The 84,651-nt window shown below is 69.1% G+C and carries 69 protein-coding genes and 3 pseudogenes; 55 read left to right on the top strand and 17 right to left on the bottom strand.

What is annotated here, in order from left to right:
* Window positions 1–619 precede the first annotated feature (619 nt).
* Entirely contained in the window at window positions 620–787 is a 168-nt protein-coding gene (locus NBG84_RS37350; protein ID WP_250924165.1) for a hypothetical protein, read from the bottom strand.
* 609 nt (window positions 788–1,396) lie between these two features.
* Between NBG84_RS37350 and NBG84_RS41720 the strand changes: the two are divergent.
* Window positions 1,397–1,603, top strand: a pseudogene (locus NBG84_RS41720) (hypothetical protein); the annotation flags it as partial.
* Here NBG84_RS41720 and NBG84_RS40910 read toward each other — a convergent pair.
* Together NBG84_RS40910 and NBG84_RS37345 are read right to left on the bottom strand one after the other, a co-directional pair.
* On the bottom strand, window positions 1,562–1,684 hold the full coding sequence (locus NBG84_RS40910; RefSeq protein WP_285368796.1) for a hypothetical protein: 123 nt from the start codon (window positions 1,682–1,684) through the stop codon (window positions 1,562–1,564). The pseudogene NBG84_RS41720 and the gene NBG84_RS40910 sit on opposite strands and share 42 nt — an antisense overlap.
* 267 nt (window positions 1,685–1,951) lie before the next feature.
* Window positions 1,952–3,259, bottom strand: coding sequence for a DUF4240 domain-containing protein (locus NBG84_RS37345; protein WP_250924164.1), 1,308 nt, complete (start codon window positions 3,257–3,259; stop codon window positions 1,952–1,954).
* A gap of 619 nt (window positions 3,260–3,878) precedes the next feature.
* On the opposite strand from NBG84_RS37345, the gene NBG84_RS37340 reads away from it, so the two are divergent.
* From NBG84_RS37340 to NBG84_RS37305, 8 genes are all read left to right on the top strand, one after another.
* Window positions 3,879–4,955: a chitinase gene (locus NBG84_RS37340; RefSeq protein ID WP_250924163.1), complete on the top strand. Its 1,077-nt coding sequence runs from the start codon at window positions 3,879–3,881 to the stop codon at window positions 4,953–4,955.
* A 427-nt stretch (window positions 4,956–5,382) separates the two neighbouring features.
* Window positions 5,383–7,731, top strand: coding sequence for a coiled-coil domain-containing protein (locus tag NBG84_RS37335; RefSeq protein ID WP_250924162.1), 2,349 nt, complete (start codon window positions 5,383–5,385; stop codon window positions 7,729–7,731).
* Window positions 7,728–8,291 carry a hypothetical protein gene (locus NBG84_RS37330; RefSeq protein ID WP_250924161.1) on the top strand — a complete coding sequence of 188 codons (564 nt, stop codon included), beginning with the start codon at window positions 7,728–7,730 and terminating at the stop codon, window positions 8,289–8,291. The genes NBG84_RS37335 and NBG84_RS37330 overlap by 4 nt, the downstream gene beginning before the upstream one ends.
* A gap of 164 nt (window positions 8,292–8,455) precedes the next feature.
* Window positions 8,456–11,230 (top strand): hypothetical protein, encoded by a 2,775-nt coding sequence (locus NBG84_RS37325; RefSeq protein ID WP_250924160.1) that lies wholly within the window; start codon window positions 8,456–8,458, stop codon window positions 11,228–11,230.
* Window positions 11,230–14,718, top strand: coding sequence for an Hsp70 family protein (locus NBG84_RS37320; RefSeq protein WP_250924159.1), 3,489 nt, complete (start codon window positions 11,230–11,232; stop codon window positions 14,716–14,718). Before NBG84_RS37325 ends, NBG84_RS37320 begins: the two co-directional genes overlap by 1 nt.
* A complete protein-coding gene (locus tag NBG84_RS37315; RefSeq protein WP_250924158.1) occupies window positions 14,718–16,568 on the top strand; it encodes a hypothetical protein in 1,851 nt (616 codons plus the stop codon). Before NBG84_RS37320 ends, NBG84_RS37315 begins: the two co-directional genes overlap by 1 nt.
* The gene (locus NBG84_RS37310) at window positions 16,565–18,115 is read left to right on the top strand and encodes a hypothetical protein (protein WP_250924157.1); all 1,551 of its coding nucleotides are present in this window, start codon (window positions 16,565–16,567) and stop codon (window positions 18,113–18,115) included. Before NBG84_RS37315 ends, NBG84_RS37310 begins: the two co-directional genes overlap by 4 nt.
* Window positions 18,112–19,665, top strand: coding sequence for a coiled-coil domain-containing protein (locus NBG84_RS37305; RefSeq protein ID WP_250924156.1), 1,554 nt, complete (start codon window positions 18,112–18,114; stop codon window positions 19,663–19,665). The genes NBG84_RS37310 and NBG84_RS37305 overlap by 4 nt, the downstream gene beginning before the upstream one ends.
* Window positions 19,666–19,789: 124 nt before the next feature.
* On the opposite strand, the gene NBG84_RS37300 is transcribed toward NBG84_RS37305, so the two are convergent.
* From NBG84_RS37300 to NBG84_RS37280, 5 genes are all read right to left on the bottom strand, one after another.
* On the bottom strand, window positions 19,790–22,204 hold the full coding sequence (locus NBG84_RS37300) for a hypothetical protein (RefSeq protein WP_250924155.1): 2,415 nt from the start codon (window positions 22,202–22,204) through the stop codon (window positions 19,790–19,792).
* Between the two features lie 236 nt (window positions 22,205–22,440).
* Window positions 22,441–22,872: a hypothetical protein gene (locus NBG84_RS37295; RefSeq protein ID WP_250924154.1), complete on the bottom strand. Its 432-nt coding sequence runs from the start codon at window positions 22,870–22,872 to the stop codon at window positions 22,441–22,443.
* A gap of 113 nt (window positions 22,873–22,985) precedes the next feature.
* On the bottom strand, window positions 22,986–23,204 hold the full coding sequence (locus NBG84_RS37290; RefSeq protein ID WP_250924153.1) for a hypothetical protein: 219 nt from the start codon (window positions 23,202–23,204) through the stop codon (window positions 22,986–22,988).
* Window positions 23,205–23,421: 217 nt separating this feature from the next.
* A complete protein-coding gene (locus tag NBG84_RS37285; protein ID WP_250924152.1) occupies window positions 23,422–24,210 on the bottom strand; it encodes a sulfite exporter TauE/SafE family protein in 789 nt (262 codons plus the stop codon).
* A gap of 67 nt (window positions 24,211–24,277) precedes the next feature.
* A complete protein-coding gene (locus NBG84_RS37280) occupies window positions 24,278–24,766 on the bottom strand; it encodes a DUF4430 domain-containing protein (RefSeq protein ID WP_250924151.1) in 489 nt (162 codons plus the stop codon).
* A gap of 453 nt (window positions 24,767–25,219) precedes the next feature.
* Here NBG84_RS37280 and NBG84_RS37275 point away from each other — a divergent pair, with 453 nt between their 5' ends.
* Both NBG84_RS37275 and NBG84_RS37270 read left to right on the top strand, forming a co-directional pair.
* Window positions 25,220–26,335, top strand: coding sequence for a M20/M25/M40 family metallo-hydrolase (locus NBG84_RS37275; RefSeq protein ID WP_250924150.1), 1,116 nt, complete (start codon window positions 25,220–25,222; stop codon window positions 26,333–26,335).
* Window positions 26,336–26,806: 471 nt separating this feature from the next.
* On the top strand, window positions 26,807–27,685 hold the full coding sequence (locus NBG84_RS37270; protein WP_250924149.1) for an oxidoreductase: 879 nt from the start codon (window positions 26,807–26,809) through the stop codon (window positions 27,683–27,685).
* A 344-nt stretch (window positions 27,686–28,029) separates the two neighbouring features.
* Here NBG84_RS37270 and NBG84_RS37265 read toward each other — a convergent pair whose 3' ends face one another.
* A complete protein-coding gene (locus NBG84_RS37265; RefSeq protein ID WP_250924148.1) occupies window positions 28,030–29,556 on the bottom strand; it encodes a DEAD/DEAH box helicase in 1,527 nt (508 codons plus the stop codon).
* 258 nt (window positions 29,557–29,814) lie between these two features.
* Entirely contained in the window at window positions 29,815–30,018 is a 204-nt protein-coding gene (locus tag NBG84_RS37260; RefSeq protein WP_018536328.1) for a cold-shock protein, read from the bottom strand.
* A gap of 681 nt (window positions 30,019–30,699) precedes the next feature.
* Here NBG84_RS37260 and NBG84_RS37255 point away from each other — a divergent pair.
* From NBG84_RS37255 to NBG84_RS37150, 23 genes are all read left to right on the top strand, one after another.
* On the top strand, window positions 30,700–31,755 hold the full coding sequence (locus NBG84_RS37255; protein ID WP_250924147.1) for an NADH-quinone oxidoreductase subunit B family protein: 1,056 nt from the start codon (window positions 30,700–30,702) through the stop codon (window positions 31,753–31,755).
* 55 nt (window positions 31,756–31,810) lie between these two features.
* Window positions 31,811–33,595, top strand: coding sequence for a nickel-dependent hydrogenase large subunit (locus tag NBG84_RS37250; RefSeq protein WP_250924146.1), 1,785 nt, complete (start codon window positions 31,811–31,813; stop codon window positions 33,593–33,595).
* Window positions 33,592–34,071: a thioredoxin gene (locus NBG84_RS37245; RefSeq protein WP_250924145.1), complete on the top strand. Its 480-nt coding sequence runs from the start codon at window positions 33,592–33,594 to the stop codon at window positions 34,069–34,071. Before NBG84_RS37250 ends, NBG84_RS37245 begins: the two co-directional genes overlap by 4 nt.
* A gap of 92 nt (window positions 34,072–34,163) precedes the next feature.
* Window positions 34,164–34,715, top strand: coding sequence for a DUF5947 family protein (locus NBG84_RS37240; protein ID WP_425608770.1), 552 nt, complete (start codon window positions 34,164–34,166; stop codon window positions 34,713–34,715).
* Complete coding sequence (locus tag NBG84_RS37235) at window positions 34,712–35,368, top strand: DUF6084 family protein (protein WP_250924144.1); 657 nt, start codon at window positions 34,712–34,714, stop codon at window positions 35,366–35,368. The genes NBG84_RS37240 and NBG84_RS37235 overlap by 4 nt, the downstream gene beginning before the upstream one ends.
* Before the next feature lie 92 nt (window positions 35,369–35,460).
* A complete protein-coding gene (locus tag NBG84_RS37230; RefSeq protein ID WP_250924167.1) occupies window positions 35,461–36,819 on the top strand; it encodes a hypothetical protein in 1,359 nt (452 codons plus the stop codon).
* On the top strand, window positions 36,816–37,352 hold the full coding sequence (locus tag NBG84_RS37225; protein ID WP_250924143.1) for a hydrogenase maturation protease: 537 nt from the start codon (window positions 36,816–36,818) through the stop codon (window positions 37,350–37,352). The genes NBG84_RS37230 and NBG84_RS37225 overlap by 4 nt, the downstream gene beginning before the upstream one ends.
* Window positions 37,346–37,450 (top strand): DUF6893 family small protein, encoded by a 105-nt coding sequence (locus NBG84_RS41715; RefSeq protein WP_425608769.1) that lies wholly within the window; start codon window positions 37,346–37,348, stop codon window positions 37,448–37,450. The genes NBG84_RS37225 and NBG84_RS41715 overlap by 7 nt, the downstream gene beginning before the upstream one ends.
* A gap of 168 nt (window positions 37,451–37,618) precedes the next feature.
* Window positions 37,619–37,987 (top strand): hydrogenase maturation nickel metallochaperone HypA, encoded by a 369-nt coding sequence (gene hypA / locus NBG84_RS37220; protein ID WP_250924142.1) that lies wholly within the window; start codon window positions 37,619–37,621, stop codon window positions 37,985–37,987.
* 18 nt (window positions 37,988–38,005) lie between these two features.
* Window positions 38,006–38,908: a hydrogenase nickel incorporation protein HypB gene (hypB, locus tag NBG84_RS37215; protein ID WP_250924141.1), complete on the top strand. Its 903-nt coding sequence runs from the start codon at window positions 38,006–38,008 to the stop codon at window positions 38,906–38,908.
* Entirely contained in the window at window positions 38,902–41,241 is a 2,340-nt protein-coding gene (hypF, locus tag NBG84_RS37210; RefSeq protein ID WP_425608768.1) for a carbamoyltransferase HypF, read from the top strand. The genes hypB and hypF overlap by 7 nt, the downstream gene beginning before the upstream one ends.
* 13 nt (window positions 41,242–41,254) lie before the next feature.
* Window positions 41,255–41,548 (top strand): HypC/HybG/HupF family hydrogenase formation chaperone, encoded by a 294-nt coding sequence (locus tag NBG84_RS37205; protein ID WP_250924140.1) that lies wholly within the window; start codon window positions 41,255–41,257, stop codon window positions 41,546–41,548.
* The gene (gene hypD / locus NBG84_RS37200) at window positions 41,545–42,669 is read left to right on the top strand and encodes a hydrogenase formation protein HypD (protein ID WP_250924139.1); all 1,125 of its coding nucleotides are present in this window, start codon (window positions 41,545–41,547) and stop codon (window positions 42,667–42,669) included. Before NBG84_RS37205 ends, hypD begins: the two co-directional genes overlap by 4 nt.
* Window positions 42,670–42,673: 4 nt before the next feature.
* On the top strand, window positions 42,674–43,747 hold the full coding sequence (gene hypE / locus NBG84_RS37195) for a hydrogenase expression/formation protein HypE (RefSeq protein WP_250924138.1): 1,074 nt from the start codon (window positions 42,674–42,676) through the stop codon (window positions 43,745–43,747).
* Window positions 43,748–44,127: 380 nt separating this feature from the next.
* Window positions 44,128–44,856: a restriction endonuclease gene (locus NBG84_RS37190; RefSeq protein ID WP_250924137.1), complete on the top strand. Its 729-nt coding sequence runs from the start codon at window positions 44,128–44,130 to the stop codon at window positions 44,854–44,856.
* A gap of 167 nt (window positions 44,857–45,023) precedes the next feature.
* A complete protein-coding gene (locus NBG84_RS37185) occupies window positions 45,024–45,950 on the top strand; it encodes a helix-turn-helix domain-containing protein (protein ID WP_250924136.1) in 927 nt (308 codons plus the stop codon).
* Window positions 45,951–46,069: 119 nt separating this feature from the next.
* The gene (locus tag NBG84_RS37180) at window positions 46,070–47,089 is read left to right on the top strand and encodes an ABC transporter substrate-binding protein (RefSeq protein ID WP_250924135.1); all 1,020 of its coding nucleotides are present in this window, start codon (window positions 46,070–46,072) and stop codon (window positions 47,087–47,089) included.
* Window positions 47,086–47,973, top strand: a complete 888-nt coding sequence (locus NBG84_RS37175) for a siderophore-interacting protein (RefSeq protein WP_250924134.1) — start codon at window positions 47,086–47,088, stop codon at window positions 47,971–47,973. Before NBG84_RS37180 ends, NBG84_RS37175 begins: the two co-directional genes overlap by 4 nt.
* Complete coding sequence (locus tag NBG84_RS37170) at window positions 47,970–49,079, top strand: FecCD family ABC transporter permease (protein ID WP_250924133.1); 1,110 nt, start codon at window positions 47,970–47,972, stop codon at window positions 49,077–49,079. The genes NBG84_RS37175 and NBG84_RS37170 overlap by 4 nt, the downstream gene beginning before the upstream one ends.
* A 79-nt stretch (window positions 49,080–49,158) precedes the next feature.
* On the top strand, window positions 49,159–50,214 hold the full coding sequence (locus NBG84_RS37165; protein ID WP_250924132.1) for a FecCD family ABC transporter permease: 1,056 nt from the start codon (window positions 49,159–49,161) through the stop codon (window positions 50,212–50,214).
* A gap of 601 nt (window positions 50,215–50,815) precedes the next feature.
* Window positions 50,816–51,232: a hypothetical protein gene (locus NBG84_RS37160; RefSeq protein ID WP_250924131.1), complete on the top strand. Its 417-nt coding sequence runs from the start codon at window positions 50,816–50,818 to the stop codon at window positions 51,230–51,232.
* A complete protein-coding gene (locus tag NBG84_RS37155) occupies window positions 51,229–52,233 on the top strand; it encodes an ATP-binding cassette domain-containing protein (protein WP_250924130.1) in 1,005 nt (334 codons plus the stop codon). Before NBG84_RS37160 ends, NBG84_RS37155 begins: the two co-directional genes overlap by 4 nt.
* Entirely contained in the window at window positions 52,233–53,129 is an 897-nt protein-coding gene (locus NBG84_RS37150; RefSeq protein WP_250924129.1) for an ABC transporter permease, read from the top strand. Before NBG84_RS37155 ends, NBG84_RS37150 begins: the two co-directional genes overlap by 1 nt.
* Before the next feature lie 148 nt (window positions 53,130–53,277).
* Here NBG84_RS37150 and NBG84_RS37145 read toward each other — a convergent pair whose 3' ends face one another.
* Window positions 53,278–53,700 (bottom strand): secondary thiamine-phosphate synthase enzyme YjbQ, encoded by a 423-nt coding sequence (locus NBG84_RS37145; RefSeq protein WP_250924128.1) that lies wholly within the window; start codon window positions 53,698–53,700, stop codon window positions 53,278–53,280.
* A gap of 75 nt (window positions 53,701–53,775) precedes the next feature.
* Here NBG84_RS37145 and NBG84_RS37140 point away from each other — a divergent pair, with 75 nt between their 5' ends.
* Complete coding sequence (locus tag NBG84_RS37140; RefSeq protein ID WP_250924127.1) at window positions 53,776–54,858, top strand: NAD(P)-binding domain-containing protein; 1,083 nt, start codon at window positions 53,776–53,778, stop codon at window positions 54,856–54,858.
* Between the two features lie 92 nt (window positions 54,859–54,950).
* Here NBG84_RS37140 and NBG84_RS37135 read toward each other — a convergent pair whose 3' ends face one another.
* Window positions 54,951–56,795, bottom strand: coding sequence for an ABC transporter ATP-binding protein (locus NBG84_RS37135; RefSeq protein WP_250924126.1), 1,845 nt, complete (start codon window positions 56,793–56,795; stop codon window positions 54,951–54,953).
* Between the two features lie 256 nt (window positions 56,796–57,051).
* On the opposite strand from NBG84_RS37135, the gene NBG84_RS37130 reads away from it, so the two are divergent.
* From NBG84_RS37130 to NBG84_RS37050, 19 genes and pseudogenes are all read left to right on the top strand, one after another.
* A complete protein-coding gene (locus NBG84_RS37130; RefSeq protein WP_250924125.1) occupies window positions 57,052–57,537 on the top strand; it encodes a MarR family winged helix-turn-helix transcriptional regulator in 486 nt (161 codons plus the stop codon).
* Window positions 57,507–57,705 (top strand): annotated as a pseudogene (locus NBG84_RS41280) (ATP-binding protein); the annotation flags it as partial. The gene NBG84_RS37130 and the pseudogene NBG84_RS41280, both read left to right, overlap by 31 nt.
* Window positions 57,706–57,850: 145 nt before the next feature.
* On the top strand, window positions 57,851–58,219 hold the full coding sequence (locus tag NBG84_RS37125; RefSeq protein WP_250924124.1) for a VOC family protein: 369 nt from the start codon (window positions 57,851–57,853) through the stop codon (window positions 58,217–58,219).
* 322 nt (window positions 58,220–58,541) lie between these two features.
* Window positions 58,542–58,664, top strand: a complete 123-nt coding sequence (locus tag NBG84_RS37120; protein WP_250924123.1) for a DUF2283 domain-containing protein — start codon at window positions 58,542–58,544, stop codon at window positions 58,662–58,664.
* A 58-nt stretch (window positions 58,665–58,722) separates the two neighbouring features.
* On the top strand, window positions 58,723–58,851 hold the full coding sequence (locus NBG84_RS40905; RefSeq protein WP_285368780.1) for a hypothetical protein: 129 nt from the start codon (window positions 58,723–58,725) through the stop codon (window positions 58,849–58,851).
* Between the two features lie 284 nt (window positions 58,852–59,135).
* Window positions 59,136–61,091 carry an HAD-IIIC family phosphatase gene (locus NBG84_RS37115; protein WP_250924122.1) on the top strand — a complete coding sequence of 652 codons (1,956 nt, stop codon included), beginning with the start codon at window positions 59,136–59,138 and terminating at the stop codon, window positions 61,089–61,091.
* Between the two features lie 12 nt (window positions 61,092–61,103).
* On the top strand, window positions 61,104–61,421 hold the full coding sequence (locus NBG84_RS37110; RefSeq protein ID WP_250924121.1) for a DUF6059 family protein: 318 nt from the start codon (window positions 61,104–61,106) through the stop codon (window positions 61,419–61,421).
* 268 nt (window positions 61,422–61,689) lie between these two features.
* On the top strand, window positions 61,690–63,489 hold the full coding sequence (locus tag NBG84_RS37105; RefSeq protein WP_250924120.1) for a fatty acyl-AMP ligase: 1,800 nt from the start codon (window positions 61,690–61,692) through the stop codon (window positions 63,487–63,489).
* A gap of 3 nt (window positions 63,490–63,492) precedes the next feature.
* On the top strand, window positions 63,493–65,526 hold the full coding sequence (locus NBG84_RS37100) for an acyl-CoA dehydrogenase family protein (RefSeq protein ID WP_250924119.1): 2,034 nt from the start codon (window positions 63,493–63,495) through the stop codon (window positions 65,524–65,526).
* Window positions 65,516–67,315 carry an acyl-CoA dehydrogenase family protein gene (locus NBG84_RS37095; protein WP_250924118.1) on the top strand — a complete coding sequence of 600 codons (1,800 nt, stop codon included), beginning with the start codon at window positions 65,516–65,518 and terminating at the stop codon, window positions 67,313–67,315. Before NBG84_RS37100 ends, NBG84_RS37095 begins: the two co-directional genes overlap by 11 nt.
* A 35-nt stretch (window positions 67,316–67,350) precedes the next feature.
* Entirely contained in the window at window positions 67,351–67,659 is a 309-nt protein-coding gene (locus NBG84_RS37090; protein ID WP_250924117.1) for an acyl carrier protein, read from the top strand.
* Window positions 67,656–70,715 carry a type I polyketide synthase gene (locus NBG84_RS37085; RefSeq protein ID WP_250924116.1) on the top strand — a complete coding sequence of 1,020 codons (3,060 nt, stop codon included), beginning with the start codon at window positions 67,656–67,658 and terminating at the stop codon, window positions 70,713–70,715. Before NBG84_RS37090 ends, NBG84_RS37085 begins: the two co-directional genes overlap by 4 nt.
* A gap of 144 nt (window positions 70,716–70,859) precedes the next feature.
* On the top strand, window positions 70,860–71,900 hold the full coding sequence (locus NBG84_RS37080; protein ID WP_250924115.1) for a 3-oxoacyl-ACP synthase III family protein: 1,041 nt from the start codon (window positions 70,860–70,862) through the stop codon (window positions 71,898–71,900).
* Between the two features lie 93 nt (window positions 71,901–71,993).
* Window positions 71,994–72,221, top strand: coding sequence for an acyl carrier protein (locus NBG84_RS37075; RefSeq protein ID WP_250924114.1), 228 nt, complete (start codon window positions 71,994–71,996; stop codon window positions 72,219–72,221).
* Window positions 72,218–73,093: a 2-oxo acid dehydrogenase subunit E2 gene (locus NBG84_RS37070; protein ID WP_250924113.1), complete on the top strand. Its 876-nt coding sequence runs from the start codon at window positions 72,218–72,220 to the stop codon at window positions 73,091–73,093. The genes NBG84_RS37075 and NBG84_RS37070 overlap by 4 nt, the downstream gene beginning before the upstream one ends.
* On the top strand, window positions 73,029–73,922 hold the full coding sequence (locus tag NBG84_RS37065; RefSeq protein ID WP_250924112.1) for a 4'-phosphopantetheinyl transferase superfamily protein: 894 nt from the start codon (window positions 73,029–73,031) through the stop codon (window positions 73,920–73,922). Before NBG84_RS37070 ends, NBG84_RS37065 begins: the two co-directional genes overlap by 65 nt.
* 297 nt (window positions 73,923–74,219) lie before the next feature.
* Window positions 74,220–75,368 (top strand): alpha/beta fold hydrolase, encoded by a 1,149-nt coding sequence (locus tag NBG84_RS37060; RefSeq protein WP_250924111.1) that lies wholly within the window; start codon window positions 74,220–74,222, stop codon window positions 75,366–75,368.
* Between the two features lie 144 nt (window positions 75,369–75,512).
* Window positions 75,513–75,803 (top strand): hypothetical protein, encoded by a 291-nt coding sequence (locus tag NBG84_RS37055; protein ID WP_250924110.1) that lies wholly within the window; start codon window positions 75,513–75,515, stop codon window positions 75,801–75,803.
* 3 nt (window positions 75,804–75,806) lie between these two features.
* Window positions 75,807–76,820, top strand: a complete 1,014-nt coding sequence (locus NBG84_RS37050; RefSeq protein WP_250924109.1) for an alpha/beta fold hydrolase — start codon at window positions 75,807–75,809, stop codon at window positions 76,818–76,820.
* A 55-nt stretch (window positions 76,821–76,875) separates the two neighbouring features.
* Here NBG84_RS37050 and NBG84_RS37045 read toward each other — a convergent pair whose 3' ends face one another.
* Window positions 76,876–78,330: an MFS transporter gene (locus NBG84_RS37045; RefSeq protein WP_250924108.1), complete on the bottom strand. Its 1,455-nt coding sequence runs from the start codon at window positions 78,328–78,330 to the stop codon at window positions 76,876–76,878.
* A gap of 348 nt (window positions 78,331–78,678) precedes the next feature.
* Between NBG84_RS37045 and NBG84_RS37040 the strand changes: the two genes are divergently transcribed.
* Window positions 78,679–79,557, top strand: a complete 879-nt coding sequence (locus NBG84_RS37040; RefSeq protein WP_250924107.1) for an alpha/beta fold hydrolase — start codon at window positions 78,679–78,681, stop codon at window positions 79,555–79,557.
* A gap of 114 nt (window positions 79,558–79,671) precedes the next feature.
* On the opposite strand, the gene NBG84_RS37035 is transcribed toward NBG84_RS37040, so the two are convergent.
* From NBG84_RS37035 to NBG84_RS37020, 4 genes and pseudogenes are all read right to left on the bottom strand, one after another.
* A complete protein-coding gene (locus NBG84_RS37035) occupies window positions 79,672–82,497 on the bottom strand; it encodes an AfsR/SARP family transcriptional regulator (protein WP_250924106.1) in 2,826 nt (941 codons plus the stop codon).
* An 82-nt stretch (window positions 82,498–82,579) separates the two neighbouring features.
* Window positions 82,580–83,623: an AfsA-related hotdog domain-containing protein gene (locus tag NBG84_RS37030; protein ID WP_250924105.1), complete on the bottom strand. Its 1,044-nt coding sequence runs from the start codon at window positions 83,621–83,623 to the stop codon at window positions 82,580–82,582.
* A gap of 317 nt (window positions 83,624–83,940) precedes the next feature.
* On the bottom strand, window positions 83,941–84,258 hold the full coding sequence (gene fdxA / locus NBG84_RS37025) for a ferredoxin (RefSeq protein WP_250924104.1): 318 nt from the start codon (window positions 84,256–84,258) through the stop codon (window positions 83,941–83,943).
* A 35-nt stretch (window positions 84,259–84,293) separates the two neighbouring features.
* A pseudogene (locus tag NBG84_RS37020) lies at window positions 84,294–84,651 on the bottom strand (hypothetical protein); the annotation flags it as partial.

Raw genomic sequence — 84,651 nt, 5'->3', positions numbered from 1 at the left:
CTTCGACCTCGCCGACTACGGCATCATCGGCGACCTCTTCACCGTCATCCCCCAACTCACCACCCACATCAAAACCCACAAAAACTAAACAACTTGGCTCGACCTATTCAGTTTGCGCCTCGGCGGGTCGGCTCGTCGGGCGGGTACACAGGGGCCGGGTCGTTCCGGGGTGCGTCATGGGGGATCGCGAGGCCGCCGATACCAACGTTGCAGAGTGGGGCCGCGAGCCGAGGCCCACTGTCAGTCTCTCGCCTTCGTTCCCAGGCGTTCCGACGGTCGGACAGTCCTGCGATGCGACTGCACCAACCTCATGGTCACCGCCGACGCGTTCCCCACGCCATGGACCGCCCGCGCGTTTCCCGGCGGCGGCCCGGCCACGCACCCGGCCCGACGTGGTCCTGGCCGACAAGGCATGTTCCATACCCTCGGTCCCCGACACGCTCGGTCCGCGACCAGTTGCGCAGGCGGCATTTGAGCAGTGATCCCGCCCCGGAGAACCAGCGTGATCGGGGGATGCGCCGCGGCAGTCGGGCGGCAGGCCCTCAACCTCCGACCGCCCGATATCAGAGCAACGCAACACCGCCGACCGGTACATCGACGTCTCAAGCCCGGTGATCCGCTAGGTCGAGTGTTGCTGTGCCCAGTCGGAGGCACCGCTCGGCCGCGCCGCAGCTCGGACGGGATCACCGGTTCGGTTGGGCTGTTCCACCTCGAAGTCGTGACCAGTCAGGCCGGTCTCTTCCTCAACGATGCAGGCGATGCGATAGGCCAGTTCTGTCACTGCCAACGCCGCCTCCCCGAGTAGCGGTAGCGGACCTCGATGCTGGCCGTTTCCCCGCAGTAGTCGAGTCGTACCCTCCCCGGCGGGCCAAGCGTCTCAAGGGGCAGGCTGTACAGGTACTCCTCAGAGTCGACAGGCCCGATCTCCCGCGAGACTCGATCCAGCCCACGGGAGGAGACCGTCTTCGACGGAGTAGCGGCCCAGCCACCGACGTAACTCGGTGGCCCCCCGTGGGGGCCACCGAGCCCTGCTGCCCAGGCGGTACTCACCGGGCTCAGGACCATTCGATGCGGAAGCTTCTCGTCCCTTCGGTCGTCGCACCGCGGAGCACCAGTGAGGCCGAGCATCGACCGCGACGATGTACCAGATGCCGCGGGGCTGCTTGTCTTCGATGACGAGCAGCACGTCCACCTGTGCACCTCCACTGCCGAGCGCTGGCTGGGACTCATCCAGGAGACCCGTCCCGAGCCTGGTCGCCGCTACCCGTATGCCCTTCAAGCTCTGGTCAACAAGGTGCGTACGGCCGCGTTCGGTGCGCAGGTGCGGTCCCGGGTGATCAGCGACACCGGGCAGTGGGTCACCCTCAGCGCTTGGCGCGAGAAGGCTGGGAGCGGGATGCCCCATGGCGGTGGTGCGGGCTCGACCGCCGACGAGGGTGCACCGCTCATCTATGTGTCACTGGCACCGAGTCAACCGGGTGAGCTCACGGCCATCGTGCTCGATGCCTACGGCCTCACTCCGCGCGAGCGCGAAGTCGCACAGCAGGTGCTGTTGGGCCGCTCAACGGCCGAGGTGTCTGCCGCACTTCACATCGGCGAGTACACGGTGCAGGACCATCCGCGGAAGGTCTTCGACAAAGCGGGTGTCCGCAGCCGCCGTGAGTTCACCGGCGAGTTGTTCCAACGCTGCTATCCGCCCGGCTCGATGACCCACCACTCACCAAAGACGGCCGGATGCGCCGACTCGATGACGCACCTGGTCTCTGACAGCCGCGGTCGGCCCCTGTCGTCAATCCCGCCGAGTCGCCCCCGCCTGCGCGCGGAGCCATGCGGCCCACGGGGCGCACGGCGAAGGCCACGGCGCCACACCGACCGCCGGGGGCCTTGCTCCACCTCCCTGATCAGTCGCGGGAATCCTGCAACCGATCAGCCGTGGGGATCCAGCAACCGATCAGTCGTCCAGGTCCAGGAAGAGAGCCGCCAGAGCGGGCAGTCTGCGGCGCATCTCGTCATCGTCGTCAAAGTCGAAGTCCTCACCCATGTCGGGTTCCGCATCATCCCCGGCTCGGACGACGGACTCCCACTCCGCCTCGCTTCCGCCGAGCAGGGAGAACGCCCGGAATGCCGCGTAGTTGGTTTCCTCGTCGAAGACGACCTCTTCCAGCAACTCAGGCTCACCGTCCTGCGCTACGGGATGCTCCGCGAAACCGTCCGGGGCCGCGAGAACACGTTCGTACCAGAAGCGGCCCTGGGCGATGACACCCGCCCGGAAGTCCATGAAGGAATCATCCGAGCACCCGCCGCCTATCAGATAGGCGGCGGCCCACACATCCCAGCGGTACAGCGCTCCATGCATCGCGGTGAAGGTCAGCTCATAGGCGAGGACCGTCTCTTGTGAGGACGCGGCCAGCGTGTCCACGAGAACGGACGCGAAGGGCCGATCGGGGGTCGCTTCGGCTCGGGCCAGCTCGATGAACTGCCAGAAGTCTTCGAGAGGGAGGGGCTTGGGGTCGGCAAGGTTTGTGATCACCCTGCCCACTGTGACAGAAGGGGGTGACGGTCGGATCAGCGAGTCAGTCTCCACCCCCGATTCGAGGCGCGCCACCAGGTGTTTCCCGTCCGGTCCAGGGGTCTGGAAATGCTCTGTCGAGGGCCGTCCCGCGAGCTGCCGCAGCCCCTGACCACCGGCTGGTGACCGGATCTCCTGGTGAAGTGTCCGCACGATCTCCAGGCAGTGGGGATCGGGTTCCGCCCACCCCGACGACCGCGCCAGCGCAAGCTCCACGGCGGCCACGGCCCGATCCGGTACTCCGAGGCGCAGATACATCCGCCCGAGCAGGGCGGCGGCGACGGCGACGGCGATCGATGGATGCGCGCCGCCGGGGCCCGCCTCCCATGCGCGTACTGCGCGCTGTAGCTCGGTGAGGCCGGTGACTGCGTTTCCTGAGTCCCAGAGCGCCCTGGCAGCTGAGGTCCCGTAGCCGCGCCCGACGTCCTCATGCTCGACCCGGGGATGCCGTCCGGAGGTCTGGGCGGCTCTGATGACGGTGTGCCGTGACCGCTTGTCGTCAGGGAAGGCATCGAGCCGGCGGGAACGCTGGAGACCGGTGTGGTGTTCCAGACTTACCCGGGAGGGGCCCGACCGTTCTACGACCAGGGTCACCGATGCTCTGGAGGGTGCGGGTCGCTGCCCCTCGGCAGCTGCGTTCCCGCTGTCCTGGAAGCTGTCGGCGGAGGTCGTCAGAGTGGAGGGGTCCACGACCCAGAACGTGACGGCGAGCGTCCGCCAGCGCCGCCCGGGCCATGCGAAGGAATGGATTCCGCAGACCGGACGCAGCAATGGTTCTCCCCCCGATTCCCCCAGGCATCGCAAATCGGAACCTTAACAGCGCTTTGATGACACGGTAGTTGAAATCGACATGCCGGGCAGATGACTTCTCCGGGGATCCGTTCTCCCCGGTCAAAGGTCATTGCCCACGACTCCTTCACATGACCCGACCGCAACTTTGGTCCAGACCTATTGACGGCAGGTCTGGACCAACTTACGGTTTGCCGCATCGCATCGCGTACGTCTTGAGACCCCCACAGTCCAGGAGGTGAGCGTGCTCCACAGAGCTACCCCCCTCGTGCCCCATGGCTCTCTGCCCTCCGGCTCTCCCCAGTCGTGGCAAACCTGTCTCCCGCCGCCAGGATGATGTCGACACCCGCCCCCAGGTGATCGATCCCCACCGCGTGCCGCCCTCCCCCCTGGGCGGCACGCGGACATCCACACAACATCACGCCCCCCACGTGCCATTCACCCCCCACCACTCACCGAGAGCTCCATGGACCCGCGGAGAGCAGCCGCCGTCACCCAAGGAGCCCGAAGGGAGCACCGTATGATCGGTCGGACGTTACGTCTTCTGGGGTCCGCCCTGGCCATGGCGTTCGCGGTACAGATGGTGACCGCCCAGGCGCCCAGCGCCGCACCCAGCGAGCAGCCGGCCGCGGCAGCCGCCGAAACCTGCGCGGTCAAGTCCAAGCCCGCGGGCAAGGTGCTCCACGGTTACTGGGAGAACTGGGACGGCGCCTCCAACGGCGTGCATCCGCCTCTCGGGTGGATACCGATCACGGACAGCCGTATCCGTGCCAATGGCTACAACGTGATCAACGCGGCCTTCCCGGTCATCCGCTCGGACGGGACCGTCCTGTGGGAGGACGGGATGGACAACACGGTGAAGGTCCCCACACCCGCCGAGATGTGTCAGGCCAAGCAGGACGGCCTCACCATCCTGATGTCGATCGGTGGCGCGGCCGCGGGCATCGATCTCAGCTCCAGCGCGGTCGCCGACCGGTTTGTGGCGACCGTGGTGCCGATCCTCAAGAAGTACAACTTCGACGGGATCGACATCGACATCGAGACCGGTCTCGTGGGCAGTGGCAACATCAACCAACCCTCCGCCTCACAGGCCAACCTCATCCGCATCATCGACGGGGTGCTCGCCCAGATGCCCCCGAACTTCGGTCTGACCATGGCACCGGAGACCGCCTATGTGACCGGTGGCAGCGTGGTCTACGGCTCCATCTGGGGCGCGTACCTCCCCATCGTGAAGAAGTACGCCGACAACGGCCGGCTGTGGTGGCTGAACATGCAGTACTACAACGGCAGCATGTTCGGCTGCTCCGGTGACTCGTACTCCGCCGGGACGGTCGCCGGCTTCAAGGCCCAGACGGACTGCCTCAACCGGGGCCTGGTCATCCAGGGCACCACGATCAGGGTTCCGTACGACAAGCAGGTGCCGGGTCTGCCGGCGCAGCAGGGCGCGGGCGGTGGCTATATGTCACCGGGGCTCGTGGCTCAGGCGTGGAACGGGTACAACAACGCCCTCAAGGGACTGATGACCTGGTCGATCAACTGGGACGGGTCACGAAACTGGACCTTCGGTAAGAATGTGAAGACGCTTCAGGGCCGCTAGTCCCGAGTGAAGTGAATCCGCGATCCTCCCCCGCGCTGGACCGGAGCCGAATGTCGGCTCCGGTCCAGCGTCGTTCTGGACTCCCCCCACCGGCTCGTCGGCGGATAGGTCAACAGGCACCTCTGTCGCGAGACGCAACGGTTCGCTGACAGCGGTCCCTGGAGCGCGGGACACCGACCCGCCCGTCGGCGGATTCCACGTCGCAACGCCCCTCCCGCACCCCAGAGACCGCCTCCTAGGCCCTGCCCACCCCCGCGGTCGGCTCTCTATGCCTACGTTTTAGGTTCAACCGATAGTCCGGATGGCCTGATCTATGGCGTAATGGTGACCGGCTCGGCTCGGAGCGTGCTGTTACGCCAGAGGTCGGGTGAACGTGCCCTGTCCGGGGAAGGCGGGGCGTGGGGGAAATTCCGGACTGGGGGGTTCGATGGCCGGCAGTGATGTACCGGTGGCCGGTCCGACGGCGAGCAATCCCGTACAACTCGCCGACGAATTACGTGCGTTGGCGGACGATGTCCGAGTGTCGGTGCACCGGGCGGCCCTGGAGGAGCTCGCGGACGACATCACCGCGCCCGAGCGGCTCGCCCGCTGGGCAGGTACGGATCTCATCTCGGCGTATGCGGCGCCGAATGTGTTCCTGGCCGTACCGGCGAGCGCACGGGCGGCGCGGAGTTCAGCGGAGTCCCGGGGAACGGCGCCCGCGGTAGGTCCTGTTGGCGGTGGGCGGTCCGGGGGGTGGCCGGCTCGTCGAGAGCGGTGGGCGCGCTCCTTCTCCGGTTGGGCCGGCGCGCTGGTCTTCCTTCCGCTCTTGGTCACCTGGGCGGGTCTGGGTGCGGCCGCCTGGGCCTATCAGAGGATGCGGGAAGCGGGTAAGGGCGGCACGGAGTCGTTTCTCGCGCTCTGGCAGCAGGGCTTCGCCGGGGAGCTCTGGGCGCCGTTCCACTTCGATGTGATGGTGTTGTACACCGTTCTTGCCCTCAGCGGGCTGATCGCGGCGACTCGGTTGCGAAGCCGCCAGGAGCAAGCGGACGACGCTGCCTCCCGGCTGTTCACAGCGCGGCTGTCCGGGGCTCTTGCACAGGTCCAGGCGCTGGCGTCCGGTGCGGCGCATATGACACCCCTGCGGTTCGCGCAGGAGTTGCAGGGCGCGGCCTCCAGTCTCAGGACGCTGGGCGAACTGGCGGGTTCGGTGCAGCGGGAGACCGGGGAGCTGATCGAACAGGCGCGTGAGACCGCGGCTCTCACCCGGTCGGCGGCGAAGGCGCTGGGTGAGGGGGTCACCGGTCTTCGCGCCGCCGCCTCCGCGGTCGAGGCGTCCGCCAACAGCGCGTCACGGGCGGCGGAAGGCGCCGGCAGGGGCGCCGAGGTGCTCTCAGGTGAGGTCGTCAAGGTTCTCGACGAGATGGGCAGACAGGTCCAGGAGTCCGCGCGGACGGCCGCCGGACAGTTGGCGGCAGCGGCCGACGATGCCGTACGCCGTATTGCTGACGCGGCCGATGAGGCGGCCACCCATGAGGAGAACGCGGTACGTCAGGGGGTCGGTCTGCTGGACCGTACGGCCGAGGCGATGGGTGGGACCGTCGATGCGGTACGGGTGGCGCTTGAGGGGGCGGTGGCCGAGTTGGCCGGCGCGGCCGATCGGCTGAACGGCACGGTGGCGGCGCTACCGGAAGCGCTGGAGGTGTCGGCCGCCGATGGCGCGGAGCGGATCGGCTGGGCGTATGACCGCGCTGTGGTGGCGCTCGCCGTCTCCCTGCGGGGGGACGCGAACGCCGTGGCCGGCGAACTGGGCTCCCAGGTGGATCAGTTGCGTGAGTTGACGCGGCAGCGCGAGGACGCCGAACTGTCCGCCCGGATGAGTCGAGAGGAGACCGAGGACGGGCTGCGGGCGGCGACCGATGACTTCCGTCAGACTCTGCACGCGGTCGCGGCCCTGGTCGAGGAGACGACGAACCGGGTCGTACGGTCCATGCCGGCTGCCGAGCCGTCACCGCCCGCGGACGGTCCGCCCCGCTGGGGCGTTGCCGGTCATGGTGCGGCCGGGCTCGATCTGTCCTACGACGGGACCTCCCTGCCCGGCGAGGCATCGATCGAGGACGAGTACCCACCTGACCTCGACGGCTTCGACGAGGGTGAACGCCCCGGCCCTGGCTTCCCCGCGAACGATTCGTTCGTGCCCCAGTTCCTGCCGCCCGATACGAACGGCCACAGGCCCGGCTACGGCTACGCGCCCGGGGTGGAGCCGCCGCTGGTCGCTGGCTTTGGCGATGGGGGCTCCGGATCGGCCGAAGGCCTTGCGGCGAGGACAAGCGCAGCAGATGGGTACGGAGAGAGGCGGACCGGCGGTCGGGTCCCCGAAGAACCCGTCTCCGACGTGGATTCCCCCCTGGATCTGCCCGACTTCGCCGAGGTCGGCGGCTTCGGTCCTGAATGGGAGAGTCCGGTAGGGCCGGTGGAGGGCGGGGTCGGCCAGGCGTTGGAGTCGGGTTGGGACGAGTGGGACTCGCAGGCGCCTGACGATCCGACCGTTCAGTTCGATCAACGGGGGACGGGGGATCAACGGAACACCGTCTCCTCGGACCCGGTCCCCTTGGAGCAGGCGGAGCCCTGGGACGCCGTTCCCCCCGGGTTCCGCGGTTCTGACGGCCCGCGGGATGCCGTCCCCCAGGGTCGAGAGGGGCCACCAGGGCGGGCCTTCGACACCGGTAGGGGCGATGGCAGCGAGGACCAGGCCGAGACGGAGCCCGTCATGGGCACCGGAGAGGACCAGCGGTGAAGCGGCGCTCCGGGAGCAGTGTGGTCCATGCGGCGGGCTGGCTCTTCGCGGATCTTCTGCTGGTGATCACCGTGATCGCCCTGGGTGGCCAGTGGACGGCCCCGACCACCGCCGACCGGGCGGATGGTGAACCGTCCGCCTCCCCCGCCCCAGCGGTATCGGCCTCGCCGACCCCCTCACCCAGGGTGTCAGCGGCTCAGCCCGGACTAGACCCGGATAGCGAGGAGTTCGATGTGCGGGGCGATGCCCCTGGCTTGCTGGCCAGAGAGGCGGCGGCCGTACGCGACATCAGGGACGAGGTGGCCAAGGGCATCAGCGCGTACCCCGGCAAGAGGGCCGCTCTCGTGATCATCTGGGGCACGGCCGGATCCTGTCGGACCTGCCCGGTCACCGACAACGCCAGCCGGGATTACGCGCGTGCCATCGGCGCCCTGCTCCCGTCCGTATCCGCCACGTTCTTCCCCGCCTACCACGAGGAGATCATCCGCGGCTATCGCAACACCAGCGGGGACCGCGAACGGGGACAGGCGACCATCGAACTGTTCTTTCTGCGTCAGTGACCGGACGGCAACGCGGGCGCAGGAGCGTCGCCACCACGGATTCCCTTGTTGCAGGCAGCCCCGCCGACCGTGGTGGTCCATCCGGTGCGCTGGGCCTTCTGACCATATCCACGGGCCCTTCGGGCTCCATCCGAGCACAGAACGGAACGAGGAGGACACCTCCCTTGGCGCCACAACTCAATCTGACCGAGCTGCGTCGCTTCGCTGACGACACCCTCGCGATGCTCGAACAACAAGAGATACCGGGGACCCAGGAGGCCCACGATCGACATGCGGAGGTGATGCGGTTCGTCCTGGAACTCCGCGACCGGGTGCGCAAGCCAGTCACCTTCGGTGTGGTCGGTGAGTTCAGTGTGGGTAAGTCGCTGCTGTTGGGATCGGTGCTCGGCAGACCCGATCTCCTCCCCGTCGAAGATCGCAAGGCCACCGGCAACATCACCGTGCTCCGGCTGCGCCAGGCTCCGGCGAGCGGCGCCGACGGCATCGACGAAGCCACCCCTTCGGCATCCGCCGAATCGGGCCCTCACCAGAACACCAGCCCGCCGCGGAGCACCCGGACCGCGCCCACAGCCGAGGTGCACTACCTCAGTGAGAAGCGGCTGCGGGCCTGTGTCCGATCGATCATGACCGATCTGGCCGACGGCATGGACGAGGACCATCCCGTGCTGGGCGCGGGACATGTCCTGGGTGACTACGATCCGCTGACCGACAGCCGTGGCTGGGGGCCGTTCGATCAGTGGATCTCCTGCCTCTGGCCGGCGAACACACCCGACGCACCGCAACCGCTGATCGATCCGATCCAGATCTCCGCCACCCATGTGGCGGCGGCGACCGAGCTCTGCCGTATCCGCGACGCCCTACTCAGCCAGACCGATGTCCTGGGCACGGTCCAGCACGTCAGCACCAAGGTGGTGCGCGAGGCACTCGACCACGGCACCGAAGAACGCATTCCGACGAGCAAACCCCGCCCGCGTATCCAGCCCTTCAGCGCGGCCGAGGTGGAGAAGAACGCGGAGATCCTCGCCCGGAGTTTCATGCTGATCGAGCGGGTCGTCTTCGATGTCGAGGTGTCACCCGAGCACTGGGAACTCCACCAGCTCCTCGCCGAGCACCCCTTGCAGTTCCTCGACTTCCCCGGCATCGGCGGCGCCGGCTCCTACGGCCGCGATGTCCACCTCAGTCGGAGCGAGTTGGCCGAGGTACACACGATTCTGGTGGTCCTGGACTCGCGCAAACCCGGGGGCCGGGGGGTCGAGGAGTTCTGGGGCATGCTGGTCAAGGACGGCCGCCCGCCCGAGGCCCTGGCCAAGGCGGCGCTGGTCGCCGCGAACAGCTTTGACCGGGTCCTCGTTCCCACCCTGCCGGACATCGAGCTCCCCAAGAGCGAACTGCTCCAGCGCTCGGACTCCCTCAACGGCATCCATGTGCACTCGGACAAGTTCGTCAAGGGCAGGGAGTCAGCGGTCGTCGCGACCTCGTCGGTGTCCGCGATCCGCCGGTACGGACTGCCGTACGCCGAGCTCTCGCAAGGCACGCGCGACGTGATCGAGGACGCGCTCCAGAAGCTGGACCAGGGGCCGCATCCACGCTGGGAGAGCACCGCCGCCCGATTCGATCAGGTCGATCCCCAAGGTCCGTGGGGTCGACGGCTTCGCGATGCCGAGCACGACGGCGGCATCAGGGCCCTCCAACGACTGATCGAGAGCCAACTGCGCTCCAATGGGACCGAGCAGAAGGTCGAACGGGCGGAGGCCTCCCGGCGCAAGTTGTGGTCGGCCCTGCTGGCCCTCCAGTACCAGATCCGGCAGGAGAGCTCCGACGGCGATCCCGGAGCGGCGGAGTACAACCGGCTCCTCGATCAGATACGGCGCTTCCGGTTCCTGGTCGACGCGCTCCTGTCCCAGCTGCGGGATTTGCGCGGCGGAGTACCGGACGCGGCCCAGGAGCAGGGCTCCGGCACGGACACCCAGCTCCCGCAGGTCGTGCGGGAACTCCCTCCGCCGCCCAGCCTGGCATCGGCGGCCGGCCAGGTACTTGAGGAGGTCTACGACTGGGCCGAGTGGGAGCAACTGCTGCTCCGGGCCCGGACGGACAAGAAGGGCCTGGTGACCAAGAGCAAGGCACCGACCGCGTCACCACGAAAACCGCTGCCGGGACGGAAACCGGTGCAGATGCCGACGGAGAGCGCGGCAGACACCTCGAAGGGGTACATCACCCGGTTCACCGCCCTCGTCGCCGGGCGGACCGACCAGGCGGAGAAGGAGCTCAAGCAGTGGTTGACCAGTTGGCAGACGGCCTGGAAGGACACCTTCGAGGAACTGCGACTCTGGTTTGAGGAGCCCGGCACGATCCCCCTGCTGGAAGAGGTGTTTCTGGCGTACATCGGTGATGCCATCGAGGTGGAGAACCGGCTGGAACAGCTGTGGAACGCCTTGGACCCGCAGGATGTGGTCGAACGGCAAGCCGCGTCGCATGCCGCAGATCCCCTGCCCGAGGAGGATGTCGCGGAACGCTTCCCGGCTCAGGCCGATCACGCGCTGCCCTGGCACCACGGGGTGCGCGACCTCGACCCCATGACGGAAAGTCAGGAACGCCACCCCCAGATGGTCACGCAGTTTCGGCTGTACGCGGCGAACACCGCGGCCTCCTTGGTCACCGACAGGCTGAACCGACTGCTGAGCGCACGCGTCGACGCGCTGATCGGGTTCTACAAGGAGACGGCGGTGTTCCTGCCCACGGACGACGACATCCGACCACCGCGCTCGGAACCCCCGGAGCCCGACGCGCCCGATGGGTCCGGCGGACCCACCGCCCCGGACGGCGGGAGCGGCCAGGACGGGCCTGACGGCCCAGTAGGACCCTCCGGCGCCGGCCAACCGGGGGAGGCACCGGGCCGGCAGCCGATTGACCAGCTGATCAGCACCTGGAGGAACGCCTGATGGCCGAGCCCTATCTCTCCTTCCGCGCCCCCGAGTCCTCCATAGCGCCACCCGGCCATGTGATGCGCACCGGGGATCGCACCTTCCGGCTCTTCGAGTACGAGGGCTGCTATCCGCTGCCCATCGTCACCCTGCACCCCAACCACGAGCCGGGGCAGACCTACCTGGGCGTTCAACTCCCCGGCCGCCTCAAGCTCGCTCCGGTGGGAACCGCCGAGCTGCCCCAGGGGCTCTTCCGCGCGGTCAAGGGAGCCTGGTCGGCTCAGGGCGAGGCGCACAAGACGGTACTCGGCGATCTTGACCTGGTGCGGGACGCGGTCGTGGAGACGGCCTTCGTCCATCTCAGTCCACGCCGGCCCGGTAGCGCCGCACGCGCTCTGCATGAGCCGCTCTACGTCGACGCGTTCTGGGAGATCGACCTTCAGAACGCCAAGGGCAAGTCCGTGATCGGCGCCAGTGTGATGCTGGAGTTCGCGCCTCCCGGTGAACTCCCGCAGGCGGCGCCGGAAACCGACTACGTACCGGAGTTCCTGCCACTGCGGGAACCGTCGGACAACCACTACCAGGAGTTCGTGGTCGTCGACTTCGGTACCAGCGCATCGACCGTCACCCTCCAGGACACCGGCTATGTCGAACGGCACTCCGTCGATCCGGCCCAGAGCATGGCGCTCGGGAGCTTCCTCACCGAACTCCTGACGCTGCCGGACGACTCGGCCGAGACCAAGGGCCCGGGAGCCGTCCCCGCCGAGTGGCGGGTAGCCGTCACCGAGATCCTGGACGGCGAGTTGACGCTGCGGGGGTCCACCGAAGAGAGGATGACGGGCCGCAGAGCCCTCGCGCTGGTGGCCGAACACCATCCGGAGGCGGTTTCGGCGCTCCACCTCGCGGTGGAGCACGCCATGCACAAAGGCAGCAGGCAACTACGGTCGTGGCTGGTCCCACGGCTCCACCAGGGCTACACCAGGGTGACCGACACACCCCCGCTCCGACTCCATGAGCTGCGCCCGGTGCCCTTCCCCGGGCCCAAAGGAGTGGACACCTTCGCACCGGCGAGCTCACTGGTGGAGATCGTCGACGACGCACCCGACGCGGTGCCCGGCGCCTTGGAGTCACGGGTGTTCCGGCTCTCCGAGGAACAGGGGGCCATCACCGGGCTCAAGCGGATGGTGATGCGGGCGAGGATGCCCGAGGTGCCGGACTCCGATCTGTCGGCCGTCCATCTGACCCAGCACCTCTATCTGGAGCTGGTCAAAACGGCGGAGCGGCTCACCGCTGACAAGAACAACCCGGGCAGCAGCGTGCAGACCGTGGTGGTCACCTATCCCACGACCGTACTGCCCGAGGTGAAGCGACGGCTGGGGCAGTTGGTGCGTGCGGCGTTGGGCGCGCCTCGGGTGGTCACCGACTACGACGAGGGTCTGGCCGCCGGGCTGTTCTTCGTGATGCGGGAGCTGTCCGGTAACCAGAACCTCGGGCTGGAGGCGCTGCGCGCCCGCTCGCGCCGGGTGACCAGGACGCTTCCGCCACCGCGCGACGCGGCCGACGCCCCGAGCGGACCGGCTCGAACGATTCCGATATCTCCGGCGACCTGGCATCGCACCATGCTGGTCATCGACATCGGCGGTGGTACGACGGACATCGCGCTGCTCCAACTGGTGCTGGTCGACCAGACGCCCGATCGGCCCGAGAAGGACGAGAAGGTCGCCGGCCGTCGCTACCGGTTGGAGCCGACCCTGCTCGGTTCGACCGGTCATGAGCAGCTCGGTGGGGACCTGCTGACGCTCCAGGTCTTCTACTGGCTCAAGGCGGTGATCGTCGACGCGCTGCGCATCCGTGGCGAGGGCGACCAGGAGGAGGACTCGGGGCACCGCTCGCTGGCGGCACAGATCTGCGACCAGGCGGGCCGCAATCTCGACAAGGTCGTGGACAAGAACATCAAGGAGACCCTGAACGACTATCTACCCACCTCCTGGAGCACCACATCGCCGCATCAGGTGGCGGGCGGCCCACGGAACAGGTTCCGTGGGCTCTGGCGGCTGGCGGAGGCGAAGAAGCGGGCCCTGAGCGCCGCCGACGGCCAGAACGTCGAGCTGGAGATGCATGAGTTGACCGAGATCGTGCAGGGCGCGTCCAAACGGTTGGATGATCCCACCGGTGCGCTCGCCCTCGATCCGGGCCAGTTTCGGAAGCTGATGCTTCCGGTACTTCAGCGGGCCGCCGAGATGGGGGCGGACCTGGTGCGGACGACCTTTGCGCGCGAGCGGGAGAAGATCGCCGCTGCCGCAGCCGCGGGCCAGGCGACATGGTCGGAGCCGGTACTCGATCAGGTCGTGCTGTCCGGGCGCACCAGCAATATGGCGCTGGTGCGCGAAACCGTGGTCGATGTGTTGTCGCGGGCCGACTCGGGAGCTCAACTGAAGTTCGGTTGGAATCCCCTGGCCCTCTCCATCGAGACGGGCTTCGCTGCCAAGCAAGCGACCTCGATCGGCGCTGGCTGGGCGCATACGGTGCGATCGGTGGCGCGGGTCAACGAGACCCGGCGCACCGAAGAGCAGACCTCGCACCCTCGGATGACGGACCTGGACATCGAGACCCATGGGCTGTTCTCCAGCCTTCCGTGCGATCTCGGCCCGCGGGCGGGGGCCATGCGACCCGTGGTGTTGCTGCGGGCAGGTGAGCCGTTCATGGAGTTGGACGAGCGGGGCACGCTCGGCATCCGGTCCGCCTGGAACCTCCTGCCGCGGAAGGTGGAGTTGCACCGGATCACCTCGGCTTCGCGTTCCATCCAGTGGGGGAGCTTCGATCTGGAACTCGCGGCGGAGGGCAGAGACGCCATCGACCTCTCCCATCCGGCGTGGCACCCCCTGCGGGAGAACGGGGTGCACTATCTGATCGAGGTCGACCAGGAGTTGGATCCGTACATCCTGTTCTGCAACGGACGTCCGCATTTCTTCGTGGATGAGACCAGACACCATATGAAACTGGCGGAGCTGGTCGCCGGGGCGTCCTTTGAGCCCGATCTCGGACGCTGCCGGCTGCCGGGCCGGCTCTGCGTCTCCACCGAGGACGGCGGGCTCGCGGAAGTCTTCCCCGAGCCGCGCCCCGGCGCGGAGGACTACTACTTCACCGAGTCGTTCCACCCCGATACCGACACCACACAACACAGGGTGCGAGGTCGGACCGCGGTGGTCCCGGTGCCGCCGATGGGAGGGCAGTACGAGTTCCATCTCGACGACGGCAGCGGCAACCCGGTGCCGTTGGACACCCTGCCCGTACCGGAGGCGGCCGTCCATGGCCAGCAGCGGCTCCATACTGCGGCCTTGGACGCGCGGGGCAACCTCTCGGTGTTCCGTGGTGCCGTGCCCTTCGCCTCGGCCATCAACCTGGTGGAGGTCCAGACCGAGTCCGGGCTGGTCTACCGCAAACGCATGCACCGGGGACGGCCGGAGTTCAAGGACGAGTGGGACCCGTTCAGCGGAGGGCACTGATGGACGACTTCACTCCCCTGTTCCAGGAGCGCGGAGCCGGTCAAGGGGCGCCACTGGCGGCTCGATCGCCGCAACAGTTGCTCGGCGACTTCTCGGTTCGGGTGCTGCGGCTCCTCGAACAGCCATCGCCCAGCCGTGCCATCCTGCTCGACGCGCTGACCGCTTGCTTCGGCGGTCTCGACCAGTCGCCCTTCGACGAACGCATCAGACGGGACCCCCACAGCGTCCACTTGTTGGAGGCCGCGCAGTGCCTGGGCTATCTCATCCGGGCAGGCAGACTCGCCGAGGACGGACCGACGACGATCACACCACCGGAGTCCCTCCCCAGCGCCGGGGGCTCCAGCGCCCCATCGGTCACCGTCGCCGTAACCGGCGATGTCACTGAGCCCGGCACAACAGAGCCCGGTGGCACCGAGGCCTCAGCGCCTTCGCTGACCGGCGGCGATGGGGCGGCGCAGCCGCTACCGACGGAGAAATCACCGTCGGTCGAGATCGAGGACCAGGCCGGAACGGACGACGACCGGCCCTCATCGCCGGGTGGAGCCGGATCGGAGGCGGGAGCGGCGAACGGTGACGAGCAGGACCGGTCGGCGGACAGTGCGGCGCAACCCACCGGGAAGGCGCTCTCGACCGGCACGGAGACCTCCGTACAGACCGCGCGGGGGGAGGCGGAGGAATCGAAACCCTCCCCGCCCGACGGCGCGAGACTCCCCACGGACCCGGAGGTGAACGAGCCGGCGAAGAGGCGGCGGGAGAAGGAATCGCAGGATTCCACCGGCCAACCGCAGAACGCCTCGGTCAACGGCCCCACGGAGAAGCGCCGTACCACCACCACTCGGCAGACAAGGACCCGACCGACCGTCCCGGACCCGCTGCGCGACGCGGTGAAGGAGCAGTACCAGGCACTGCTCGACGATGCGGCCGCGCGCATCTGGCTGGACTCTCCCGTGCGTATGCTCAAGATCCCACTGGCAGAGCAGCCGAAAGTCAGCCAACCCGTGACGGCGGGCGACTACTGGCGGTTGTCCTACGCCGCGCTACTGCGGCTCCCCGATGAACAGCGTGTCCACTGGCACGAGCGGCTCTCGGGTGCGGCGCAGGCGGTGCTCGGACTGCGCAGTGCCAGCGAGCGGTCGACTCCACCCCTGCACGAGGACCTCGGTGACCCCGATGTACTCATTCCCGCGCTGCCGGGGCACTGTGGGCCCGTACTGCTGAGCCTGCGTCCGGCGAGCAGTCGAATACTGCCGGCGGGCATGCCCCCGGAGATCATGCACGCAGCCGGTTTGAAGGGTGGCCCAGCCGCCTGGTCCGGCAGCCAGGAAGCCGTGGAGTGCCGCCAGCAATGGGCCGTGCGCGCCTATCAGGTGCTCCAGTTGGCGAAGCTGGATCCGCTGCTGATGCTGCGGTGGATGGGGCGGAACGCCGCGGTTCACACGGGAATGGAGGACTACTTCCCGCAGCTCCTCGTGGAGCGTCTGAAGCTGCTCACGGCATCGCAGAAGTCTCCCGACCCGGAGAACCGCTTCCGTAGTGAGCACCGGCTCGACGCCTTGATCGGATCGGTGCTCCATGCCACGCCGGCGTCGGAGGAGAGTTGGTGGTGGCGGTGGCGGGCGGCGGCCTGGACCGAGTTGGCGAAGTCCGCCGCGAAAGCGGGCTACACCCTCTCCCAGCACCCGGAGAATCTGCAACGCGACCAGCTGATCAAGCTGACGAGCGAGGGGGACGAGAACAACGTCACGGGCCGGGACGGCGCGCCCAGGCCGCTGCAGTGGGTGCTCTACGCACTGGCCCGCGCGCAGGACGGCACGGGCATCGGTGCCGTGATCATCAGGCTTCAGCAGTGACCGCCGCCCGGCCGGCACCCCCAACCGTGCCGGCTCGATGGGTTGAGGCGGCGCGGTTGCTGTCCCGTACATCGGCGGGGCGGGGCGGCGGGCTGACACCCCAGCTCGCCGACGACGCGGCCGCGGTCCTGCGCACCCGGACCCCACCCGGCTCTTCAGGGGGTGCGCCGGTGCGGATCGCGGTCGTTCGGCGACTGGCTGACCCTGGTGTGGTGGGACTGCTCACGGGCCGCCCGGTCGGATGGGCGGGCCCGCCGGATCTGCTGGCCGGTGCGATCGGCGGGGGACGGCGCGATGTGCTGCCCCTGGCCATCGCGGCGGGGACCGCTCCGGCCCGCCTGGACATGGGGCCGGAGCAGCGAGCGGTGCTGGAGCGGCTGGCTCGGCGGTTGTTCGCGGACCCCGGGCTACCGCCCACCACCGCCGGGTGGCTGCGTGCGCGGCACCGAAGCGGTGAACCGTGGTTCCAGGCCGAGCCGGGTGACCTCACCACGGCGGTGTTGTGGCGACGTGTCCAGGACATCGCGGCCGGGGTTCCCCTGGAGGAAGCCTCGGCACTGGAACCGCTGTTCGCCCGACCGGTCCGCTGGCTCGGTGGCCCCCGCGATCGACTGGCGGTACTGCCGTCCGACGGCGCGGGCACACCGGTCGAACTCCTCGATGTGCCCGGCGGATCACCGGGCGCCGCAGACGCCGCCAGCGCGGCGGTACGGCGTTTGGTCGGCGCCTGCCATGGCGTCCTGTTGCTGTTCCCGGCGGCTGATCTCTCCCTGGACGCGGGAGCAGGTGCGGAGGGAACGGTGGAGTGGCTGTTGCGGTGGACTCGGACCCTTCGGGCGCATCCGCACGGTCCTTCCCCCCTCTATATCGCCACGGCCGACCGCAGGGCGGGCGCCGCCGGCATGCCGGATACCGCCAGCTGGCTGAGCGGACGGCTGGCGTCGGCGCTGGGTGGGCCCCGGCCCCGGGTCCATGCGGTCGCCATGGCCGAAGCACAGGAGGTGGTGGCCGTCCTCACCGCGCCCCGGGGCCCCGGTGCGACGTCAGTTGGCGCACCTCACCGACCGGCCGCGCTCTTGGCACAGGCCCAGGCTGACCGGGTCGGCAGTGGACTCGCTGAGCTGACCGATCAGGTCACCTCGTTGGTACGGGAGCGAGCCGAGGACCTCGCCGGCCTGACCCGGCAGCGGCTGGCAGCGGCCTTCGACGACACCCGTCTCAGCTGTCGGGACACGGCATTCACCCGGCAGTGGCCGCTGGCACCGCTCGATGGGCATACGCCCTTTCCCGACGGGGTAGACGCCCCGCTACCGGCGGGGGGCGGGGCCGAGTTGTGGGACCGGTTCGAGAACGACACGGTGGGTCTTCTGACCGCACGAGCAGGTCGGCGGGGACGCCGTTCGCCGCCGACCGACGACCGGATGCCCAAACCCCCGCGGACACCCTCAGTCCCCGCTGCTCCGGTGAGCTCCGGTGCTGCCCGACCGCTGGACCCTTCCCCGTTCTCTGACACCTGGCCCCAGGGCCGGGAGGAGGATTCACCATGACTCTCGTGCTCGGTGTGCTGCTGGTGGCGGCGCTTGGGGTGATCGGCGTGCTGTTCCAGCGGCAGCGGTCCGCGCTGCCGCCCTCGGGCGGCCCCGTACACCAGGGCCACACCATCCCGTATCAACCGGCCCCGGCCCTCCCGGACCCGGCGCTGACCGGCAGGATCGGCCAACTGGAGCGTGAGCTCGCCCAGCAGCGGGCCGGCGTTGAGCGGGCGGCGGGGGAACGTGATGCCGCGCGGGTCGAGCGGGACCAGGCCGCGGCGGCACGCGATGGTGCCCTGGCCGAACGGAGTCAGCTCGCGGCCGACCGTGACCGGGCGGCGGCGGAACGGGACCAGGCCCAGTTCCAGGCGGTCAAGGCCACCCGTGACAAGGAGCGGGCAGAGGACGATTCGGCGCGGCTGCTGGAGCAGATGGAGCGGTTGCGCACCGAGTACGAAGAGGCCCACCAAAGGGTGCTGGAGGAGGCTGAGCACGCGCGGGAGGCACAGCAGAGGGCCGAGGACAGCCTCAGGGAGTTCGACCTCCACGAGGACGACCACCCGTGGCTTCCATCGGATCTCCAACAGATGCGGCTGATCTCCGCGGGGGGTGCGGTGGAGCCCTCCCTGCGGGAGTCCGACCGGCCGACCCCCACCGTGCCGCAGCAGCTGTCCCTCAGCCAGGACGCCACGGCGGACACGCTCCTGGACGGCGCCGATCTGGGCGGGGTGATCGTCCGGGCGGCTTCGGTCTGTGGCGACCGGCACCGTAGGAGGCAGCAGCACCGACGAGACGCGGTGCTGCTGCGGGTACCGGTCGGTCTGGGCGGATCGGCACTGCTGAGCGCCGTCGCCGCGGGTGCGCCCGATGGGGCCTGGTCGCAATCGGCCGCGGCACACGCCTGTCGGGCACTGGTCACCCAGGTCCAGAACCAGGCGGATGTGTTGGCTCCTTGGCTCGCCGGCCCCACCACGGCCCGTGCCGGCGACCAGGAACCTCCCGCGGAGGACCTTTCAGGCCCGGCGGCGGCGCTACGACTCGCCCTGTCCGATGTGCGGCGCGCGATCCAGGTAGAGGCGAAGAGCCGGGGTTGGCTGTCGGAGCGGGGCACGGCCGATGACCGAGCGGTGGGAGTGGCGCTGACGGGTCTGCTCTCGCCGCTGGGCGACCGTGAGTCCCGGACCCATCTGGCCTTTGGCGCTGGGGACGGGATGGTCCTACGGCTGCGGGACGGCGAGTGGTCCACGGTCTTTCCGGTCCAGGACGCCGGGCCCGGTGGTGGGACACTGCCGAGTGCGGAGGTCGAGTTCCGTTGGGACCCGATCCCCACCCAGCAGGGAGATCTGCTGGCGGTGTGCTCCAAGCCCACTGCCGAACTGCTGCTCCAAGAGGTGACGGGAGCCTGGTTCGCGGAGCGCTGGGCCGGCCGTCAGCCGCGACTGACCTCCTTCATGCTGCATGTGAGCGCCCGTATCCGCGCGGCCGTCGAGGATCGCAGCCTGGTCTGTGTCTGGGACTACGGCAATGCGGCCGAAGCCGAGCGGGTGGCTCTCTCCCATCGCTGAGCCGGTGAGGGCGGCACTCGTGGTGTCCCGTTGACGAAGGAGGTCACCGCGATCGATGCGGTGACCACCTGCCCATGAGCGCCCCGGAGTCGGGAGAGGCTCACGGACTCCGGGGTCTGGCTGATCAGCCCATGGGTGCTGGTCCGGGTGGAGGATCGGGCAGATCGTGCTCCCGACGTACCTCGTTGGCGTCCACATATCGTCCGGCCTGGTCATAGATCCGGGCGAGGATCTCAGCCGCGGTGTGACACTGCTCGGCGTAGACCTGGGGCACCGTCGCGGCACAACGCTTGAAGACATCGAGTCCCTGTCGCCCGGCGGCGATGGCCCTTTCGTAGTGGCCCTCGTCGGCCTCATAGCCGGCGAGGTTCATCAGGGAGGTGGCCAACCGCGGTTCAAAGGCGGCGGGGTTGCCCTGGGCGAGGGGAAGGCGGAGTTCAACCGCACGGGCGCCAAGGGGTAGTGCCAGTCGTGAGCTGCCCGCCCGGGCGTGTGAGTCGGCGAGGACTGCGAGCGCCTCGCTGAGTTCGGGGCGCGCACCTGATGGGCCCTGGGCGACCATTTCGAGGAGCGCCACCGCCTCGCGGCCGACGGCGTGGGCTTCCGTGAACGCGCGCTCGGCGGTGAGAAGACCGCAGAGGAGCGTCAGGGTGCCCGCGAGATAGGGGTCGTAGCGCTTCGGACGGGCTGCCGCCAGCCCTCGGAACAGTTCGACCGACTCGGCCGCGGCCTCGGTGGCGTCGGGCCTGCCCACACCATGTCGAACACGGGCGGCATTGCGCAGGGCGTAGGCGAGTTCAGCGCTGCGCGAGGCGCCTGGCGCGGCGGAGCGCAGTACGGTCACGGCCTCCTCGGCCGAAGCTGTGGCGTCCTCCCATCGGCCGAGGGCGGCCTGGCATTCAGCGCAGGTGGCGAGCGCGCGACCCAGGTCATGGGTGTGCGCGGCGGCATTGCGGTCGGCCAACAGCCGCCAGGACGCCACCGCCGTCTGGCTCTCGCTCAGCGCCGTCTCCAGATCGCCGCTGCGGCTGCTGAATCGGGCGTTCCTGTCGTGCAGACGGGCCAGTTCGGCCCCGGTACTGGCCCGCCGGGAGTCATAGCCGACCAGCCGTCCCGCGAGCGCGGCAGCGCCCACGTCCAGGTCGACCCCGCCGTCCGTGGGCATCAGGGAGCGAATGAGGTCCAACAGCTCCTCGTGGTCCTTCTCGGTGGCCTGGTTGGCGAGCGAGGCGAGGACCGTACCGCCGCCGGCGATGGCGAGTTCGGGGTGGGCCCGCAGCAGGGGGTAGAGCTGCTGGTCCGCGACATGGCGCCAGCGGCGGGAGGTCTCGATGAGCGTGGTGAGCGCGGGGCGGGTCCACTTGGGTGGCTCTTCTCCGGGCTCCCGAGGTGCGAGCAGTTGCTGTACGTAGATCTCGGCGGCCGGGTACTTGGGGTAGTCCGCGCCGTGGCCGGGGATGGTGAGGGCGAGGAAGTCCTCACCGAGTCGGTCGGGGTAGAGCGGTTCCAGTACGGATTGCGCTCCGCGGGAGTCGCCCCGGCCCTGCGCCGCTCCCGCTCCTGACTCTGACTCTGACTCTGACTCTGACTCTGACTCTGACTGGGCGAACGGTGCCGGATAGCAGATGGCATGGGCGTCGATGAGTCCGGGAATCTTGTCCCGCGCCATATTGACCCGAGCCAACGCCTGTGCGCCCTCCTCGAAGGAGGAGAGCCCGCCGGTGAGGGTGGCGACGAAGACGGCGGTGTCCATGTCCCGGGTCGGGTTGGCGACCTTCCAGTGTTCACGCTCCCGCCCCAGCAGATACCGGGAGACCTCGATGGGGTCGCTGGGAGCCGTATCGCCGGAGAGCTCGGCGAGCACGGAAACCAGCGCGGCCATATGGATGGTGAGGACGAGGGAGTAGTCGCGGTTCTGCCAGTCGTGCCCCTTGGGGGCGGACCAGACACCGGTGCCGGTGAAGAGGCGCCGGGCCCCGGCGAGCAGTCGTGAGGAACCCGCGGAGGCAAGCCCGAGGACCTGGGCGAAGCGGGCACGGGCGACCTCGAACTCCTCGGGGCGCTTCTGGGGGTTGGGGGACAGCGACGTCAGTGGCACCGAGCCGCACTGGACACCCAGCTTGCTGAAGCGGGTCTGGACCTCCAGCCACCAGACCCCGGTCTCGCGCGCGAGCAGCAGAATGCGTACGGGTGCGCCCCGCACTCGACGAGCGAGATCCAGCAGGGTGCACAGCGCACCGGCGTTCCACCGATCCGCGTAGTCGACGACGATCAGTACCCCGCGCAGACCACGGGCGAAGAGGGCTGGCCGGCCATCGGCATCAGGGCCGCCGCTGAACCTGCCCAGGGGATCGCGCTGGTCCGGTGTGGGCGCCGCCCACACCCCCCAGTTCTCCTTCATCCGGTCGCGAGCGAACTGGTCGGCGAACCGTGTCTTGCCCTGGCCCCCGCCACCGTGCAGCACCCGGATGCGGACGCCGTCGCCCGCTGACCACCGGGCGAACTCACCCAGCTCGACCTGGCGTCCTCGAAAGTCCACAACGGCGCGATGGGCCCACAACAGCTGACTGGGCTGGACGCGGGCGCTGGCACGGGTGGGGAGTGCCGGCACGGCGGGCCACGCGGTGAGCTTGTACCGCGCACCACCCCCGAAATTGGCGTCGCGTCCGACGTAGAGGAAGACGGAGTTGTCGTGCGCGCTGAAGTGAGACGCGGAGCCGGCCGATGTCCCGCCAGCGGCAGCTACTCGGCTGTGGGTGGGTTCCGTCTCATGGTTCAGTCGCGTTCGTGGTAGTTGATGTCCTGGTTCGCGAGGAAAAAACGGCTGTTGTCCCGAGCGGTGTTGTTGTTGATGACGTTGGTGATCCCCAGGCGCTGCTGAGGCTCGGGCACCAGCGGGATCAGATCCTTCTGGACCAGCTCCAGCACCGCCTCCCGAGCATCGGGGTGATCCCGCAGAAGGGCCCTGAAGTGGCTCTGCCAATCCTCCTCAAGCTGTCCGCTGCGCACGGCGACGGCTCCTTCGTCCGAGCCGAGTTGATGAAGCCCCTCAGCGTCGTACTGAACGGCGTCGCCGATGCTGCGGGATCGGGGGGAGTTCACCCGATCCCAGGTGCGTACCACTGCGGCCCTGACGTCACTCCACGCCTCTCCGGCGATCGATGCCACAACGGCGGATGCAGCGGCGAGTACAAGCGGGTCCATCATGCCCCCCAGAGATGATGACGTTGTGGCCGAACTCTTACCCCCGCCGAGGCCTTGAAACCTACCCGTCTGACGATTGGTAGCCGTGGGGTTGATGGGCTCTTCGGGGCTGGAGGTCAGGAGGTTGGGGGTTGCCAGACGCGGTGGCACGCACGGCATTCGAGCATCCCGTGGAGCCTGCCGGGAAGCTCGACGGTGGTGGTTCGACGGCCACCGCATTCGGGGCAGTTGCGGCCGGGCCGTCCACGAAGGGGCCGCCAGGATTGCAACTTGACCAGCAGGACGGTGATGGCCACGAGGATCAGTACCGCTAGGGCTATGACAACGATGGACATGACACCTCAGCCATAAGGGGGGACGGACGGCAGGGGAAACTGCGCCATGCGTATCTTTGCAGACCACGCCACATTCACCAGGGTGGCAACCAGCACCAGCGGATGGGGTGTGCTGAGAAGCCCGACGCCCCGCAGTGGACTGAATCCGGTTCGCTGCGGTCCTCGACGCGGCAGAACCCGCGCGGACCGTCCGACCGACCCCATCGCGGTCACGGCGTCATCCGGCGGCGCCCTGCACGGCGTACAGTGCGCCCAGCGCCATCGCCAGGGTGCCCAGCAGGAGCCGGAGTACCCGCTCCGGCAGCCTCGGCTGAAGATGCGCCCCGAGCACTCCCCCGCACAGTCCACCCAGGCCGCAGACCAACCCCAGGAACCAGTCGGGGGCGATGTTGTGGCCCGGTGCGACGAGGGCGAGCACGGCGTAGGTGGTGGCGCCCACGATGGAGGTGACAAACGTGCAAGCCAGAGCGGCGGGGGCGACCCGTGCCATCGCCATACCCCGGCCCGCCAGGATGGGGCCCAGCAGGGAACCACCCCCGATGCCGTAGATCCCACCTACGGTACCCACGGTGAGGGCCAGCAGCACGGTGGACCGGGGGCCTGGATCGGGCCTGATCGCGCCGGTCGCGGGACGCAGGGTGCGAATCCAGAGCCAGAGGCCAAGTGGCAGGAGGAGCAGGGCGACGAGCACGCGGAAGACCCGGGGGCCGGGGATGGCGAAGACCCGGATCACCGCGCCCAGGACGACACCGGGTACGGCGCCGGCGACCAGTAGCCGGGTGAGCCTGCCGCCCAGGTCTCCTCTGCGCCGGTAGCGCAGCAGGGCGCCTGGGCCGGCGACCACGTTGAACAGCAGGTTCGTTGGTGTCACCGAAGGGCTCGGCACCTGAAGCACGCTCAGTTGCACGGGCAAAAGGAACACCGCCCCGGAGACACCGACCGGAGCGGTCACGACCGAGATCAGCAGCCCGGCCGTGAACGCGAGCAGCCCGGCCGACCAGTCCACCGATTCCCTCCCCGATCCCCGGGACCGCTACTCGGCAGAATGGTCGCCGACCGGCCCGGAGAAGAGACTAGAAGGTGGTCCAGGTGAAGGCGACCTGGTCCCCCGTCTTGATCCGGAACTGGCAGCCGCCCACCGGGGTGGACACGCCGTTCACCGATATGTTCCAGTAGGCGGACGCCCCACCGCTGACGCCCTTGATGCTGTCCACCGAGAAGTCGTCGAAGGACGAGTACCAGGTGCCGTCCCAGGTGAAGTTCCGCTTTCTGGCGGCGTCATCGAGGGCCGCGGTAGGGGTGGGCACGGCGGTCGGATAATGGCCGCCGTTGGTTCCGTCACAGGCGTGGGTACCACCGGTCGCGGTGGTGACATCGTGCCCCTTGGTTATGACAAGGCCCTTGAACAGCCGCCCCTCGGGTCCCTGGACCGTCAGCTTCACGAGGACGGGAGAGTTGGTGTGGGTCGTGACGGGTGTGGCTTGGGCGGTCGGTGCGACGGTGAGGGTGAGGCCGAGAACGGCGGTTGCGGTCGCAGCACGGAGAGCGAGAGCCTGGCGCACGATAGGTGCCTTTCCAAGGTGGGGTCGACAACGCGACCCCAACGACCCAGCTCCGGCAGCCGCCCGCTCCTGGATGGACGGACATCGCCGGTGCACCCGGAATCGGGGCTTCGCGCCGCAGACCATGGCGGTGGGAAGCAGTGCACACACACGCTGGGCGCTCCGGCTTGCGACACCCCAGGTGCCGCTCACGGTTGCAGGTCAGCGCCGGACTTCCACCGGCTTTCCCCAGTCGTGCACGCATTCAGTTGTGGCTCCGGTGTGAAGCCGGAGCAGAGGCATCGTAGCTCCCCGGTGGAGAACTTCGCGATGATTCCCAGCAATTGCCTTGTGTCGTGCAGGTTTTGGAGAGGCTGTGGCCCAGCGTCTCGAATGTCGGCGTCCGCCGCCGACAGCGTGGAAGGACCTACCGTCCAGGTGCAACCAAGCACCGGACAGCGCAGAGAGGGCCCTATGAACCTGACCCAGATGTTGGCAGACCTCGAAGAACTCGTCCGGTGCGAGTCGTTCTCGGCCGATCATCAAGCCGTTGCGCGGAGCGCCGCCGCGGTCGCGGCCCAAGGCAGCAGGCTGCTGGACGCCGTACCGGAGACTCTGGTCGTCGACGACGTCACCCATCTGCGGTGGAGCTTCGGAACCCCCCGCGTGTTACTGCTCGGCCATCACGACACGGTGTGGCCGATCGGCACCCTGGCCACGCACCCTTGGTCGATCGAGAACGGGATCGCGCGCGGACCGGGCGTCTTCGATATGAAGGGCGGGCTGGTCCAGATGTTCCATGCCCTGGCGAGCCTGCCTTCGCTCGACGGTATCGCCGTGCTGGTCACCGGGGACGAGGAGGTCGGCTCACCCACCTCGCGGGAGCTGATCTTGGAGTCGGTAGGAGGGTGTGCGGCCGCATTCGTCCTGGAGGCCTCAGCCGACGGCGGTGCGCTGAAGGTGGCCCGCAAGGGGGTGTCCCGATATGAGATCGCCGTAACGGGCAAGGCGGCCCACTCCGGCCTCAACCCGGAGAAGGGTGTCAACGCGGCCGTGGAGGCGGCCCATCAGATCCTCGCCATCAGTGCGTTGGGGGCACAGGTGAACGAAGGCCGGTCCGCTCCGTTCGGTCCCGAAGCCACCACCATCACCCCGACCCTCGTCTCGGCGGGAAGCTCCCGCAACACCGTGCCCGCCCACGCGAGTATCTGTGTGGACGTTCGGGCAGCCAGCGCGGCGGCCCAACGACAGGTCGACGCGTTGCTCCGTGGGCTCCCTGTGCGCACACCGGGTGCCCGGCTCACCATCGCTGGCGGAGCCAGCCGGCCACCGCTGGAGCGGCACTCATCGGCAGAGCTGTTCACACTGGCCCAGAAGGTCGCGGCCCGCCTCGGCATGGCGCCCCTGCGGGAGGCCGCGGTCGGGGGCGCGTCCGACGGCAATCTCACCGCGGGTGCCGGCTGCCCGACATTGGACGGCCTAGGGGCTGTCGGAGGTGGAGCGCACGCGGACGACGAGCACCTGGTGATCGATGAGCTGCCGGTTCGGGCAACCCTCCTCGCCGAGTTGATCGCCGCAGCGCGCGGCTGAGCGCCGCCGGTCCATCGTCGTACGGCGCGGAGAGTGGCGTGGAGAACCGACCTCTGCCGTCTCCGGGGACGGCAGAGAGTCCTGGCGACTGCCCTGGCAACTGGTGCGCTGGGCTCTGCGCCCGATCTCTGGAGTGGCGACACCGCAGCCGACCCACCCCGGCAACGCCAGCCGTGCCACCGACCGACCCCTGCGACACAAGCCGTGCCACCGACCGACCCCGGCGAGCTGCCCCGGAAGGCCAGGTCCCCGCCGTCCCACCAGTGACTACCGCCCGGCGTCGACATCGCCACCGGGCGGTAGTCGCACAACGGCGTAGCCCGGACACCCGTGCGCCCTCCGGGGGACCACCGCCCCGCACCCCGCCCGCCGAGGCCCACTCCCCCCGCGCTTCGCCCCTGTTTGCAGACCTCTGCCGGCTACCGCAGGCTGAGAAGGGGCAGAGTTATCGAGGCGAAAGGCCGTATCGAAATGACTGATGTCTTCCAAAAGGTCGCCCTGGTCACCGGCGCCTCATCCGGCATCGGCGAAGCCACCACACGCAGATTGCAGGAGCTCGGCTTTTCGGTGTACGCCCTGGCCCGAAGGGTCGAACGCATGGAGCCCCTCGCCAGACGAGGCATCCATGTCCTCGGCGTTGACGTCACCGACGAGGCATCCGTACAGCAGGCGATCGGCAAGGTCATCGCCGATGCGGGACGGATCGACGTGCTCGTCAACAACGCCGGATACGGCTCCTACGGCGCGGTGGAGGAAGTACCCCTTGAGGAGGGCCGCCGCCAGTTCGAGGTGAATGTCTTCGGGCTCGCCCGCCTCACTCAGCTCACACTGCCCCATATGCGCCGCCAGGGTGCGGGACGGATCATCAATGTCACCTCGATGGGCGGCAAGATCTACACCCCGTTCGGGGCGTGGTACCACGGCACCAAGTTCGCGGTGGAGGGCTTCAGCGACGCGCTGCGCACGGAGGTGAAGCCCTTCGGCATCGATGTCGTCATCATCGAACCGGGTGGCATCAGCACCGAATGGGGCGGCATCGCGGCCGACAGCCTTCGCAGGGTCTCCGGCAGCGGCCCTTATGCCGCCCGCGCCAACGCGCTCGCCGACACCTTCACCTCCAGGGCCACGGCCAAGCGCCTGTCCCCACCCTCAGTGATCGCTGATGTCATCGCCAAGGCCGCCACCGCACAGCGGCCCAAGATCCGCTATGCCGCGGGGGCCGGCGCCAAGCCGATGCTCTTCCTACGCCGTCTCCTGCCGGACCGGGCCTTCGACGCCCTCGCCCAGCGCGCCGCTGCGCCCGGACACCAGCGAACGGCCGGTGTGGAGTACGCCGAGGGCCCCGCCTGACCCGGTCGACACCGCAACGGCCCTCTCTCGCGGCCAAAGGACCGGTCGGGGCGGTGTTCGCAGGTCTGCGCGGTACGAGCGTCCGACGCCACGGCCCGCGTCATGGGCCGACGCAACGCCAACACGCCGGGCGCTCGATGCACACACCGACATAGCGAAGAGCGGCCACCAACGAGGTGACCGCTCTTCCCTACGTTCCACTGCCGTCAAGCCGCTTGCCCCGAGGCTTGCGCCTGCGAATTCAGGGGCCGCTGTGCCCACCTGCGGCAAGCAGTGCCCGCCGTGTTCCTTGCTGGCAGGAAAACAGCGCGCGGACCCGGTGTGCGCACTACTCCCCTGCCGGCCTAGGCGCTACGGCGCACCCGCGCCGCCTTACGGGCCTCGGCCGTCCGACGGGACTCGGCGGACCTACGGGTCGCACCACCCGAGCGAGCAGTCGGCTGACCCGGACGCGTACCGCGGCCCCGGAAGGGGGCGCTGCCGGTCTTGGGGCGCTGAGCGGCCGGCGTGCCCTTGTTGATGGGGACACCGGACGGGGCCTGCGCCGCGGTGATACGGGTGAGCTCCGCCTCGCCCGAGCGCACCTGGGCGGTGTGGGGTGAGATGTCGGCGTCGGCCATCAGCCGGGTCATCTCGCGACGCTGGTCGGGTGTGACCAGGGTGACCACACGGCCGGACTCGCCGGCCCGCGCAGTGCGCCCGCCACGGTGCAGATAGTCCTTGTGGTCCGCGGGAGGGTCGACATTGACCACCAGGTCAAGATCGTCCACATGGATACCGCGAGCCGCGACGTTGGTCGCCACCAGCACCGTGACCTCACCGGCCTTGAACTGGGCCAGGGTGCGGGTGCGCTGCGGCTGGGACCTGCCGCCGTGCAGCGCCGCTGCGTGTACGCCGACGCTCAGCAGGTGCTTGGTGAACTTGTCCACCGAACGCTTGGTGTCGAGGAACATGATCACTCGGCCGTCACGGGCCGCGATCTCGGTCGCGACGGTGTGCTTGTCCGCCGCGTGCACATGGAGCAGATGGTGCTCCATCGTGGTCACCGCTCCGACGGAGGGGTCGACCGAGTGGACCACCGGGTCATGGAGGTAGCGACGGACCAGGGCGTCGATGCTGCGGTCCAGAGTGGCGGAGAAGAACATGCGCTGTCCGTCGGGGCCGACCTGGTCGAGCAGCCGGGTGACCTGGGGCATAAAGCCCATGTCGGCCATCTGGTCGGCTTCGTCCAGGACGGTGATGCGCACCCGGTCAAGCCGGCAGTCGCCCCGCTCGATCAGATCGTTCAGCCGACCTGGGGTGGCAACCACCACCTCGACTCCGGCGCGGAGGGCGGCGGCCTGCTTACCGATCGACAAGCCGCCGACAAGGGTGGTCATCCGCAGTTCGAGTGAGCGGGCGTACGGGGTGAGCGCGTCGGTGACCTGCTGGGCGAGTTCACGCGTGGGAACGAGGACCATGGCCAGCGGCTGCCGGGCGGTGGCGCTCCGTCCGACGGTACGAGCGAGCAGCGCCAGCCCGAAAGCGAGGGTCTTGCCCGAGCCGGTGCGCCCGCGGCCCAGCACGTCCCGGCCAGCGAGAGCGTTGGGCAGGGTGGCGGCCTGGATGGGGAAGGGCTCGGTCACACCCAGGGTCGTGAGCGTCTTCAGCAGCGGACCCGGAAGGTCGAGTGCGTCGAAGGCCGCAACCGCGGGGAGCGCGGGGGTGATGGTGGTGGGGAGCTGGAAGTCCTGCTTCGGCGCGGGACGCGGACGGGAGCGGTTGGCGGAGCCACCCTGGCCTTGCGAGCGGGGGTTGCCGCCCCGGTTGGAGCTCGCGGCGTCACGCGTGCGAGAAGGTGAGGAGCGATTCGATCGATATGGGCGCTGCATGGAGACCTTTCCCCGATATGGCGCGTATCGAGGAATCCCCGGTGCAAAGAAACCGAATGGATCGCAGAGACGAGCCGCTATTGCTGAAGACATTGGCCGTGCTGGTGCCGAGGAGTCGCCACCGGGCAGCGGAATGTCAGGAACTCATGGAGTGCGCGTGCCTCGAAGCCCCGGCCCCGCACTGGACACACCCATGAACGGCAACGAACCGGGGCCCGCACCTCGGGTGCGGGCCCCAGCCGTCATACGCTGTAAAGCTTAGGCGGGAACGATGTTCTCCGCCTGCGGGCCCTTCTGGCCCTGGGTGACGTCGAAGTTCACCTTCTGGCCTTCCTGAAGCTCACGGAAGCCCTGGGTGGCGATGTTCGAGTAGTGGGCGAAGACGTCGGGGCCGCCACCCTCCTGCTCGATGAATCCGAAACCCTTTTCCGCGTTGAACCACTTCACGGTGCCAGTAGCCATAACAAAATCTCCTTGGGGCATGCTCGGGATTCCACACTGTGCGGAACCCGGCGTCGCCGCAATGATTGCCCCGTCCGGAGAGCACCGGAATTATAAAAGTGCCTCGACGGATATGTAACCGCCGATGCACTCGAAATACATGGGAACCACAACTGCAACTTAAGAAGACTAGCACGCCTGGCGATTCCCGCCAGATGCACACCTCGGAGCGGCCGACCGGCAGGCTGGATCCGGGCCGCGGCACCCGCCCGGCCGGCCAGCGAGGCGCTCGCCCACCCGCGCCCTCACCGGGTTCCGCGCCCGCGGGAGTCGTTTCCGGAGCCGCAGGCCCGCCGAACGCCCGGATCGACCCAGCCCGCCCGCCGGCCGCAACTCCACCGGCCCAGCCTCCCGCCGGGTTCCGTGAACCCCGAGCCCGCCTCTCGCAGCGCACCCGCGAAACCACGGAACGGAGCGGTTCGGGCCGAGGGGCGGGGCACCGGCCCGCACCGACGGGAGGCGACCCGCACGGCCACGGGGCGGGCGGGCCGGACGGCGGTTGACGGCTGGACCGTCCGCCGGTCGAGGTGCGGCTTTCCGGGCGACCGCATCGGCTCCACCGACCGGCATCACGCATCACCAGATGCTATGACCTTAGTGAGCATTCTCGGATGATTTGTCCCTTTTTAGGGAGGAAGCCTCATGAGCGGGACAGCCACCAGCGCCACCGAGACCGATGTGGTGCACATCCTCTGGATCAACGCGGGCCTCAGCTGCGACGGCGACTCGGTCGCCCTGACCGCCGCCATGCAGCCGAGCATCGAGGAGATCGTGACCGGAGCGCTGCCGGGCCTACCGAAGGTCGCCGTGCACTGGCCGCTGATCGACTACGAGTGCGGCCCGGTCCAGGGAGCGGACAACTTCATCGAGTGGTTCTTCAAGGCGGAACGCGGCGAGATCGAACCGTTCGTCCTGGTCGTCGAGGGCTCGATCCCCAATGAGCAGATCAAGAACGAGGGTTACTGGTGCGGATTCGGCGACGACCCTGAGACCGGCCAGCCCATCACCACCAGTGAGTGGCTCGATCGACTCGCGCCCAAGGCGACCGCCGTCGTCGCGATCGGCACCTGCGCCACCTACGGCGGCATCCACGCCATGGCCGGCAACCCCACCGGAGCAATGGGCGTCCCCGACTACCTCGGCTGGGACTGGAAGTCCAAGGCCGGCCTGCCGATCGTGTGCGTACCGGGGTGTCCGATCCAACCGGACAACTTCGCGGAGACGCTCACCTATCTGCTGTACCAGCTAGCCGGCTCCGCGCCGATGATCCCGCTCGACGAGCAGCTGCGCCCCACCTGGCTGTTCGGGGCCACGGTCCATGAGGGCTGCGACCGCGGCGGCTACTACGAGCAGGGCCAGTTCGCCTCCGAGTACGGCACCCCGGAATGCCTGGTGCGCCTCGGCTGCTGGGGCCCGGTGGTCAAGTGCAATGTCACCAAACGCGGCTGGATCAACGGTGTCGGGGGCTGTCCCAATGTCGGGGGCATCTGCATCGGCTGCACCATGCCGGGCTTCCCGGACAAGTTCATGCCCTTCATGGACGCCCCGCCCGGATCACATGTCTCCAGCAACGCCAGCTCCGCCTACGGCGCGGTGATCCGGCGGCTGCGCACGATCACCTCGAAGACCCTCGACAAGGAACCCAAGTGGCGCAGGACCGGTCGCCAACTGACGACCGGATACCGCACACCCCAGTAGGCGCACGACCTCGCCGACGATCACCTACCGCTCCCAGAAGGGCATAAGAGACACCATGGCACCAAAGACCAAAGTGGCTGGCGATGGCAGCGGCCTGGTGGAGATGGCCTGGGACCCGATCACCCGGATCGTGGGAAGCCTGGGGATCCACACAAAGATCGACTTCAAGCAGAAGAAGGTCGCGGAGTGCTACAGCACGTCGTCGGTGTTCCGCGGCTACAGCGTCTTCATGCGCGGCAAGGACCCGCGGGACGCCCACTTCATCACCAGCCGGATCTGCGGTATCTGCGGTGACAACCACGCCACCTGTTCGGTCTACGCCCAGAACATGGCGTACGGGGTGAAGCCACCACACCTCGCCGAGTGGATCATCAATCTCGGCGAGGCGGCCGAGTACATGTTCGATCACAACATCTTCCAGGAGAACCTGGTCGGGGTCGACTACTGCGAGCGGATGGTTCGCGAGACCAATCCCGGCGTGCTGGAGATGGCCGAGCGCACCGAGGCTCCGCACGCGGGCGACCACGGGTATCGGACGATCGCCGACATCATGCGCTCCCTCAACCCCATCGAGGGCGAGTTCTACCGTGAGGCGCTCCAGGTCAGCCGGTACACCCGGGAGATGTTCTGTCTGATGGAGGGGCGCCACGTCCACCCGTCGACGCTCTACCCCGGGGGTGTCGGCACGGTGGCCACCGTGCAGTTGTTCACCGACTACCTCACCCGGCTGATGCGCTATGTGGAGTTCATGAAGAAGGTCGTACCGCTCCACGACGACCTCTTCGACTTCTTCTACCAGGCCCTGCCCGGCTATGAGGAGGTCGGTCGGCGCCGGGTGCTGCTGGGGTGTTGGGGCAGCCTCAACGACCCGGACCACTGCGACTTCACCTACCGCAACATGACGGACTGGGGTCGCAGGATGTTCGTCACCCCGGGCGTCGTGGTCGACGGCAAGCTGGTCACCAACGACCTCACCGAGATCAATCTCGGTATCCGCATCCTGCTCGGCAGCTCCTACTACGAGGACTGGGAGGGCAAGGACCTCTTCGTCACCCATGACCCGCTGGGCAACCCGGTCGATCCGCGGCACCCGTGGAACCAACACACCATCCCCTCCCCGCAGAAGCGGAACTTCGACGAGAAGTACAGCTGGGTGATGTCTCCCCGCTGGTTCGACGGCAAGGAGCATCTGGCGCTGGACACCGGCGGGGGCCCCATCGCCCGGCTCTGGTCCACCGCGCTCTCCGGGCTGGTCGACATCGGCTACATCAAGGCCACCGGGCACAGTGTGCAGATCAACCTCCCCCGCTCGATGACCAAGCCGGAGACCACCTTCGAGTGGAAGATCCCGCAGTGGAGCAACGCCATCGAGCGCAATCGCGCCCGTACCTACTTCCAGGCCTACGCCGCCGCGGCGGCGCTCCACTTCGCGGAGAAGGCCCTCGCGGAGGTGCATGCCGGACGCACCCAGACATGGGAGAAGTTCGAGGTGCCCGACGAGTCCATCGGCTGCGGTTTCACCGAGGCGGTGCGCGGGGTGCTCTCCCACCACATGGTGATCCGCGAGGGCAAGATCGCCAACTACCACCCGTACCCGCCCACCCCCTGGAACGCCAGCGTCCGTGACAGTTTCGGCACTCCGGGGCCGTATGAGGACGCGGTGCAGAACACTCCGATCTTCGAGGAGAACCCGCCGGAGAACTTCAAGGGCATCGACATCATGCGTGCCGTCCGCAGCTTTGACCCGTGTCTGCCGTGCGGTGTCCATATGTACGTGGGCGGTGGCCGGACCCTCCAGCAGATGCATGTACCCACCGGGCTGAGCGGGCTGAGCGGATGACCGCGGAGCAGACGGGCGTCCGGGTGCAGGAGGCGTTGGACCGGCTGGCCGGCAGCGGAGCGCGGGAAGCGGGTGAGGCCCTGGTCCGCGAGTTGATGGCGTTCTACGACGAGGGCCTGTCCGGGATGGTCGACGCACTGCCGCCGTCGGCACTGGCGCGGGTCCTCGACCATCCCGCGGCGGCGGGACTCCTGGTTCTGCACGACCTCCACCCCGAGGAGGTCGGAGCCCGGATCGATCGGGCTCTGACAGCGCTCGGCCAGGCCGATATCGGGTTCATCGGCTTTGACCCGGACAGCGGCACGCTCACCCTGCGACGGGCCAAGGCGTCGGGCTGTGGTTGCGGAAGCGGCGAGCAGGACATCGAGGACACCATCGCCGCTCATGCGCCGGAGGTGGCGACGATCGTCTGGCAGCCGGTACCGGCACTCCTCCAGATCGGCAGCCGCCCGCCGACCTCGGCGCGGCTGCGGTGAGCGAGCGTCAGATCCCGGGGAGCGGGACCAGGCTGCTGCGCAGAATGCGGGAGCCCGCACCACCGCAACCGGAACGCTGCACCTTCTGCGGTGTGACTCTCCCTCCTGGCCACCGCCATCTCGCCGACACCTCCGAGCGGGCCCTGGTCTGCTCCTGTACGGCCTGCGCACTGCTGTTCCAGCGCCCGGGCGCCGGGGACGGCCGCTATCGGGCCGTACCGCACCGCTATCTCGTCGACCCCGGCCAGGAGCTGGGCGAGGCGGCCTGGGCCACCCTGCGGATCCCGGTCAGCACGGCCTTTGTGTTGCGTAACTCAGCTTTGGGCCAGGCGGTGTTGTGCTATCCCGGCCCCGCCGGTGCCACCGAGAGTGAGCTGGAGGAGCCCCTCTGGCGGTCGGTGTTCCAGGACAACCGACTGGCGGCAACGCTGGAGGCCGATGTGGAGGCCCTGCTGATGCACCGCGCACAGGGCAGCATCCGGTGTTTCCTGGTGCCGATCGACATCTGCTACGAGTTGGTCGGCCGCATGCGGCTGCACTGGCGGGGTTTTGACGGCGGAGCCGAGGCGCACGCCGAACTCGACGCCTTCTTCGCAACGGTGACCGACCGGGCCAGGGTCCTGTCGAAGGAGGCGGCGGTATGACCGAGCTCCAGTTCTCCTGTACCGAGGTACGGGCCGACCCGCACGCCGCCGGACCGACGCTGGTCTTCCGGCTGCGGATCACCGCCGATCCCGACACCCGGGTGCACGCGCTGGCACTGCGGTGCCAACTGCGCATCCACCCCGCGCGCCGGAGCTACACCGAGGGCGAGGGCGAGCGGTTGACCGATCTCTTCGGCGACCGGTCCCGCTGGGGCAGCACCCTCAATCCGATCGAGTTCGCGCAGGTCGCCGTGATGGTGCCGGGTTTCCAGGGGGAGACCGATGTCGATGTCGTGGTGCCGTGCACCTATGACCTGGACATCGCGTCGGCCCGCTACTTCCGTGCCCTCGACGAGGGAGACATCCCGCTGCTGCTGCTCTTCTCGGGCACGGCGTTCAGTGGGCCCGGTGGGTTCCAGGTCACCCCGGTGCCCTGGGATCGCGAGACCGCCGTACGCCTGCCGGTGCGGGTGTGGCGGGAAATGATCGAGCAGCACTTTCCCGGGTGCGGCTGGCTTCGGCTTCCGGGCGATGTGATCGACGGTCTGCTGGCGTTCCGCACCCGGCGTGCGCTGCCATCGTGGGAGGCGACCGTACGCACCCTGCTCAGCGCCGCGGAACCCGCGGTGGAGCTCCGGGAAGGTGTCCGGTGACCGATGTGACCAGGGAACAGACCGAGCCCTCGCCGCCCTCGGCTTCTCCTGCTTCTCCTGCTTCTCCTGCCTGCCAGGCGTTCCCGGCTGAGTTGGATGCGCGGCTGGAGGCGGTCCGGCAGATCGCCGACGCGGTGCTGTTCGAGGGATACGTCCTCTACCCCTATCGGGCGTCGGCGGCCAAGAACCAACTGCGGTGGCAGTTCGGCGTACTGGTCCCACCGGCCTACGGCAAGGACAGCGCCGAGCACGCGTACCAGCGGACCGAATGCCTGATGGAACCCAAGCGGGGCGCCAGGCTCGCGGTTGAGCTGCGATTCCTCCGGGCGCAGCGCAAGACCGTCCAGGAGGTGGCGGAGGACGGCAGCTATGAGACGGTCCCGCGGCTGGAGCTGAGGGATCGGGTGGTGGTGCCCTGGGATGAGGGGGTCGAGGAACGGGTCAGGGTCCTGGTCCCGGTCACCGATCTGCTGGGTGGCACCAGCCGGGCGTTTCGGCTGCCCGCGCGGCAGGATCAGGAGGGGCTCGATGAGTCGGGGGTTCGGGTGGGCCGGCTGCTGCGGGCCCGCGAGGAGCTCTCGGGTGTGATCCGGCTGAGTGCGCGGCACATCCCCGGGCCCTACAGCGCGCTGCGGCTGACCGCTGTGGTGGAGAACACCAGCGCCTGGCAAGGGATGGGGGAAGCGCGCCGGGATGCGGCGCTGCCCCACTCACTGGTCTCGGCCCATCTGCTGCTCGCCCTCGACCGCGGCTCCTTCCTCTCGGTGACCGACCCACCGCGCTGGGCCGAGGGGGCGGTCGCGGAATGCCGCAATGAACACACCTGGCCGGTGCTGGCCGGTGCGTCGGGTCGGGACGATGTGGTGCTGTCCTCTCCGATCATCTTGGAGGACCATCCGCACATCGCCCCGGAGAGCCCGGGTGCCCTGTATGACGCCACCGAGATCGACGAGATCCTCGCCCTGCGCACGGCGGCCCTCACGGACCAGGAGAAGCGCGAGGCCCGCGGCACCGATGACCGGGCCGGGGCGGTGATCGACCTGGCTGACTCCATGCCCCCCGAGGTGTTGGAACGGCTCCATGGGGCCGTACGGGCCTTGCGGGACATCTCCGCACCGTCCGGGGGTGGTTGTGACGCACCACCACAGCCCTGGTGGGATCCGGGCGGGGATACGGATGTGGACCCGGCACGGGATCGGGTACTCATCGACGGGCATCAGATCGGCGCGGGCAGCCGGGTGCTCCTGGGACCCGGGCGACGGCGCACCGACGCCCAGGACCTCTTTCTCGCGGGGCGCGCCGCGCTGGTCGAGGCGGTGCTGCACGACGTCGATGGATCGGTGCATCTGGCGGTCACCGTGGAGGATGATCCCGGTGCGGACCTCTGGCGGCTGCAGGGCAGGTTCCGGTACTTCCAGCCCGATGAAGTGACTCCGCTGGGGGAGGCATGACCGAGCGCCGGGTACTGGTGGCGGGGGTGGGCAATGTCTTCCTCGGCGACGACGGGTTCGGGGTGGAGACCGTTCAGCGGCTCATCGGTCAGGGGCTGCCGGTGGGGGTCGATGCCGTCGATTTCGGGGTGCGCGGTGTCCATCTGGCGTATCAGCTCCTGGATGGATACCGGACGCTGGTGCTCGTGGACGCCACCTCGCGGGGTGGCGCGCCGGGCACGGTCTACTTGATCGAGGCGGAGGCCGGACCCGTGGAGTCGGTCGGTTCGCTGGCGTTGGACGGCCATCGGATGGGTCCCGACGCCGTGTTGGCGCTGCTGGCCACCTTGAGCGCGGGCACGGATGGCGTACCGCCCGAACGGGTGCTGGTGGTGGGGTGCGAACCGGCGTCGTTGGAGGAGGGGATGGGGTTGAGCGCTCCGGTGGCCGGCGCGGTCCAGGAGGCGGTAGCGCTGATCCGACGGGTGATCGAAGAGGAGTCCACGAGGGGCGCGGGGGTTCAGCAGTCCACCAGAGAGGAGTCATCATGCTGAAGACCGTGTTCGCCACGGCCCTGGGAGCCGTTGTCGGGGCGATCGTCTGGCAGACCCTGCCCGACCTCAAGCGGTATCTGCGTATCTCGCGCATGTAGCGCCGGTTCGACCGGGATTCACTGCTGCCAATGGGGTTCCCCGGAGCCGGTGGTACGGCGTGGCTGCTGGTCGGCGCCGCCATCGGGCCGTGCAATGGAGCCGCTGCCACGCCGTGCGTCACAGCCGCTGTCAGCCACTGGAGAGCTGCCGTGGAATGAGGCGTACCGATGCACGAGATGTCGATCGCGGCCGCCGTTGTGGAGCAGGTGGGTCGGGTGGCGCTCCAGCGTGGTGCGACAGCGGTCACGACCGTACGGCTGGATGTCGGTGAACTCGCCGGCGTGGTGCCGCGGGCGTTGGACTTCTGCTTCGCCCTGGCCTGCGAGGGCACGGCGCTGGAGGGTGCCGCGCTGGAGACCAGGACCGTTCCGGCCCGGGCCCGGTGCGGTCCCTGCGATGTCGAGTGGCATCCGGGTATGCCGCCGGACCTGGTCTGTCCGCGGTGTGGCGGGGCACGGGCCGAGTTGCGAGCGGGACGTGAACTACATATCCGCGACGTTGAGTGGGCCGATCGCCCGCTGCACACCCATGGCTGATGAGGAAGGCGTATCCCCATGTGCCGTACGACCGATCTTCGGCAGGCGGTCCTCGCCAGGAACGACGACAGCGCGCAGGCGCTCCGGGCCGAACTGACGGCCAGGGGCGCCATCGCGGTGAACATGCTCTCCAGCCCCGGGAGCGGTAAGACGGCGTTGCTGGAGTCGGAGCTCGCCCTGGCGCGGGAGCGCGGTGTGCCCGTTGCCGCGCTGACCGCCGATCTGGCCACCGAGAACGACGCCAAGAGGCTGGCCCGCGCGGGCGTACCCGTGCGGCAGGTGCTCACGGACGGGCTGTGCCATATCGAAGCGGTGATGCTGCGGGGATACGTGGCGGGCTGGCTGCCTGCGCGGACCCAGCTGCTCTTCGTGGAGAACGTGGGCAACCTGGTCTGCCCGGCCGCCTACGACCTCGGCGAGTCGCTGCGTGTGACGCTGGTCTCGGTGACCGAGGGAGAGGACAAGCCGCTCAAGTACCCGGGGGCGTTCGGCCTGGCCAATCTGGTGGTGCTCACCAAGACGGACATCGCCGCCGCGGTGGGATTCGACCAGGAGACGTTCCTGGGCAATGTGGCACGGGTCAACCCCGGGGTGGAAGTGGTGTTCACCTCCGCCCGCAGCGGGCAGGGGATCGGGGTGCTGCTGGAGAGGGCTCTGGCGGTGCGCGACGGCGCCGAGGTGCACCGACCGGTGATGACCCGCACGGCAACCCACGACCACGCGCACTCCGCCACCGGCCACCGATCTCCCTCGCTCACGATCCAGCACCACGGCCACGGCCACGACCATGACCACGGCGACCACACCCACGCCCATGACCAGCAGTCACCACCGGCGCCCGCGTCCGCGGCCCCGCACCCCGATCACGATGCCCTGCCGCACTCCCATCGGTATGACCACCCGACCGTGGACCGGTGGTGACCCCAGCGGGGCCGACGACCCTCCCACTGCGACGAAGAGTCGCTGTCCAGGGCCAGGTGCAGGGCGTCGGGTTCCGGCCGTTTGTCTTCACCCTGGCATCCGAGCTGGGGCTCTGCGGCCATGTCCGCAACACCGGCGACGGTGTGCTCGCCGAGGTGGAGGGACCGCCGGACGCGGTGGACGCCTTCTGCCATCGGGTGGCATCCGACGCGCCTGCCCTGGCGCGGGTCGCGTCGGTGCGCCATGAGCGCATCCCCGCCACCGGGGTGAGGGGCTTCGCTATCGCCCCGTCGCGGGCGGATGCGACCTCGGGGCGAACGCTCATCCCTCCCGATGCGGCGACCTGCTCGGCCTGTCTGGCCGAGCTCATCGACCCGGCGAACCGCCGGTACCGGCACCCCTTCATCACCTGCACCGGCTGCGGGCCACGCTTCACCATCGTCACCGCGCTGCCCTACGACCGGCCAGCGACCACCATGGCCGGCTTCCCCATGTGCCCGCGGTGCGCTCGGGAGTACCACGACCCGACCGACCGGCGCTTCCACGCGCAGCCCGTCTCGTGCCATGACTGCGGGCCCCAACTCACGCTGGTCGCGGCGGGCCGTGCACCGCTGCGCGGTGGGACGGCGCTCACCCGGGCTCGCCAACTGCTGATGAACGGGGCGATCCTGGCCGTCAAGGGCGTCGGTGGCTACCATCTGGCCGCTGACGCCGGGAACGCTCACGCCGTGACCCTGCTCCGCCGTCGCAAGAACCGGGGCGACAAGCCCTTCGCCATGATGGCGCGTGAGGTCGCCGACCTTGAGCCGCTGGTGGACATCGATGCGGCCGAGCGTGCGGTGTTGACCAGTGCGGAGCGGCCGATCGTACTGCTGCGGCGCCGTCCGGCCGGCTCCACCGCCGCTCTCGCCGCCGCCTTGGATGCCCTGGCCCCGCGCAGCCCGGACCTCGGTGTGATGCTGCCGTACGCACCCCTGCACCATCTGCTGTTCGGTCTGCCGGGTGACCCGCTCGGGCCCCGGCTGCTGGTGATGACCAGCGCCAATCTCGCCGGCGAACCGATCGTCACCGACGACTCCGAGGCACTGGAGCGGCTGTCTCCGCTGGTGGACGCCTGGCTGACGCACGACCGCCCGATCCATGTGCCCTGCGACGACTCGGTGGTGCGGATCGTCGAGGGAGCGCCCCTGCCGCTGCGTCGCTCACGCGGTTACGTTCCCGCTCCGGTCCGCCTGCCGTTGTCGGTGGGGCCGGTGCTCGCGGTCGGTGGTGATCTCAAGAACACCCTCGCGGTGGCGGAAGGCCGCTGTGCCTGGCTCTCGGGCCATATCGGCGATATGGACGATCTGGCGACCCTGAACGCCTTCGATCGCGCCGCGGACCATCTCACCGCGGTCACCGGAGTGACACCCGTGGTGGTGGCCGCCGATCGGCACCCCGGCTACCGGTCCGGCAAGTGCGCCGAACGCCGCGCCCACGGCCACCGGGTGCACCGCGTACAGCACCATCACGCGCACATCGCGTCGGCGATGGCGGAGAACGGTCTCGACGGGAGCCGGCCGGTCATCGGGGTCGCCTTCGACGGTACCGGCTACGGAGATGACGGGGCGATCTGGGGAGGCGAGGTACTGCTGGCCGACTACGCGGGCTTCCGGCGCTTCGCCCACCTCGCGTATGTACCCCTGCCGGGTGGTGACACGGCGGTAGCGCGGCCCTACCGCATGGCACTGGCGCATCTGCGCGCCGCGAAGGTCCCCTGGTCCGCGGATCTCGCCTGTGTCCTGGCCTGTCCCGACGACGAACGCCGACTACTGGAGAGGCAGTTGGACACGGGGCTGAACTGTGTACCCACCTCCAGCATGGGCCGTCTCTTCGACGCGGTGTCCTCGCTGGCCGGGGTCTGTCAGCTCGCCGGGTACGAGGCGCAGGCGGCGATCGAACTGGAGGGCGCGGCGTATGCCCACGGCCCCGCGGACGGGTACCGCTTCACCGTGCGCCCCGAACCCGACGGGTGGATCGCCGACCCGGCCCCCGTGCTGATCGAAGCGGTGGCCGATCTGCGGGCCGGAGCGACGGTGGGCCTGGTGGCAGCGCGCTTCCACACCGCGGTGACGGAGTTGGTACGGGAGCTCTGCGCGGGAGCCCGTGAGCGGCATGGGCTGGAGACGGTCGCTCTGACGGGCGGGGTCATGGCGAACGCCCTGCTGCTGTCCGGCTGTGTGCGCGCTCTGGCGGCGGACGGGTTCACGGTGCTGCGGCACCGCGAGGTACCGCCCAATGACGGCGGACTGGCCCTTGGCCAGTTGATGGTGGCCGCACGGGCCGCCAACTGAGAGGAGACAGCCCATGTGCCTGGCGGTGCCCGGCAGGGTGATCGAGATCAACGAGCGTGACGGTACCCGGATGGCCGTTGTGGACTTCGGTGGAGTGGTGAAGGACGTGTGCCTGGAGTACCTCCCGGACCTCGCGGTCGGTGAGTACGCCATCGTGCACGTCGGGTTCGCGCTCCAGCGGTTGGACGAGGAGTCGGCGCGCAAGACACTGGATCTCTTCGCGGAACTCGGCCTTCTGCAGGAGGAGTTCGGCGATCCCTGGGAGTCGGCCGCGCACAGCGCGACAGCTGAGGAGGCGGAGCGGTGAAGTATCTGGAGGAGTTCCAGAACCCGGAGTTGGCCCGTGGCCTGTTGGATGACATCAGAGCCACCGTCACCCGTCCATGGGCGCTGATGGAGGTGTGCGGTGGACAGACGCACACCATCATCCGTCATGCGATCGACCAGTTGCTGCCCGAGGAGGTGGAACTGATCCATGGGCCCGGATGCCCGGTGTGTGTCACCCCGCTGGAGATCATCGACAAGGCCCTGGAGATCGCCTCTCGGCCCGGGGTGATCTTCTGTTCCTTCGGGGACATGCTCCGGGTGCCCGGCACCGGGCGCGACCTCTTCCGGGTCCGAGGGGAGGGCGGCGATGTCCGGGTGGTCTACTCACCACTGGACGCCCTGCGGATCGCGCGCGAGAACCCGGACCGCGAGGTGGTGTTCTTCGGCATCGGCTTTGAAACCACCGCCCCGCCCAATGCGATGACCGTGTACCAGGCCCGGAAACAGGGCATTCGCAACTTCAGCATGCTGGTCTCCCATGTCCGGGTACCACCCGCCATCGAGGCCATCATGACGTCACCCGAGTGCCGGGTGCAGGGCTTCCTCGCCGCCGGGCATGTGTGCAGCGTGATGGGCACTGGCGAGTACCCGGCCCTGGCCGCACGTCATCGCGTTCCGATCGTCGTCACCGGCTTTGAGCCGCTCGACATCCTGGAGGGCATCCGGCGGACGGTGGGCCAGTTGGAGCGCGGCGAGCACACCGTCGACAACGCCTATCCACGTGCGGTGCAGCCGCAGGGCAATCCGGCGGCGCGCGCGATGCTGGAGGATGTCTTCGAGGTGACCGACCGGGCCTGGCGCGGGATCGGCACCATCCCCCTCAGCGGCTGGCGGCTCTCCCCCCGCTACCGCGACCATGACGCGGAGTACCGCTTCGACGTCGTTGACATCGCCACCCTCGAACCCGCGGAGTGCCGCAGCGGCGAAGTGCTCCAGGGGCTACTGAAACCCAACGAGTGCGAGGCCTTCGGAAACATCTGCACTCCACGCACCCCCCTCGGCGCCACCATGGTGTCCAGCGAGGGCGCCTGTGCCGCGTACTACCTCTATCGACGCCTGGGCAACCCGGCAACCCCACTGGAGGCGAACCCCGTTGGCTAGCACCGTGTCCGATGTCAAAGCGCCCGCGGCGCCGGATCTCTCCGGCTGGAGCTGCCCCCTGCCGCTGCGGGACCATCCACGGGTGGTGATGGGGCACGGCGGAGGCGGCGCCATGTCGGCCGAGTTGGTCGAGCACATCTTCGTTCCGGCCTTCGGGGGTCAAACGCTCACCGATCTCGGCGACAGTGCCACGCTCACCCTCGGCGGAGCCCGGCTCGCCTTCTCCACGGACTCCTTTGTGGTTCGGCCGTTGTTCTTCCCCGGGGGGAGCATCGGCGACCTCGCGGTCCATGGCACCGTCAACGACCTGGCCATGAGCGGAGCTCGGGCGGCGTATCTGTCGTGCGGGTTCATCCTGGAAGAAGGGGTGGAGACAGAACTGGTCGGCAGGGTCGCCAGGGCCCTCGGTGCCGCGGCGCGCGCGGCGGGCGTCGAGGTGGTGACCGGTGACACCAAGGTGGTGGAGGCCGGACACGGAGACGGCATCTACATCAACACCTCGGGCATCGGGCTGATCCCGCCCGGAGTGGACATCAGGCCGCAGCGCGCCCAGCCGGGCGATGTGGTGATCGTCAGTGGTGAGATCGGGCTCCATGGCGTGGCGATCATGAGTGTGCGTGAGGGCCTGGAGTTCGGTGTGGAGGTGCAGAGTGACTGCGCGGCCCTCGGTGGCCTGGTCGAGGCGATGCTGGCGGTCACACCCGATCTTCATGTTCTGCGCGACCCCACCCGGGGCGGCTTGGCCGCGTCCCTCAACGAGATCGCCACCGCGGCCGGCGTTGGCGTACGCATCCAGGAACGCGCGGTGCCGGTGCCCCCTCAAGTCGCCAATGCCTGTGCGATTCTGGGCCTTGACCCGATGTATGTGGCCAATGAGGGCAAGCTCGTTGCCTTTGTCCCCCGCGAGCACGCGGACGCGGTACTCGCCGCGATGCGGGCCCATCCCCTGGGTGCCTCGGCCAGTGTGATCGGTGAGTGCCTGACGGAGCATCCGGGAATGGTGGTCGCGCGTACCGCGTTCGGTGGCACCCGGGTCGTCGATCTGCCGTTGGGCGAACAACTGCCGCGGATCTGCTGAGGCAGCCGGTAAGTAGCGCTCGCGCGGGCGCCACTGGGACCCGTGCGAGCGCGTGGCGCCCATGGCTGCGGCTCGCCGGGGACCAGTGGGACGGCCCACTCGGGGGTCGCCCGTCGAAGCCGGCAGCCAGGGAACGGCACGTCAGCGGCGGCTCGGTCAGCGGACCGGCTGACCGGCGCCCTGGCAGGCCGGGCCGTCTCGACACCGGCCGTGCGCCTGCCTTCTGAAGGAGCGTGAGGCGCGGATTGAACCCGATCGGGGCGGGCAGATGGGCACAGGAAGCGATCTTGTGACACTGACACTGCCCTGGGAGTTGAGTGCCGCTCATGACGATACCCGCGCGCCGGCCGAGAGCGGTTCGCCGGAGACCGGCCTTCAGCATGCGTCAGACCGTCCTGGCCTTCGGGCTGGCCGCGGCGGTGATCTGCGGTGCGGGGCTGCTGCTGAAGTCCTTGCTGCAAGCCGCAGGCCAGCAGCGGTTGTTCGGACCCGTGGTCCTGGTGGGTGGGGCGCTGCTTCTCGCTCTGTGGATACGGTCGCGGCGCCGGGTTGGTCCGCGGCGCGGTGTCGATCCGCACTCGTACCACCCGGAGCCGTACTCCGAGCGGCCGCCGGCGCCGCTCGGCCCGGAGCACCCGGTGGCCCTGTCACCGGAGCCGGCGCCCCCGGCTCCCGTCGAGCCGGAGGTCACGCCCGCGGAGCAGGAGGGCGAGGTCCTCGCCGCTGAGCCCGGGGACTTCGGGGCCATGGACCCGGAAGCCTTCGAGGTGGCCATCGCCGCGCTGTGCGAACGGGACGGGTGTCGGGACATCGAGGTCACGGGCGGTGCTGGAGACCTTGGCGCCGACGTGGTGGCAACAGCCCCGGACGGCAGGCGGGTCATCATCCAGTGCAAGCGCTACGGGCCGGTCAACAAGGTCGGGTCGGGAGATATGCAGCGCTTCGGTGGCACCTGCTTCTCCGTGCACGAGGCGCAAGTCGCCGCCGTCGTCACCACCGGCGAGTTCACCCAACCCGCGCTGGAGTACGCCGAGCAGTGCGGAATCGTCTGCGTCGACCACCACGCGCTCACGGCCTGGGCCCGCGGTGAAGGGGCGGCGCCCTGGTAGGTCCAACCCCGGGAGCGGGCGTGGTGAGCCCCTCCTTGACGCACCGCCCCCAGGCCACGGAACACCGAGTACGGCTCCGCTCAGGGCATGGGCATGGGCATGGGCAGACCCCAGGCCAGGCGGATCACCCCCCAGCCCTTCGACATAACCAGGTATCGTCACAAAACATGACGGTAAAGCGACAAGAGCCATCGTCGGTACGGCTCTGGGGTGCACCCACTCTGGAACCCGACGCCTGGACCGAGTACGTCCCCACCGGGAACCGGCAGGTCGACGACCCCTGGCTCCTCACCACGGGCACCTTCGCGACGCCCGAGCCGATGGAGTGGGAGGAGATGGCGCACCACGAGCCCGAACTCCTCTGGTCCAGTACGGGCAATGTCACGGTCGAGGCCGCCGGACACCTCTGGCTCGTACCGCCCACCCTGGGGATCTGGCTACCCTCCGGTATGCCGCATCGGGTCCGGGCGAGCGCTGGCGCCATCACCTATGCCACCTATCTCAATCCCTCCCTCATCCAGATCAGCTGGCCCACGGTCACCGGAATCCCGATGAGTGCGCTGCTGCGCGAAATCCTGCTGCACAACCAGCGGACCTCGATGCCCGATACGGAGCGGCTTCGCCTCCAGCAGGTGGGGGTGGATCTCCTGAAGCCCGCACAGGCGGCCTCGCTCGACATCCCCCTGCCCAAGATGCCGGAGTTGCGTCTGGTGGCGGAGAGGATCATCGCGGACCCGGCGGACAACCGGACCACCGAGGAGTGGGCGCGGGAGTTGGGACTGAGCGGCCGAACCCTGATGCGGTGGTTCCAGCGGGACACCGGCGTCAGCCTCACCCAGTGGCGCATCCTCGTCCGGGTTCGCTCCGCGCTCATCGACATCGCGGCGGGCAGACCTGTCGTCTCCGTCTCCCGCCGACTCGGCTATGCCAACCCGAGCACCTTCATCGACCTCTTTCGCCAGGTGACCGGCCATACGCCCGCCGCCTACTTCCGCTCGGTGAGCGGGCTGGACGACTCCACCCCCTTACCCCTCGCACCCCGACCCCGCACACCATCCACGACCCCGTCAGCCTCGACGGCAACCGTGTCGTAAAACCAGAACAGGCTGTCGCCATACCCTCATGGGAACTGGGATACCTTACTTAGGTAAGCCTGCCCTAAGCCGCAATTGCCGGTCCTTTGACCACCGCGCGGCGTCCCTGAAGGAGTCCGATGAACCGCCGCACCACCCGTGGGCCTCGATCGCTGAGACTGAGGTCCCTCACACTGACGGCGGTCACCGCCGCCGCCGTGTTGACCATCAGCTCCTGCTCGGCCAATGCGGCGGACTCGGGGAAGGACGCGGGCAGCAAGACCCGCACCGTCACGGATATCGCCGGCGAGGTAGAGGTCCCCGCGAAGCCCGAACGCATCGTCTCCGTCGACTTCTACTCCCCCGCCGCGTTGGTGGACCTCGGCATCAAGCCGATCGGCGTCGTCGAAGGCTTCAACGACCCCGACCCCGACCTGCGACCGAAGGTCTACCACGAGGCACTCAAGAAGACCGCGACCGTCGGCACCTACTACGAGCTGAACATCGAAGCCGTGGCGAAGCAGAATCCCGACATGATCTTCGCGGAGACGCGCTTCCTCAGGAAGGGCGAACTCAAGCGGCTCCAGGGCATCGCCCCGGTCGTCCAACTCGATGCCTCAGGGGTCGGCGCCTGGGAAGACCGATCGTTGATGATCGCCGCAGCCGTCGGCAAGGCCGACGAGGGCAAGCAGCAGCAGGCGACGTTCAAAAAGCGCGCGGACGAACTCAAGACCAAGTACGCCGACGTGCTGTCGAAGAACGAGATCGCCGTGTTCGGCTACGGCCAGGACCATTCCACCTGGGGCACCTACCCCGCCGGGCACTTCTATGTCCCGGCCTGGGACGCGGTGGGAGCGAAGTTCCGTCCCTTCACCAAGGGCGAGCACAAGGGCGAACCCGGCACGGTGAGTCAGTGGCTGTCGATCGAGCAGATCGGCAAGCTCTCCAACGCGGAGATCCTGATCCACGCCCACGGCAGCCAGGACTTCGTCAGCTCCCTCTCCAAGAACACCGTGTGGAAGAACCTCCCGGCGGTGAAGAAGGGGATGGTCTTCGAGAACGTCCCGGCCGCCGTGGTCTCCTCCTTCAACTGGGGCACGGAGAACTTGAACCAGTTGGACAAGGTCCTGGCGCAGATCGACGCGAAGGCGAAGTCATGACCGACACACCCGCCTACGTTCTCGCGGAGGTGACCCAGCTGGCCCCGCTGTCACCTGGGATGACCCGCGTCACACTCCGAGCCGACGAGCTCCGCAGCTACCCCTCGACTCGGGTGGGCGACGAGTACGTCCGCGTCCACTTCCCCGACCAGGGCGCCGAACCCGTCATCCCGGAGATAGGCCAGGACGGCAACTGGCACTACCCCGAAGACCGCTTCCCGCACATCGCCCCGTACACGATCCGCCGGTTCGACCCGGCGGCCGGCGAGGTGGACATCGACTTCGTCCTGCATGGACACGGCCGCGCGGCGAGCTGGGCGGCCGGTGCCCGGCCTGGGAACCGGATCGTCTTCGGCACACCCCGACGGCTGTACGAACCCCCTGCCGGGGCCGCCCGACAGATCTTCGTCACCGATGCCACCGGCCTCCCGGCGCTCGGCCGCCTCCTGGAACAGCTCGATCCCACCACCGAGGCCACCGCCGTCATCGAGGTCGCCGACGCCTCGCACATCATCGAGCTCGCCAGCTCCGCCCAGCAGCTCGATGTCCGCTGGATCCCCGGTCGGGGAAACGGCATCGGTCCCAGTGCGATCACCGAAGCGCTGCGCGAACTCACCATCGCGCCCGACACCTATGTCTGGGTGGCCGGTGAGGCAACGGAGCTGCGCACCGCACGGCGGTATCTACGCCATGAACGCCGCTTGCCCACCGAGTGGTACTCGGTGATCGGCTACTGGAAGTACCGGCAAGAGGAGTGGCTCAAGCGCTACGAGGCCCTCGACGCCGCCGCGATGGACCGTCTCACCAGCGCCCGGGAGAGCACTCCCGACCAAGAACTCGCACGTGACCTCTACGAAAGCCAGCTGGAGCGTCTGGGGCTATGAGCACCACAGTGGCCGCCGCTCCGGCCGGGCGGCCCGGACGAGCAAAGGCCCCGTCGTCCGGGCCGTCCGGCCGGGACGACGGGAAGGGCCAGCGCCCGGGACTCGCCCGTACCAACGCGGGCCGCTCCCTTGGACTCCTGATCGCCGTTGTCACCCTCGCGGTGTGTCTGCTGGGAAGCCTGGCCATCGGCGCCAGGTCCCTCCCCCTCCCGGACGTCTGGAACGCGCTCTTCGCCTTTGACGGGTCGGAGGCCGCCTTCATCGTGCGTGACCTCCGGGTGCCCCGCGCTCTGCTCGGGCTGATCGTCGGGGCCGCCCTGGGTGTCTCCGGCGCCCTCATCCAGGCGCTCACCCGCAATCCGCTGGCCGACCCCGGCATCCTCGGTGTCAACGCGGGCGCCGGATTCGCCGTCACCCTGGGCATCGCCTTCCTGGGACTGACGTCGTTCGAGGGGTACCTCGCCCTGTCCTTCGCCGGAGCGATCGTCGTCACCACGGCGGTGTACGCACTGGGCTCTGCGGGCCGGGCGGGTGCGACACCCGTCAAACTGACCCTCGTCGGTGTCGCTCTGAGCGCGGTGCTCGCCGGAATCTCGTCCGCGATCGCCCTGCTGCGGCCCGATGTCTTCGACGAGATGCGCGGCTGGGCCGCGGGATCACTCGCCGCCCGGGGTTGGGACACCTTCTGGAACGTCCTGCCCTTCATCACGGTGGGACTGGTGCTCGCCCTCCTCTCGGCACGATCCCTGAACGCGGTCGCCCTCGGTGACGATCTCGCCCGGTCCCTGGGCGCGAGTGTGGGCCGCACCCGTGTGGTGGTGGTCATCGCCGTCACCCTGCTGGCGGGGGCCGCCACCGCGGCAGCCGGTCCCATCGGCTTCGTCGGCCTGATGATCCCGCACATCGCACGCTGGTTCGTCGGGCCTGACCAGCGCTGGATCATGCTCTACACCATGGTCTGCGCGCCGATTCTGCTGGTCCTCTCCGACACCGTCGGACGGATCGTCCTGTCCCCCCAAGAACTCCAGGTCGGCATCGTGACCGCATTCATCGGCGCGCCCGTGCTGATCCTGCTCGTCCGCCGCAAGAAGGCGAGCGGCTTGTGAGCACCGCGCCCCCCGCGCACACCGCCGAGAACGTTCCCGCAGGTCCTTCAGCCCGCCCGTGCGAGAAAGCGAGCGGACTGTGAGTACCGCCCCCTTCAACTTCGGCAGACCCACCCTTGTTTCCCGCGGTCGCCGCTGGTCGTTCCGCTTCGATGTACGCACCGCCCTCACCTGTGCCGTCTTCCTGGTTCTCACCGCCGGCGCGGTCCTGGTCTCCCTCGCCTACGGCACCTATGAAATCCCCTTGGGCGACGTGATGCGGGCGCTCGCGGGAAACGGAGAGGGCGGCGCCAGAACGGTCATCGTCGAGTGGCGGCTGCCCAGGGCGCTCCTCGCCGTGCTCTTCGGCGCGGCGTTGGCGATCGCCGGGGCGGTCTTCCAGTCGATCAGCAGAAACCCCCTGGGCTCACCCGACATCATCGGTTTCTCCTCCGGTTCCTACACCGGGGCGCTCGTGGTCATGCTCATCAGCGGTGGCGGCTACTACCAGGTGGCCGCCGGATCACTGCTCGGCGGGATCGCCACCGCGTTCCTGGTCTTCGTCCTCGCCTATCGCCAAGGGACGCAGGCATTCCAGCTGATCATCGTCGGTATCGCGATCTCGGCCATGCTCGGTGCCTTCAACACCTGGCTCATCCTCCGGGCGGACATCGAGGAGGCCATGCTGGCCGCGGTCTGGGGTGGCGGCTCGCTCAACAGCCTGGGGTACGACCAACTCTGGCCGGTCCTGGCCATCCTCGCCGTTCTCGTACCGCTGACTCTGGCCACCGGCCCGTCGATGCGGCAGTTGGAACTCGGCGACGACGCGGCATCCGCTCTCGGTACTCGTACCAACGTCATACGGCTGGTCGCGGTCGTCCTCGGGGTGGGGTTGACCGCGCTGGTGACGGCGTCCGCCGGGCCGATCGCCTTTGTCTCCCTCGTCGCACCGCAGATCGCCCGGCGGATCACCCGCACCTCGTCCGTGGCACTGGTGCCATCCGCGGTGCTCGGAGCGTTCCTGCTGGTCGTGGCCGATCTCATCGGCCAGCGCATCTTCGCTCCGGTGCAACTGCCGGTCGGCATCGTGACGGTCTCGATCGGCGGTATGTACTTCGTCTGGCTGCTGGTGCGCGAAGCCCGCAGGAACAGCTGACCCCGCGTTCAGCCGAGGAAGTCGAAGAGGTGCTCGGCCCGCCCCGCACGATCATCGCCGATCCGGTCACGGGTAGCCCTCCCGTCATACCGTTGGGAAGCGCGGAACGGGTCTGGCGCCACCCGGCTCACCCAACCGGTGGACGCCCCTTCGGGTCACCGCGCGGAACGGGTGAAGGCCTGCCGGACGGGCCCCAACGCTGTGGTGACCGCGTCCATCACACCGCTGCGGAGCTGGCCGGACGGCGCATCGAGTTCCCAGCGGAGCAGGGCGGAGTATCGTGGAAATCGATCGAAGGAAGCGGTCGGATCTCCCGCATCCGGTGTCGGTCGTCTGTTGTTCCAGGAATGAAGTGTTCCAGGAATGAAGCACGGTCCGGTGGCCCTGCTGTTGTGAACGGTTCAGAGCTTCATGGTGGTCACGATGAGGTGGGTGCTGTCGACAGGGATCGAGTTCTGGGCCAACGGCTCCGCACCGCGCGCTTCGGAGCGTACGCGGTGAGTCGGCGATCCATCATCCCCCATGCGGCACGTCCTCCCGCGGGTGGTCGCCACGCACACCCGTCCATGACCGAGCGTGTGTAGAGGAGGTGTCCCCGGCGATGGATGCGGAACGTGCCGGCCGGGTGGTTTCGGCTCTGCGTGCCCGTGGTGTGATGGCCCATCTCGTTGAGGCGGGGGTCTATGAGTTCGGTGTCCGGGTTGTGCTCGACGAGGGGATCGAAGCGCTCTGGGACGTCGATGGAGCGGCAGGGCTCGACGCGGAGATCGTCAGCGAGGGCGTCCTGATCGGCTTCGTACCCCATGTACCCGGCTCGGAGGCATTCGGCGAACAGCAACTCGTGGACGCCATCGCCCAGACGAACTACTCGCTGGAAGGACTCCACCCGCCGGCCGACACTCCCACCGCCGACCATCGGACGGAAGGCCTCCAGCCGCACTCCACACCTCCTCCGCCGCCGCCTCCGGTCGCCCGGTATCAGCGCCGGGCCCACTGGATTCGGCGTGAGCGGCCATGACGGCACCCCACCGGGACCCGGCCCCGGCTCCCTATGGCCCAGAGGGTCCGGAGTCCGAAGTCATCGTGCGTACGGCTGACCTGACCAAGGTGTACCCGGAAACAGACTTCGCGGCGGTCGACCGGATCAATCTCAGGGTGCGCCGGGGAGAGATCTTCGGTCTGCTGGGCCCCAACGGTGCCGGGAAGACAACCACCGTCGGAATGCTGACCGGGCGCGTCGTGCCCACGGGCGGAGCCGCGTTCATCGGCGGAATCGACGTGGTCCGCCAACCCACCCGAGTCAAGCAGATCATTGCGGCGGTCACCCAGCAGAACACCCTCGACCGCTCCCTGACGGTGTGGGAGAACCTGTACTTCCACGGGCTCCTCTTCGGCATCCCCCGCCGCCAGTCCCAGCGGACGGCCACCGAACTCCTGGAGGAGTTCCATCTCACCCGGTGGCGAGCCTCCTCGGTCCAGGCGCTGTCGGGCGGCATGGCACAACGCCTGATGCTCGCGCGCGCCATCTTCCACCGTCCCGCGGTGCTCTTCCTCGACGAGCCGACCGCGGGCCTGGACCCACAGGGGCGGCTGGACCTGTGGGGAGTGCTGGAGCGTCTGATCGCCGATGGCCAGACCATCTTGCTCACCACACACAACATGGAGGAGGCGGACCGGCTCTGCGATCGGGTGGCGATCATCGACCACGGTCGGGTGCTGGCCCTGGACACTCCCTCAGCTCTGAAGCGAGGGCTCGGCGCGGACACCACCGTCACCGTCATCGCGAACGGCCCCGCTCAGAAACTGGCCGACCAGTTGCGCCACGACATCCCCCGCGTCGTCCGCACCAGGTTCATCGATGGCGGAGTCGAACTCCAGGTCAAGGGCAACGACCGGCTGCTGCCCAAGGTGGTGGCCAGCGCGGAGAACAGCGGTTTCGAGCTGATTGACCTCTCCCTGTCGGAGAGCACCTTGGAGACGGTGTTCATCAGCCTGACCGGGAAGGAGTTGCGGGACTGATGTCCGCATCCAACGCAGCCCCACCGTCGATGAGTCCGCTCCCCCGCCGTATCGACGCGGTACCCCAGCGATCCCCTGCCGCTGCCGGACGCTCCGCACTCGCCGCTCTCATCCGACGGGATCTGACCGTACTGAGGAAGAACTTCGGCGAGTTCGTCGGCCGCACCGTCATGCAACCGTTCCTCCTGGTGTTCGTCTTCCTCTATGTCTTCCCCCTCATCGGCCAGGGTGTCGGCTCCGCCGGAGGGAAGGCCGGGGAATCCACCTTCGCGACCATTCTGGTCCCCGGTGTGGTCTCCGTCGCCATCATGTTCCAGGGCATCCAGTCCGTCGCCATCCAGATGTCCCAGGAGTTCGGTTTCACCCGTGAAATCGAGGACCGGGTGCAGGCCCCCTGCCCCATCTGGCTGGTGGCGGTGGCCCGAGTGCTGTCGGGCGCGGTCCAGGGACTGATCTCGGCGGCCATCGTCCTGCCGATCGCGGCCGTGGTGCACGCCCCGGGCGTCGAACCGCAGCTGAACATCCACTGGTGGATCGTGCTCACCCTGATTCCGCTGTCCTGCATCGCCATGACCTCGCTGGGACTGCTGTTGGGGACGACCTTCGAGCCGCGCAACATCGGTGTGATGTTCGGATTCGTGGTGCTGCCGCTCGTCTTCCTCGGGGGCACCTACTACCAGTGGACGCAACTCTCGCTGGTGGAAGTGGGCGGATTCCACTGGCTCCAGGTACTGGTTCTCATCAATCCACTGATCTACATCAGCGAGGGAATGCGGGCCGGGTTCACCGATGTATCCCATATGTCGTTGTACATCGTCTACCCGGTACTGGTGGGGTTCTGTGTGCTCTTCCTGAGTCTGGGGCTGCGCAACTTCCGGCGCCGTGTGCTGTCCTGAACAGGGGCGGACGGAGGAGCGGTCATAAGCCGGGACAGTCCTGACGAGCACGACTGCCGATGACGGGTCCCCACCCGCCGCCGTGGAAGCGAGACCGTCCACCACCTAGCCCCTCAGGCCCGAACGGGTCACTCACTCCACAGCCGCGTCAGCCCAGGAAGCTCAACCGCACCTGCCGCCGTGGGTTGTCCCGGTTCGTATCGACCAGGCACACCGACTGCCAGGTGCCGAGTTCCAGTCGGCCGGCGATCACCGGCAGCGTCGCATGAGGCGGCACAAAGGCCGGGAGGACATGGTCGCGGCCGTGGCCGGGGGTGCCGTGGCGGTGTTGCCAGCGGTCGTCGGGTGGGAGCAGTGTGTGGAGTGCGGCAAGGAGGTCGTCATCGCTGCCGGCGCCTGTCTCGATGATCGCGATCCCGGCCGTGGCGTGCGGGACGAAGACGTTCAGCAGACCGTCCCGGCCTCCCGCGGCCTCGTGGAGGAACCGCTCGCAGTCCTCGGTCAGATCGGTCACGGTCTCCGCCTGGCCGGTGGTCACGGACAGCAGCTGGGTGGTGAAGGGTCCGGGCATGGGCCCATCATCCCGCAGCCGGGCCTGGGAGCGTGGGTCGGGAAGATCCGCGAGTCCGAAACCGTTGGTAGAGGCGTGAACAACTCCGGGGTGCGGGATGTGGATGTCGTGGTGATCGGCGCCGGGCAGGCAGGGCTGTCCGGCGCCTACCATCTGCGGCGCTCGGGGCTACGCCCCGGCCGTGACTTCGTGGTGCTGGACCATGCGCCCGGTCCGGGCGGCGCCTGGCAGTTCCGGTGGCCTTCGCTGACCTTTGACAAGGTCCACGGGATACACGCGCTACCCGGTATGGAGCTGACGGACGCCGATGGGACCCGGCCGTCCGCGGAGGTGGTCGGCGCCTATTTCGCCGCGTACGAGGAGCACTTCGAGCTCGCGGTCCAGCGGCCCGTCGATGTCAGCGCCGTTCGGGAGGGCGAAGGTGGGCGGCTGCTGGTGGAGACCTCGGCGGGGGTGTGGTCGACGCGGGCGGTGATCAACGCGACCGGTACCTGGGATCGGCCGTTCTGGCCGCGCTATCGGGGACAGGAGACCTTTCGGGGACGGCAGTTGCACACCGCTCAGTATCAGGGGCCGCAGGAGTTCGCGGGGAAGCGGGTGATCGTGGTCGGCGGTGGTGCGTCGGGGACCCAGCATCTGATGGAGATCGCGCCCTACGCGGCAGCGACGACATGGGTGACTCGACGGCCTCCGGTGTTCGTCGAGGGGCCCTTCGACGAGAACCGCGGCCGGACGGTGGTCTCCATGGTGGAGGAACGGGTACGTCAGGGGCTGCCACCGCAGAGTGTGGTCTCGGTGACCGGGCTGCCTGTCACCGAGGCCATTGAACGGGCGCGTGAGCAGGGAGTTCTCGATCGGCGGCCGATGTTTGAGCGGATCACACCGACGGGTGCCAGCTGGCCCGACGGGCGGACCGTGGCGGCGGATGTCATCCTCTGGGCCACCGGCTTCAGGGCGGCGATCGAGCATCTTGCGCCGCTGAGGCTACGGGAGACCGGTGGTGGCATTCAGATGGATGGGACCCGGGCCGTGCGGGATGAGCGGATCCATCTGGTGGGATACGGCCCCTCTGCCTCGACGGTGGGGGCCAACAGGGCCGGGCGGGCAGCGGTCCGGGAGATCCGGCGACTTCTGGAGCGGGCGCCCGCCCTCGGCTAGGGACCGGAGCCGTCGAGACGAGCTCAGAACGGTGACCGAGTGCTCCGTGGTTCCCGCCCGGCCGTGGAGGCGCAGGGCGGGCCGCGTCAATGTCAGGGCGTGGCCGGTGCGGTGGCTCGGGCGCCCCGGTGGATCGGTGCCGCCGCCTCCGCGTCCCGGCGCACCAGTGCGGTGTACCGCCCGTCCAGGCCCAGCAGTTCGTCGTGGGAACCCCGCTCGGCGATGCGTCCCGACTCCAGCACGACTATCTCGTCGGCATCCCTGACGGTGGAGAGGCGGTGGGCGATGGTGATGGTGGTGCGCCCGGCGGAGAGGGCGTCGATGGCCTGTTGAACGGCCCGTTCGGTACGGGTGTCGAGGGCGCTTGTCGCCTCGTCCAGGATGAGGACGGGCGGGTCGCGCAGGATGGTGCGGGCGATGGCAAGCCGCTGTTTCTCCCCGCCGGAGAAGCGGTAGCCCCGCTCCCCCACCAGGGTGTTGTATCCGTCGGGCAGCGACGCTATGTGCTCGTGGATCTGCGCTGCTCGGGCGGCCGCCTCGATTTCGCTGTCCGTGGCGTCCGGCTTGGCGAACCGCAGATTGTCACCGACGGAGGCGTGGAAGAGATAGGTCTCCTGGGAGACCACCCCCACCGCGCGCGCCAGGGTGTCGAAGTCGAGGTCGCGCACATCGATCCCGTCGAGCGTGACCCGGCCGGCGGTGACGTCGTAGAGCCGTGGCACCAGATAGCTGAGGGTGGACTTCCCGGAACCGGTGGAGCCCACGACCGCGAGGCTGCCCCCTGCGGGAACGGTCACATCGAGGTTGTCGAGCGTGGGAGCGGCCTGGTTGCGGTCGTAGGCGAAGGTGACACCGTCGAAACGGACCTCGCCGCGGATCTTGTCGAGCCGGACCGGTTTGGCCGGTTCGGTGATGTCCACGGGTAGGTCGAGGTACTCGAAGATGCGCTGGAAGAGGGCGAGCGAGGTCTGCATGTCCACTCCGGTGGAGAGCAGACTGACCGCGGGCCGAAAGAGGCCCTGCTGGAGCGAGACAAAGGCGACGAGCGTGCCGATGGAGATCGTCGGGCCGCCCCCTTGGAGAACGAAGCCGGCTGCCCAGTAGATGACCGCGGGCATCGCGGCCATCACGATGCCGATGATGGACATCCGCCAGCGGCCCGCCATGCTGGAGCGCACTTCGAGGTCGACCAGCCGCTCGGACTCCTTGGCGAAGGAGTCGGTGAGCGAGTCGGCACGACCCATGGTGCGGCCCAGCAGAATGCCGCTGACCGACAGCGATTCGGTGACGGTCGCGGCCATGGCGGCCATCTGCTTCTGCCGTTGGGTCGTGATCCTCTTGCGCTCCCGGCCGACCCGGCGGCTGATCGCGATGAACACCGGCAGTAGCAGCAGGGTGACGATCGTCAGTCGCCAGTCGAGGGCGAGCATGGCCACCACGGTGGCGATGACGGCTGTGAGGTTGGAGACGAGTGAGGTGGCCGTGGAGGTGACCGTGGCCTGCATTCCGCCGATGTCGTTGGCGATCCGCGACTGCACTTCACCGGTGCGGGTCCTGGTGAAGAAGGCGAGCGGCATCTGCTGGAGCTGGCTGTACACGGCCGTGCGCAGATCGTGCATCACGCGCTGGCCGACGGTGGTGGAGATCAGTGTCTGGAGCACTCCGAAGACGCTGGTCATCACCGCGGCGACGATCATTCCCAGCGCCAGCAGGGTCAGCAGGCCGGTGCGGCCCTCGGGGATCGCGGTGTCCAGGATCTCGCGCAGCATGAACGGCGAGGCGACGGACACCAGCGACGCCGCACCCACGAGCAGGCCGACGACGCCGAGCCGGCCGCGGTAGGGACGGAAGAGCCGCAGAATGCGGCGCACCTGTGCGGGCGGTTGGTCGTCGTCCTTGGCTGGGGGCGTCCAGGTGAGGGGTTCGGGGGGGTGCATGGGCTCCTTCGGGGGCGGGAGAGCGGGCGGACGGTGAAGGGTTAGTCGCAGTATCCGCGGCCGGTGTGGCTGTCGCCGCTCGACGAGTGGCAGTCAGGCGAGCCGGCGGAACGGGAACGCCACTGGGCGCCCCGAGCCGGGCTGGGCTCACTCATGGAAGGGGAGTGAACCGTTGGCGAGCCCTGGAGCTCACTTTGAGAGCCTAGCTCACTGTTACCTATCTTCACAATGAATGAACTCCTGATATTGTTCCCTTATGAGCACCCCCGACGCCGACGGCCTTCTGGCCGAACAGCTGCTGCGGCTGAGCCGACGACTTCATCGCAGCCAGAAGCGGCAGCTGGAATCGGTCGGTATCGCGATCACTCCCGCGCAGTCCCGGCTGCTGCGCACCCTGACGTGCTTCGCTGATGAACCTCCCCGGATGGCCGATCTCGCCGCCCGCCTCGAAGTGGTGCCCCGGGCGGTGACGAGCCTCGTGGACGGTCTGGAGGCGAGCGGCTGTGTGCGGCGGATGCCCGACCCCGCCAATCGACGGGTGATTCGGATCGAGCTCACCGACACCGGCCGCAGCGTGCTCAGGACCTTGGGTGATGCGCGCCGAGCGGCGGCCGAGGACATTCTGGCTCCGCTGACCGGCGAGCAGCGAAGGGTTTTCGGTGAGCTGCTGTCCTCCCTGGTCGACGGGGCGGCCCAGGACTGCTGGGCTTCGAGCGCTACGAAGGAGGCTCCATCATCCTGACCTCGAACAAGACCTTCAGTGAGTGGGCCGGGTCTTCGGCGGCGAGGTTCCGCCACCGCCATCCTTGATCGACTCCTGCGCCACTGCGAACTCGCCGCCATCGACGGCCCCAACCACCGGCTCGGGAATCGCCTCCGGGCGATCGCACACGAGACCGGCATCGCCTGACCCGGGTCCCCGCCGTTCGACGCTTGGCCGAGTGAGGTCCCGAGCTCCAGGGATACGGTCACGGAAGGCTCCGCGCCCCTCTCAACCGCGGGCAACCGCCTCTAGAGTGGCATCGAGAACGTTCACCGAGCGGTCTGGGGATTCCATGCCTGCGCTGATGAAGCTGATCGCGATAAACCTCGATTGCCCCGATCCATTGGCGCTGGCGTCGTTCTACCAGCAGGCCACCGGCCTCGAACCCCACCCGAAGTCCGACGCCGACTTCGCCGGTCTCCACGGTGACGACGGACTCTTCATCGGATTTCAACGAGTCGGCGACTACCGGGCTCCGAGCTGGCCTGACCAAACCGTTCCTCAGCAACTCCATGTCTGCTTCCAGGTCGAGGACCTGGATGAGGCTGAGGCCCGGGTGCTGGAACTGGGCGCCAGCAAGCCGCAGCACCAGCCCGACAAGGACAAGTGGCGGGTCCTCATCGACCCGGCGGGTCACCCGTTCTGCCTCGTGACATCCTGACTGGCTCGGCCCGGACACCACCATCTGGAAGAGCGTGCACCCCACCGGAAGGAATGGATTGCCCTGTGCGGTCATCCGTACCCGCCTCCGCGCGTCGGTGACTCCGGCAGGATTCTCGTAGCTGGTGATCGTCTTGGTTCGGCGGGACTCAGTCAGGGTTCAGTGTGGACAGACGCAGTGCCGAACAAAGGGGTGTCCGAGCGGTGGCAGACATCAGGGCCACCTACGACGAGACTGCGAACGCAGCGTATGTCCACCTCACCGACCCGCGGGTTCGCACCAGGGCTTCGCGCACCCCTGCGATCCGGTGGGGGTTGGCGGCATGATCAACCTCGACTTCGACGAGCAAGGGCGTCTGATCGGCGTCGAGGTTTTGGCAGCCAGCTCCAAGCTGCCCGAATACCTGCCCGACTCCTGCGAGCGGCTGGACGCCGCCGAGCCATGAACTGGTCGAGCAGGAGAGCTACCTGGCCCTGGGTCACATCGGTGAGGTTCCAGTCCGGGTGGCTGCGGCGCGGGTGGGCGATCAGTACGACTCGGTTGCGGCCGCCATCGACGGCCTGCCCCGCAACACCCGGCTACCGCGGTCGGCCGATCGAGCGGCCATCTCAGGGCTGTCCCGTAAGCCCTGATGAGCGCGTAGTCCCTGATGAGCGCGCGACCACAGCGACGGCACACCCCTGGGCCTGACGGCCCGGTCGCGGCCTGAGAAGGCGAACTCACTCCCTCACTGGCCGGCTGCTTCGGCCTGGCCCGTGCGCGCAAGGGCGACTTAAGACACCCCCGTAACGCTGGAGTCCGTCGCCCGTCGCAGCGGCGCCGTGTGCCCGGGGGCGGGGCAGCGCCCCGGGCCTGGCACCGGCCGCGGAGCAGGGCGACGTTTCCGGTGAAACGAACGTCGGTGAACGGAGAGAGCATGGCCACGGTTGCGAGCACATCCGTGGGCGAGCGGATCGGGCCACTGGACCGGCTGCGCGCCCTCCACCGCGAAGGGCGGCTCGCCCACGCGTACCCCGAGGTGCCCGGCCTGCTGGCCGAGTTGGCATCGACGGGCGATCCCTCGGGACCGCCCGCCCAAGACCTGGTACGGGCCGGTCAGCTACTGGCCAGATTGGACGCCTCCGCCGTACTGGCCGAGCACCCCGGCACGGACGCGGTGAGCGTCGCGGTCACGGGACATTCCACCCTGAGTGGACTCACCTCCCCCCTCACCGCGGAGTTCGCCCGCCACGGCATCCTCCTCAAGCTCCACTCCGGAGACTTCGGTTCCTGGTTCCGCGATCTCCAGGACACCCAGAGCGAGTTCTACGCCGCCGGCGCCGAGGTCGCGCTCTGTGTCCTCGACGCGCAGATCGTCTTCGATGAACTGCCGCACCCCTGGCTGGTCGACGATGTGGAACGGATCGCCACCGCCAAACTCGCCCTGATCGGCTCACTCGCCGAGCGCTATGTCACCCATGGCAGCGGCACCCTGGTCCTCAACACCCTCCCGCTGCTGCGCACCCATGTCCGCCGGCTGGTCGACGCCCGGTCGCGGGCCAGGCTCGGGGTGATCTGGCGTGAGTTCAACGCGGGCCTGCTGCGACTCGCCGCTGCCCATGACCGGGTCCATGTGGTGGACCTCGACCCGCTGGTGGCCGCCAGCGGTCCGGTCAATGAGCCGCGGCTCGCCGCCTACACCAAGGTCCTCCTCGGCGACGGGCTGCTCGCCGGCTACGCGCGCGAGGTGGGACACCTCGCGCGAGGTCTGCGGGGACGCACCAAGAAGGTGCTGGTGGTCGACCTGGACAACACCCTGTGGGACGGCATCCTGGGTGATGACGGCCCCGAGGGCATCGCCGCGGCCACCACCTACCGGGGTGAGGCGTTCGGCCGCTTCCAACGGCTGGTGGGGCAGATCGGCGCACAGGGCGTGCTGCTCGCGGTGTGCAGCAAGAACGACCGGGAACCCGTACTGAAGGTGCTGCGTGACCACCCCGATATGGCGCTGCGGGAGAAGGACTTCGTACGCGTCAACGCCAACTGGGAGCCCAAGGACGGCAATTTGCTGGAGATCGCACGACGGCTCAACCTCGGGGTGGACAGTTTTGTCTTCGCCGATGACTCACCGTTCGAGTGCGGGCTCGTGGCGGGCAGTCTGCCGGGGGTCGCGGTCGTCCGTCTCGACGAGGAGCCCGCCCTGCACATCGAGCGCTTGCTCGCCGACGGTTGGTTCGATGTTCCCGAGCTGACCGTGGAGGATCGCGCTCGCGCCGAGTTGTACCGCACGGATGCCGCTCGGCAGGACCTCCAGGAGAGCGCCGGCTCCATGGAGGAGTATCTGGCGGGCCTGGACGTGGAGGTCTCGCTGTCGCCCGTACGCGAGCACGAGATCGCCCGGGTCTCCCAGGTGACCCTGCGGACCAACCAGTTCAACCTGACCACCGAGCGACTCCAGCAGGCCGACATTCGCACCCGTAGGCAGTCCGCCGAACATCTGGTGCTGGCGATTCGCTCCGCCGACCGCTTTGGTGAGAACGGCCTCGTCGGGGCGGTGCTGATCAGCGGCATCGGGTCCGACGGCGGGTGGAGAATCGACAATATGCTGCTCAGCTGCCGGGTGTTCGCGCGTGGCATCGAGGAGACCTGCCTCGCCGCCGTGCTGCGCAAGGCCAAGGAGGCCGGGGCGCGAGGGGTGCACGCCGACTACCGGCCCACGGCCAAGAACCATCGGGTGCGCAGTCTGTATCCGTCCGTCGGCTTCACGGAGACGGGTCAGGACGCAGACGGTGCCGGTGCGGTGTCCTTCCATCACGATCTGGCGGAGGAGAGCCTGCCCCAGCAGCCGGCGCACGTCCGTCTGACGGTGGACTTCACCGAGCAGTCGGCCTGAGGGGCGGAGCGCATGACGGCGGTCTCGGGCGGATGGTGGTTGCGGCGGTCCGGGCGATGGCTGCTGAGGTTTCTGATGCGGGGCTTCGCCTCCCTGGCCGCCATGTCCGGCGTGCTGCCGGCCAGTTCCTTCGCGGCGGCGTCACAGGAGTGGCTCGCTGAGGACGGTGCGGCACCGCGGTCGGACGGCGTCACGGAGCCGGGGAGTGAGCTCGTACCGCTCGATGGGCCGCCGTCGGCACATCCGGAACGACTGGTGGTCGGGGTGCCGCTCTCGCCGGGTGAACGCGCCCTGTGGGCGCAACTGGAAGGGCGCGGAAGGCTCTCCTGAAGAAGCGGACCGCCGAAGGCGAGTAGCAGGGGCAGGCCCCCACTCGCGGCATCCGGGAGCGAGGCCCGCCCCGCAGCGCCGGGGCGATGGCACAACTCCCGTATCGAGGCGGTCCGCTTCGTGCTGCGCGCACACCGGCTCAACACGGGCCCTCGCCGCCTGGCACTGGCCCGGCGCCTGCGCAAGACGGCCTTTAGGGAGGGAATCGACGATTCGCGGGTCGGGTCAGTTCGACAGGTTCAAGTGGCTTCACAGCGAGGGGAAGACGGTGGCGGAATTCGGTTCATTCGCGGAGCTGGTGCTGACGCGGTCGGACGAACGGGGTGACGCGGATGCGTTCGTGTTCCTCTCCGACGGCGGGCGGGGGGCGGAACCGGAGCGGCTGCCCTATCGGGAGCTGGACCGGAGCGCCAAGGACCTGGCGTCCTGGCTCCAGGAACACGGGCTGTCGGGGCGCCAGGTCCTCCTCCTCTACCCTTCCGGCCTCGACTTCATCAAGGCGTTCATCGGCTGCCTCTACGCCGGGGCGGTCGCGGTGCCCGCGCCGCTGCCGTCCGAGCAGGGGCAGCACTTCAGACGTGTCTCGTCGATCGTCCGCGATGCCCGGGTCGGCGCTGTGCTCACCCTGGGCCAGCACAGCGCCGACGTCCAGGCGTGGCTGGCCGCCGAAGGGTTCTCCGATGTGGTCACCCTGGCCACCGACCGCGGTCCGGTCGGTGCTGCGGGCGCCTGGCGTGATCCGGGGCTGAGCCGGGACGATCTGGCGTTCCTTCAGTACACCTCGGGTTCCACCAACTCCCCCAAGGGGGTGATGGTCAGCCACGGCAACCTGCTGGCCAACGAGGCCGCCATCGCGCGCTCCGCCCAGAACACCTCCGACATGGTGATCGGCGGGTGGCTGCCCTTCTACCATGATATGGGCCTTATCGGGCATGTGCTTCAGCCCTTGTGGCTGGGGACCGTGGGCGTACTCATGTCCCCGGTGTCCTTTCTGCGCCGGCCCGCCCGCTGGCTGGAGATGATCAGCGACTACGGCGTCCACGGCACGGGCGGACCCAACTTCGCGTACGACCTCTGCGTCCGCAGGGTCACCGACGCGCAGTTGGAGGGGATCGATCTCTCGACGCTGCGGACCCTGTGCAATGGCGCCGAGCCGGTCCGCGCCGAGACCATCCGGGCATTCAGCGAGCGCTTCGCGCCCCACGGCTTTCGGCCCGATGCCTTCTTCCCCTGCTACGGCATGGCGGAGACCACCCTGCTGGTGACCGGTACCCGCAAGGAGCGCGGGGCGTTGCTGCGGGAGGTGGATGCGTCCGGTCTTGAGCGCGGGAGCATCGAGGGCCCGTATCTGGGCGCCCCGACGCGGACCCTGGTGAGCAGTGGGGTGGCGAACGAGGAGGACTTCGACGTACGGGTGGTCGACCCGAACAGCCTGGTGGAGCGGCCCGGTGGGCAGGTCGGCGAGATCTGGGTACGCGGTAGCAGTGTCGCTTCGGGGTACTGGGAACGGCCCGAGGTGAACGCTGAGGTCTTCGGCGCCCGGATCACGGGCCAGGAAGAGCTGGGAACCTGGCTGCGCACGGGTGACCTGGGGGTCCTGGAGGGCGCGGAGTTGTTTGTCACCGGCCGTCTCAAGGAGATGGTCCTGATCAACGGCCGCAATATCTATCCGTACGACGTGGAGAGCGCGGTACGGGGGCTGGACCCGGCGATCGGTGCCGGTGCCGTCTTCGGTGTGGACAGCGGCGGCCAGGAGCACTTGGTGGTCGTCCATGAGGTCCGGGCCGCCGCGCTGAGCTCGGACCTCAAGACGCTCGCCACAGCGGCGCAGCGGCTGATCGTGCGGGAGTTCGCGGTGCCGGCGGGGAATGTGCTGCTGGTGCGCCCCGGCACCATCCGACGTACCACCAGTGGCAAGATCCAGCGGACCCTGATGCGGAAGTTGTTCCTCTCGGGCGCGCTGACCGCGCTCCACTCGGTGGTGGAGCCGTCGGTGACCGCGTTGATCGAGGGTGGCGAGGTCACGGCCGCCGTGGAGGCCGCGCCATCCCTGGTTGCGGTGGGCTGACGCATGGATCACGCCCCCTACCGCGTTGCGCAGGAGCTTGAGCTGCTGCTCGGTGACCCCGAGGACCCCGACGAGGTGTTCTCGCACGCCCGCTGCCTGGAGCTGGACGAGAAGGAGGAGTTCCCCGCGGAGATCTGCCGGGTGCTGGAGGACTGGGGACTGCCCGAGTACTACATTCCGGCCGAGCACGGCGGACGGCTCACCGACTACGAGACCGTCTTGCAGGTGATGCGGGTGGTCGCCCGTCGGGATCTGACGGTCGCGGTGGGACACGGGAAGACCTATCTGGGCGGAGTGTGCGTCTGGGTCTCGGGTACCGCGGAGCAGGCGCGGGCGCTCGCCGCGGACATTCGAGCCGCGGTACCGGTCTCGCTGGCGCTGACCGAGCGCGCGCACGGCAGTGATCTGATCGCCGGGGATGTGCTCGGTGAGCCCGACGGGACCGCCGGCTGGCTGCTGTCCGGTGAGAAGTGGCTGATCAACAATGCCACCCGGGGCAGTCTGCTGTCGGTGCTGACCCGCACGTCCTCGGACGGCGGACCGCGTGGATTCACCGTGCTGCTGGTCGACAAGCGCAGGCTCTCGGCAGGGGACGACTACCACTGCATCGACAAGATCCGCACCCATGGCATCCGGGGAGCGGACATCAGTGGCATCGTCTTCGACGGTGCTCCGGTCGGCGCCGACGCGGCGGTGGGCGCCGTGGGCGGCGGGCTGGAGACCGTGCTCAAAGCGCTCCAGCTCACTCGGACGATGTGTGCCTCGCTGTCGCTGGGAGCGGCGGACCACGCGCTGCGCATCGCCTGGGACTTCACCGAGCGGCGGGAGCTGTACGGGCGACGGCTGGTGGAACTGCCACAGGCTCGCCATGTGCTCGCCGGTGCCGCGACCGATGTGCTCATCGGGGAGGCGCTGGCCACCGTGGCCGCTCGTTCGGTGCACACGGTGACCGATGAGCTCAGTGTGAGCGCCGCGGTGACCAAGTACCTGATACCGACCGGGACCGAGGCGGTGATCGCTCAGCTCACCAGGTTGCTGGGCGCGCGTGCCTTCCTCAAGGACGTACACGCCCGCGGGATGTTCCAGAAGATCGACCGGGATCACCGTATCGTCGGCCTCTTCGACGGCAACACGCTGGTGAACTTGAACTCCCTGGTGAATCAGTTCCGTTCGCTGGTCAGGGGCTGGCGGCGGGGGACCGGCGATACGGCGGGTGCCAACGCGGCCTTCGATCTGTCGAGGCCACTGCCGCCGTTGGACCCGAAGCGGTTGTCCCTGGTCGCTCGGCGAGGCAGCGGCATCATGGCGAGCCTGCCGGATTCGGTGGCGCTGTTGCGGGCCGAGGCCGCGGGACGACCGGAGCTGAAGGAAGCACTGGCGTCGGCCGTTCGGCTGGTGAGCGTGGTCGAGCGGGTCCATGAGGCGATGGATGAGTACCGCGCCGTGGTCTCCGATGTGCCGCCCGAGGCGTTCGATGTCGCACGGCGCTACAGCCTCTGTCTGGCCGGTGCCGCGTGCCTGGGGCTATGGGTCCACAACCAGCAAACGGGCGGCCAGGGGCCCGCTGGTGGTCTGTGGCGGGACGGTGTGTGGCTGCGGGCCGCGCTCGAACGGCTGCTGGAGCGCCTTGGTGAGCCCACGGCCGAGGAACCCGAGGCCTATCCCCGACTACTGGAGGAGCTCCGCAGGGCCGGGAGTTCCGGTGCGCTGTTCTCGCTCTTCGCCCTGCGACTACACCCGGGGGACGCCGCCTCGGTCACCTCGCCCGCGCCCCTGGGCGCGCACTCGCCGACGGCGCCGCACGCACCTCACCCATCACTGCCACCGCCAGGACGGACCACGGGCCCGCTACGAGCTCCCGGCACCGGTCAGTCGTCCGAGCTGAGGGAGCTGGCGACGAGTACGGCGGCACCCGCCGCCTCCCCGGGCACACACCCGCCGGGGCTCAAGGGCAACGACCCGCAAACCGGGCGCACTGCCACCGACACCGGGTCGCACCAGACGCCCGGTCATCAGAGGGGACGTCATGCTGAGTGATCCCGCCATCCAGGGGCTACCCGGCAAGGTGGTCCCAACCGGTCCAGCGCCCACCCCGGGCCTCTTGGCCGACATGGCACAGGAGGAGGCGGCCCAGCGACGCGTCGCCGATCTGGAGAAGCGTTTCGGCGACCCCGAGGACCCGGCCAACCCACTGTCCGCGGCGCATATCCTCGCCGCGGACGAGGCGGGAGAGCTGTCACCCGCGGGTGAACAACTCCTCGATGACCTGGTGTTCAACGCCGAGTTCGTACCGACCGCGCTCGGAGGGCGACTGGATCGGCTGGACACCCTCGTGCGGATGATGCGCCAGGTGTTTCGACGCGATGTCGCACTCGGCCTCGGCTATGGCATCACCTCCTTCATGGCGGCTGCCAACGTCTGGACGGCCGGTAGCGATCAGCAGCGCCGTCGGCTGGCCGACCTGCTGCTGGACGGCCAGAAGATATCCGTCGCGTACCACGAACTGCCCCACGGCAATGACTTCGTCCGCAATGAGTTCCGGGCCGACCCGGTGCCCGGGGGGTATCGCCTCCAGGGCCGGAAGGAGGTCATCAACAACGCCGCGAGTGCGGCTGCCTTCTCCCTGTTCAGTCGCACCAGCGAGAATCCGGGCAGCCGTAGTCACTCGGTGCTGCTGGTGGAGCGGGATCAACTGGATCTCGAACGCTTCTCGGTGCTGCCCCGGTACCACGCCGTGGGGGTTCGCGGCTGCCGTCTTTCGGGACTGGACTTCGCCGACTGCCCGGTGCCCGAATCGACCCGGGTCGGTGCCGTGGGTCAGGGCGTCGAGTTGGCGTTGCGTTCGTTCCAGATCACCCGCAGTGCCATTCCCGGTATGGCGATCGGCGCGCTGGACACCTCGTTGCGCACCGTGGTGCGGTTCGCGGTCGGCCGGCAGTTGTACCGACGCACGGTGATGGAGATCCCCCATGCGTCCGCCACTCTCAGCGGAGCGTTCCTCGACCTGCTGATCTGCGACAGCCTGGCGCTGGTGGGCACCCGTGCGGTGCATCTGCTCCCCGACGAGACCAGTGTGTACGCGGCGGCGGTGAAGTACCTGGTGCCGAAGATGCTCACCGACACCATGTACGACCTCTCCATCGTCCTCGGGGCCCGGTTCTATGTGCGCGAGGGCGAGTTCGGTCTCTTCCAGAAGCATGTCCGCGATCTGCCGGTGCTCAGCCTCGGCCACGCCGGTTCGGCGGCGTGCCAGGCCACCATCATTCCGCAGCTGTCCCGGCTGGCCCGGCGTGCCTGGTTCACGGGGGACGAGGCACCCCAGGCGCTGTTCCGCCCCCGGGAGGCACTGTCCGGCATTCCCTTCGACAAGCTCGCACTGGCCAGCGGCCGGGACAGCCTGAGCGCTTCCCTGGTGGCCGCCGTCGATGACCTGCCCAGCGGCTCCCCCGAGGAGTTGGCGGTGCAGGCGCTGGTGATGCGGATGCTGGACCAGCTCAGACAACTCCAGGAGGACAGCCTCAGTCTGTCTCCGCTGGACCGGACCGCTCTCGCCAGCCCCTCCAGTTTCGCGCTCGCCGACCGGTACGCGGTGTTCCTCGCGGCGGCTGCCGTGTTGGGCGTCTGGCGGGCGGCGCGGGACGGCGGAGATTCCTTCCTGGCCGACCCCGCGTGGGCCGCGGCCGCGCTGCACCGGCTCGCCCGCCGGCTCGGCCAACGCCCGGCCGATCTGCCGCCCGCATGCGAAGGCCGCGTGCACGAGGAAGTGCTGCGGCGCTTCCACGAACGCCGTAGCTACGACCTCTATGACACCCCGCTGGCCGGCTGACGCCGGTTCCCAGCGCTTTCACCAAGGAGCACCCCATGTCTGTTCCCGCGACCGACCGCCCCACGAGCACCCAGCACACCGAGCACAGCGTCGAGTCGCTGAGCAGCTGGCTCGCCGACCGTATCGCGCTCTATCTCCAGCGGTCGCCGTCCGAGATCGCCCCCTCCGTCCCGCTGGCCGAGTACGGGCTGGACTCGGTCGCCGCCCTCAGCCTGTGCGGCGATATCGAGGAGGACTTCGACCTGGTCCTGGAGCCCACCGTGGCCTGGGACTACCCGACCATCGACGCGCTCGCCGGACACCTGGTGGAGGAGCTGCGGGACGTGCAGAGTGAGGCCCGATGAGGCCCGTCGCCATCGTCGGCCTCGACTGCCGATTCCCCGGGGCGCCCGACCCCGGCGCCTACTGGGACATGCTGATGCGCTCCGACGAAGGAGTGGGAAAGGTCCCCGGGCAGCGCTGGAACGCCCAGGACTTCCACTCCCCCACCGGCGCCGAGGGCCACTCCAACACCAGCGAGGGCGGGTTCATCACCGACCCGGACGCCTTCGACAACGAGTTCTTCACCATCTCCCCGCGCGAGGCGGCGGCGATGGACCCCCAGCAGAGACTGCTGCTCCAGTGCGCCTGGCGGGCCGTGGAGGACGCCGGGATCGCGCCGCAGAAACTGGCCGGGAGCCCCACCGGGGTCTTCGTCGGCATCATGGGCAACGAGTGGGCGCAACTCCATCTCACCGACTACGCCCGGGTCACCGCCCAGGTCGGGTCGGGCAACGGCTACTGCATGACCGCCAACCGGGTCTCGTACCATCTCGACCTCAAGGGTCCGAGCCTCGCGGTGGACACCGCCTGCTCGTCCTCACTGGTCGCGGTGCATCTCGCCTGCAACGCACTGCTGTCGGGTGAGTGCGACACCGCCATCGCCGCCGGTGTGAATGTGGCCCTCACCCCCGCTCTGAACATCTTCTACACCCAGGCCGGACTGTCCGCCCCCGACGGGCGGTGCAAGCCCTTCAGCGCCGAGGCCGATGGCATCGGCCGCGGGGAGGGTGTCGGCGCGGTCGTGCTGCGGCGGCTGGAGGACGCGGTGGCCGACGGTCAGCCCGTGTACGCGGTGATCCGGGGCACGGCCGTCAACCAGGACGGGCGTAGCAACGGCATCACCGCACCCAACCGCTGGTCCCAGCAGGACGTGCTGACAGCCGCCTACCGAAGGGCCGGGGTGGAGCCGTCCGAGGTGACGTTCACCGAGGCACACGGCACCGGCACCGTGCTGGGCGACATGATCGAGATCAAGGCGCTGGGACAGTTGCACGCGGACCGGACCGGACGGCCCATGGCGGTCGGTTCGGTCAAGGGGAGCATCGGCCACACCGAGGGTGCGGCGGGCATCGCCGGACTCATCAAGGTCGCGCTGTCCCTGCACCACCGGGTGGTGCCCGCCAGCCGTCACGCGACCAAGGAGAACCCCGCGCTCAAGCTGGCCAAGCAGGGGCTTCGGCTGCTCAAGACCCCGCTGCGGCTTCAGTCGAAGCCCGCGATCGGCGGACTGAGCAGCTTCGGCATGGGGGGCACCAACGCCCATGCCGTGTTGGAGTCCGCGCCCGCCTACGCGGCCCGGCCCGAGGCGGTGGTGGTGGACGGCGAGCGCACCAGTGGCCGCACCGGTCTGGGCAGTGGGGTGTTCACGGTGAGCGCCCCCTCGCTCGATGCGCTGCGCCGCAATCTCCTGGCACAGGCCGACGCCATCCAGCGCCGCAGGGTATCGGCGGGATCGCTGTGCTGGAGCAGCAACCGGGTCAAGACGGGCCATCGCTATCGCTTCGCGCTGCCCGCCCAGGACACCGGTGAGCTGGCCGGGGCGCTGCGCGAGGCGGCGACCGACGACGATCTGCTGGCGCGACTCACCGGGAATCCGGCGGGCAGGCCGCTCGTAGCGCTGCTCTTCACCGGCCAGGGCTCGCAGTATCCGGCGATGACGGCCCGGCTCTACCGGGAGTCGCCGTTGTATCGGCGGTTCCTCGACGAGGCCGACGCCGCCCTCACACCGCACACCGGGGGCTCGGTGCGTGATCTGTTGCTCTCGGGCGATCCCGAGGTGCATCGGACCCGTTGGACCCAGCCCGCGCTCTTCGCCGTGGGCTACGCCTTGGCGTCGAGCCTGGCCGAGCTGGGTGTGCGACCGACGCTGCTGCTCGGTCACAGCGTGGGCGAGTACGCGGCAGCCGTGCTGGCGGAGGTCTTTCCGTTGGAGCAGGCCGCGCAGCTGATCGCCGCGCGCGGTGCGTTGATGGAGCGGCTGCCCGAAGGCGGGGGGATGCTCGCGGTACGGGCGACCCCCAGGGATCTTGCCCCGCTCCTGGAGCGGGAGCCGCTGGTGGGGGTGGGTGCGGTGAACGGGCCGCAGGCCACCGTGCTGTCGGGCGAGCTGGCCGCGCTGGGCCGGATCGATGACGCCTTGCAGAAGCGGCGGATACGCACCAGGAAGCTGGCGGTCTCCCATGCCTTCCACTCTCCCCTGATGGAGCCGGTGCTGGAGGAGTTCGCCGGTATCGCGGAGGAGGCCGGTGGTGGGGTGCCCAAGCTGCCGGTGTACTCCACGGTCCGCGGCCGGCTGCTGGAAGCCGAGCCGATGGACGCCAAGTACTGGACCGAGCACATCAGTGCGCCCGTGTTGTTCGGTGAGGCGGCGATGCAGCTGTTGGAAGCCGGGCCCACACATCTGGTGGAGGTGGGCCCCCGGCCGGTGCTCACCCAGATGGCACGCCGGCTGCGCCCCTCCGCCCTGGCCGGTGGGCAGAGCGTCGCCCTGGTGCCGGACGAGCAGGCGGGCGGTCACCAACTGGCCGAAGCCGTGGCGCAGTTGTACCGGAGCGGTCTGGAGCCCTGGTGGAACGCGGCGTACCCGGAGGAGGAGCGGGCGCCGCAGCGGCTGGCGCCGTACGCGTTCTCGGACGCCCATCGGTTCTGGACCCGTGGTCCCATTCGCTCCGCGACGGCCACGGGGGTCGGTGTGCTGCCGGCCTCCGGCGCGGCGGCACGGGAGCAGAGCGGCGAGGCTGAGCCGGAGACCAGGGCGCTGAGCGTGGCCGGCACGGTGGAAGCGCTGGCGGTGTTGCCGTCGGCTCGGGAGAGCGCACCGGTGGATGTGGTGGCGAGCGCGGTGATCGAGGCCGTGGCCGGGGTGGGCGGCTATGCCCCGCAGGAGATCTCACCCGGCTCACTGCTCTTTGAGGACCTCGGCTTTGACTCGGTCATGGTGATGGAGCTCAAGGACCGCATACAGGAGCGGCTGACCGGGCTGGAGGCGATGAGCGTGCAGGATCTGCTGCCGCGGCTGTCGTCGGTCGGCGATCTCATCGACTATCTGCGCGACCGGGTCGGCGCCGCCGTCGCCTAGGGGCTTCCCCCCAGCCCAGGGCTTTTACCGCGGCTCAGGGCCTTTCCACCGGCTCGCGGTCAACGGTTTCGACCGTCACGGTCGGCGTTGATCCCGCCCGACCCATCGGCCCCATCGGCTCTGCAAGGAAGAAAGGACCGTACGATGCAGTCAACCCCGCCGTCCCCCGAGGCCGTGGCCTACCTCGCGGCCGTCGGCACCGCCCTCCCCGGCGACCCCGTCGACAATGCGATGCTGGCGAAGACCCTCGGCGTCAACGAGGAGTGGATCGATGTTTTCATCGGCACCAGAACCCGGCACTTCGCCCGTGATCTGATCACCGGAGAGGTGCGCTGGTCGCTCGCCGACCTCTGCGCCCAGGCAGGTGAGCGCGCGCTGAGCGCGGCCCGGGTCGCCCCGGAGGAGATCGAGTTCGTGGTGATGGGCACCGCGACCCCGGATCATCTGATGCCCGCGACCGTCAACCAGGTCGCCGATCAACTCGGCCTCGACCAACTCCCCACCTATCAGCTCCAGTCCGGCTGCGCGGGCGCGGTGCAGGCGCTGGAGTTGGGGCGCACCCTGATCACCGGCGGTGGCTATGGGACCGGGTTGGTGATCGGTGGGGACGTGTGCAGCAAGCACCTGGAGCTCGACCGGGATCTCTCCGGCGCCGCACCCAGCGATCTGGTCAACTACGTCCTGTTCGGGGATGGGGCGGGCGCCGCGGTGCTCACCTCGGAGCCGCGCGGTCACCGGCTCGCGCTGCGCCGGGTGCTCAACCGGTTCACCGGTCTGGGCCGGGAGCCCGGCCAGGTGATCGACTGGTTCGGGCTCGCCGACCGGCATGAGGACCGACAGGCGGTGCGGGAGGACTACAAGGCGATCGAGTCCGCCGTTCCGGTGATGGCCGCGGAGATCCTCTGGGAGTTGCTGGAGGAACTGGACTGGTCAACGGACCAGGTGGACTTCCTGCTGCCACCACAACTGTCCGGGCGGATGACCCGGCGCATCACCGAGCAGTTGGATCTGCCGGGTGCCGTCGAGGTGTCGTGTGTGGCCGAGACCGGGAACAACGGCAACGCACTGCCCTTCCTCCAGCTGGAACGCCTCTTGGAGCAGATGACCGATGGTCAGCGCGCGCTGGCGGTCGCCGTTGAGTCCAGCAAGTGGATCAAGTCCGGTTTCGCCCTGGAGAAGGTCTGACCGGCCCCGCACCCACCCAGCGGGCCCGCACGACCGCGGGGTCGCACTCGTCTGTCACCACCCTTCACATCGCGCCCGGGAGGGCCGTACGCCATGCAGACCATCGATGAATTCGTCCGTCTCGTCAGGGACGAACTGGGGATGCCCCTAGAGGACCACGAGGTCCACGCCGATCTTGACCAGCTGCCCGAGTGGGACTCGCTGTATCTACTGAAGCTGGTCACCGTCTTGGAGCAGACCACGGGCAGGCCGCTGCCGGTCGGCAGGCTCCTGGAGGCTCGCAGCCTCCAGGAGATCTACCGACTGGCGGTCCAGACGTGACCGTGTCCCGGTCCGCCGAAGGCCCCCCGGCACAGCCCCCCGCTGCGCGTCGGCGCTCCGAGCGCAATCGGCTGCACACCCTGTACTTCCTGGAGCACGCGGCCCGGCAGCGTCCCGTGCATCTCGACACGGACATCGACATGTCCCGGATCGAGGCGCACCGGGCGGCCGCTCGGGCGGTCGGGCAACGCTATTCGCGGGTCGCCTACCTGCTCTGGGCGAGTGGCCGGGTGCTGCACCGCCACCCGGGGGCCAACGCGGCGCTGCTGCCGGGGCGCCCCTTCGGACTGCGCGCACCGCGCACGGTTCGCTTCACCGGGGTCACGGCCAAGCTGGCACTGGACCGTACGGTCAACGGCGAGCGAACCGTGCTCTCCGCGCTGCTGCCCCGGTTGGAATCCGCGGACCTGGACAACATTCAGGAACGGATCGACCGCTACCGCTCGCCGGACAGCGCGGAGCTGCCCGAGTTCCGCGGGGTCCGACTGCTCGGCAGGCTCCCGGTACCGCTCGGCCGGCTCGCCTTCGCCGCGGCTCTGCGCGCGCCGGCCAGAAGGCCTGCCACCCTGGGCACCGTGTCGGTCAGCTCGCTGGGCCATCGGCCCGTCGACGGCTTCCACTCCAGCGGCGGCACCGCGATCACCCTCTGCGCGGGGCGCGTCATCGATCGTCCCGTCGTCAGACAGGGGCGGCTGGCGATCGCCCCGGTGATGCGACTCGGGCTGACCTTCGACCACCGGATCATCGACGGCGCGGCTGCGGCGGATGTTCTCGGTGATCTCACATCCACTTTGGAGGGGTTCGATGATGGCGCGGAGGAGGACTGTATCCAGCCCCTCGTTCGGGGAACCGGTCAAGATCTCCGGGCGTGACGGGGCTTGGGACCGGGTCCGCGCCGACCTTGAGGAGCACTCGGTCGCGGTACTGCACGCGCGGCTGGCCGACTGGCGGCCGGACCAGGCGGGCGGGCCGCGGCTGCGTGCGCTGTTGGGCCGGGACTGGGAGCGGTACCTGGAGATGACCCACCCGACGGTACGGGTGCGCTTCGCCGCGTCCCGAGTGCTGTTGAAGTTCGCCGCCGCGGTGGCCCTGAGGGTGCCCCCGCAGGTGATCGAGCTGGGTTACGGCCCCACCGGCCGCCCCTATCTGCGGGGTTGTGACGCGATCGACATCAGCCTCAGCCATACGGAGGATCTGCTGTTGATCGGGCTGACCACCCGTGGCCTGATCGGTGTGGATGCCGAACGAGAGGATCGCCCGCTCTACACGCGCGGGCTGCATCGGCATGTCTGCACCCCCCATGAGTTGACCGCCCTGGAGCTGCTGCCGCCCGAGGAGCGGGGGCGCGCGCTGGTACGGCTCTGGACGCTCAAGGAGGCGTACAGCAAGGCGATCGGGCAGGGAATGAGGTTCCGCTTCACCGACTTCGGATTTGGTCCCGATGGCCAGCCTGCGCGGGTGCTAGCGCCCGATGGAACACCGGGCACCGGGGTGGAGTGGGAGTTTCAGACATTCCTGGTGGATGGCGGCTATGCCGTCAGTGTCGCGGTCAGCGACTCCGGATTCGGCGATACGGCGGATACGGCCGCGGGGACCATGCTCGATCCGCGGGTGGTTGACGCACTCACCGAGGCGTTGGGCGACGACAGTGAGACAGCGGATGGCGATCTGGAGACGGGGACGGCGGCAGCGTACTGGTAGATCGCCTGGCATCGCGGCCGTCCCCGGGGCGCCGTGGGTGGAAGGGGGCTCCCCTTCCACCCACGGCGCCTTCCGCGTCCCAGCGACGAGTCAGGCTCGACCGCCGCGTCAAGCAGGGCTTAAGGGGCTGCGTCCACCATGCTTCTTGGGCGGGCGCTCGGCCGGAGGCACATCCCCCCACCCCGGCAGGCGCCCGCCCCCAGGGGCTGTTCGTCACCGCGCTCCGCATCTGATCGCCCCAGGACGGTGCTGGGTTCCCGGCACTCGCCCTGGCCAAGGGAGAAACGGAGGAGATCCATGAACCACCTCGAAGAGCTCAAGGAGTTCGCCCGGCTGCACGCACGCGGCCAGGGCATCAGTGAACGCCAGGTGGCGGCGGTGCTGCCGCGGATCACCTCTGATGAGCCGGGACACCCTGGGTCATGGGCCCGGGTGTGGAGCGCCGAGGCCGACCGGCTCGCCTTCTCGGGCCAGCCGCTCGACGCGTGCCGCCGCTATGCCCTCGCCCGGTTCCCCCACCACGGCGACGACGACCGTTCAAGGGCACAGCTGAACTGCGTACGGACCTTTGACGACTGGCGACGGCGTCGGGGCATCGAACGTCTGGTGCTCGACCATCCCGGGGGCACGGTCGCGGCGTGGGCCGCCGGGCTGGACCGGTCCGGACGCCGTCCCCTGGTGCTCGTCATGGGAGGCATCGTCAGTGTCAAGGAGCAGTGGGCGCCGCTGCTGCCCAAGCTCGCCCGGCTGGGGTACGCGGCACTCGCCACCGAGATGCCCGGCGTCGGCGAGAACACCCTGCGCTATCGCGCGGACTCCTGGCAGCTGCTGCCCTTTCTGCTCGACCAGCTGACGGGCCGTGCGAAGGTCGCGCAGACCTCCGTGCTGGGCCTGAGTTTCAGCGGGCATCTGGCGTTGCGAGCGGCGGCCGATGACCCCCGTATCCGTAGTGTCCACACGGTCGGCGCGCCGGTGTCACACTTCTTCACCGATCCCCTCTGGTGGCCCCGGATTCCGGGGATCACCCGGGAGACCCTGCGCCGGCTCACCGGCGTGGCGGATGAGAAGGAACTGCGCGCGCTGCTGGCCGACTTCGCGCTCGACGCGAAGACCCTGGGTGCGGTGCGGGTTCCGGTGGACTATGTGGCGAGCTCCCGGGACGAGATCATCCCGGCGGTGGAGCGCCAACTCCTCGCCGTGACACTCCCCCAGCTGCGGCTCAAGGAGTTCGACGACGTCCACGGTTCACCCGCGCACCTGGGGGCCATGCGCAAATGGCTCGTCGGCTCGCTGCTGCGGGTACGGATCACGGACTCCTACCGACGGGTGAACCAGTACCGCAGGGCCGCCGACCGGGTGGCGACCGCCACTGGTACCGGAGCCGCTGCCGGAGGCTCTGGGGTGCGCACCCTGAGCCGTCAGCACTCCACCACGACCAACGACTGAACGGCGCCGCTGCCTCACTCCCACGACTCAGCAGGGCGTCCCCTGGGGAAGCCCACCACCGCAGGATCTCCTGGCCCACGCGCTACCCCGCGGAGCAGGCCCGTTTCCGGGCACACCATGAACGCCGACCGAGAGGCGGTTGCCATGCCCACCTTGACCACTCTTTCCCCTACCGCACGAGGTGCCGGGTCTCCCGGCACGATCCAGCCCTGGCGCTCACTCGCGTCGCTGGGGATCGACCCGACGCCCTTGGAGACCGGGCCGGCGTCGCACCTGGAGAACGGGCACAACACCCCGTCAGATCAGGTGCCCGGGGCGGCCGCTGCCCCGGCGGGCGGTCTGGATTCCGGGCTGCGGATGCCGGGCTTCACTCCTTTTCCCGCACCGGTGCTCTCCCCCGCGTCGACGGGAAACCCGGGCCTGCGGGAGGCGTGACCCGTGGCCATCCCCCCTCTCACCGGTGACCGCCCCGGGCCGGGACAACCGAGGCCGCGCGGTACGCGCGGCGGCGAGGTTCGCCTCCGTACCCGGCGACTGCACGGCTACCGCCACGCCTACCGGATGGCGGGCAAGGGAGCGGCCGTGGTGTTGATCCACGGCATCGGTGACTCCTCAGCGACCTGGACGGAGATCATCCCGGGGCTGGCCCGTCGATACCGGGTGCTCGCTCCGGATCTGCTCGGCCACGGCGGGTCCGACAAACCGCGTGGCGACTACTCGCCCGGCGCCTACGCCAATGGACTACGCGATCTCCTGAGCGCGCTGGGCATCGACCGGGCGACCCTCGTGGGGCATTCGCTGGGGGGCGCCGTGGCCGCGCAGTTCGCCTACCAGTTCCCGGAGCGCACCGAGCGGCTGGTGCTGGTCGGCAGTGGGGGCATCGGTCGCCAAGTGACCCCACTGCTGCGAGCGGCCACCCTGCCAGGAGCCGGCCTGCTCCTGGCCGCACTGCAACTACCCACCGTACGCTGGCAGTTAGGGTTGACCGTACGGCTGATCCAGTCACTCTCCAGCAGTCTGGGGCTGGACGCGCCCGAGTTGTTGCGCGCCATCGACGCGCTGCCCGACGCCACCTCACGCAATGCCTTCGTCCGAACCCTGCGGGCCGTCGTGGACTGGCGCGGACAGGTCGGAACGCTGCTGGATCGCAGCTATCTCACCCAGGGGATGCCCACCATGCTGGTCTGGGGCGGGCGGGATCTGGTGGTGCCCGCGGTACACGCCGGGCTGGGTCATGTCTCCATGCCGGGCAGCAGGCTGGAGATCTTCGCTGAGGCAGGGCACTTTCCCTTCCGCGCCGAACCGGAGCGCTTCCTCGCCGTGCTGCACGACTTCATGAAGGGCACGGAGCCAGCGCGGTTCAGCGCGGAGGAGTGGCGGCAGCTACTGCGCAACCGCCGTCCCCAGCTACGCGGTACCAGCGAAGCGGGGCCTGGTCGGGCAGCGGGCTGACGGGCCGCTACGCCGATGGACACCAGGGCGCCAGGAGATGGCGAGCGCCGGTGGGTCAGCCGCGTCTCGCCGCCATGGCCGAGAGGGTGGCGCCCAGACAGAGCACGACCGCGAAGCCGGTCATCGAGACGCTGGTGCTCCAATGCCGGATCGCCACGCTGAAGAGGACCGATGGCAGGCCAAGGCCCGCGTAGGCGGCGGTGAAGTAGACCGCCAGCACCCCCGCCCGAGAGGCGGGGGCAGCGGCGCTCCCCGCTCGGGCCACACCCGCCTTGAACAGCACCCCGCCTCCCGCCCCGGCCACGGTGACCGCCGCGAGGTACAGGCCCAGGGACGGGTGGTAGAGCGAGAGGGCCACCAGGACGAGTCCGACCGGGAAGACCAGCGCCCCGACGGTGAGCAGTCGCGCCGGGGGGAGTCGGGCGAGTGCGAGTTGGCCAACCGCGGCGGCGGTGAACATCACCCCCGGCGCCAGCCCTGCGACAAACGTGCTGGAGATCCCGAGCGTGCCCCGGAGCATCACCGCACCCAACGAGGTGACCAGGCCGAACAGCGCGAACGAGAAGAACCCGAGGGCTGCCGCGGAGGCGAACTCGCGCCCCGCGCCGTCCCGCAGGGCGAACCGGGGAGGACGCTGAGCCGCGGCGGACCGCAGATCGACGGTCTCGGGCACCGTCCAGGTGAGCAGCAGGCTCAGGGCGAGCGCGGCGGCGAAGCCGAGCTGCGTCAGGGTGAGCGGGTGGGGCAGCCACTGGGCGACCGCACCGGCCACCAGGGGGCCCAGGGCGAGCCCGCCGAGGTTGGCCGCGGTGGCCACGACGGCAGGCCGGGCCGCCGTGGGGCGGTCGGGATGCTCGCGGGCGTAGAGGTCGTGCAGATAGGCGGTGGCCGTGGAGGCCATGAGCCCGATGGCGACGCCGTTGAGGAAGCGTCCGACCACCAGTCCGGGCAGGCTGCTCCACAGCGAAAGGACGACGGCCGCCACCATGGCGACGGTCAGCGCCGGGAGAACGATCCGACGGCGGCCGTAGTGGTCGGACAGATGTCCAAGGGCGAGGAATCCCACGGCGGCACCGGCCACCAGTACGGCGAAGACCTCGGTGATGGTGATCGCCCCGAAGCCGTCCTGGTCGGCGTAGCTCGGCCAGAGCGGGGTCGGAGCGGTACCGAAGGCCATGACCAGGGCAAAGGAAATGGCCACATACCAGAAGCCCCTGCGGTACGAGGTTCGCCAACGGTCGCTGTGAAGGGAACGCGGCCGGGCGCCGGCCCGACGGGGGCGGCTGCTGACGGTACCCGGCGAGGGTGGCGCTCCTTCTCCCGGCGCTGTCTGGAAGCTGTCATCCGTCGGGGAAGTCCCCCGCTCCGCGTCGCCTGCCGGGATGAACGGCGACGGTGAACCGGAGGCGGGGTAGGCCAGCGGGTGCGCGGGGCGCGGCGGCACCGTCGCGGCGAGAGCGCCGAGGAGCAGCGCCAGGGCCAGCAGAGTGCGGGCCAACCGTCGAAACACCGTGCCTCCTCGGGTCGTCCGACATGCCGGGCCCCCGGAAACGGGACTCGGTGCGGGCCCGGCTGAGGGAACGCACCGTGATCGACTCATCGGGTAGCCGGGCGCGTACGGGAGCGCCAGTGAATCCGCGGTCTGGGCACCAGCCCACGGCGTTGCCGCCCGCGAGGGTGTCTTCCCCAACTCTCGGGTCCGGGCCGGTGATACGCGGCCCGGTAGCCCCCCTGCCGTGGGGGCGTCACTCCGATGGCCGGAGATTTCACTCTCCCGCCCATGTCAACGGGCGGAGGTGGCCAGGTGGGGTGAACGCTGAGGCGACAGCCTTCCCTCCCAGTAGAAGAGAGACCTCTCATGGCTGTGTCACCACCCTCCTCCCGTCCGATGCGCCGCCGCATAGTGCGGGTGGGCGCCTTGTCCCTGGCACTGACCGCGGCGGTGTTCGCGACCGGACCCGCGGTCGCCGGGGGCGACCCGTCCGGTGGGGAGAACCCCGAGCCCACGAGCCATGGCGCCAAGCCGACGGTGGTGCTGGTGCACGGCGCGTTCGCGGACGCATCCGGCTGGAACGACGTGGTCGAGCGGCTCCAGCACCAGGGGTATCCGGTGCTCGCCCCACCGAACCCACTGCGCGGTGTGCTCAGCGACTCGGCCTATGTCGCGTCCATCCTCAAGTCGGTCAAGGGCCCGATCGTGCTCGCGGGGCACTCCTACGGCGGCGCCGTCATCAGCCAGGCCGCCGCCGGAAACGAGAATGTGAAGGCCCTGGTGTATGTGTCGGCCTTCATGCCGGATGTGGGCGAGAACCCGGCCGCGCTGTCCACGAAGTTCACGGGCAGCGACCTCGGCACCGCGCTCCGGCCGGTCCCGTACACCGACGGAACGACCAGCGGCACGGATCTGTACATCCAGAACGAGAAGTTCCACGCCGTGTTCGCGGCTGACCTCCCCGAGGCGCAGACTCGGATCATGGCGGTCGAACAGCGCCCGGTCGCCCAGGCCGGGTTCGCACAGAACGCCACCGCCGCGGCCTGGAAGACGATTCCGTCCTGGTTCATCGTCGCCAAGAACGACAAGGCGATCGCCCCCGACCTGGAGCGCTTCGAGGCCGAGCGGGCCAAGTCGCACACGGTCGAGATCGACTCCTCGCACGTCGCGATGATGTCCCACCCCGACGTCGTCGTCGATCAGATCCGCAGTGCCGCCCACGCCACGGCGGAAAGCGCCAAGTAGCGGACCGATCCGAGTGGAGCTGCACGCGTGGGCTCGCTCAACGCGACGCCGGTGTGTCCTCCCCGACCGAACAGGGGGACACACCGGCGTCGGTGTGCTCGGATTGAGGAGAGATCACCGTGAGAGTGCGGGCGAGTGCGAACGGCCGCCTCGGCCGACCGCCGCACCGATGAGCCACATCCCGGGTCGCACCTCCACCGCGTACGGTGGGTCATCAGCGGCGACCACCGCCCCGGAGCGTTGGTCCGGCTGTCCGTTCCGCGACGGCTGGGACTGGTTCGCCGGGGCGTCCTGGGCCATTCGAGCGGCGGTGCGGCGGGTGTACTCGGCCCAGCGACGGTCCCCGAGCCGCTCGGCCCAGCGACGGCACTGCACCAGCTGACCGGTGGCCGTGTCCCGCCGCCCCTTGCGGAGATTGACCAGGGCGAGCCCGTTGAGCGCGGCCACCCCACCCCAGAGGTCCCCTCCGGCCAGGCACTGGTCCAGGGCCCGCCCATACCGTCGAGCGGCGGCCCCGAGCCGGCCCTGGCCCAGCAGGATGTCCGCCACACCGATCCGGCAGCGGGCGGAGCCGATCCGGTCCCCCACCCGGTCGAAGCAGTGCTGCGCCGCGGTGTAGAGGTCCAGGGCCCGCCGGCCCTCCCTGCGCTGCCAGGCGAGGTCCCCGAGCGAGTAGCGCACCACCGCCTCCGCGGCGGTGTTACCCGTGCGCAGCGCGGCGTCCAGGGCGAGTCGGTGGGTCTCCTCCCAGTCATCCCACGCGGCGCACGCGTGGAAGTACCCGGTGGCGCTGTCGGCGAGTTCCCCCACCAGCGGCCACAGACCGGCCGCATGGGCCTGTCGTACGGTCTCCACCAGGCCCGTTGCCTCCTTCCCGAACCATCCCAGCGGGCTGCTGCCCACGATGGCGGCCCGATCGAGGAGGGTGCCTTGATAGGCGTCGCCCATCGCCGCTCCGGCGCCGCTGAGCGCTGGGACTCGCCAGTTCCGTCCGGGGGCGAGCCGTCGGTCCGCGTATCTGGCCAGCGCGAGATAGGCGTGGCAGAGCCGTTCCATGGCCTTCGGCGGCTGCCCATGCTCCTGGTCAGCCGCATCGCGCAGTTCCACGGCCAGCACCCGCAGCAGGGAGTGGAATCCATAGCGTGCCGGCCGCTCGCCGGGTCTCGCCTCCAGCAGTTGGGCGCGTACGAGCTCCTCGGCGACCTCGTCCGCCGCGCCGGGGGTGATGCCCAGCAGAGCGCCGGCGGTCCATCCGGCGAAGTCCGGGGCGGGGGCCAGGGTCAGCAGCCGAAAGGCGCGCTGGGTGGCGGGGGTGGCTTCCTGGTATCCGGTCAGGAGGCTGGAGCGCAGATCGAGATCGCCTTCGCGGAGCACCCCCAACCGGGTTCTCTCATCGCGCAACCGTTCCGCCAGTTCGGCGGCCGTCGTATGCGGCCGCGCGGTCAGGGCCGCCGCCGCGACCCGTAGCGCCAGTGGCAGATATCCGCACAGCCGGGCGATCTCCGCCGTGGCTGCCGGGTTCTCGGCCATGCGCTGACCTCCCGCGACGCGCAGGAGTTCCAGGGCGTCGTCCGGTCGCACGGCGTCCAGAACCAGATGCTCGGCGCCGTCGAGCGCTGCGGCCGTGCGCCGGCCGATGAGGATCACAGCGCTGCCGTCGCCGGGCGGTAGCAGGGGGCGTACCTGTTCCTCGGAACTGACATCGTCGATGACGAGCAGCATTCGGCGTCCGTGCAGGGCGCGTTGGAGTCGGTCGGCGAGTTCCCCCGGATCGGTCGGCGCTGTGGCGCCGGGGGCGGCGCCGATGAGCCGGCGCAGCAGCAGGGCGCCCGCCTGGGTCGGGCTCAGCGGTCTGCCCTGGGGGCCGCGCAGCCCCACCAGCAGTTGCCCGTCGGGGAACTGCCCGGCCAGGCGGTGGGCGAGCCGTAGCGCCAGTACGGTCTTACCCGCGCCGGCCCGGCCCGAGATCGCCAGTAGGCGCGCCGGCTGCCGTCCACCGCCGCCGCGGAGCACCTTCTCCCCGTAGGCCAGCTCCTCGTGACGGCCGGCGAAACCGGGAGCCGCGGCGGGTAGTACGGGTTTCGGCACAGGCACGGGCGCGGGGGCGGTGGCAGTGACCCCGGGGGAGGCCGGCGGTGTCGGCCGGTCGTTGGCGGCGACGCCGGCGCGAGCGGCCCGCCAGTCCAGTGATGGGTCACGGCGGAGTACTCGTTCATGCAGTCGGGCAAGTGTGGGGCCGGGTTCGACCCCCAACTCCTCGACGAGGGAGTGGCGCAGCCGTCCGTACACCCTCAGCGCGTCGGAACCTCGTCCCGTCCGGTACAGCGCCACCATCAGATGAGCGTGGAGCGTCTCCCGCAGCGGGTTCTCATTGGCGAGGGCCAGTAGTTCTCCGGCCAGCTCCTGATGGCGTCCCAGCCGCAGATCGGCGACGATCCGCTGTTCGAGGACCTCCAGTCTCAGTTCGTCGAGACGGATGGCCGCGGACTCCAGCCGTACGCCATGGGGGATGCCGGACAGCGCCGGTCCGGCCCAGAGGGCGAGGGCCTCACCCAGCAGATGGGAGGAGCGCGCGAAATCGCTCTCCTGGTAGGCGGTGCGGCCGTCGGAGCGCAGGCGCTCGAACTGGGGAAGGTCGAACTGGCCCTCCTGGTGGGGTATTTGGAGCAGATATCCAGGGGGGCGGGTGACGAGCAGCCCACCGGTGGTGGCGGCGGCGTCATCGCCTTCGGCGAGCACCTTTCGCAGTTGGGACACATACACCTGAAGCGTGGTGGTCGCGGTCCGCGGTGGCTCGGTCCCCCACAGCTCATCGATCAGGCTGTGCGCTGGGACCACTTCACCGGCCTGCACCAGCAGGGTGGCGAGCAGTGCACGTGGTTTGGCGGCTGATGGGGTGCGAGGGGACAGACTCACCGGCCCCAATACCCGAAAACGCATGGATGGCTCCTCTCGATGACGAACGGGGTGGGGGTGTGTCAACCGGGGGGTGGGGGCGTGGGGGGGTGGGGGCTGTCGGTGGTCAGCAGTCCTGGAGCAGTGTGGCCGCCGCGGTGCAGAGCACCCGGCTGCCCTGGCTGAAGGTGAGCTTCACCTGGAGGGTTGGACGGCCCGCGCTGTCACGCAAGGGGTCACGGGTGTTCACCGTGCAGGTCAGGGGGAGGTCCGCTTCGCCAAAGCCGCGGAAGGAGGCCCACCAGTGGGTCAGCACGACATGGGCGGGTTCAAATCCCTGAAGCTCGGCGGCGACCACCAGCGCCGCCTGTCGGGATGCCTCCAGGAACACCGGGCCCGGTATGTGTCCGTCGGGGCCGCCATGGAACATCTCATGCCCGGGGGCCGGCACGACCGGCAGCATGAACTCGCCGTCGACGGCCCGTAACGGCGGCCCCACCAGGACATTGCGCAGATCACCGCGGCCTGCCTGTTCGGGGCGGACCGCGGTGCGCCGCGTACCGTGGGGCGCTGGGGGCAGCGAGCCGCGGAGACTCTCGCGGCGCCCCAGCTCGCGGTGTGACCGGTACACCCTGGGCATCAGGAACTGGAGCCTGGCGGTGCCACTGCCGCAGCTCACTCCGTCGATGGCCACCCCGCCGCGGCAGTCAAGACCGCGGGGGATCCCGTTGACCACGTCGACCGGGGTCAGGGTGATGTCCAGGGTCATGGGTGCCGAACGGCCGGTTCGGCGCCAGGGGCCGAGGTCCTGGACATCGATCCCGCTCGACACAAAGACGGCGGGACGCTCGGCGGGGACCCGGAAGTACTGATGGGCCACGAAGAAGGTGGCCTGGCGCAGGGATTCCGCGGCGAAGAGCAGATCGTGGAAGGTGTCGGGGCCGTCGTTGAACACCGGGTGTCCGTCGGGGAGTTCGGCCGAGAGGGCGAAGTGCTGCTCCACCGGGGCGCTGGCGTCCAGCAGGAACCCCTCCGGAGTGTCGGGTCTGTGCAGCAGATGCAGAGGGGCCATGCCGTGGGAACCCGGTAGTCCGGCAGCGCGGGCAGCGGACGCGGTGGTTGCCCCGGGTACCGTCAGTGCGGCTTCTGAAGCATCGAGCGCGCTCTCCATACCAGCTCCTTCATGTGTCCCCCGGCCGAGCCGGCGGCGAGAACGATCGTGGATCCGTACGCCGTGGGGCTTCGTCCAGCGCCCAGATCGCTCACGAACCACACATCGATGCACACATGTCTGGCGCATATGCATGCGTCCGTGAGCGATGTACTGGGCGATCAAGCCTTCTTCGGGGCGGAAACACCACGGGCGGTGGCGAGATTTACTCGCCACCGCCCCAACGTTCTCGCGAACCGCTGCAATCGCTCTGGACTTGGCCTGTACCGGTACTGGACCGCACCGGAATGCGATCTACCACTACGGCGGGCCCAGGGCTACTCTGCGGCTCCCCGGCCTGCGACCAGGGGATGATCGACACTGAGCGGACCTGCTCCGCTCGCTCCTCCGAGGGAGCCGAGCGGTACAAAGACCTCGGCGTCCGCCGTGCGGTAGTCGCTCCACTCGGCCGGGACGTCCTCGTCGAAGAAGACGGCCTCCACCGGGCAGACGGGCTCACAAGCGCCGCAGTCGACACATTCGTCGGGGTGGATGTAGAGCTTGCGCGGTCCCTCGTAGATGCAGTCGACCGGGCATTCGTCGATACACGCCCGGTCCTTGACGTCGACGCAGGGCTGAGCGATCACATACGCCATGGTGTCCCTCCCTGGGATGCGGCGTTCTCGATGGATCAGACGAGTAGGGAAGGTGATGACCGGGGGCTGGGTGGCCGCACCGTCCAGGAGTCCTTCCCGGTGAGCAGAGCCGCCAGGTCGCCTTTGCCTTGTTGTTCGACGGCGGTGTCGAGTTGGTTGTTCATGAGGGTGTCGTAGATGGGGCGTTGGACGCTGCGGAAGACCCCGATGGGTGTAGGGGCCTCCACACCGAAACGGGTAGGGGTAGGGGCCTCCACACCGGAGGTAGGGGTAGGGGCCTCCACACCGGAGGTAGGGGTAGGGGCCTCCACACCGGAGGTAGGGGAAGGGTGGAGGGTGTCGGGGTTGGCGAGGCGGGAGAGGGCGAAGGCGGTGGTGGGGTGGGTGGCGTGG

This window comes from Streptomyces albipurpureus (assembly GCF_023701525.1).
GTDB classification, from domain to species: domain Bacteria; phylum Actinomycetota; class Actinomycetes; order Streptomycetales; family Streptomycetaceae; genus Streptomyces; species Streptomyces albipurpureus.
Note: the sequence above shows the minus strand (reverse complement) of the source record. Positions and strands in the feature narration are given on the sequence as shown.

Coding starts and splice junctions, on each gene's coding strand:
- NBG84_RS37340 (WP_250924163.1), top strand. CDS start 3,879: ATGATCGGTCGGACGTTACGTCTTCTGGGGTCCGCCCTGGCCATGGCG.
- NBG84_RS37335 (WP_250924162.1), top strand. CDS start 5,383: ATGGCCGGCAGTGATGTACCGGTGGCCGGTCCGACGGCGAGCAATCCC.
- NBG84_RS37320 (WP_250924159.1), top strand. CDS start 11,230: ATGGCCGAGCCCTATCTCTCCTTCCGCGCCCCCGAGTCCTCCATAGCG.
- NBG84_RS37315 (WP_250924158.1), top strand. CDS start 14,718: ATGGACGACTTCACTCCCCTGTTCCAGGAGCGCGGAGCCGGTCAAGGG.
- NBG84_RS37305 (WP_250924156.1), top strand. CDS start 18,112: ATGACTCTCGTGCTCGGTGTGCTGCTGGTGGCGGCGCTTGGGGTGATC.
- NBG84_RS37295 (WP_250924154.1), bottom strand. CDS start 22,872: ATGATGGACCCGCTTGTACTCGCCGCTGCATCCGCCGTTGTGGCATCG.
- NBG84_RS37290 (WP_250924153.1), bottom strand. CDS start 23,204: ATGTCCATCGTTGTCATAGCCCTAGCGGTACTGATCCTCGTGGCCATC.
- NBG84_RS37275 (WP_250924150.1), top strand. CDS start 25,220: ATGAACCTGACCCAGATGTTGGCAGACCTCGAAGAACTCGTCCGGTGC.
- NBG84_RS37270 (WP_250924149.1), top strand. CDS start 26,807: ATGACTGATGTCTTCCAAAAGGTCGCCCTGGTCACCGGCGCCTCATCC.
- NBG84_RS37265 (WP_250924148.1), bottom strand. CDS start 29,556: ATGCAGCGCCCATATCGATCGAATCGCTCCTCACCTTCTCGCACGCGT.
- NBG84_RS37260 (WP_018536328.1), bottom strand. CDS start 30,018: ATGGCTACTGGCACCGTGAAGTGGTTCAACGCGGAAAAGGGTTTCGGA.
- NBG84_RS37255 (WP_250924147.1), top strand. CDS start 30,700: ATGAGCGGGACAGCCACCAGCGCCACCGAGACCGATGTGGTGCACATC.
- NBG84_RS37250 (WP_250924146.1), top strand. CDS start 31,811: ATGGCACCAAAGACCAAAGTGGCTGGCGATGGCAGCGGCCTGGTGGAG.
- NBG84_RS37245 (WP_250924145.1), top strand. CDS start 33,592: ATGACCGCGGAGCAGACGGGCGTCCGGGTGCAGGAGGCGTTGGACCGG.
- NBG84_RS37235 (WP_250924144.1), top strand. CDS start 34,712: ATGACCGAGCTCCAGTTCTCCTGTACCGAGGTACGGGCCGACCCGCAC.
- NBG84_RS37225 (WP_250924143.1), top strand. CDS start 36,816: ATGACCGAGCGCCGGGTACTGGTGGCGGGGGTGGGCAATGTCTTCCTC.
- NBG84_RS41715 (WP_425608769.1), top strand. CDS start 37,346: ATGCTGAAGACCGTGTTCGCCACGGCCCTGGGAGCCGTTGTCGGGGCG.
- hypA (WP_250924142.1), top strand. CDS start 37,619: ATGCACGAGATGTCGATCGCGGCCGCCGTTGTGGAGCAGGTGGGTCGG.
- hypB (WP_250924141.1), top strand. CDS start 38,006: ATGTGCCGTACGACCGATCTTCGGCAGGCGGTCCTCGCCAGGAACGAC.
- NBG84_RS37205 (WP_250924140.1), top strand. CDS start 41,255: ATGTGCCTGGCGGTGCCCGGCAGGGTGATCGAGATCAACGAGCGTGAC.
- NBG84_RS37190 (WP_250924137.1), top strand. CDS start 44,128: ATGCGTCAGACCGTCCTGGCCTTCGGGCTGGCCGCGGCGGTGATCTGC.
- NBG84_RS37185 (WP_250924136.1), top strand. CDS start 45,024: ATGACGGTAAAGCGACAAGAGCCATCGTCGGTACGGCTCTGGGGTGCA.
- NBG84_RS37180 (WP_250924135.1), top strand. CDS start 46,070: ATGAACCGCCGCACCACCCGTGGGCCTCGATCGCTGAGACTGAGGTCC.
- NBG84_RS37175 (WP_250924134.1), top strand. CDS start 47,086: ATGACCGACACACCCGCCTACGTTCTCGCGGAGGTGACCCAGCTGGCC.
- NBG84_RS37170 (WP_250924133.1), top strand. CDS start 47,970: ATGAGCACCACAGTGGCCGCCGCTCCGGCCGGGCGGCCCGGACGAGCA.
- NBG84_RS37160 (WP_250924131.1), top strand. CDS start 50,816: ATGGATGCGGAACGTGCCGGCCGGGTGGTTTCGGCTCTGCGTGCCCGT.
- NBG84_RS37155 (WP_250924130.1), top strand. CDS start 51,229: ATGACGGCACCCCACCGGGACCCGGCCCCGGCTCCCTATGGCCCAGAG.
- NBG84_RS37150 (WP_250924129.1), top strand. CDS start 52,233: ATGTCCGCATCCAACGCAGCCCCACCGTCGATGAGTCCGCTCCCCCGC.
- NBG84_RS37145 (WP_250924128.1), bottom strand. CDS start 53,700: ATGCCCGGACCCTTCACCACCCAGCTGCTGTCCGTGACCACCGGCCAG.
- NBG84_RS37135 (WP_250924126.1), bottom strand. CDS start 56,795: ATGCACCCCCCCGAACCCCTCACCTGGACGCCCCCAGCCAAGGACGAC.
- NBG84_RS37130 (WP_250924125.1), top strand. CDS start 57,052: ATGAGCACCCCCGACGCCGACGGCCTTCTGGCCGAACAGCTGCTGCGG.
- NBG84_RS37125 (WP_250924124.1), top strand. CDS start 57,851: ATGCCTGCGCTGATGAAGCTGATCGCGATAAACCTCGATTGCCCCGAT.
- NBG84_RS37120 (WP_250924123.1), top strand. CDS start 58,542: ATGATCAACCTCGACTTCGACGAGCAAGGGCGTCTGATCGGCGTCGAG.
- NBG84_RS37115 (WP_250924122.1), top strand. CDS start 59,136: ATGGCCACGGTTGCGAGCACATCCGTGGGCGAGCGGATCGGGCCACTG.
- NBG84_RS37110 (WP_250924121.1), top strand. CDS start 61,104: ATGACGGCGGTCTCGGGCGGATGGTGGTTGCGGCGGTCCGGGCGATGG.
- NBG84_RS37100 (WP_250924119.1), top strand. CDS start 63,493: ATGGATCACGCCCCCTACCGCGTTGCGCAGGAGCTTGAGCTGCTGCTC.
- NBG84_RS37095 (WP_250924118.1), top strand. CDS start 65,516: ATGCTGAGTGATCCCGCCATCCAGGGGCTACCCGGCAAGGTGGTCCCA.
- NBG84_RS37090 (WP_250924117.1), top strand. CDS start 67,351: ATGTCTGTTCCCGCGACCGACCGCCCCACGAGCACCCAGCACACCGAG.
- NBG84_RS37085 (WP_250924116.1), top strand. CDS start 67,656: ATGAGGCCCGTCGCCATCGTCGGCCTCGACTGCCGATTCCCCGGGGCG.
- NBG84_RS37080 (WP_250924115.1), top strand. CDS start 70,860: ATGCAGTCAACCCCGCCGTCCCCCGAGGCCGTGGCCTACCTCGCGGCC.
- NBG84_RS37075 (WP_250924114.1), top strand. CDS start 71,994: ATGCAGACCATCGATGAATTCGTCCGTCTCGTCAGGGACGAACTGGGG.
- NBG84_RS37065 (WP_250924112.1), top strand. CDS start 73,029: ATGGCGCGGAGGAGGACTGTATCCAGCCCCTCGTTCGGGGAACCGGTC.
- NBG84_RS37060 (WP_250924111.1), top strand. CDS start 74,220: ATGAACCACCTCGAAGAGCTCAAGGAGTTCGCCCGGCTGCACGCACGC.
- NBG84_RS37055 (WP_250924110.1), top strand. CDS start 75,513: ATGCCCACCTTGACCACTCTTTCCCCTACCGCACGAGGTGCCGGGTCT.
- NBG84_RS37040 (WP_250924107.1), top strand. CDS start 78,679: ATGGCTGTGTCACCACCCTCCTCCCGTCCGATGCGCCGCCGCATAGTG.
- NBG84_RS37035 (WP_250924106.1), bottom strand. CDS start 82,497: ATGCGTTTTCGGGTATTGGGGCCGGTGAGTCTGTCCCCTCGCACCCCA.
- NBG84_RS37030 (WP_250924105.1), bottom strand. CDS start 83,623: ATGGAGAGCGCGCTCGATGCTTCAGAAGCCGCACTGACGGTACCCGGG.
- fdxA (WP_250924104.1), bottom strand. CDS start 84,258: ATGGCGTATGTGATCGCTCAGCCCTGCGTCGACGTCAAGGACCGGGCG.